At 68.5% G+C, this 111770-nt stretch carries 112 protein-coding genes and 2 tRNA genes (1 of these 114 running past the window's edge); 81 read left to right on the top strand and 33 right to left on the bottom strand.

Going from position 1 to position 111770, the window contains the following annotated elements; translation table 11 throughout:
• Nucleotides 1-3071 carry the 3' portion of a UvrD-helicase domain-containing protein gene (locus tag AAG565_RS08550; RefSeq protein ID WP_348819157.1) on the top strand. The gene continues 379 nt to the left of window position 1, outside the view, so 3071 of the gene's 3450 nt are visible here — the last part of the coding sequence; its start codon lies beyond the left edge, outside the window; the stop codon is at nt 3069-3071.
• A 57-nt stretch (nt 3072-3128) separates the two neighbouring features.
• Here the strand turns inward: AAG565_RS08550 and fdxA are convergent, their stop codons facing one another.
• Both fdxA and AAG565_RS08540 read right to left on the bottom strand, forming a co-directional pair.
• On the bottom strand, nt 3129-3452 hold the full coding sequence (fdxA, locus tag AAG565_RS08545; RefSeq protein WP_348819156.1) for a ferredoxin FdxA: 324 nt from the start codon (nt 3450-3452) through the stop codon (nt 3129-3131).
• Between the two features lie 45 nt (nt 3453-3497).
• Nucleotides 3498-4097, bottom strand: a complete 600-nt coding sequence (locus tag AAG565_RS08540) for an NUDIX hydrolase (RefSeq protein ID WP_348819155.1) — start codon at nt 4095-4097, stop codon at nt 3498-3500.
• Between the two features lie 133 nt (nt 4098-4230).
• On the opposite strand from AAG565_RS08540, the gene AAG565_RS08535 reads away from it, so the two are divergent.
• The 4 genes from AAG565_RS08535 (at nt 4231) to AAG565_RS08520 (ending at nt 6803) form a co-directional block, all read left to right on the top strand.
• Nucleotides 4231-5037 carry an outer membrane beta-barrel protein gene (locus tag AAG565_RS08535; RefSeq protein ID WP_348819154.1) on the top strand — a complete coding sequence of 269 codons (807 nt, stop codon included), beginning with the start codon at nt 4231-4233 and terminating at the stop codon, nt 5035-5037.
• 87 nt (nt 5038-5124) lie between these two features.
• A tRNA-Leu gene (locus tag AAG565_RS08530) sits at nt 5125-5212 on the top strand.
• Between the two features lie 25 nt (nt 5213-5237).
• Nucleotides 5238-6269 carry a tRNA preQ1(34) S-adenosylmethionine ribosyltransferase-isomerase QueA gene (gene queA, locus AAG565_RS08525; protein ID WP_348819153.1) on the top strand — a complete coding sequence of 344 codons (1032 nt, stop codon included), beginning with the start codon at nt 5238-5240 and terminating at the stop codon, nt 6267-6269.
• 81 nt (nt 6270-6350) lie between these two features.
• Nucleotides 6351-6803, top strand: coding sequence for a cyclic nucleotide-binding domain-containing protein (locus tag AAG565_RS08520; RefSeq protein ID WP_348819152.1), 453 nt, complete (start codon nt 6351-6353; stop codon nt 6801-6803).
• Here the strand turns inward: AAG565_RS08520 and AAG565_RS08515 are convergent, their stop codons facing one another.
• The gene (locus AAG565_RS08515; protein WP_348819151.1) at nt 6804-7319 is read right to left on the bottom strand and encodes a DUF2937 family protein; all 516 of its coding nucleotides are present in this window, start codon (nt 7317-7319) and stop codon (nt 6804-6806) included. It abuts the gene before it with no gap.
• 136 nt (nt 7320-7455) lie between these two features.
• On the opposite strand from AAG565_RS08515, the gene tgt reads away from it, so the two are divergent.
• The 5 genes from tgt to AAG565_RS08490 all read left to right on the top strand — a co-directional run bounded on the left by tgt (nt 7456) and on the right by AAG565_RS08490 (nt 13389).
• On the top strand, nt 7456-8613 hold the full coding sequence (tgt, locus tag AAG565_RS08510) for a tRNA guanosine(34) transglycosylase Tgt (protein ID WP_348819150.1): 1158 nt from the start codon (nt 7456-7458) through the stop codon (nt 8611-8613).
• A gap of 130 nt (nt 8614-8743) precedes the next feature.
• Entirely contained in the window at nt 8744-11020 is a 2277-nt protein-coding gene (locus AAG565_RS08505; protein ID WP_348819149.1) for a DUF1302 family protein, read from the top strand.
• Entirely contained in the window at nt 10995-11753 is a 759-nt protein-coding gene (locus tag AAG565_RS08500; protein ID WP_348819148.1) for a hypothetical protein, read from the top strand. The genes AAG565_RS08505 and AAG565_RS08500 overlap by 26 nt, the downstream gene beginning before the upstream one ends.
• The gene (locus AAG565_RS08495; RefSeq protein ID WP_348819147.1) at nt 11750-12505 is read left to right on the top strand and encodes a hypothetical protein; all 756 of its coding nucleotides are present in this window, start codon (nt 11750-11752) and stop codon (nt 12503-12505) included. The genes AAG565_RS08500 and AAG565_RS08495 overlap by 4 nt, the downstream gene beginning before the upstream one ends.
• On the top strand, nt 12502-13389 hold the full coding sequence (locus tag AAG565_RS08490) for a hypothetical protein (RefSeq protein WP_348819146.1): 888 nt from the start codon (nt 12502-12504) through the stop codon (nt 13387-13389). Before AAG565_RS08495 ends, AAG565_RS08490 begins: the two co-directional genes overlap by 4 nt.
• Here the strand turns inward: AAG565_RS08490 and AAG565_RS08485 are convergent.
• A complete protein-coding gene (locus AAG565_RS08485) occupies nt 13328-13834 on the bottom strand; it encodes a DUF4282 domain-containing protein (protein ID WP_348819145.1) in 507 nt (168 codons plus the stop codon). The genes AAG565_RS08490 and AAG565_RS08485 overlap by 62 nt on opposite strands.
• A 145-nt stretch (nt 13835-13979) precedes the next feature.
• On the opposite strand from AAG565_RS08485, the gene AAG565_RS08480 reads away from it, so the two are divergent.
• The 4 genes from AAG565_RS08480 to AAG565_RS08465 are packed head-to-tail and all read left to right on the top strand — an operon-like array spanning nt 13980 to nt 17137.
• Nucleotides 13980-14750 (top strand): Abi-alpha family protein, encoded by a 771-nt coding sequence (locus AAG565_RS08480; RefSeq protein WP_348819144.1) that lies wholly within the window; start codon nt 13980-13982, stop codon nt 14748-14750.
• A gap of 45 nt (nt 14751-14795) precedes the next feature.
• Nucleotides 14796-16118, top strand: coding sequence for a DUF445 family protein (locus AAG565_RS08475; RefSeq protein ID WP_348819143.1), 1323 nt, complete (start codon nt 14796-14798; stop codon nt 16116-16118).
• Nucleotides 16115-16312: a hypothetical protein gene (locus AAG565_RS08470; protein ID WP_348819142.1), complete on the top strand. Its 198-nt coding sequence runs from the start codon at nt 16115-16117 to the stop codon at nt 16310-16312. The genes AAG565_RS08475 and AAG565_RS08470 overlap by 4 nt, the downstream gene beginning before the upstream one ends.
• Nucleotides 16313-16345: 33 nt before the next feature.
• Nucleotides 16346-17137, top strand: a complete 792-nt coding sequence (locus tag AAG565_RS08465) for an outer membrane lipoprotein-sorting protein (RefSeq protein WP_348819141.1) — start codon at nt 16346-16348, stop codon at nt 17135-17137.
• Between the two features lie 9 nt (nt 17138-17146).
• Here AAG565_RS08465 and AAG565_RS08460 read toward each other — a convergent pair.
• Nucleotides 17147-17222 (bottom strand) — tRNA-Arg (locus tag AAG565_RS08460).
• Between the two features lie 363 nt (nt 17223-17585).
• On the opposite strand from AAG565_RS08460, the gene AAG565_RS08455 reads away from it, so the two are divergent.
• Nucleotides 17586-19424, top strand: a complete 1839-nt coding sequence (locus AAG565_RS08455) for a hypothetical protein (protein WP_348819140.1) — start codon at nt 17586-17588, stop codon at nt 19422-19424.
• Nucleotides 19425-19468: 44 nt separating this feature from the next.
• On the opposite strand, the gene AAG565_RS08450 is transcribed toward AAG565_RS08455, so the two are convergent.
• Nucleotides 19469-19819 (bottom strand): hypothetical protein, encoded by a 351-nt coding sequence (locus AAG565_RS08450; protein ID WP_348819139.1) that lies wholly within the window; start codon nt 19817-19819, stop codon nt 19469-19471.
• 140 nt (nt 19820-19959) lie between these two features.
• On the opposite strand from AAG565_RS08450, the gene ald reads away from it, so the two are divergent.
• Nucleotides 19960-21072, top strand: coding sequence for an alanine dehydrogenase (gene ald, locus AAG565_RS08445; RefSeq protein WP_348819138.1), 1113 nt, complete (start codon nt 19960-19962; stop codon nt 21070-21072).
• A gap of 52 nt (nt 21073-21124) precedes the next feature.
• On the opposite strand, the gene nth is transcribed toward ald, so the two are convergent.
• Genes nth through metG form a run of 8 tightly spaced genes read right to left on the bottom strand, consistent with a single transcriptional unit; the run spans nt 21125 to nt 28861 of the window.
• A complete protein-coding gene (gene nth / locus AAG565_RS08440) occupies nt 21125-21781 on the bottom strand; it encodes an endonuclease III (RefSeq protein WP_348819137.1) in 657 nt (218 codons plus the stop codon).
• An 8-nt stretch (nt 21782-21789) separates the two neighbouring features.
• Nucleotides 21790-22476 (bottom strand): electron transport complex subunit E, encoded by a 687-nt coding sequence (locus tag AAG565_RS08435; RefSeq protein ID WP_348819136.1) that lies wholly within the window; start codon nt 22474-22476, stop codon nt 21790-21792.
• Nucleotides 22473-23111, bottom strand: a complete 639-nt coding sequence (gene rsxG / locus AAG565_RS08430) for an electron transport complex subunit RsxG (protein WP_348819135.1) — start codon at nt 23109-23111, stop codon at nt 22473-22475. The genes AAG565_RS08435 and rsxG overlap by 4 nt, the downstream gene beginning before the upstream one ends.
• On the bottom strand, nt 23108-24088 hold the full coding sequence (locus AAG565_RS08425) for an RnfABCDGE type electron transport complex subunit D (RefSeq protein WP_348819134.1): 981 nt from the start codon (nt 24086-24088) through the stop codon (nt 23108-23110). Before AAG565_RS08425 ends, rsxG begins: the two co-directional genes overlap by 4 nt.
• A complete protein-coding gene (rsxC, locus tag AAG565_RS08420) occupies nt 24085-25587 on the bottom strand; it encodes an electron transport complex subunit RsxC (protein WP_348819133.1) in 1503 nt (500 codons plus the stop codon). The genes AAG565_RS08425 and rsxC overlap by 4 nt, the downstream gene beginning before the upstream one ends.
• On the bottom strand, nt 25584-26141 hold the full coding sequence (rsxB, locus tag AAG565_RS08415; RefSeq protein ID WP_348819132.1) for an electron transport complex subunit RsxB: 558 nt from the start codon (nt 26139-26141) through the stop codon (nt 25584-25586). The genes rsxC and rsxB overlap by 4 nt, the downstream gene beginning before the upstream one ends.
• Nucleotides 26141-26716, bottom strand: coding sequence for an electron transport complex subunit RsxA (rsxA, locus tag AAG565_RS08410; protein WP_348819131.1), 576 nt, complete (start codon nt 26714-26716; stop codon nt 26141-26143). Before rsxA ends, rsxB begins: the two co-directional genes overlap by 1 nt.
• A gap of 42 nt (nt 26717-26758) precedes the next feature.
• Nucleotides 26759-28861, bottom strand: coding sequence for a methionine--tRNA ligase (gene metG / locus AAG565_RS08405; RefSeq protein ID WP_348819130.1), 2103 nt, complete (start codon nt 28859-28861; stop codon nt 26759-26761).
• Between the two features lie 142 nt (nt 28862-29003).
• Between metG and AAG565_RS08400 the strand changes: the two genes are divergently transcribed.
• The 6 genes from AAG565_RS08400 (at nt 29004) to AAG565_RS08375 (ending at nt 36271) form a co-directional block, all read left to right on the top strand.
• Nucleotides 29004-29990, top strand: a complete 987-nt coding sequence (locus AAG565_RS08400) for a trypsin-like peptidase domain-containing protein (protein ID WP_348819129.1) — start codon at nt 29004-29006, stop codon at nt 29988-29990.
• A gap of 195 nt (nt 29991-30185) precedes the next feature.
• Nucleotides 30186-31412, top strand: a complete 1227-nt coding sequence (locus tag AAG565_RS08395) for a S8 family peptidase (RefSeq protein WP_348819128.1) — start codon at nt 30186-30188, stop codon at nt 31410-31412.
• A gap of 112 nt (nt 31413-31524) precedes the next feature.
• A complete protein-coding gene (apbC, locus tag AAG565_RS08390) occupies nt 31525-32604 on the top strand; it encodes an iron-sulfur cluster carrier protein ApbC (protein ID WP_348819127.1) in 1080 nt (359 codons plus the stop codon).
• 13 nt (nt 32605-32617) lie between these two features.
• Entirely contained in the window at nt 32618-33184 is a 567-nt protein-coding gene (gene dcd / locus AAG565_RS08385; protein ID WP_348819126.1) for a dCTP deaminase, read from the top strand.
• A gap of 10 nt (nt 33185-33194) precedes the next feature.
• Nucleotides 33195-34910, top strand: coding sequence for an alkyl sulfatase dimerization domain-containing protein (locus AAG565_RS08380; RefSeq protein WP_348819125.1), 1716 nt, complete (start codon nt 33195-33197; stop codon nt 34908-34910).
• On the top strand, nt 34907-36271 hold the full coding sequence (locus AAG565_RS08375; protein ID WP_348819124.1) for a hypothetical protein: 1365 nt from the start codon (nt 34907-34909) through the stop codon (nt 36269-36271). The genes AAG565_RS08380 and AAG565_RS08375 overlap by 4 nt, the downstream gene beginning before the upstream one ends.
• Nucleotides 36272-36277: 6 nt before the next feature.
• Here the strand turns inward: AAG565_RS08375 and AAG565_RS08370 are convergent, their stop codons facing one another.
• From AAG565_RS08370 to flgA, 8 genes are all read right to left on the bottom strand, one after another.
• On the bottom strand, nt 36278-37711 hold the full coding sequence (locus AAG565_RS08370; protein ID WP_348819123.1) for an alkaline phosphatase family protein: 1434 nt from the start codon (nt 37709-37711) through the stop codon (nt 36278-36280).
• Nucleotides 37712-37782: 71 nt separating this feature from the next.
• The gene (locus AAG565_RS08365) at nt 37783-38508 is read right to left on the bottom strand and encodes a hypothetical protein (RefSeq protein ID WP_348819122.1); all 726 of its coding nucleotides are present in this window, start codon (nt 38506-38508) and stop codon (nt 37783-37785) included.
• Nucleotides 38509-38728: 220 nt separating this feature from the next.
• Nucleotides 38729-40912, bottom strand: a complete 2184-nt coding sequence (gene rlmKL, locus AAG565_RS08360; RefSeq protein WP_348819121.1) for a bifunctional 23S rRNA (guanine(2069)-N(7))-methyltransferase RlmK/23S rRNA (guanine(2445)-N(2))-methyltransferase RlmL — start codon at nt 40910-40912, stop codon at nt 38729-38731.
• A 35-nt stretch (nt 40913-40947) separates the two neighbouring features.
• Nucleotides 40948-41472, bottom strand: coding sequence for an O-acetyl-ADP-ribose deacetylase (locus AAG565_RS08355; protein ID WP_348819120.1), 525 nt, complete (start codon nt 41470-41472; stop codon nt 40948-40950).
• On the bottom strand, nt 41469-42191 hold the full coding sequence (locus AAG565_RS08350; protein WP_348819119.1) for a PilZ domain-containing protein: 723 nt from the start codon (nt 42189-42191) through the stop codon (nt 41469-41471). Before AAG565_RS08350 ends, AAG565_RS08355 begins: the two co-directional genes overlap by 4 nt.
• A complete protein-coding gene (locus AAG565_RS08345; protein WP_348819118.1) occupies nt 42188-42649 on the bottom strand; it encodes a flagellar protein FlgN in 462 nt (153 codons plus the stop codon). The genes AAG565_RS08350 and AAG565_RS08345 overlap by 4 nt, the downstream gene beginning before the upstream one ends.
• 7 nt (nt 42650-42656) lie before the next feature.
• The gene (flgM, locus tag AAG565_RS08340) at nt 42657-42974 is read right to left on the bottom strand and encodes a flagellar biosynthesis anti-sigma factor FlgM (RefSeq protein ID WP_348819117.1); all 318 of its coding nucleotides are present in this window, start codon (nt 42972-42974) and stop codon (nt 42657-42659) included.
• Nucleotides 42975-43099: 125 nt separating this feature from the next.
• Complete coding sequence (gene flgA / locus AAG565_RS08335) at nt 43100-43789, bottom strand: flagellar basal body P-ring formation chaperone FlgA (RefSeq protein WP_348819116.1); 690 nt, start codon at nt 43787-43789, stop codon at nt 43100-43102.
• A gap of 171 nt (nt 43790-43960) precedes the next feature.
• Here flgA and AAG565_RS08330 point away from each other — a divergent pair, with 171 nt between their 5' ends.
• From AAG565_RS08330 to flgL, 12 genes are all read left to right on the top strand, one after another.
• Nucleotides 43961-44899 carry a chemotaxis protein CheV gene (locus tag AAG565_RS08330; RefSeq protein ID WP_348819115.1) on the top strand — a complete coding sequence of 313 codons (939 nt, stop codon included), beginning with the start codon at nt 43961-43963 and terminating at the stop codon, nt 44897-44899.
• Between the two features lie 120 nt (nt 44900-45019).
• The gene (flgB, locus tag AAG565_RS08325; RefSeq protein WP_348819114.1) at nt 45020-45415 is read left to right on the top strand and encodes a flagellar basal body rod protein FlgB; all 396 of its coding nucleotides are present in this window, start codon (nt 45020-45022) and stop codon (nt 45413-45415) included.
• Nucleotides 45416-45442: 27 nt separating this feature from the next.
• On the top strand, nt 45443-45850 hold the full coding sequence (gene flgC, locus AAG565_RS08320) for a flagellar basal body rod protein FlgC (protein WP_348819113.1): 408 nt from the start codon (nt 45443-45445) through the stop codon (nt 45848-45850).
• Nucleotides 45851-45861: 11 nt separating this feature from the next.
• The gene (locus AAG565_RS08315; protein WP_348819112.1) at nt 45862-46524 is read left to right on the top strand and encodes a flagellar hook assembly protein FlgD; all 663 of its coding nucleotides are present in this window, start codon (nt 45862-45864) and stop codon (nt 46522-46524) included.
• Nucleotides 46525-46537: 13 nt separating this feature from the next.
• Nucleotides 46538-47764: a flagellar hook protein FlgE gene (gene flgE, locus AAG565_RS08310; RefSeq protein ID WP_348819111.1), complete on the top strand. Its 1227-nt coding sequence runs from the start codon at nt 46538-46540 to the stop codon at nt 47762-47764.
• A gap of 12 nt (nt 47765-47776) precedes the next feature.
• Entirely contained in the window at nt 47777-48520 is a 744-nt protein-coding gene (locus tag AAG565_RS08305; RefSeq protein WP_348819110.1) for a flagellar basal body rod protein FlgF, read from the top strand.
• A 282-nt stretch (nt 48521-48802) separates the two neighbouring features.
• Nucleotides 48803-49588 carry a flagellar basal-body rod protein FlgG gene (gene flgG, locus AAG565_RS08300; protein ID WP_348819109.1) on the top strand — a complete coding sequence of 262 codons (786 nt, stop codon included), beginning with the start codon at nt 48803-48805 and terminating at the stop codon, nt 49586-49588.
• An 8-nt stretch (nt 49589-49596) separates the two neighbouring features.
• Nucleotides 49597-50256: a flagellar basal body L-ring protein FlgH gene (flgH, locus tag AAG565_RS08295; RefSeq protein WP_348819108.1), complete on the top strand. Its 660-nt coding sequence runs from the start codon at nt 49597-49599 to the stop codon at nt 50254-50256.
• An 8-nt stretch (nt 50257-50264) separates the two neighbouring features.
• On the top strand, nt 50265-51362 hold the full coding sequence (locus AAG565_RS08290; protein ID WP_348819107.1) for a flagellar basal body P-ring protein FlgI: 1098 nt from the start codon (nt 50265-50267) through the stop codon (nt 51360-51362).
• Nucleotides 51363-51367: 5 nt separating this feature from the next.
• Nucleotides 51368-52279: a flagellar assembly peptidoglycan hydrolase FlgJ gene (gene flgJ, locus AAG565_RS08285; RefSeq protein WP_348819106.1), complete on the top strand. Its 912-nt coding sequence runs from the start codon at nt 51368-51370 to the stop codon at nt 52277-52279.
• 3 nt (nt 52280-52282) lie between these two features.
• Nucleotides 52283-54169 carry a flagellar hook-associated protein FlgK gene (gene flgK, locus AAG565_RS08280; RefSeq protein ID WP_348819105.1) on the top strand — a complete coding sequence of 629 codons (1887 nt, stop codon included), beginning with the start codon at nt 52283-52285 and terminating at the stop codon, nt 54167-54169.
• A 1-nt stretch (nt 54170) separates the two neighbouring features.
• On the top strand, nt 54171-55361 hold the full coding sequence (gene flgL / locus AAG565_RS08275; protein ID WP_348819104.1) for a flagellar hook-associated protein FlgL: 1191 nt from the start codon (nt 54171-54173) through the stop codon (nt 55359-55361).
• A gap of 4 nt (nt 55362-55365) precedes the next feature.
• Here the strand turns inward: flgL and AAG565_RS08270 are convergent, their stop codons facing one another.
• Genes AAG565_RS08270 through AAG565_RS08255 form a run of 4 tightly spaced genes read right to left on the bottom strand, consistent with a single transcriptional unit; the run spans nt 55366 to nt 59361 of the window.
• Entirely contained in the window at nt 55366-55839 is a 474-nt protein-coding gene (locus AAG565_RS08270) for a spore coat U domain-containing protein (RefSeq protein WP_348819103.1), read from the bottom strand.
• A complete protein-coding gene (locus tag AAG565_RS08265) occupies nt 55836-58187 on the bottom strand; it encodes a fimbria/pilus outer membrane usher protein (protein WP_348819102.1) in 2352 nt (783 codons plus the stop codon). The genes AAG565_RS08270 and AAG565_RS08265 overlap by 4 nt, the downstream gene beginning before the upstream one ends.
• Nucleotides 58144-58869, bottom strand: coding sequence for a fimbria/pilus periplasmic chaperone (locus AAG565_RS08260; protein ID WP_348819101.1), 726 nt, complete (start codon nt 58867-58869; stop codon nt 58144-58146). The genes AAG565_RS08265 and AAG565_RS08260 overlap by 44 nt, the downstream gene beginning before the upstream one ends.
• Nucleotides 58870-59361: a spore coat U domain-containing protein gene (locus tag AAG565_RS08255; protein WP_348819100.1), complete on the bottom strand. Its 492-nt coding sequence runs from the start codon at nt 59359-59361 to the stop codon at nt 58870-58872.
• A 326-nt stretch (nt 59362-59687) separates the two neighbouring features.
• Here AAG565_RS08255 and AAG565_RS08250 point away from each other — a divergent pair, with 326 nt between their 5' ends.
• The 44 genes from AAG565_RS08250 (at nt 59688) to AAG565_RS08035 (ending at nt 101146) form a co-directional block, all read left to right on the top strand.
• On the top strand, nt 59688-60842 hold the full coding sequence (locus AAG565_RS08250) for a flagellin (protein ID WP_348819099.1): 1155 nt from the start codon (nt 59688-59690) through the stop codon (nt 60840-60842).
• An 87-nt stretch (nt 60843-60929) separates the two neighbouring features.
• On the top strand, nt 60930-61334 hold the full coding sequence (locus AAG565_RS08245) for a flagellar protein FlaG (protein WP_348819098.1): 405 nt from the start codon (nt 60930-60932) through the stop codon (nt 61332-61334).
• Nucleotides 61335-61352: 18 nt separating this feature from the next.
• A complete protein-coding gene (gene fliD, locus AAG565_RS08240) occupies nt 61353-62675 on the top strand; it encodes a flagellar filament capping protein FliD (protein WP_348819097.1) in 1323 nt (440 codons plus the stop codon).
• An 80-nt stretch (nt 62676-62755) separates the two neighbouring features.
• Complete coding sequence (fliS, locus tag AAG565_RS08235; protein ID WP_348819096.1) at nt 62756-63139, top strand: flagellar export chaperone FliS; 384 nt, start codon at nt 62756-62758, stop codon at nt 63137-63139.
• A gap of 17 nt (nt 63140-63156) precedes the next feature.
• Nucleotides 63157-63711, top strand: a complete 555-nt coding sequence (locus AAG565_RS08230) for a PilZ domain-containing protein (protein WP_348819095.1) — start codon at nt 63157-63159, stop codon at nt 63709-63711.
• Between the two features lie 50 nt (nt 63712-63761).
• Nucleotides 63762-64397: a response regulator transcription factor gene (locus AAG565_RS08225; protein ID WP_348819094.1), complete on the top strand. Its 636-nt coding sequence runs from the start codon at nt 63762-63764 to the stop codon at nt 64395-64397.
• Between the two features lie 205 nt (nt 64398-64602).
• Nucleotides 64603-66054, top strand: a complete 1452-nt coding sequence (gene rpoN, locus AAG565_RS08220; RefSeq protein WP_348819093.1) for an RNA polymerase factor sigma-54 — start codon at nt 64603-64605, stop codon at nt 66052-66054.
• 56 nt (nt 66055-66110) lie between these two features.
• Nucleotides 66111-66464 (top strand): response regulator transcription factor, encoded by a 354-nt coding sequence (locus AAG565_RS08215; RefSeq protein WP_348819166.1) that lies wholly within the window; start codon nt 66111-66113, stop codon nt 66462-66464.
• Nucleotides 66464-67927, top strand: coding sequence for a sigma-54 dependent transcriptional regulator (locus AAG565_RS08210; RefSeq protein ID WP_348819092.1), 1464 nt, complete (start codon nt 66464-66466; stop codon nt 67925-67927). Before AAG565_RS08215 ends, AAG565_RS08210 begins: the two co-directional genes overlap by 1 nt.
• A 108-nt stretch (nt 67928-68035) precedes the next feature.
• Entirely contained in the window at nt 68036-68362 is a 327-nt protein-coding gene (gene fliE, locus AAG565_RS08205; RefSeq protein ID WP_348819091.1) for a flagellar hook-basal body complex protein FliE, read from the top strand.
• Between the two features lie 15 nt (nt 68363-68377).
• Complete coding sequence (gene fliF, locus AAG565_RS08200; RefSeq protein WP_348819090.1) at nt 68378-70000, top strand: flagellar basal-body MS-ring/collar protein FliF; 1623 nt, start codon at nt 68378-68380, stop codon at nt 69998-70000.
• A gap of 112 nt (nt 70001-70112) precedes the next feature.
• The gene (gene fliG, locus AAG565_RS08195; protein ID WP_348819089.1) at nt 70113-71147 is read left to right on the top strand and encodes a flagellar motor switch protein FliG; all 1035 of its coding nucleotides are present in this window, start codon (nt 70113-70115) and stop codon (nt 71145-71147) included.
• Nucleotides 71147-71755 carry a FliH/SctL family protein gene (locus AAG565_RS08190; RefSeq protein WP_348819088.1) on the top strand — a complete coding sequence of 203 codons (609 nt, stop codon included), beginning with the start codon at nt 71147-71149 and terminating at the stop codon, nt 71753-71755. The genes fliG and AAG565_RS08190 overlap by 1 nt, the downstream gene beginning before the upstream one ends.
• On the top strand, nt 71752-73134 hold the full coding sequence (gene fliI, locus AAG565_RS08185; RefSeq protein ID WP_348819087.1) for a flagellar protein export ATPase FliI: 1383 nt from the start codon (nt 71752-71754) through the stop codon (nt 73132-73134). The genes AAG565_RS08190 and fliI overlap by 4 nt, the downstream gene beginning before the upstream one ends.
• Complete coding sequence (gene fliJ / locus AAG565_RS08180; RefSeq protein ID WP_348819086.1) at nt 73131-73598, top strand: flagellar export protein FliJ; 468 nt, start codon at nt 73131-73133, stop codon at nt 73596-73598. The genes fliI and fliJ overlap by 4 nt, the downstream gene beginning before the upstream one ends.
• Complete coding sequence (locus AAG565_RS08175; RefSeq protein WP_348819085.1) at nt 73585-74676, top strand: flagellar hook-length control protein FliK; 1092 nt, start codon at nt 73585-73587, stop codon at nt 74674-74676. Before fliJ ends, AAG565_RS08175 begins: the two co-directional genes overlap by 14 nt.
• Nucleotides 74677-74852: 176 nt before the next feature.
• Entirely contained in the window at nt 74853-75389 is a 537-nt protein-coding gene (locus AAG565_RS08170; protein WP_348819084.1) for a flagellar basal body-associated FliL family protein, read from the top strand.
• Nucleotides 75389-76390, top strand: a complete 1002-nt coding sequence (gene fliM, locus AAG565_RS08165; RefSeq protein WP_348819083.1) for a flagellar motor switch protein FliM — start codon at nt 75389-75391, stop codon at nt 76388-76390. The genes AAG565_RS08170 and fliM overlap by 1 nt, the downstream gene beginning before the upstream one ends.
• A 100-nt stretch (nt 76391-76490) precedes the next feature.
• The gene (fliN, locus tag AAG565_RS08160; RefSeq protein ID WP_348819082.1) at nt 76491-76841 is read left to right on the top strand and encodes a flagellar motor switch protein FliN; all 351 of its coding nucleotides are present in this window, start codon (nt 76491-76493) and stop codon (nt 76839-76841) included.
• Nucleotides 76842-76933: 92 nt separating this feature from the next.
• Nucleotides 76934-77317 (top strand): flagellar biosynthetic protein FliO, encoded by a 384-nt coding sequence (fliO, locus tag AAG565_RS08155; protein ID WP_348819081.1) that lies wholly within the window; start codon nt 76934-76936, stop codon nt 77315-77317.
• Nucleotides 77314-78078 (top strand): flagellar type III secretion system pore protein FliP, encoded by a 765-nt coding sequence (gene fliP / locus AAG565_RS08150; protein WP_348819080.1) that lies wholly within the window; start codon nt 77314-77316, stop codon nt 78076-78078. Before fliO ends, fliP begins: the two co-directional genes overlap by 4 nt.
• A gap of 10 nt (nt 78079-78088) precedes the next feature.
• The gene (fliQ, locus tag AAG565_RS08145) at nt 78089-78358 is read left to right on the top strand and encodes a flagellar biosynthesis protein FliQ (RefSeq protein WP_348819079.1); all 270 of its coding nucleotides are present in this window, start codon (nt 78089-78091) and stop codon (nt 78356-78358) included.
• A 23-nt stretch (nt 78359-78381) separates the two neighbouring features.
• Nucleotides 78382-79158 carry a flagellar biosynthetic protein FliR gene (gene fliR, locus AAG565_RS08140; protein WP_348819078.1) on the top strand — a complete coding sequence of 259 codons (777 nt, stop codon included), beginning with the start codon at nt 78382-78384 and terminating at the stop codon, nt 79156-79158.
• Between the two features lie 3 nt (nt 79159-79161).
• Nucleotides 79162-80307, top strand: a complete 1146-nt coding sequence (gene flhB, locus AAG565_RS08135) for a flagellar biosynthesis protein FlhB (RefSeq protein ID WP_348819077.1) — start codon at nt 79162-79164, stop codon at nt 80305-80307.
• 144 nt (nt 80308-80451) lie between these two features.
• The gene (gene flhA / locus AAG565_RS08130) at nt 80452-82512 is read left to right on the top strand and encodes a flagellar biosynthesis protein FlhA (RefSeq protein ID WP_348819076.1); all 2061 of its coding nucleotides are present in this window, start codon (nt 80452-80454) and stop codon (nt 82510-82512) included.
• Nucleotides 82513-82537: 25 nt separating this feature from the next.
• Entirely contained in the window at nt 82538-83722 is a 1185-nt protein-coding gene (flhF, locus tag AAG565_RS08125) for a flagellar biosynthesis protein FlhF (protein ID WP_348819075.1), read from the top strand.
• A 64-nt stretch (nt 83723-83786) separates the two neighbouring features.
• The gene (locus AAG565_RS08120; RefSeq protein WP_348819074.1) at nt 83787-84623 is read left to right on the top strand and encodes a MinD/ParA family protein; all 837 of its coding nucleotides are present in this window, start codon (nt 83787-83789) and stop codon (nt 84621-84623) included.
• Nucleotides 84620-85354, top strand: coding sequence for an RNA polymerase sigma factor FliA (locus AAG565_RS08115; protein WP_348819073.1), 735 nt, complete (start codon nt 84620-84622; stop codon nt 85352-85354). Before AAG565_RS08120 ends, AAG565_RS08115 begins: the two co-directional genes overlap by 4 nt.
• Before the next feature lie 24 nt (nt 85355-85378).
• A complete protein-coding gene (locus AAG565_RS08110) occupies nt 85379-85771 on the top strand; it encodes a chemotaxis response regulator CheY (protein WP_348819072.1) in 393 nt (130 codons plus the stop codon).
• Nucleotides 85771-86505, top strand: coding sequence for a protein phosphatase CheZ (locus AAG565_RS08105; protein WP_348819071.1), 735 nt, complete (start codon nt 85771-85773; stop codon nt 86503-86505). Before AAG565_RS08110 ends, AAG565_RS08105 begins: the two co-directional genes overlap by 1 nt.
• Nucleotides 86506-86514: 9 nt before the next feature.
• The gene (locus AAG565_RS08100) at nt 86515-88545 is read left to right on the top strand and encodes a chemotaxis protein CheA (RefSeq protein WP_348819070.1); all 2031 of its coding nucleotides are present in this window, start codon (nt 86515-86517) and stop codon (nt 88543-88545) included.
• Entirely contained in the window at nt 88538-89278 is a 741-nt protein-coding gene (locus AAG565_RS08095) for a flagellar motor protein (RefSeq protein ID WP_348819069.1), read from the top strand. Before AAG565_RS08100 ends, AAG565_RS08095 begins: the two co-directional genes overlap by 8 nt.
• Nucleotides 89278-90186: a flagellar motor protein MotD gene (gene motD, locus AAG565_RS08090; protein WP_348819068.1), complete on the top strand. Its 909-nt coding sequence runs from the start codon at nt 89278-89280 to the stop codon at nt 90184-90186. The genes AAG565_RS08095 and motD overlap by 1 nt, the downstream gene beginning before the upstream one ends.
• Nucleotides 90183-90650, top strand: a complete 468-nt coding sequence (locus AAG565_RS08085) for a chemotaxis protein CheW (RefSeq protein WP_348819067.1) — start codon at nt 90183-90185, stop codon at nt 90648-90650. Before motD ends, AAG565_RS08085 begins: the two co-directional genes overlap by 4 nt.
• 152 nt (nt 90651-90802) lie before the next feature.
• Entirely contained in the window at nt 90803-91114 is a 312-nt protein-coding gene (locus AAG565_RS08080) for an STAS domain-containing protein (RefSeq protein WP_348819066.1), read from the top strand.
• Between the two features lie 9 nt (nt 91115-91123).
• Nucleotides 91124-91486, top strand: a complete 363-nt coding sequence (locus AAG565_RS08075; RefSeq protein WP_348819065.1) for a response regulator — start codon at nt 91124-91126, stop codon at nt 91484-91486.
• Nucleotides 91487-91500: 14 nt separating this feature from the next.
• The gene (locus tag AAG565_RS08070; protein WP_348819064.1) at nt 91501-93570 is read left to right on the top strand and encodes a chemotaxis protein CheA; all 2070 of its coding nucleotides are present in this window, start codon (nt 91501-91503) and stop codon (nt 93568-93570) included.
• Nucleotides 93571-93594: 24 nt separating this feature from the next.
• Nucleotides 93595-94110 (top strand): chemotaxis protein CheW, encoded by a 516-nt coding sequence (locus AAG565_RS08065; protein WP_348819063.1) that lies wholly within the window; start codon nt 93595-93597, stop codon nt 94108-94110.
• 14 nt (nt 94111-94124) lie between these two features.
• Nucleotides 94125-97139, top strand: coding sequence for a methyl-accepting chemotaxis protein (locus AAG565_RS08060; protein WP_348819062.1), 3015 nt, complete (start codon nt 94125-94127; stop codon nt 97137-97139).
• A 38-nt stretch (nt 97140-97177) separates the two neighbouring features.
• Complete coding sequence (locus AAG565_RS08055; protein ID WP_348819061.1) at nt 97178-97363, top strand: hypothetical protein; 186 nt, start codon at nt 97178-97180, stop codon at nt 97361-97363.
• Nucleotides 97360-98241, top strand: a complete 882-nt coding sequence (locus AAG565_RS08050; protein ID WP_348819060.1) for a CheR family methyltransferase — start codon at nt 97360-97362, stop codon at nt 98239-98241. The genes AAG565_RS08055 and AAG565_RS08050 overlap by 4 nt, the downstream gene beginning before the upstream one ends.
• Before the next feature lie 3 nt (nt 98242-98244).
• Nucleotides 98245-98871 carry a chemoreceptor glutamine deamidase CheD gene (cheD, locus tag AAG565_RS08045; protein WP_348819059.1) on the top strand — a complete coding sequence of 209 codons (627 nt, stop codon included), beginning with the start codon at nt 98245-98247 and terminating at the stop codon, nt 98869-98871.
• Nucleotides 98872-99915 (top strand): chemotaxis response regulator protein-glutamate methylesterase, encoded by a 1044-nt coding sequence (locus AAG565_RS08040; protein ID WP_348819058.1) that lies wholly within the window; start codon nt 98872-98874, stop codon nt 99913-99915.
• An 88-nt stretch (nt 99916-100003) separates the two neighbouring features.
• Entirely contained in the window at nt 100004-101146 is a 1143-nt protein-coding gene (locus AAG565_RS08035; RefSeq protein ID WP_348819057.1) for a methyl-accepting chemotaxis protein, read from the top strand.
• 21 nt (nt 101147-101167) lie between these two features.
• On the opposite strand, the gene AAG565_RS08030 is transcribed toward AAG565_RS08035, so the two are convergent.
• From AAG565_RS08030 to ilvB, 7 genes are all read right to left on the bottom strand, one after another.
• Nucleotides 101168-101818, bottom strand: a complete 651-nt coding sequence (locus tag AAG565_RS08030) for a TetR/AcrR family transcriptional regulator (protein WP_348819056.1) — start codon at nt 101816-101818, stop codon at nt 101168-101170.
• A gap of 48 nt (nt 101819-101866) precedes the next feature.
• Nucleotides 101867-102640, bottom strand: coding sequence for an enoyl-CoA hydratase (locus AAG565_RS08025; RefSeq protein WP_348819055.1), 774 nt, complete (start codon nt 102638-102640; stop codon nt 101867-101869).
• 84 nt (nt 102641-102724) lie between these two features.
• Entirely contained in the window at nt 102725-103192 is a 468-nt protein-coding gene (locus AAG565_RS08020) for a hotdog fold domain-containing protein (RefSeq protein ID WP_348819054.1), read from the bottom strand.
• The gene (locus tag AAG565_RS08015) at nt 103192-104067 is read right to left on the bottom strand and encodes an alpha/beta fold hydrolase (protein ID WP_348819053.1); all 876 of its coding nucleotides are present in this window, start codon (nt 104065-104067) and stop codon (nt 103192-103194) included. Before AAG565_RS08015 ends, AAG565_RS08020 begins: the two co-directional genes overlap by 1 nt.
• A 91-nt stretch (nt 104068-104158) precedes the next feature.
• Nucleotides 104159-105082, bottom strand: coding sequence for a LysR substrate-binding domain-containing protein (locus AAG565_RS08010; protein WP_348819052.1), 924 nt, complete (start codon nt 105080-105082; stop codon nt 104159-104161).
• 90 nt (nt 105083-105172) lie between these two features.
• Entirely contained in the window at nt 105173-107188 is a 2016-nt protein-coding gene (gene fusA, locus AAG565_RS08005) for an elongation factor G (RefSeq protein ID WP_348819051.1), read from the bottom strand.
• Nucleotides 107189-107239: 51 nt separating this feature from the next.
• On the bottom strand, nt 107240-109072 hold the full coding sequence (ilvB, locus tag AAG565_RS08000) for a biosynthetic-type acetolactate synthase large subunit (protein WP_348819050.1): 1833 nt from the start codon (nt 109070-109072) through the stop codon (nt 107240-107242).
• Between the two features lie 115 nt (nt 109073-109187).
• On the opposite strand from ilvB, the gene ilvN reads away from it, so the two are divergent.
• The 3 genes from ilvN (at nt 109188) to pssA (ending at nt 111666) form a co-directional block, all read left to right on the top strand.
• Entirely contained in the window at nt 109188-109688 is a 501-nt protein-coding gene (gene ilvN / locus AAG565_RS07995; RefSeq protein ID WP_348819049.1) for an acetolactate synthase small subunit, read from the top strand.
• 66 nt (nt 109689-109754) lie between these two features.
• Nucleotides 109755-110771 (top strand): ketol-acid reductoisomerase, encoded by a 1017-nt coding sequence (gene ilvC / locus AAG565_RS07990; RefSeq protein ID WP_348819165.1) that lies wholly within the window; start codon nt 109755-109757, stop codon nt 110769-110771.
• Between the two features lie 94 nt (nt 110772-110865).
• The gene (pssA, locus tag AAG565_RS07985; RefSeq protein WP_348819048.1) at nt 110866-111666 is read left to right on the top strand and encodes a CDP-diacylglycerol--serine O-phosphatidyltransferase; all 801 of its coding nucleotides are present in this window, start codon (nt 110866-110868) and stop codon (nt 111664-111666) included.
• Nucleotides 111667-111770 lie beyond the last annotated feature (104 nt).

Here is a 111770-nt window from a genome sequence, read left to right as displayed (position 1 = left end):
GCGCGCAGATCGTGCAGCAGGCCCCCTTGACCGCCGGGGTCGGCGGGCGCGTCCAGATCACCGAGCAGGCCGAACCGCTGTATCGCGAGGCCGCACGCGCGACGCTGGCGATGCTGGAGCACGAGGGGTCGGCGGCGCGGGCGGTCGCGCGCGTGCTGCGTCACTTCGACAACCGCACCGCGGTGCTGGAGCAGCAGCTCGTCGATCTGCTGGGCAAGCGCGAGCAGTGGCTGGTGCTGGCCACGCGCGAGGGCCGCAGCGCCCGGCCACGCGAGGTGCTGGAGCGCACGCTGCAGTGGATCGTCGAGGACGCGCTGCAGCGGGCCACTGCCGTCGTTCCAGAGGCGCTGCGTGCGGCCTGGCTGGAGTCGGCGCGCCATGCCTCCGCGCAGCGCCAGGCCGAGGAACCCGACCTGCCCCTGCACCTGCTGCGCGATGGCCGCTGGCCATCGGCAGTGCCCGACGATCTGCCGCGCTGGCGCGCGCTGCTCGAACTGGTGTTCACCCAGGGCGATCCCCCCGACTGGCGGCGCACGGTCAATGCCAAGCAGGGATTTCCCGCGGGCCAGACCAAGGCGGAGAAAGCCCAACTCGGCCCTGCGCGCGACGCGCATCTGCAGCTGATCGACGCGCTGGCCGGGCTGCCGGGCGCCCGCTCGGCGCTGCTCGCCCTCCACACCTTGCCGGCACCCCGGTACGAGGACGCGCAATGGGACGTTCTGCAGGCGCTGCTCGATACGCTGCGCCTCGCGGCGGCGCAGCTACGCGTCGTGTTCGCCGCCCGCGGCGAGGTGGATTTCGCTGAAGTCGCCGCGCAGGCGATCACCGCACTGGGCGATCCCGAACGGCCCAGCGATCTGGCGCTCAAGCTCGACTACCGCGTCCGTCACCTGTTGATCGACGAGTTTCAGGACACGTCCAGCGTGCAATGGGAGCTGCTGCTGCGGCTGACCGCGGGCTGGATGCCGGGCGATGGGCGCAGCCTGTTCCTGGTCGGCGATCCGATGCAGAGCATCTACCGCTTCCGCGAAGCCGAGGTGGGGCTGTTCCTGCGCGCCTGGCGCGATGGCATCGGCGGTCTGTCGCTGGAGCCCCTGCGCCTGCGCTGCAATTTCCGCTCGCAGCCCGGCATCGTCGAGTGGGTCAACGCTGCGTTCGCGCAGGTGCTGCCGCCGGTCGCGGATCCCAATCGCGGCGCGGTGCCCTACAGCCCGGCACAGGCGGTTCGTGCCGCGGGCACGGCGCCCGCCGTCGGCGTGCACGCCCTGGTCGGGGCGGATGCCCGCGCCGAGGCGCTGCGCGTGCGCGAGCTGGTGCTCGCGGCGCGCGCGCGTGATCCGCAAGGCACGATCGCCATCCTGGTGCGCAGCCGCGGACATCTGCTCGATATCGTGCCGGTGCTGCGCGACGCCGGCATCGCCTGCCGCGCGGTGGACATTGAGAGCCTGGCCGAGCGGCCGGTGATCGGCGATCTGCGTGCGCTGACCTGGGCACTGCTGCATCCGCAGGATCGCAGTGCGTGGCTCGCGGTGCTGCGCGCACCCTGGTGCGGATTGACGCTGGCCGACCTGTACGTGCTGTGCGCGGACCTGCCGCGTCAGCTGAGCCTGCTGTCGGCGCTGCGTGATCCGGCGCGGCGCCAACGCCTGAGTGCGGAGGGCCGGCAGCGGCTGGCGCCGGTCCTGGACGCGATCGAGGCGGCGCTGGCGGTGCAGGGGCGGCGCCCGCTGCGGCGCTGGGTCGAGTCGGCATGGCTGGCGCTGGGTGGGCCGGCTTGCGCACGCGAACCCTCGGCATTGGCCGATGCGGCGGCGTACTTCGACTGCCTGCAGCAGGTCGCGCCGGGCGCGATGCTCGACGACTTCGCGCGCCTCGATCTGGCGCTCGCGCAGCTGCGGGCGGCGCCCGATCCGGGTGCCGACGGCCGCGTCAGCGTGATGACCATCCACAAGTCCAAGGGGCTGGAGTTCGACACCGTGATCGTGCCCGGCCTGGCGCGCGGAACGCGCAGCGATGGCGCGCCGTTGATCGCCTGGGCGCAGCTCAGCGACGTCGATGGGCAGGAACGGCTCGTGCTGGCGCCGGTGCACGCCACCGGCGACGAGCGCGACGCCAGCTACGACTACGTGCGCGCGCTCGACGCGGACAAGCAGTGCCACGAGGATGGACGGCTGCTGTATGTCGCCGCCACGCGCGCGCGCCAGCAACTGCATCTGCTGGCTGCGGTCGGACGTGACGCCAAGGGTAAGGTGGCGACGCCCCCGGGGCGCAGTCTGCTGGCGCGGCTGTGGCCCGCCGTCGCGGCGCAGTTCGAGGCCGCCGCCACGACGGCCGAGGTGTCGCCGGGCACCGCGCAGGCTGCCGCGGCGGAGATGCCGGCCGCGGACGTTCTGGCACCGCCGCTGCGGCGCCGGGTGGGCTGGACCGCGCCGGTGCTGCAGGCCGCGGTGCCGCTCGCGCAGGCGGCCGTCGGCGATCGTGCGGCCGCGCCGCAGTTCGACTGGGCCGGCGAGACCGCACGTTGTGTCGGCATCGTCTTTCACCGCTGGGTGCAGTTCATTGCCGGGGACGGCGTTGAGCACTGGCCGCCGGCGCGCTGTGACGAACTCGCTGCGGGCATCGAGCAGGATCTGCGCCGCGAAGGCGTGCGTGCGGCGCAGCTCGCGGCCGCATGCGACCGGGTGCTGGCCGCTCTGCGCAGCACGCTCGGCGATGCGCGCGGACGCTGGCTGCTGCGCCGCGAGCACGCCGAGTCTTACAGCGAACTGGCGCTGAGCGTGTCCGAACGCGAGCGCGTGCGTCGCCTGGTCATCGATCGCTGTTTCGTCGATGAGCATGGCGTGCGCTGGATCGTCGATTTCAAGACCAGCACACACGAAGGCGGTGACGCGGCCAGCTTCGTGCGCCAGGAGATCGAGCGGTACCGCCCGCAGCTTGAGGCTTACGTGCAGGCGCTGGCGGCGCTGTATCGTGGTTCTGCGTCGGAACGGCCGCTGCGCGCCGCGCTGTATCTGCCGCTGATCGAGGATCCGGCACTGCGCTGGGCTGAGTTGACGACCGTGGCGACTTGAGCCGGCGCGCAAACGCAAACGGCGCCTTGCGGCGCCGTCCGGCATGCGTGAGGGGCTTCAGCGTTCGAGCAGGTCCAGCTTGCCCGGCTTGCCGTCCCAGTCCTTGGCGTCCGCGGGCGGTTCCTTGCGTTCGGTGATCACCGGCCATTGCTTGGCCAGCTGGGCGTTGAGTTCCTTGAAATGTGCCTGATCCGCAGGCAGGTCATCCTCGGCGAAGATCGCCTCGGCCGGACACTCCGGCTCGCACAGCGTGCAGTCGATGCACTCCTCGGGATCGATCACCAGGAAATTCGATCCCTCGTGGAAGCAGTCCACCGGGCAGACTTCCACGCAGTCGGTGTACTTGCACTTGATGCAGTTTTCGGTGACGACGAAGGTCATGAGACGCTCTGGAAACGGGAACAGACGGTGCCGTAGTTTAAACGATCAACTCGCCGCAGGATCGTCGCCGGGCACCTCGGCACGCTCCGGCGCACGCGGCCTGAAGCTCAGGTCGAGCACGTGGGTCGTGTACGCGCCGCGGCGCCGGTCGTCGAAGAAGTGCCGAAGGCTGTGCCAGATGGTCGGAAAGGCGATGTCGTCCCAGGGGATCTCGTCTTCGGCCATCAGCATCACCTCGGAGCTCTCCGCGGTCGGTCCGAACGCCGGCGCGAGCAGGCGTCCGCAATGGATCATGTAGATCTGGCTGACATAGGGGACGTTGATGACCATCAGCAGCGTGCCCACCTCGACGTCGGCGCGCGACTCCTCGCGCGCCTCGCGCGCGGCACCGGCGGCGCTGGTCTCGCCCATCTCCATGAACCCGGCCGGGAAGGTCCACAGGCCGAGCCGCGGCTCGATCGCGCGGCGGCACATCAGGATGCGTCCATCCTCCCATTCCGGGATCACGCCGACGATCACCTTGGGGTTGCGGTACTGGATGTGTCCGCAGTTGCTGCAGACGTGGCGCGGCAGGTGATCACCGTCCGGTACGCGGTACTCGACGCTGTGCCCACAGGCGTTGCAGTAGCGAGGTTCCGGAAACATGCGCGATGGTCTGTTGCATCCGCGACGGCGCGGACCGAGCGCGCACTATAGCCGCTGAAGTGGATTTACGCGGAAAAATCGGAGAACATCCGCCTGCAAAACAAGCACCTTTCTGGATATCTGGGGGATGGTCATGAAGAAGCTCGGTGTGCTCGCCTTCGGCCTGATGGCGTCCACGGCAGTGTTTGCCCAAGAGGAGGCGGTGCCGGAGGCGGAGACCGACAGCGGTTACACGGAGATGGCGACCGATCCGGCCGACGTGCCGGAATCCCAGGACGAGGGCGCCGCAGCCGATGCCGATGGCGGCGCCGGCGACGAGGCGGCAGCCGAGACCGAGGCTTCGTCGGACACGTCCGGTACCGAGGAGAGCTACGCCTCGGGCGACGACACCGGCGATCAGGCCAGTGACGAGGCCGGGGACGAGGCGGGGTCCGGCGAGGAGCCGGGTGAAGGGCACAAGTTCTATGTCGGCGGCGATTACGTGTGGACCCACGTGTCGTTCTCGAAGCCCGCGCTGGGCGCGGCCTTCGGCGGCGAGGAACTCGACTCGAAGATGTACCGTGTCCGTGCGGGCATGCGTGTGTTCGAGGCCGTCGGGCTCGAGGTACAGGCCGGATTCGATGGCGGCAGTTCCGACAAACCGAACGACGGCGAATACAGCACCCAGCAGTTCTACGGGGTGTATCTGGTACCGACCGGCGTGCTGTTCGATCTCGTCGAGGTCGGTGGCGCGATCGGATACGCCAGCACCAAGCTCGAGCGCGGCAGTGCATCGGAGACGCTCAGCGGTGCGAGTTTCGGCGTCAACCTCGACATCCCGTTGTTCACCAGCGACGCGCTCGAATTGCGCGTGGGCGGTGGCGGCACGGTGTTCCGGGCGCAGAACTCGGCGCGCATCAGCGGCTATCACGCCGGCGTGCGCATCGACTTCCGCCTCTAACCTCCGCATCGTCGGACCCACGGGCGGCTGCGGCCGCCCGTTTCATGCGCCCGGCATGAGTCCGCTGGCTATAATGCGCGCCCCCACGCCGAAGTGGCGGAATCGGTAGACGCAGCGGACTCAAAATCCGCCGAGGCAACCCCTCGTGAGAGTTCGAGTCTCTCCTTCGGCACCACCGATCGCCACGGAGACCCTGCTTCGTGCGCCGATCGGATTTTCACTACGACCTTCCCCCTGAACTGATCGCCCAGCATCCGGCGCCGCGCCGCTCGGCCAGCCGTTTGCTGCATGTCGGTCGCGGCGATGCCCTGCACGATCGGCGCATCGCCGATCTGCCGGGTCTGCTGTCGGCCGGCGACCTGCTGGTGTTCAACGACACGCGGGTGATTCCGGCGCGTCTGTTCGGACGCAAGCCGACGGGCGGCCGCGTGGAGATTCTCGTCGAGCGCGTGCTCGACGCACATGAGTTCATCGCACAACTGGGCGTCAGCAAGAAGCCGAAAGCCGGCGGGACGATCCTGGTCGGCGATGCGGACCGCCTGACGGTGCTGGGCCGCAACGAGGATCTGTTCCGGCTGCGCTACGAGGGTGGGGATGGCGTGCTGGCCTTCCTGGAGCGGGCCGGACGGCTGCCGCTGCCGCCGTACATCACGCATGACCCGGACGCCGAGGACCGCGAGCGCTACCAGACCGTGTTCGCGCGCGAACCCGGTGCGGTCGCCGCGCCGACGGCCGGCCTGCATTTCGACGAGGAGCTGCTGGCGGCGGTGCGCGCGCGCGGCGTCGAGACGGCGACGCTGACCCTGCACGTCGGCGCAGGCACGTTCCAGCCGGTGCGCGTCGAGGATCTGGCACAGCACCGCATGCACGCGGAGCGCTACAGCATCGGACCGGAGCTGTGCGCCGCCCTCGTGCGCGTGCGCGAGCGCGGCGGCCGGGTCGTCGCGGTCGGCACGACGGTCACCCGTGCGCTGGAATCCGCCGCGCTGGCCCAGGATCGCGAGGCGACGCTGCTGCCGGCGTCCGGCGAGACGCGCCTGTTCATCACGCCGGGATTCCGCTTCCGCGTCGTGGACCGGTTGCTGACCAATTTTCATCTGCCCGAGTCCACGCTGATGATGCTGGTCTGCGCCTTCGGTGGCTACGAGCGGGTGATGCGCGCCTACCGTCACGCGGTCGCGCAGCGCTACCGCTTCTTCAGCTACGGTGATGCGATGCTGCTGGATCGCTGAGGAGCGGTTCACGGAAGCGGCGTGACGCTGGTGTATGCTGGTGCCATTCCCGCAATCGAGCCTCACGACCGGAGCCGCCGCATGGATCGCCGACTGCTGCAGGATGTGTATCTGTTCAGGGAGTTCTCGGAAGACGAGCTCGCCGGCGTCGAGGCGATCGCGCAGCGCAAGGCGCAGAATCCCGGCGACGTGCTGTTCAACGAGGGTGATGCCGCCGACGCCCTGCTGATCATCAAGCATGGCTCGGTACAGATCGCCCAGGCCGGCGAGAACAACACGATCATGTTGGCGACGCTGGGCACGGGCGCGCACTTTGGCGAGATGTCCTTCCTTGACGGCGAGCCGCGCTCGGCCACCGCGCGCGCCATGGAGCGCTCGGAGATCGTCCTGATCCGCTATGACGCGCTGCGCAAGCTGCTGGACGCCCATCCGTCGCTGGCGGTGAAGTTCTACCGCGCGCTGGCGCAGTACCTCGGCAGCCGTCTGCGTGCGACCAGCAGCGATCTCAATTTCGCACGCAGCCGCAAGCGCTGATCACACCCGCAGTAGCGGACGGCGGTCCACGACGAGCCGCAGCGGCCACAGCAGCAGGTTGAACAGCGCGCTGGCCAGCACACCGCCGACCAGGCCGCACAGCAGCGCGTCGATCGTCAGCGGCAGGCCCGGACGGAAGTTCTCCAGGACGCCGTAGGCGATCGAAGGCTCAATGTGGCGAGCCAGGTACCAGAGCTTCTGGCCGAGGTGACCGTAGCGCAGGATCGCCAGCCCGTGCTCCATCTCGGCGAGTCGCCGCCGTTCGTCCGCGATCTTGTCGCCGATGTCGCGCAGCGCCGGCTTGTCGTCGTTGCGAAAATCCCGTGTCATCGCATCGAGGTCACCGCGGTAGTGGCGGTCGGCGTTCTGCTGGTATTGCGCGACGCTGTCGGCCAGCGCCTGCCGGTAGCCGCCATAGCGCTGCGTGTAGTGATCGATGAACTGCGGAATCTGCAGGAACAGCGCCAGGCCCGCGGCAAACAGCAGGCGATCGAGCAGGCCGGTGATCAATCGCATTGCAGCACTCCTCGCAAGGGCGCAGCGACCGTACGCGCTGGCCCCGCGCCCTGTCAAAGCGGCGCGCTGCAGCCCGGACGCGTGCGTGGGACAATTCGCGCCTCATTCGCAAGCCCTGTGCACGGGATCCGCTGACGTGAAGTTCGAATTACTCGCCACCTGCGGCGCCGCACGGCGCGGACGCCTGATCTTCGAGCGTGGCGAGGTCGAGACGCCGGCTTTCATGCCGGTGGGGACCTACGGCACGGTCAAGGCGATGACGCCGGAAGAACTGCGCGACATCGGCGCGCAGATCATCCTCGGCAACACCTTCCACCTGATGCTGCGTCCGGGCGAGCAGACGGTGCGTGTGCTCGGCGGACTGCACCGCTTCATGCACTGGGACGGCCCGATCCTGACCGATTCCGGTGGCTTCCAGGTGTGGAGCCTGTCCGGTCTGCGCAAGATCACCGAGGAGGGCGTGAAGTTCGCGTCGCCGGTCAACGGCGACCGCATCTTCCTGACGCCGGAGCGGGCGATCGAGGTCCAGCACGCGCTGGGTTCGGACATCGTCATGCAGTTCGACGAGTGCACGCCGTACCCGGCCACTGAGAAGCAGGCGCGCAAGTCGATGGAGCTGTCGGCGCGCTGGGCACTGCGCTGCAGGAGCGCATTCGCAGCCAGCAACACGGCCGAGCCGCGTAACGAGGCGCTGTTCGGCATCGTCCAGGGCGGCATGTACCCGCATCTGCGACTGGAATCGCTGCAGCGTCTGGGTGAGATCGGCTTCGACGGCTATGCGGTCGGCGGCCTGTCGGTCGGCGAACCGGAGACCGAGCGCCTCAAGGTGCTGGATGCGCTCGGGCCGGCGCTGCCGCGCGAGCATCCGCGTTATCTGATGGGCGTGGGCACGCCGCGCGATCTGGTGCAGGCGGTGGCACGCGGCATCGACATGTTCGACTGCGTGATGCCGACGCGCAACGCGCGCAACGGTCATCTGTTCACCAGCGAGGGCGTGGTCAAGATCCGCAACGCGGTGCATCGCGACGACGCGCGGCCGTTGGATCCCGCGTGCGACTGCTACACCTGCCGCCACTACTCGCGGGCCTATCTGCACCATCTCGATCGCTGCAACGAGATCCTCGGTGCGCGCCTGAACACGATCCACAACCTGCGCTACTACCAGAACCACATGCGCGCGATCCGCGACGCGATCGGGCAGGGACGGTTCGACCGCTTCGCGGCGGACTTCCTCGACAGCCCGGCCGGTGCGATCAGCCACAGCAAGTCGCGTGCGGCCGAGACGGCCACGTAGCGGTTCGGACGAACGATGCCGGAGATCGGGTTCATATTTACATCGATCTATGTAAACTACTCCGGCAAACAGAACGCAAGGCGGCCGGCGAGCCGCGGGCAACCCGCTGCGTCCACGAGGGGAGAATCGGGTGCGGAGCAGTCTCGGAAGTGGGCTCGCGCTGAGCGCCTGGCTGGTCGCCAGCGGCGCTGCAGCGGCCGGCTGGAACGTGGACTGGGGGCCGGGCTTCGACATTGCCTGGACCCACAAGCTCGCGGCAGGTGCGCAGTGGCGTCTCGCATCGCGCAACGACGGTTTCATCGGCAAGTCCAACCTCGATCCTGCGCTGTGTGCGGAGGACGCCTGCCTGTCCCTGACACGCGACAACCTCGAGCCCCACCAGCGCTGGATGGCCGCGCCGGGTTCCGCGTGGCAGCTCGGCGACGAGGCCGATCTCACCCATGGCCGCGGTGAGGTCACCAGCGCGGTGGCACGCTGGCGTTCCGACCTGAAGATCGGCGGCGGCGACGGCAGCTGGGGCCTGCATCTGGGCTGGCAGGCGTTCTATGACGGCGTGCTCGACCGCCAGCGCATCTCCAATCCGAACCTCATCGTCGAAGAAGGGCCGGCGCCGGGCGTCGCCACCACGCTCCGCGCCCCGCGCGGCGCGCGCGCCGACAACGGCCGCCAGTTCGACCTGCGCGAGGCCAACGTCTTCTTCCGCCTGCCGTCGTTCGCCGACCGCGAGATCGACGTGCGCATCGGCCGCCAGTACGTGAACTGGGGTGAAGCGCTGTTCGCGATCTCCGGCACGCTCAACTTCGTCACGCCGGTCAATTTCAACAATTTCTTCCGCCCGACCATGGATCTCGACGAGGCCGTCGATCCGGTGGCGATGATCCATCTGCAGACGCTGCTGACGGACGCACTGGCGCTGGAAGCCTATTACCAGTTGGAGTGGCGGCCCTACACGCTGCCGGCCCGCGGTTCGCTGGGCTCGTTCATCGTCGACATCGGCACCGAGGCGCAGAACCGCGGCGAGCTGTCGGACGATTCGCTGCCGCTGCCGTTCGGCAAGACGCCGGAGGACCCGCTGCAGCTGCAGCGGGAACTGACGCCCGTCGTCGGCCTGATCAGCGACACCGCTGGTTCGGTGCCGCGTCTGGACAACGTCGAACCGCGTGCCGATGGCCAGTACGGCATCAGGCTCGGCTGGTTCTCCGAGGAACTGCTCGGTGGCACCGAGTTCTCGGTGTACTTCGCCCGCTATCACGCACGCCTGCCGGCCGCCAGCTTCATCGCCGCGCAGGCCAGCTGCACCACGCGCGAGGGCAGCGCGACGGGCGAGGACGTGCAGCCGGCGCCATTCCCGCAGGGCCTGTTCAACTTCCTGCGTGCCTGCGGTCGTGACGTCAACAGCCCGTCCGGACTCATCGGCCTGCTGCAGAGTCTCAACAACGGCGACAAGCTGGTCGGCGACGGCTACGACGCCCTGCCCCTGTCCAGCGCAGCGCTGTTTCTCGAGTATCCGGAGGATATCCAGGTGTTCGGCGTCGGCTTCAACACGGCGGCGCTGGGGCTGACCTGGACCGGCGAACTGGCCTACCGTCCCGATCATCCGTTCCAGGTCGATCTGGAAGACCTGGTGTTCGCCGCGCTGCAGCCCGCGTTTCCGCGCAACGAGCTGCCGCTGTTTCCGTCGCAGGCCGGCCAGCTCGATCCGCTGACGCCGCTGCTGCAGGTTCTGGCGCCGCGGCTGTCGTTCGGCCAGCTCGCCGGGGCCACGTTCACCGACCGGCGCAATGCGGTGCCGGACCATGTCACCGCCTATCGCGGTGGCACGCCGGGCGAAGTCGAACCGGGTTCCTATATCCGTGGCTACGAGAAGTTCGACTTCTGGCAGGGCTGCCTGGGCATCGCCAAGATCCTGGGCACCGAATGGCCCTGGCTGGGCGCGGACCAGGCGGCGCTGCTGTTCGAACTGGGTGCGACCTACGTGCCGGGCCTGCCGCCGCTTTCCGTGCTGCAGCTCGATGGCCTGGCGACGACCAACACGCACTTCTCGCCGGGCATCGAGGAAACCGGCGATGCGCTCAAGATCAATCCCTACCAGACGGATGCCAGCGGCTTTCCGACCCGCCTCGCCTGGGGCTACAAGGCCGCGGCGATCTGGTCTTACGACGATTGGCTGTTCGACGGGCTGCGTCTGCGTCCGCAGCTGATCCTGTTCCACGACGTCAACGGCATCACGCCGGGTCTGGGCGGCAACTTCCAGGACGGCCGCAAGATCGGCCTGGCCGGTCTGGCCTTCAACTACCGCAACACGCTGGGCCTGGCCTTCGACCAGTTCATCTTCTTCGGCGGCGGCGACGGCAACCGCCTGCGCGACCGGGATTTCCTCAATGTGTCCGTTTCGTACCAGTTCTGAACGTCGTCAGCGGGGGGGACTGCTGCTGTGGGCGCTCGTGATCCTCGTCGGCGCGGCGGCTGGCGCCATGCTGGTGTTCCAACTGGTGCTCAAGGACCTGCAGGCGAACCTGCTGGTGACCGACGAGAATCTGCTCGCCTATGTCGATCAGCCGCTGGAGGTGCAGGCCAGTGTCCTCAACGCGCTCGACATCGCGCTCGATGAAGTGGTCAGCACCCAGGTGCCGGTGGACACCCGTGTCAGCGTCCCGCTGACCGAGGCGCTGTCGCTGGTCGTCGCCTTCGACACGGTCGTGCCGCTGAAGACCGACGTCACCGTGAAGGACAGCATCGTCCTCGAGCAGAACATCGACATCGACACGGTGGTGCAGGCGGATCTGCTCGGCGAGACCTTCGAACTGCCGCTGCGCGGCAGCTTTCCGGTGCGGGCGCGGGTGCCGGTCAATCTGATCGTGCCGGTCGATCAGGACCTGAGGCTCAAGTTCACCGCGCCGATCAAGGCGCGGCTGCACCAGAAGCTCGACGTGCCGCTCCAGACCGTGATCGTCGCCGACGTGCCGCTGAAGACGCGCATGAGCGTGCCGGTGCTCAATGATCTGCAGGCCACGGCCGACGTGCGCCGGGAGCCGCCGCTGCCGGTCAGGCTCAATTACGCCGATCTGGCGATCCCGGTCGGCCGGCTCGGTTTCGGCTTCGCCGACGACGGCGCGCAGGCCGCCGTGGCGCAGCCATGACGCTGCGCGCATCGGGGCGGACGCGCCAGTCCGGCGTCGGTCTGCTGCCGGTGCTGGCCGTGCTGCTGCTCGCGGCTGCGGGCGGTGCGCTGATCGCGTGGTGGATCGTCAGCCGTGTCGATCTGACCCTCCGGCTGCGCAACCAGCCGGTGATGGCGGTCATTCCGCAGGATCTGACCGGTCGGGCGCGCGTCAGCGGCAAGCTCGATCTGCGGCTCGACGAAACCATCCGCACGCGCATACCCATCGACCAGCCGGTGCAGATTCCGGTCAGCGACACCGTCACCGTCATCGCGCATTTCGACGGCGAGATCCCGCTGAAGATGAACGTGCGTCTGAAGGACCGCATTCCGCTGAAGCAGGTGGTCAAGCTGGATACGACGGTCGAAGCCTATCTGCCGGAACTGGGCAGCACGCTGAAGATCCCGCTGCGCGGCAAGATTCCCATCGATACCGTCGTGCCGGTGGACATGATCATTCCGGTCGATCAGCCGGTGCGGCTGACCTTCACGCGGCCGGTGACGGCGTCGATCCGGCAGACCCTGACCGTGCCGCTCAAGACCGTGATCGAGGCCGAGGTGCCGATCGCCGCCGGCCTGCAGGTGCCGGTCCTCAACGATCTCGAAGCGCGGGTCAAGATGCCGTCCGCACCGGCGCGCGCCGTGATCACCGAAGCGGACCTGACGCTGCCTCTGCGCACGCTCAAGCTGCGGGTCAACGAATCCGCAGCCCGGCCGGAGCGGCAGCCATGAGCCGGCGCGGTGGGCACCTTCCTGCGCGCGTCGGCGCGGCGCCGACGGCGGAAGTTCCGGCTGCGGAAACGCCGGTCAAGTCCGTGGTGCACGGAAGAGGACCGGCCGGCTGGATCATCGGCGCTGCCGGCGCGCTCGGCGCATTGCTGGCCGGCGTCTGGCTGGCCGGGTGGCTGTGGCTGCACCTCGTCATTCACATTCCGATCAGCGACCAGCCGGTGGGCATTGCGTTGCCCGCAGAGTTCGGCGCGACCGCGAAGGTGACCAACGTCCTCGACGTGGCGATGAAGGGGGAGATCGCGACGGCGGTGCCGTTCAGGCAGGCGCTGACGGTGCCGCTGCGCGGCCGCTACGACCTCGACGTGGAGCTCAACGCCCAGGTGCCGGTGCAGTTCGAGGTGATCTACGACGGCACCCTTCCCGTGGATACCTCGGCGAAAGTGACCATCCGTACCGGCATCAACTACAAGAACCTCAAGTCGCTGCGCAACCTGACGATCCGCACCGCGCTGCCGCTGAAGTTCCAGCTGCCGGTGCACCTCAGGATTCCGATCCGGGAAGTGCTCGACGTGAGCTACAGCGGACCTCTGTCGGCGGACCTCGATCACGATTTGAAGACGACGGTCGACACGGTGCTGCGCACGCGCCTGCCGATCGACCAGACCGTGCGCACGCCGGTGACCGCAGCGATCCCGCTGCGCATCCGGCCGGACCAGGCGCAGACGCGCCTGATCCTGACCCGGCTGGATGTCGTGTTGCGGCCGAGCACGATGCTCGACTTCGGCGTGGCGGCCGAGGACCGCCGCGGCGGGCCGCTGCGTGTCAGCAATCCCTACGGTCCGCTGGATCGGGACGGCCCGGAGGTACGGCCGGACCTGCGCTGACCACTCGGGCACCGCTGCTGTCCGTCCTGCGCAGGCGGCTGAACGCGCGCCAGAACTGGATGCGCGGCAGATCCTCGGCGATCTCCTCGGTCTGGCCGTGAATGCGATGCGCGATCTCGTCGAGGCGCTCGACGTGGACGACGACGCGGAAGATCGCCAGCATGAATTCCAGTCCGATGCGCAATGCGCCGACCACGGCGAGAAAGGTCGCCGGGCCGACAATGACGAGCCAGGCCACGCCCTGTCCCCAGGACTCGCGGAAACCCATCGCGATCCGGTACAGGGTCAGCAGCGCGGCGAACACGATGCCCAGGCCGTAGATCGTCGGCAGCAGCCTGGGCGTCAGCATCTCGGAGAACTGCACGTCCGCCAGGCCGAGGACCAGCCTGCGGATCTCGCCGAACGGGGATACGCCCACCGGACGCTGTTCGCTTTGGGATTCCATCAGGCTATTCTCCGCGTCCTGCGCGCACTCGGGACAGTGCCATCGAATGATGGTACTATCTCCCCGTGCCGCGTGACGATGCAAGCGGAACGGGCGTACGGCAGCGACCGGCGCGCCGCCCCGATCCGGCCTGGGGAGATCATCTGTGGCGCGTAAGGCGATGGCGCAAAAAGCTCTGGAAGACAACAGCCGTCTGGGTGCCGGCATGTTCCGCCGCGTCACGCAGGTGCTGCAGAACCTGCCCGGCGCAGAACTGGTGCAGCGTCAGCTGGAACGCATCGAGCAGCTGCTGCTGACCGAGCTCAAGGCGCGCATGGATCGCATCGAGGCGGACATCAAGCCCGGACAACAGGGCTTCGTCGTCGTCGGTGCGATGGTGGACGCGGGGCGTGCGCGGGGCCTCGCCGAGCGCATGGCGGCGCTGCTCGAGCAGGCCGATGCGCAGGACCGCGAGCAGGCCTACGAGGCGCTGTTCCATCAGTTCATCGGCGAACTGGTGCCGGACGAGGCGCGTATTCTCGGGGCCCTCTCCGACGGCTCGACCTATGCGCTGATCCACATCAGCGAGCGCTTCATGGGACGCACTGGCCGGCGCATCGCCGAAAACTTCAGCAACGTCGGCAAGCCGGCGGGCGTGAAACTGCTGGAACTCGTGCCAGCCTATGTCGGACATCTGCTGTCGCTGGGACTGGTCGAGTTCGGCGCCGAGGACAAGGCGCAGGAGATGAAGTACCAGATCCTGGAGAGCGACGTCGCCGTCCGGCAGGCGATCACCACGGCGACCGGTTCGGCGGAGACGCCGGTGCGCTTCCGGCGGCAGACGCTGCGCATCAGCGAGCTTGGCAAGCGCTTCTGGACCGCCTGCCAGCCCGATGCCGTCGGCGGTGAGGTCATCGAGGGTCGGGTCGAAACCTGATCCTGCGTCGCGGCGCGGCGATCCATACAACACTGGGGGAGAGCGATGGAGGAAGCGGCAGGTCTGGGTCTGCTGGCGAAAGCCTGGGCGAATTTCCGGGGGGACATCTGGCTATATCTGTCGATGCCGATCACCAGCGGCATCGTCGGTTACGTGACCAACGTCATCGCCATCAAGATGATGTTCTATCCGCTGGAATTCCTCGGCATCAAGCCGCCGTTCCTGGGCTGGCAGGGCATCATTCCGCGCAAGGCCGGCAAGATGGCGTCCATCGCCTGCGACACGCTGGTTCCGCGGCTGATCACCGAGCGCGAGATCTTCGACCGCCTCGATCCGGACCGGGTCGCCGAGGAGATCGAAAGACCCATCCTGGCGCTGGTCGAGAACCTGATGGAAGAGATCATGACCGAGTACCAGCCGACGATCTGGGAGACGCTGCCGGTCGCGGTGCGCAACCTGATCATCAAGCGCGTGCAGGACGACGCGCCGGAAGTCGTCGCGCAGGTGATGAACGAGATTCGCAACAACATCGAGACCGTGTTCGACCTCAAGGACATGGTCGTCACCACGCTGGTGCGCGACAAGCAGCTGATCAACACGGTGTTTCAGGAGACCGGCAAGCAGGAATTCAAGTTCATCGGCAATTCCGGCTTCTACTTCGGCTTTGCCTTCGGTGTCCTGCAGATGATCGGCTGGACGTTCTACCAGGCGAACTGGCAGTTGCCGCTGTTCGGTCTGCTGGTCGGTTACGCGACGAACTGGATCGCGCTGGAGATGATCTTCCGGCCGCTGACGCCGCTGCGCATCGGCCCGATGATGATCCACGGGCTGTTCTTCAAGCGCCAGAAGGAGATTTCACGCGATTACGCGCGCCTGATCGCCGACGAGATCGTCACGCCATCCAACATCATCGAGGCCGTGCTCAAGGGGCCTTACGCGGACCGCGTGTTCAACATGATCGCCAAGCACATCAAGCGCACCATCGACGAGCAGTCCGGCGTCGCTCGCCCGTTCGTCGCCTGGACGGTCGGCACCAAGCGCTACGTGACGATGAAGGAGGCGGCCGTGTCGCGCATCGTCGCCAAGCTGCCGGAAACGGTGCGTTCGATCGACGGCTATGCCAAGGAAGCGATGGATCTGGGCAACACGCTGGCCAGCCGTCTGGAAGTGCTGCCGGCGCCGGAGTTCGAGGGCATGCTGCGTCCGGCGTTCAAGGAGGACGAATGGATCCTGATCGCGGTCGGCGCGGCGCTGGGCGCGCTGGTCGGTGTCGGTCAGGTCATCGCGTTCAAGCTGCTGGGATCGGGCGCTGCCAGTGCCGCGGGTCAGGCGGTGTCGGCGCTGGCGCGCACGGCCGGTCTGGCATGAGCGCCGAGCTGATCGTCATCACCCTCGTCTGCTTTGCCGGCGGCGTCGTGCTGTCGATGTGGCACACGCGGCGCCGGTTCCGCGCCCATCTCGCCGATCGCATCGCCCGCGAGGTCGAGCGCGAGCTGGCCCGGCGCGCCCTGAACCGATTTGCCGCACAGCAGCAGGATTCGCAGCAGCCGCCATCGGCATGACGTGTGCCTGAGGCGCGGTTTGCGGGTTCACGGATGAAATCGGGCACCTGGCTAGGGGCGGGTCTGACCGCGATGGCGGCGGCCTGCGGTCCGGTCCACGCGCAGGGCGAACTGCCGGATCTGCTGGCGTGCATGCGCGCCAACGTGCCGGAACAGGGGCGCATCCAGGACCTCGAACTGACCACCCACGAAGGCGAGTCGGTGCGCCAGCTCAAGGCAAGGCTGTACGGACGCGAGCAGCCCGGCGAACTCAGCCTGACCCTGCAGGTGCGCGCACCTGCCGATCTCCGGGGCGCCGCCTGGCTGTTCCGGCGCAGGCGCGCCCGGGACGGCAGGGTCGGCGACGAGACCTTCGTCTACCTGCCCAGCGTCGGCAGGGTGCGGCGCGTCAGTGGCGGTGGCGAGGATCAGCGCCTGTTCGGTACCGCGCTCAGTTTCGAGGACGTGTATCAGCTGCTGTCGTCGTTCTCCGGCGGGGCGATGTCACTGGGGCCGGCCTCCGAGATCGCCGGGCGACCGGTGCGGCGCATCTCCATCCTCGCTGCGCCGGATACGCCGGCGAGCTACGACAGGATCGTGGCCGAGGTCGATCGCGCGTCCTGCGTCGTGGTCGCTGCGGAACTGTCCCGGCATGGTCAGGTGCAGAAGCGCCTGTACGCGGCGCCGGACGCGCAGCGGCGGCTGGGGTCGCACTGGTATCCCTCGCTGGTCACGGTGGAGGACCGGCGCAAGGGGATCCGCACCGAGTTGCGCGTGCTGCAGGCGGAGCTGTCGCCCAGGCCGCCGTCGCGCTACTTCGAGCCGGCGTCGTTCTTCCGTGAGTGATGCGCTGCTTGGCGCCCCGGGTAGGAATCGAACCTACGACCCCGCGCTTAGGAGGCGCGTGCTCTATCCACTGAGCTACCGGGGCGGTGATGGGCAGGTCGAGACGGCGGATCGCCGCTCCGCATGGCGCTGCGGGCATCTCGCATCGACGCTGCCGAGCGCCACCGTGTTGCTACTGTGCTTGCCCGCCGCCTGCGCGCGGCGCAGAGTGTACAGGCTGTGGATGTCGGGCGTCTCGTGCCGGCCTGAAAGCGGCAAGGCCGCACAGCGGTCGCGGTCCGTGCCCGGCGCAGCGTCATCCGGCGAGAAGTAGGCCGTGTCAGCTCGGCTCTTATCAAGCTGGATTCACAATAGCGCCGATTTTCTTGTTTTTGCAGGATTTCAGGTTTAGCATCCGGAATCATCCGTTCTGAGCGCCGCACGGGGATCCGCGGCAGGTGAGAGGCTCATGGCTATGACGCGTTCCTGGTCCGTTGTCGCGCTGGCACTCGCGGTGTCTGTCTTGTCCGGCTGCGGCGGCGATGCGCAGTTGGGTGATACCGGGAACACGCTCGGTGGCAGTACGGGGGGGACGACTGGGGGCACGACCGGCGGCACCACGGGTGGTACGACCGGGGGCACGACCGGCGGTACGACCGTCACGTACCGGGCCGGGTACCTCGACGGCACAAGTTTCGTCAGCGGTCAGATCTTCGTCGCGGACGGCGAACTCGACGCTGGTGGTCAGACAGCGCTACGAGTGGACATCGTCGATGACACGGGTGCGCGCGCCCAGAACGTCAGCGCCACTGTGACGTTCAGCTCGGATTGTTCGGCCGCCAACAGCAGCCGTCTGCAGCCGGCGATCGTGACGACCACCACCGGACGGGCAGATACGACATATGTCGCGCAAGGTTGTGCGGGACAGGACACGCTGCGCGCGCTGGTCGAGATCAACGGTGTCACGCTGACCGCGGTCGGCGTTGTCAATGTGCAGCCGTCCGAAGTGGGCGCGGTGCAGTTCATTTCCGCGACGCCGGCGGTGATCGGGATGAGTGGCAGCACCATCCCCGGCCAGTCGACGGTGGTATTCAAAGTCGTGGACAAGAGCGGTGGCGCGGTGCCGGGCCAGGACGTGCAGTTCTCGCTCAGCACCACGTCCGGAGGTATTTCCATCACGCCCACGCAGGCCACGACCGACAGCCAGGGACTCGTCCAGACGCTGGTCCAGGCCGGCAGCGCGCAGGCATCCGTCCGCGTGCGCGCCGACACTACGGATCCGGTTTCAGGATTGCCGGTGCCTCCGGGAGTTTCGGATCCGATTGCCGTGACGACTGGACTGGCCGATGCGGACAGCGTGTCGGTGGCCAGCGAGAAGCTCGCGCTGGACGGTACCTGCGACGGCGAAAGCGCGAAGGTCTCGGTGCGCCTCGCCGATCGCTACAACAACCCCGTTCCCGGCGGGACGCAACCGGTATTGACCACCGAGGGCGGCAAAATCTCGGGCAGCTGCATCACCGCGGATGCGTCGGCGGATGCGGAAGCCGGTGTGTGCTCGGTGCTGTTGGTCGTGCAGAATCCACGCCCGGCCAATGGGCGCGTGTCCTTGGTCGGTTATGTGTCCGGCGAGGAAAGCTTCACCGACAACAATGGCAACGGCTACTTCGACGCAGGCGATACCTTCGCCGACCTGCCGGAAGTCTTCAATGATGACAACGAGAATGGTGTGTACGACCCGGGCGAGTTCTTCGTCGATGCCAACGCCAACCAGGCTTACGATGGCGGCAATGGTGTCTTCGACGGCTACGTTTGTGACTCGCCAGGTGTGAACTGCCGTTCGACGCCGATCAATGTCAGCGGGCAGTTGGTCGTGACCTTTTCCGGTCGCGTGCCGTCGAGCGCGACCAGCGGGGTTGCCGTCTCTGTCGGTGCGCCGAACTCGTACAACGGCAGCGAGCTGCTCTTTGTCGAGAAGAAGGCCCTAGCCGATATCGCCGTCCTGGTGCGGGATGTCAACGGCAATCCGATGCCCAGCGGCACGACGTTCACTCTGAGTTCGACGCTGGGCACCGTGTTGCCTCCGGCGACGGTCGGACCGTTCAATTCTTCGGACCCGAGCGCGGCTGCGAATACCTACTTTTTCACGCTCCAGAGCCCGAACGGCGATGAGCCTGACACCGGCATCGTAACGATCGACGTGGTCGTTCCGGCGAGCGCGTGCACCGGCGCGACGACCACATCCGTGCGCCTGTTCACGGTCAAGTTCCAGCCGCCCCAGCCGACTCCGACACCGGCACCGACGCCGTAACTGGGTAGGGGCCGTGAATGGCCCCGGGCGCTGGTATGCGTGCGCTACACGCGCGCCAGTAGCCGCTGCGCAGCCAGCTGCCCCAGCCCCAGCACCAGCGCGATCAGCCCGACGCCGAAGCGCAGCTGCACTTGGTCGCGTTCGCGGCGGATCTCGCCTTCGACCTCGGCCTGGACCATTTCGCGCATGCGTGCGAGGCCGGCGGCGTCGGGCTGCAGGTGCGGGCCGCGGCGCTGCAGGTCGAGCCGGAGGTTGAGTTCGACCGACGCGGCGATGTCTTCCTCGCTGTAGGTCGGCAGTTCGTACCACTTCTGCCCGTAGTAGCCGCACAGGCCGACGCCCAGCGACAGCAGCAGTGCGGGCAGGGTGCGGAAGGGCGGGCGTGTCGGGGTCATCGGCGTGTGGAGCGGGAACGGGTCGCCGATTGTACGCACTCCATCGGTCGGAACCGGCGCGCCGCCTGGGGGAATTTCACGACGCGGCGGCGCGTCCCCGCGTGGAATAATCCGCCCACTTCAGGTCGCGGGAGTTCACCATGCGTATCGGCACACCGCGGGAAATCAAGAACCACGAATACCGCGTCGGCCTGACACCGGCCGGCGTGCGCGAGTTGGTCCACCATGGCCATACGGTGTTGATCGAGACCGCGGCGGGACTGGGCATCGGCATCAGCGACGAGCAGTACGCCGCCGCCGGCGCGCGCATCGTCGGCACCGCGGCGGAGGTGTTCGCGCAGGCCGATCTGATCGTCAAGGTCAAGGAGCCGCAGCCGGCCGAGTGCGCGATGCTGCGCGAGAACCAGGTGCTGTTCACCTACCTACATCTGGCGCCCGATCCGGAGCAGGCCAGGGGGCTGATCGAGTCGAAGTGCATCGCCATCGCCTACGAGACGGTGACCGACGGCCGCGGCGGACTGCCGCTGCTGGCGCCGATGAGCGAGGTCGCCGGCCGCATGTCGATCCAGGCGGGCGCGCACGCGATGGAGAAGGCCGCCGGCGGCAACGGCGTGCTGCTCGGCGGTGTGCCCGGCGTGCCGGCGGCGGAGGTCGTGATCATCGGCGGTGGCGTGGTCGGCTACAACGCCGCGCGCATCGCCATCGGCATGGGCGCGCGCGTGACCATCCTCGACCGCTCGCTGGCGCGGCTGAACTATCTCGACAGCGTGTTCGAGAACCGGGCGACGACGCTGTACTCGACGCGCGATGCCGTCGAGACCTGCGTGCATCGCGCGGACCTGGTGATCGGTTCGGTGCTGGTGCCGGGCGCGGCCGCACCCAAGCTGGTGACGCGCGACATGCTCAAGTCGATCCCCAATGGCACGGTGATGGTGGATGTCGCCATCGACCAGGGCGGCTGCTTCGAGAGCTCGCGCCCGACAACGCACCAGGAGCCGACCTATGTCGTCGACGGCGTCGTGCACTACTGCGTCGCCAACATGCCGGGCGGCGTCGCCCGCACTTCGACCTTCGCCCTGACCAACGCGACACTGCCGCACGTGCTGGCGCTGGCCAACAAGGGCCATCGACAGGCCCTGCTCGACGACCCCAACCTGCGCGCCGGGCTCAATGTCTGCCGCGGTGAGGTCACCTACCAGGCGGTGGCCGACGCGCTGGGCTATCGCTACGTCCCGGCGCTGGACATGCTGTAGCGCGCATCCTGCGCAAGCCCGGGCCATCCATGGCGCGGACGTTCAAGACAAGCTAAAGGACCGGCGGTGGCTCGGGGTTCGGCGTCTTGCCGCGAAATTCGCACAAGTCGGCGATCGCGCAGCGCCAGCATTCCGGCTTGCGCGCCTTGCAGACGTAGCGTCCGTGCAGGATCAGCCAGTGGTGCGCGTCGCGGGCGAATTCCTGTGGTGTGAACCTCACCAGCTTGTCCTCGACCTGGCGCACGGTCTTGCCCGGCGCGAGGCCGGTGCGGTTGGCGACGCGGAAGATGTGCGTGTCCACGGCGATCGTCGGTTCGCCGAAGGCCGTGTTGAGCACGACGTTGGCGGTCTTGCGGCCGACGCCGGGGAGTGCCTCGAGCGCTGCGCGCGCGCGTGGGACCTCGCCGCCGTGCTGCTCGATCAGCGCGCGGCACAGTCCGATGAGGTTCTTCGCCTTGGTCTGGTACAGGCCGATGGTCCTGATGTACTCGCGCAGGCCCGCTTCGCCGAGCGCGAGCATCGCCTGCGGCGTGTTGGCGACAGGGAACAGCCGCGCAGTGGCCTTGTTGACGCCGACATCGGTGGCCTGCGCCGACAGCACGACGGCGACCAGCAGCTCGAACGGTGTCGAGTAGCGCAGCTCGGTGGTCGGCGCCGGATTGGCGTCGCGCAGGCGCGCGTAGATCTGCTGGCGCTTGAGCGCGTTCATTGGCGGCGTCAGGCCGCGGCCGGCGCCGGTGCCACGACCGCCGCGCGCGGCCGGTAGCGCGCGTCGATCCAGTTCTTGCCGGCGATCAGCAGTCCCAGGCCGATGAACGCGCCGGGTGGCAGCGCCGCCAGCAGCAGTCCGTGGTATTCGGGAATCAGCGTCAGGTGCACGCCCTTGAACGATTCGCCGAGCAGGAGATCCAGGCCTTCGCCCAGGGTGCCCTGCGCGAGCAGTTCGCGGATCGCGCCGAGCGCGACGAGCACCAGGGTGAAGCCCAGGCCCATCATCAGGCCGTCGAACGCGGCGAGGCGCAGCGGATTTCGCGCCGCGTAGGCCTCGGCGCGGCCGATGATGATGCAGTTGGTCGTGATGATCGGCAGGAAGATGCCGAGGATGTTGTAGAGCGCGTTGAAATACGCATTCATCAGCAGCTCGACGACCGTCACCAGCGCCGCGATCACCATGACATAGATCGGGATGCGGATCTCGGGCCGCACCAGCGGCCGCAGCAGCGAGACGATGCTGTTCGACAGCAGCAGGACGAGCAGCGTCGCCATGCCCAGTGTGAAGCCGTTGACGACGTTGTTGCTGGTCGCCAGCAGCGGGCACAGCCCGAGCAGCTGCACGAGGCCCGGATTGTTGGCCCACAGGCCGTCGCGCGCCAGCTTTGCGAAGGGATTGTTTGCGGAGTTCACGGGCTGCTCCCGCCGGGCGCGACCGCGAACAGCGCGTCCCGGTTCTGTTCGAAGTATTCCAGGCTGCGGTGCACGGCCTTGACCACCGCGCGCGGCGTGATCGTCGCACCGGCGAACTGGTCGAACACGCCGCCGTCCTTCTTCACCCCCCAGCCCTTGCCGGACGGGTCGTGCAGCGACCGGCCGTCGAAGCCGAGGATCCAGTCGCTGCGCCGACTGTCGATGCGATCGCCCAGGCCGGGTGTTTCGCGGTGTGCGGCGACGCGCACCCCGGTGATGCGGCCGTCGCTGCCGATGCCGACCAGCAGCCGGATCGGGCCGCTGTACCCGTCGGCGGCGGTCACCGTGAGCACCGCGGCCACGGGCTGCCGGTCCCGGCGCGCCCGGTACACGACGACCGGCCGTTCGCCGTCAAGCGCCGCCGCCGTCACTTCGATGCGATCGGCGGCGATGTCGTTGTCGAAGCTTCCCTGCGGCAGCACGTCGCGCAGCTGCAGCAGCAGGCGCTCGTTCTCGGCGGCGCGGATGCGGTCCACCGTCAGCATGTAGATCCCCCCCAGCAGCGCAGCCACGACGACCGCGATCAGCCCCAGCACCTGGCTCGAGCGCAGCACCGGTCGCAGATCGGCGCTCATGCGTCCGGCGTGCTCCGGTTCTGGCCGTAGACGCGCGGCTGGGTGTAACGGTCGATCGTCGGTGCGCAGAGGTTGAGCAGCAGCACGGCAAAGGCGACGCCGTCGGGATATCCGCCCCAGGTGCGGATGACGTACACCAGGAGGCCGATGCCGGTGCCATAGAGCAGCCGCCCGCGCGGTGTCGTCGCCGCCGAAACCGGATCGGTGGCGATGAAGAACGCGCCGAGCATCGTCGCGCCGGACAGCGCGTGGAACAGCGGCGAGGCGTAGCGGTCCGGATCGACGGCCCAGAGCGGCAGTGCGAGCAGCGTCATCCCGGCGAGCACGCCTGCCGGGATCTGCCAGCGGATCGTCCGGCGCCAGAGTAGGTAGATGCCGCCGGCGAGCCAGGCCAACGCGATCCATTCCCAGCCGCGCCCGGCGACGAGGCCCATCGGCGCATCAGCGCCGATCTCCGACAGCGTGCGTTGCAGGCCGAGCTGCGTGCGCACGTGATCGAGTGCGGTCGCGCCGGTCGCGGCATCGACGTCGGGCGCCCATATCGGCTGTAGCGCCGGCCAGGCCGTCATCTGTACCGGAAACGAGATCAGCAGCACGACAAAGCCGACCATCGCCGGATTGAAAGGGTTGTAGCCGAGGCCGCCGTACACATGCTTGCCGAGCAGCATCGCGGCGAGGCTGCCGATCACGGCGATCCACCATGGTGCGATCGGCGGCAGCGACAGGCCCAGCAACAGCGCCGTGACCAGGGCGCTGTGGTCGAGCAGAAAGGGCTTGAGCGGCTTGCCGCGCAGGCGCAGCACGGCCGCTTCGACCAGCACGCAGGTCAGTGCGGCGATCAGGATGTTGAGGAGCACGCCGCTGCCGAACAGCAGCGTGTACAAGACCACGCCGGGTGCGAGCGCCAGCAGCACGTCGCGCATCACGCCGCCGACGCTGGGCGCGACCGGCAGGAACGGTGAGCTGGCGCGGCTCACTGCGCCGCCCCGCCGCGATCCGGCGGCGCCGGCGTGGCGGCCGCGCGCGCAGCCAGCTCGGCCTTGCGACGTGCACGCGCTGCTTCCTTCTCGCGCTGCTCGCGTTCGAGACGCCGCTGGCGCGCCTCGAAGCGCTCGCGCGCCGCATCCGCCTTGCGCCGCTCGCGCTCCTCGGCCCAGATCTCGGTCTTGGCGTGACGGTAGTACTGCACCAGCGGGATGTGGCTCGGGCAGACCTGCGCGCAGCAGCCGCACTCGATGCAGTCGAACAGGTTCAGCGCGCGCGCCTTGGCGTACTCGCGGCCGCGCGCGTGCCAGTAGAGTTGCTGCGGCAGCAGGTTGATCGGGCAAACCGCCTGGCATTCGCCGCAGCGGATGCAGGGCATCGCCGGCTCGTCGGGCCTGAGTTCGCCCGGTGCGGCCGCGAGGATGCAGTTGGTCGCCTTGATCACCGGCAGCGCGTCGGACGGCAATGCGAAGCCCATCATCGGTCCGCCCATCAGCAGCCGGCCCGGCGCGTGCACATAGCCGCCCGCCTGTTCGATCAGGAAGCGCATCGGTGTACCGAGGCGGGCCTCGAAGTTCTGCGGCTGCGCAACGGCGCCGCCGGTGACGGTCACGATGCGCGAGATCAGCGGCTCGGCGTGCGCGACCGCACGCCAGACCGCGCGCGCGGTGCCGGGGTTGTGCACGACCAGACCGACGTCCAGCGGCAGACCCTCGCTCGGCACCTCGCGGCCGGTGAGGGTCTGGATCAGCTGCTTCTCGCCGCCCTGCGGGTAGCGTGTCGGCACGACCCGGACCTCGATGTCGGGATCGTCTGCCGTGGCTTGCCGCAGTGCGGCGATGGCCTGCAGCTTGTTGTCCTCGACGCCGATGATGCAGTTGCGTGCGTCGAGCGCGTGCAGCATCACGCGGATGCCGCGCACGATCTCGTCGGCGTGCTCGGCCATCAGCTGCTGGTCGCAGCTGATGTAGGGTTCGCATTCGGCGCCGTTGATGATCAGCGTCTCGACCGGCCGACCGGGCGAGAGCTTGATGAAGCTCGGAAAGCCGGCCCCACCGAGGCCGGCGATGCCGGCGCGGCGCACGATCTCGCGCAGCGATCGGGTATCGACCGACGCAGGGTCCGCGATGGGTGCCCACTCGGGCTGCGCCAGTGCTTCGTCGCGCCCGTCGGTCTGGATCACGATGCAGGGCGCCGACAGCCCGGACACGTGCGGGATCGGGCGCGGTTCGATCGCGACGACCACGCCGGAGCTGCTCGCGTGCACCGGCACGGACACGAAGCCATCGGCCACGGCGATGGTCTGGCCGCGCAGCACGCGCTCGCCGATCTGCACGACCGGCTTGGCCGGGTTGCCGGCATGCTGGGACAGCGGCAGCACCAGCTGCGGCGGCACCGGCGCGATGCGGATCGGCCGGCACGCGGACATCGCCTTGCGGTCGTCCAGGTGCAGGCCGCCGCGAAAGCCGGTCGGTCGCGTGAGCAAGCTCATGGTGCCTGCCCTTCGGCTGCCGCGACCGGCATCGGCCACTTCCAGCTGCGTGGCGTGTCCGTCACCGGCGCCATGGTGATGCAGTCCACCGGACAAGGCGCGATGCACAGCTCGCAGCCGGTGCATTCGGACGCAATCACCGTGTGCATCTGCTGCGCGGCACCGAGAATCGCGTCCACCGGGCAGGCCTGGATGCACTTGGTGCAGCCGATGCAGACCGCCTCGTCGATCACCGCGACGGTCGGTACCGTCTTGGCGACGCCGTTGTCGGGATTCAGCGGCTTGGGTTCGCGACCGAGCAGCTCGGCGAGCTTGAGAATGCCGTCCTCGCCCCCCGGCGGGCACTGGTTGATGTCCGCCTGGCCGGCCGCGATCGCGGTGGCGTAGGGCCGGCAGCCGGGAAAGCCGCACTGGCCGCACTGCGTCTGCGGCAGGATCTTGTCGATCTTCTCCACCAGCGGATCGCCTTCGACCTTGAAGCGGATCGCGGCATAGCCGAGACCCAGACCGAACACGGCCGCCATTCCGGCCAGCGCGAGGATCGCGATCAACATCAGTCCAGACCGCTGAATCCCATGAACGCGAGGCTCATGATGCCCGCGGTGACCAGTGCGATCGGCGCCCCCTTGAAGGCCGCGGGCAGGTCGGCCACCGCGAGCCGCTCGCGGATGCCGGCGAACAGCAGCAGCACCAGCGAGAAGCCCAGGCCCGCGCCCAGTCCGGTCAGCAGCGACGCCATGAAGTTCTGCGCCTGGCGCACGTTGAGCAGCGCGACGCCGAGCACGATGCAGTTGGTCGTGATCAGCGGCAGGTAGATGCCGAGCACCTGGTACAGCAGCGGACTGGTCTTGTGCATGACCAGTTCGACGCTCTGCACGACCGTGGCGATGACCAGGATGAACGCGATCGTGCGCAGATACTGCAGGCCCAGCGGTGCAAGGATGTAGGCGTCGGTCAGGTAAGTGGCGACCGCGGTCAGCGTCAGCACGAAGGTCGTCGCCAGCGCCAGGCCCGCGGACGTCTCGATCTTCTTCGACGTGCCCATGAACGGACACAGGCCGAGGAACTGGACCAGCACGAAGTTGTGGACCAGGACGGCGCCGATCAGGATGAGGAGGTATTCGGTCACGTCGTGACGGAACAGGCCGGGCAGGAGGCGGGGCGGGCGTCGCTATTTGACCTTCATTCCCGGCTGCGCACCATCGTCCGGACTCAGTAGGAACGGGCCGCCGGCGTCGTTGCTCGCGGCCAGCACCATGCCTTCGGACAGGCCGAACTTCATCTTGCGCGGCGCGAGATTGGCGACCATCACGGTCAGGCGGCCGACCAGCTTCTCCGGCGCGTACGCCGACTTGATGCCAGCGAAGACCTGGCGCGTGCCCAGCTCGCCGACATCGAGCTGCAGGCGCAGCAGCTTGTCGGCGCCCTCGACCGCCTCGGCGGCGGCGATGCGTGCGACGCGCAGGTCCAGTCTGGCGAAGTCGTCGATCGAGATCGTCGGGGAGGCGGAAGGCGGGAGGCGGGGATCCTGTGCATCTTCAGCGCCCGTGGCCGCCGGCTTGGCCTGCGGATCGGGTGTTGCGGGGGCACCGACGCCGGGTGTGGCCTCTTCCTTCAGCATCGCTTCGACCGCCGTCTTCTCGACGCGCGTCGCCAGCGGCTGGTACGGCCGGATGTCGTGGTCGAGCAGCGGTGCCGCCAGGTCACTCCAGTTCAGCGGCGCGACGCCGAGGAAGTGCTCCGCCTGCACGGCGATGCGCGGCAGCACCGGCTTGAGATAGACGGTGAGCTGGCGGAACAGGTTGATGAAGGTCGTGCAGACGCGGTGCAGGCGCTCGGTCTGCTGCGGGTCCTTGGCCATCGTCCACGGTGCGAGCTTCTGGATCTCGGCGTTGGCGTCGTCGGCCATCAGCATGATCTCGCGCATCGCCGCAGCGTATTCGCCTTCGTCGTAGAGGCGCGCGATGTTGCCGGCTTCCGCGGCGAAGTCGTCGAACAGTTCGCGGTCGTGCAGTTCCGCGGCCAGACGGCCGCCGAAGCGCTTTTCGATGAAGCCGGCGCAGCGGCTGGCGATGTTGACGTACTTGCCGACCAGGTCGCTGTTGATGCGGCTGCCGAAGTCGTCGAGGTTCAGATCGAGGTCATCGACACCGGCCCCCAGCTTGGCGGCGAGGTAGTAGCGCAGGTATTCGGGATCGAGGTGATTGAGATAGGTGCGCGCGCGGATGAAGGTGCCGCGCGACTTCGACATCTTCGCGCCGTTGATCGTCAGATAGCCGTTGACGTGGAGCTTCGTCGGCGTGCGGTGCTGCGAGCCGTGCAGCATCGCCGGCCAGAACAGGCCGTGGAAGTTGACGATGTCCTTGCCGATGAAGTGGTGCAGTTCCGTTTCGTGAGGTGCTGGACGTGCGACCTGAGACGCGGACCAGTAGGCGTCGAAGTCGGCGCCGGCGAGTCCGGCCTTGCGACCGGACTCGCACAGTGCCTTGAAGCTCGCCATGTAGCCGATCGGCGCGTCGAGCCAGACGTAGAAGAACTTGCCCGGCGCGTCCGGGATCGCAAAGCCGAAGTAGGGTGCGTCGCGCGAGATGTCCCAGTCGCGCAGGCCGGCGTCGAACCATTCGCGCAGCTTGGCCTTGACGGCCGGATGGGCGACGTCGCCGGCCAGCCAGTCCTGGAGCAGGTCCTGGAACTTGGCGACCTCGAAGAAGTAATGCTCGGAGTCCTGCATCACCGGCGTCGCGCCGGACACCACCGAACGCGGGTTCTTCAGGTCGGTCGGCGCGTAGGCGGCGCCGCAGTTCTCGCAGTTGTCGCCGTACTGGTCCGCTGCGCCGCATTTCGGGCATTCGCCCTTGATGTAGCGGTCCGGCAGGAACATCTGCTTGACCGGATCGTAGAGCTGCTGGATCGTGCGCCGCGCGATCGCGCCGCCGGCGTCCAGGCGCTTGTAGATCAGTTCGGCGAGCACGCGGTTCTCGTCCGAGTGCGTCGAGTGATAGTGGTCGAAGGCGACGCCGAAATCGGCGAAGTCGCGCTCGTGCTCGGCGCGGATGCCGGCGATGAAACGCTCCGGGCTCATGCCGGCCTTCTCCGCCGCCAGCATGATCGGCGTGCCGTGCGCGTCGTCGGCGCAGACGTAATGCACGCTGTGCCCGCGCATGCGCTGGAAGCGGACCCAGACGTCGGCCTGCACGTAGCCCACCATGTGACCCAGGTGCAGCGGGCCGTTGGCGTAGGGCAGCGCGTTGGTCACCAGGATCTTGCGGGGCATGGTTGGGGCGGGGCGCGGAGGAAGCGAAGCGCGAATTATCGCATGCCGGCGATGCGCGCCCGTTTGCGCATCCTCTGGCGCGGCCGCGGCCGCTGGCCTAGCATCGGAGGACCGGTGCGATGCCGGACAGGGGAGCGAGGGTATGATCACAGCGGTGCGTGGCCGGTGGTGGGGCGGCCTGTGCGCGGTGCTTGCGTGCGCACCATGGCCGGCAGGGGCACAGACCGCAGCGTGCCAGACGGTCAACTACAGCTGCGAGGCCGCGGCATCGGACACGGTGACGCGCGCCGGGCGGTCCACCGTGCTGCTGCGCATCCCCGGCGCGTTCCAGTGCACCGGCACGCTGGTCAACAACGGGCGCAACGACGGCCGACCGTTCATCCTGACCGCGCGCCACTGCGCGGGCGCCGGCGACATGGCGACCCAGGCGGCCGCGATGGAGATCGCATACGACTACGAGCAGCCGTGCGCCGGTGGCGCGGCGCGCACGCCGGTTTCGACCTTCGGTGCCATCCACCGCGCGACGTATCAGGATCTGTGGCTGGTCGAGGCGCTGGACGCGCCGCCGGTCGAAGCCGACGCCTATTACGCCGGACTCAATGCCGGCACGTCCACGGGGACCTCGCAGTTCGGCGTGCATCACGGCAGCGGGCGCCCCAAGCAGTTCGTCGAGCAGCGGATTTCGTCCGGCAACATCGCCTATGTCGTCGGCCAGGTGCTGAATCTGGTGATCTCGACCTGGCACACCGACTTGATCCGCGGCACGACCCCCTACGGCAGCTCCGGCAGTGCGCTGTTCGACGCGGAGGCGCGCGTGCTCGGCGTGCTGTCGGTGGGCGTCATCTGCGCCGGCAACGTGACCGGCAACGACTATCAGCAGCTGGCGACGGCCTGGACCGGCGATGGCAGTCCGCAGACCAGCGTCAAGCCGTGGCTGGATCCGGACGGTGCCGGCTTCCAGCTGCTGCCGGGGCGCTGGCCCCAGGAGGCGGGGGCTCCGCCCGGCGGCACGCCGGGCGGCGGCGGTTCCGGAGGGGGTGGCGGCGGTGGCGGTGCTTTCACGCTGCTCGGCTGGCTGTGGATCGCGGCCGCACTGCGCATCCTCCGCGCCGGCGCTACGCGGTTTTAGGAAAACGGCCCATCACACTGTAGGACGAACGCCATTGACCGCCGCGCAGCTGCGTCGGCGGCCCGCGCGGCCTTGTCCTGAGTTCCGGGCGCGGACTAAGGTTCGGCCGGGATTCGCGCCGGAGCGGACAGGGATGTCCCGCCAGCGCCCGGCGCTCCCATGCCACTCATCTGACATGCCAAGGAGAACGGGGAGATGCGCGCATTCAAGCAATGGCTGGCCGGTCTGGTCGTCGGACTGGCGGGTCTGGGATGGTCCGCTGCGGGCCAGGCGGCGGCCACGCAGCCGATCCAGAACCAGTACATCGTGACGCTGGCACCGCCGGCAGTGGCGATGCCCGGTGCCCTGGCCGACGTCGCGCAGCAGGCGCAGGGTCTGCTCGCGCAGGTCGGCGGCGGTACCGTTCTGGCCACCTACACTCATGCGCTGCGCGGCTTCAGCGTGCGCATGTCGGCGGTGCAGGCGGACGTGCTCTCGCGACTGCCGGGCGTGCTGGCGGTCGAGCAGGATCAGTGGATTCGGGCCACGGCGGTGCAGACCGGCGCCACCTGGGGACTGGACCGCATAGACCAGCGCAACCTGCCGCTCAACGGCAGCTATGTCTATCCGGACGGCGCCGGTCTGGGCGTGCACGTGTACGTGATCGACACCGGCCTCAATGCCAGCCATGCCGACTTCAGCGGTCGCGTCGGTGCGGGGCGCAATTTCGCGCCCAATACCAGCGGCAGCCTGCTGTGCCAGCTGCTCGGCCTGGGCTGCCCGGCGCCGGATCCCGCCAACACGTCCGACTGCAATGGCCACGGCACACACGTCGCCGGCACCGCCGCCGGCACGACCTGGGGCGTGGCCAAGCGTGCGACGGTGCACGCGGTGCGCGTGCTCGGCTGCAACGGCAGCGGCACGAACTCCGGCGTGATCGCCGGCATCGACTGGGTGGCGGCCAATGCGCAGCTGCCGGCGGTCGCCAACATGTCGCTGGGCGGCGGCGACTCGGCGGCGCTGGACCAGGCTGTGCAGAACGCCATCGCCTCGGGCATCACCTTCGCGGTGGCGGCCGGCAATGACAACGCCAACGCCTGCAGTGGTTCGCCGAACAAGGTCCCCGAGGCGATCACCGTCGGGGCGACCACCAACACCGATGCGCGCGCGTCGTTCTCGAACTACGGCGCCTGCGTCGATATCTTCGCGCCGGGCAACAACATCACTTCGGCCTGGTACACGAGCAATACCGCCACCAACACGATCAGCGGCACGTCGATGGCCTCGCCGCACGTGGCCGGTGCCGCGGCGCTGGTGCTGGGTGCGAACCCGGCGGCCTCGCCGGCGGAAGTGACCGATGCGATCGTCGGCAGCGCGACGCTGGGCGTGCTGAGCAGTGTCGGCAGCGGCTCGCCGAACGCGCTGCTCTACACCGGCAACTGACGAGTCCCGGGATCAGGAAACGGCGGCCAAGGGCCGCCGTTTTCTCGTCTGCGGTCCGCGAACCGGCAGGCTGCTAGACTGCGCAGCCCGAAATCCGCAGTTGCCTCCGTCGATGCCCGTGACCCGCGAAAACCTGCTCGCCGCACTCGATGCCTGCATCGATCCGCTGCTCGGCACGGGTCTGGTCGCCTGCGGCGCGGTCAAGCGCGCGGAGCTGCACGGACAGCGGGCCGCGATCGAGCTGGAGCTGGGCTTTCCGGCGGCCGGCTACCGCGACGCGCTGGTGCAGCGCGTGCGCGACACGCTCGCACAGGCGCTGGGGATCGACGCCAGCGTGCAGGTGTCGTGGCGCATCCAGGCGCACGCGGTGCAGAAGAACCTCAAGCCGCTGGCGCAGATCCGCAACATCATCGCGGTCGCCAGCGGCAAGGGCGGCGTCGGCAAATCGACCGTCGCGGTGAATCTGGCGCTGGCGCTGCAGGCCGAAGGCGCCAGGGTCGGCATTCTCGATGCCGACATCTACGGCCCGAGCCAGCCGCGCATGCTCGGCAGCAGCGACCGTCCGACCTCGCCGGACGGCAAGCTGATGAATCCGATCATCGCGCACGACCTGCAGGCGATGAGCATCGGCTTCCTCGTCGATGAGGAGCAGCCGATGATCTGGCGCGGCCCGATGGTCACGCAGGCGCTCAACCAGATGCTGGTCGAGACGCGCTGGAACGATCTCGACTACCTGGTCGTCGATCTGCCCCCGGGCACCGGCGACATCCAGCTGTCGCTGGCGCAGCGCATCCCGGTCAGCGGCGCGGTGATCGTGACCACGCCGCAGGACATCGCACTGCTCGACGCGCGCCGCGGTCTGCAGATGTTCGCCAAGGTCGAGGTGCCGGTGCTCGGCATCGTCGAGAACATGGCCTGGCACGTCTGCTCGAACTGCGGCCACCGCGAGGCCATCTTCGGCGAGGGCGGCGGGGCGCGCATGGCACAGCAGTACAACGTCGAACTGCTCGGCCAGCTGCCGCTGGACCTGCGCATCCGCGAGCAGGCCGACAACGGCCGGCCGACCGTCGTCGCCGAGCCGGACTCCGACATCGCGCAGCGCTACCGCGACATCGCACGCAGGGCGGCGGCGCGGCTGGCCTATGGCGTGCAGGCGCCGGCGTTCCCGAACATCGAAATCAGCGACGACTGACAGTGCAGACCCGATGAGCATCAAGTCCGACCAGTGGATCCGCCGCATGGCGGCAAGGGGCATGATCGAGCCGTTCGAACCGGGCCAGGTGCGGCACGCCGCCGACGGTCACCGGATCGTCTCGTACGGTACGTCGAGCTACGGCTACGACGTGCGCTGCGCCAACGAGTTCAAGATCTTCACCAACATCAACTCGACGATCGTCGATCCGAAGAATTTCGACGAGAAGTCGTTCGTCGATGTCGTCTCCGACGTCTGCATCATCCCGCCCAATTCCTTCGCGCTGGCGCGCACCGTCGAGTACTTCCGCATCCCGCGCTCGACCCTGGTCGTGTGTCTGGGCAAGAGCACTTACGCGCGCTGCGGCATCATCGTCAACGTCACGCCGCTGGAGCCGGAGTGGGAAGGCCACGTCACGCTGGAGTTCTCGAACACCACGCCGCTGCCGGCGAAGATCTACGCCAACGAAGGCGTCGCGCAGATGCTGTTCTACGAATCCGATGAGATCTGCGAGACCTCGTACAAGGATCGGGGCGGCAAGTATCAGGGCCAGCGTGGTGTCACGTTGCCCAGGACCTGAGACGCAGGGCTTGCGGCTCGCCATCACCATCGCAGTCATCGGCCTGCTGGCTGCGTGCGGCCGTCAGGCGCCTGCGCCGCCGCGGCAACCGGCGACACCCGCGGCGCTGGCCGCGCACAGCGCCGAGTTCAGGCGCGAGGTGATCGAGGTCGTCGAGGGGGTTCACGTCGCCATCGGTTTCGGCATCGCCAACTCGATCCTGCTCGAAGGTGACGACGGCGTGATCGTCGTCGATACGATGGAAAGCGCGGAATCCGCGCGCGCGGTGCTCACGGAGTTCCGCAAGCTGACCGACAAGCCGGTCAAGGCGATCATCTACACGCATTCGCATCCCGATCACATCGGCGGCGCGGGCGTGTTCGCGCAGGGCGCGGGCGAAGTCGCCGTCTATGCGCAGCGCCGGCTGCGGGCGAACATGGAGAAGACCTCCATCGAGCTGCAGGCGGCGATCACCCGGCGCGCGCTGCGCATGTACGGCACGCAGCTGTCGCCGGAGGGCGTGGTCAATCTCGGTGTCGGTCCGTTCATCGACATCCGTGACGGCAGCACCACCGACACGCTGCAGCCGACGCGCGAGTTCGACGACACGCTCGAAGACACGGTCGCCGGCATCCGCTTCCAGCTGGTGCACGCGCCGGGGGAGACCGACGACCAGCTCTTCGTGTGGCTGCCGGAGCGCCGCATCCTGCTACCCGGCGACAACATCTACAAGGCGTTTCCGAACCTCTACACGATCCGCGGCACCTCGTACCGCGATCCGCGCACCTGGGCCGACTCGATCGACCGGATGCGCGCATTCAAGCCCGCGGTGCTGGTGCCCAGCCACACGCGGCCGCTGGTCGGCGAGCCGGCGATCGCGGCGACGCTGACCGATTACCGCGATGCCATCCGCTATGTCCACGACCAGACGCTGCGCATGATCAACCTGGGCCGCACGCCCGACGAGATCGCAGCGACGCTCAAGCTGCCGGCGCACCTGGCGGCTTCGCCCTGGCTGCAGGCGTTCTACGGCACGCCGGCCTGGTCGGCGCGCAGCATCTATGCCGGCAACCTCGGCTGGTACGACGGCAATCCGTCGATGCTCAAGCCGCTGCCGCCGGACGAGACCGCGCGGCGCATGGTCGAGCTCGCCGGTGGCGTCGAGGCACTGGCCGAGCGCATCGACGCGGCGGAGCGCGCCGGCGAGCATCAGTGGGCGCTGCAGCTGTCCGATTACCTGCTGCGCGTGCAGCCGGACCATGCCGGCGGAAAGCAGGCACGGATCGCGGCCTTGCGCGCGCTCGGCGAGGCCGAGGCCAACCCGAACGCGCGTCACTGGTATCTGATGAGCGCCGGCGAGCTCGCGGGCGAGTTCACGCTGCCCGGCCGGATCGTCACGCCGACGCCGGCGATGCTCGCGCGCATGCCGGTCGCGCGCTTCTTCGACGGCATGGCGGTCCATCTCGACGCCGAGGCCAGCGCCGATACCGTGACCGCAGTCGGCTTCGAGTTCACCGACAGCGGCGAGCGCTACACCTACATCGTGCGCCGTGGCGTCAGCGAGGTCGTTCCCGAGCTGCGGCCCGACGCCGACATCGTCGTGCGCGTGTCGGCCCAGGTGTTCAAGGAAATGCTCGCGCGGCTGCGCAATCCGGCGCTGACCATCGCCGGCGACTTCGAGGTGGTCAAGGGCGGCAAGCTCGGCTTCGTGCGCTTCATGCGCCTGTTCGTGCCGGTCGAAGGATGAGCAGGCGCGCGCTGGCCGCGGTGTTGCTGGCGGGTGCGCTGAGTGCCTGCGGCGGTGGCGCGACGCCCGCGGGCGAGGCGGCCGATGGCGCGGTCTTCGATCCGCCGACCGCGACGGCGGCGGGCGAGGCCGGCTGCAGCTGGCTCGTCGTCAGCAATCCGGACCTGATCAATGTCGCGTTTCCCGACGAGGCGGCGACGTACTGGGCGGCGACCTTTCCCGCGGTGCCCGGTGCGCGGCTGCGCATCGACGGGAGATATCCGCAGGCGCGCTACTTCTCGTTCAACGTCTATGACCCCGCGCTGCGCCCGGTGGATGCGATCACCGACTACCAGCTGCTGCCGCGCGTCGCGGACACCAACCCGTATCTGACGGCTGGCGCCGCGCCCGGCGGCGACTACGTCGCCTATATCGTCGATGACGGCAGGCCCGATCCGCGTGCGACCAACACGCTGTACACGAATCGCATCCGGCTGCCCGGCGGCGTCGCGCTGCCGAACCCGCAGATGACGCTGTTGTACCGGATCTACCTGCCGGATACCGACGGCCAGGGTGGTGTGGCGCTGCCGCAGCTGACGCTGGAAACCGCGGACGGCGCGACGGCGCCGGTCCGCTTCGCCTTGTGCGATCCGCTGCCGCCGGACGGGTTGCCGTCGCTGCTGAACGGGGCGATCCGCGATGCCAGCTACCCGCCGCTGATCGACGCGGTGCCGGTGCCGATCGCGCCCACCGAGCCGCGCGTGATCCGGTTCTACGGTCTGCCGGAGACGCTGCGTGTGCTCGCCAGCAATGCCGTCGGTTTCGATCTGCCGCTGCAGTCGATCACGGCCGCCGATACCGGCGGCGGATTCCTGAGCAACGTCGATAACGCCTACGTCACGACCATGGCGAGTCGCGACAAGGGCGCGCTGTATATCGTGAGCGCGAAGGCGCCGACGTGGGCGCGCGATCCGGTCGATGCACCGCTGGGCGGCGCGCAGCTGCGCTACTGGTCGATCTGCAGCAACGAGTTCGTCAGCCAGCGCTTCGTTGCCTGTCGCGCCGACCACGAGGTCGCACTCGACGCGGCCGGCTACTTCACGATCGTCGTGTCCGACCCGGACCAGCAGCCGGTGAACGCCATCGCGGAGAACGGCATGAACTGGCTGCCGTGGGGTGGCGCCTACCCGGATTCGGTGCTGATCTACCGCCACATGCTGCCGTCGCCGCATTTCGCCGAGGCGATCCAGAACGTGCCCTACGGCACGCCGCTTGCCGACGTGATGGGTGCGTACACGCCGCGCGCCGTCTACTGTGACCGTGCGACGATCGAGGCGGCGGGTTCGGCGGCGCAGGCGTTCAGTGACTGCGCGGCGCGGTAGGGGACGTCAGCGGATGTACCCGTAGCGCCGGCACATCTGCGCCAGCGCATCCCAGTCCGCCTGGTGCCCGTCCAGCGACGGGTGGCGCTCGACGCCGGTTCCCTTGCCGATCGGCAGATGGCATTCCATGCCGAACGGCAGTCCGGGGATGCCGTTGCGCCCCTCCGGGGAGTCGAATGCGGGTGCACTGGTGTCAGGCGGGTTGTCGAAGTCCAGCGCGTAGGCCATGTTCAGCGAGGTTTCGTTGCGCGGGCTTTCGCCGACCCGGTCCAGACCCCAGCGCCAGCGGATCAGGTTGATCACCGAGTTCGGGTCGAACTGCAGGTGGCTGACGTGGCCGCGGCGCGCGCGCGGGCCGATGATCACGCACGGTGTGCGGAAACCCAGGCGGCCGTCGTTGAACTCCGCCTCGACGCCGGCGACGCCGGCGAACGGCGGCACCACGTGGTCGTAGAACCCGCCCCACTCGTCGTAGGTGACGATCATCAGCGTGCGTTCCCAGTTCGGGCTGTTGCGCAGCGCGTTGTAGATGCGCGTCAGGTAGGCCTGGCCGTCGCGCACGTCGGCCTGCGGATGGTCGTCCTGGGAGATGCCCGCAGGTGACTCGCCGAGGCTGGCGCCGAAGAACGGATCGAAGTAGGACACCGCCGGCAGCCGGCCGGTCGCCGCATCGATCAGGAACTGGTTGAAGGGCTTGGTGATGTTCAGGTACTTCGGACCCCACAGGCCGGTCAGCGGCAGGTCGGAGAAGTAGTTGGCGCAGGAGATGCCGCGGGCGATGAGCTGATCCCAGATCGTCGGCAGCGTCGATGGCGCCTGCTGCGCGTACGGCAGGGTGTTGTTGTTGCGGTCGGTCGCGCCGGCGTGGATGTAGATGCGGTTCGGGAACGTCGAGGACAGGATGCCGTGGAAGTAGCGGTCGCAGATCGTGTAGTGATCGGCGACGCCGGCGTAGAACGGCAGGTCCTCGCGGCGGTAGTAGCCGACCGGGAAGCGGTCATCCGGATCGTTTGCAGTGCCCTCGGTGAGCAGGAAGCCGTCCATCGCGCCGTTGTTGAGGTGGACGCGGCCGTCGTCGTAGCCGTGCGCGGGATCGGCCCAGCCGCAGCCCTGGAATCCGTAAGCCGGATCGGCGGCGAGCGGGAAGGTCGGCACCAGTTCCCCGGCCGCGTTGCGGAACACCCGCTGCTGCATCGTCTGCGCGCCGGGCACCCAGCCGAGCATGTGATCGAAGGAGCGGTTCTCCATCATCACCTGCACGATGTGGTCGATGCCACTGTCCTCCGGCGCCGGCAGCGTCGGCAGCGCGTCGGGCGACGTGCCGTTGCCGTGGTCATTGCCGCAGCCCGGCAGCGCGGATGCGGCACCGATGGCGGCCAGCCCGGCCAGCAGGCGGCGTCGGCTGGGATCGGCGACATCGTTGCGTGATTTGCGTGTCATGGTTGTTCCGCGAAGAGAATCGTGAAAAGCGCCAGTCTAGGACGCGTCTGTTGCGCGCATTTGAACCGTGCTCAGCGCTCGGCGCGCAGCAACACCAGTTCCCACTTGTGCGAATCCGACGACTTGAGCACTTCGGTGGCATTGGCGGCGAGGAAGATGCCGCTCCAGTAGGCGTACTTGAAGCCGTTCTTGTCGTAGTTGTCCGGGCTCTTGTCGAGTTCCTGCGCGCATTCCTCCAGCGTCAGGCGCGCGATCAGCTTCCAGTTGGTGCCGACGTGGATGCTGCAGTTGCGCCGGTCGGCCGCGGGCAGCGTCTGCGCGGGGGACTGGCCGGCGGCGGCGGGTGCGGCCGCCGCGGGCGTGACCTGCGTCGCCGTGTCGGCCGGAGCCGGCGATGGCGTGCGGGAAGACTCCGCGTCCACGCCAACGGCACCTGCGCCGGCAGACTCGGTGCCCGCGGGGGGCGGCGGGACATTATCGGTGCTCTGTGTCAGCTCGCTCTTGAGGCCGACGGCCTGCCAGTTCTTGCCACCATCGGCGGAGCTGTAAAAGTAGTAGCGGTCCGCCGACAGCAGGGTGCGTCCCCACAGGCCGAACTTGAAGCCCTGCGCGTTGTACTCGGTCACCGTCTCATCGACACGGCGCAGGCAGGACATCATGGTGTCGGCCTGCAGCGGCTGCCACTGGCCCTTGACATGTCCGCTGCAGGTCGGCGGACCATCCTGCTCGGCTCGGGCAGGATGGCAGGCGAGCAACAGCACCAGTGCGGCGCAGGCGGCGTAGCGGACGTGCAGCATGAGTTCCCCCGGATCCTTTGCGCCGCATGATAGCCAATCGGCGCGCCGGCGCGCGTGCCGGCGGCGGTCTCGGCCGGCTCAACCGCACCGCGCTCGAACTCCGGGCTGAACGTCCTTCGCTTCGGCATGAACACGCTTCTGGGCCAGTGTCGGCCTTGGCGAACGTGTCCGTGCCATCGGGGTGGGGTCCGTCCCGTTGCGGACGGATGACGCGCGAGCTTCAGATCCTGTGGTTCAGCTTCCAGCACCGGTGCGCCGGCGGCGGCCGCTTGAAGTCTTCGTCGAGCGTCTGCGCGGTGATGTCGTCGATCTGCGCGGCTTCGGCAAGGGCGGGGTCGAGCTTGAAGCCGCGACGGTTGGTCGAGAAGTACAGCACGCCGCCCGGCGCGAGCAGCGACAGACATTGGTGGATGAGTTCGGCGTGGTCGCGCTGGATGTCGAGCGTGCCCTCCATCTTCTTCGAGTTCGAGAACGTCGGCGGGTCGAGAAAGATCAGGTCGAAAGCGGGTTTGTGCGTCAGACGCGCCTCGTCGGCGAGCCACTGCCGGCAGTCGCTGCGGATAAAGGCGTGCGGCGCGAGCCGTTCGCCGGCGGCCGGCGGGCGCTCGTAGAGACGCGAGTGGATGTCGTTGAGCAGCAGGTTGCGCTGCGCCCATTCGAGATAGGTGTTCGACAGGTCGATCGACAGGGTCTGTTTCGCGCCGCCGACCGCCGCGTGCACGGTGGCCGCGCCGGTGTAGCAGAACAGGTTGAGGAAGCGTTTGCCGGCCGCCTCGCGCTGGATGCGCAGGCGCATCGGCCGGTGATCGAGGAACAGGCCGGTGTCGAGGTAGTCGTCGAAATTCACCTGCAGCCTGCAGCCGTGCTCGACGACGGTGTGGAAGCGACCGGTCTCGGCCTGGCGCGTGTACTGCGCGTCACCCTTCTGGCTGCGCCGCAGCTTGTAGTGGATGCGCGCGGCGGGAAGCTCCAGGACGTTCTGTATCTGCGCGAGGCCGGCGCGCAGGCGCTGTTCGGCCCTGGCCGGGTCGATGGTCCTGGGTGGCGCATATTCCTGCACGTGCGCGTGCAGTTCGGGTGTCGCGTAGAGATCGATTGCCAGCGCGTAGTCGGGCAGGTCGGCGTCGTAAACGCGGTAGTTGGTGACCTCGCTGCGGCGCGCCCATTTCGCCAGATGCTTCGCGTTCTTCTGCAGGCGGTTGGCGAAGTCCTCACCGCCCGCGGGCGCCGCAGCGGCAGGCGTCGCGGCTGCGCGGATACCGAAACACAACAGCTTGCAGGCGATGGCGCCGTTGTAGAGCGTGTGCATCGCATCGGCGGACAGACCCATGCGCTGGCCCAGATCGGGGCGCGAGGTGAACACCGCCGCGCGCCATCCGCCGAAGTGCTGCTTGAGATGCACACCCAGCAGCGAGTAGAGCTTGATCAGCTCGGCCTCGTCGCCGAGGCGCTCGCCGTAGGGCGGGTTGGTGACGACCAGACCCGGCTTGTCACCGACGGGATGCGATTCCAGCGCATCGCCGGTTTCGAGAGCGATGCGGCCTTCGAGGCCGGCCTGGCGGACGTTCTGGCGCGCGGCGGACAGCGCGCGCGCATCGAGGTCGCGGCCCGCGATCGCCGGCGCCGGCGCCGCCAGTCCGGCGTCACGCCGCGCCTGGGCTTCCTCGCGCAGGCGCTTCCACACGGCCGGCCGGTGATCGAGCCAGCGCTCGAAGCCCCAGCGCGTGCGCAGCAGTCCGGGCGCCATGTCGGCGGCGATCCACGCGCCTTCGATCAGCAGCGTGCCGGAGCCGCACATCGGATCGAACAGCGGTGCGCCCTGCGCGGCCAGCGCCGGCCAGCCGGCGCGCACGAGGATCGCCGCGGCCAGGTTCTCCTTCAGCGGCGCCTCGACGCCTTCGCGCCGGTAGCCGCGCCGGTGCAGGCTGTCGCCGGCCAGGTCGAGGCTCAGCGTCGCGTTCTCGCGGTCCAGGTGCAGGTGGATGCGGATGTCCGGCCGTTCGGTATCGACATTCGGGCGCGGCCGGCCGGTGTCGCGGAAATGATCGGCGATCGCGTCCTTGACCTTGAGACCGGCGTAGTGCGTGTGCGTGAGCGTCGGCGAACGGCCGGCCACCTCGATCGCGAAACTGCTGCCGGCGTCGAACAGTTCGCTCCACGGCTGCGTGCGTGCGCCGGCGTAGAGCGCGTCCGCATCGGGGATCGGGAAGCTGCGCAGCGGCATCAGCACGCGGCTGGCGACGCGCGACCACAGGCAGGCGCGGTAGGCGGTTTCGAGCGTCGCGCGGCCGGCCACGCCACCGGTGCGCTCGCGCAGCTCGGTGACGCCGAGTCCGGCCAGTTCGACGCCGAGCAGGGACTCGACGCCGCGCGGGCAGGTGACGAACAGGGGAATGGACGACATGCGGCATTATCGCAGGCCGCGGCGGCGCGGGACGCTCAGTGCGTCGGCGCTGTGCCGAGGATGCGCTGATAGGCCTGCAGCGCTCGCGCGCCGAAGCATGCGAAGACGACCTGACGCACGGACTGCGCCGCGTGGGACCGGACTTCGCGCACCGCGATCGCGGTCGCGTCGTCCAGCGGATATCCATAGACGCCGCAGGAAATCGCCGGAAACGCGATGCTCGCCAGCCGGTGATGCTCGGCCAGCGCGAGACAGTTCCGGTAGCAGTTCGCCAGGAGTTCGGGTTCGCCGTGCGCGCCGCCGCGCCAGACCGGGCCGACGGTGTGAATCACATGGCGTGCCGGCAGCCGGTAGCCCCGGGTGATCCGCGCCTCGCCGGTCGGGCAGCCGCCGAGCCCGCTGCATTCGGCGAGCAATCCGGGACCTGCGGCGCGGTGGATCGCGCCATCGACGCCGCCGCCGCCGAGCAGCGATTCATTCGCGGCATTGACGATCGCATCGACCGCCAGCGTGGTGATGTCTGCGAGACGGGCGTCGATCGCCGGCGCAGCCGCTTTCATCGGCGTCCGCGCGTGGCGCGGATCAGCTGACGCTCGAGACCGTGGATCGCCTGTGCCAGGTGGTCCTCCTCCTGCCCGCTCAGCCCGTCCAGGTGCAGGCCGAGGCGGACGCCATTCTCGCCCGGCTGGATCGAGCGCACACGCGCGTCGGCCTCGATGACGGTGCCCTGCAGTTCGATGCGCACCCGCACCGTGTCGTCGAGCGCCGGCTCGATGGTGCCGGACAGGACGACACCGGCGCCGCCCTGCGAGATGTCCACCAGGCGGGCCGGATGCTCTGCGCGCTCGTGTCCGATCCGCGACGGCGGCAGGTTGAGGAAGCCCGGAACGTGCAGCCGGAACGCGCCGCGACGCTCGAATACGAAGATTTCGTCGGGCAGCGCCGCGAGCAGCGCGGGCGCGCCGTCCACCACCGCCGGACCCACCGCGGCGCAACGGAAGCGGACGTCGCCGCTATCGACGCGGCCGCGCACGGTCAGCAGGGTGCCGGGCTTGAGCGGCTGCTTCGGCGGCGGATGCAGATCGTCGAGCGCGAGGCGCCCGGCCGGAGCATCGACGGCGACGACCATGCTGGTGTGCCACTGCGCAGAACCTTCGACCCGGACCGACAGCAGGCTGCGATGCACGCGCAGCCGCAACAGCAGGGACTCGATGCCCGCGGCCGAACGGAGCAGCGTGCCGCTCAGATCCTCGTGCTCGCCGGCATCCGCCGTGCTCACGCCGAGCCCAGCGAGCGCGGTCCGAAGCCGGAATGGGTGTCGCCGCTGCGGCCGTAAGTATCGGTGGCGGCCTCGCCGCGGACCATGCGCAGGGCATTGCGGATCTGCTGGCTGCGGCCTTCCAGCAGGATGGCGTTGTCGCGGTTGGCGTCGGCGCAGCGGCGCGCAGTGTCGATCAACTGCTGCCACAGCGCGGCGGCGCCACCGGCATCGGCCTGGACCAGCAAGGCGGCGATGCTCGGTGCCCCGGCCTCGCCGCGCAGGCGCTGCAGGGTATTGCCGAGCGCGTCCAGGCGTTCGCTCGCCGCCGACTTGGTCTGGGTGATGCGTTCGAGCGCGCCGACGTCGTTGGCCAGCAGTGCTTCGTGCTCCTCGTGCAGCGTCTTTTCCAGCAGCCTGGCGCAGTCGAGATGCGAATGGAGGTGTTCGTCGAGGCGTTGGCTCAGGCTGGCGGTCATCGTGGGTTCACCCTGTGGACAGATCCCACTCCATGCGTGCCAGTTTGGCCGCGACCGTCTTGGGATCCACCTGGTAGCTGCCGTCGGCGACCGCCTGCTTGATCCGGGCCACCCGCCGCTCATCGACGTCGGGCGCCTTCGCGGCGGCCTGCCCGGCCTGCTGCAGGAGCTTGGCGTCGTCGGTCAGACGCACGGAGTCGCGGGACACGGCGGCTTCGCGCGCATCGGCGCCGGAAGCCTTGCGGGCATCGGTCTCGGCGGGCTTGACGCGCGCAGGCGCGTTCGCCGCCACCTTCGGCCCATAGTTGTCGATCTTGTTGCTCATTTCAGCGTGTCTCCGGCTGTACGCCTTCCGAGCAGTTTATCGGCCGCGGCGCCCAAATCTTTAAGCCCGCGGGCGGGAGCGGGGGATCGTCAAAACTCGCCAGTGAAATCATAGCGGTAGATCCCTCAAAAGGCGATCTCGACGGTGCCGGCGGCGGTCACCACGCCTTCGACCACCCGTTTTGACGTGTCGTTGCGGACCTTGACGCGGCTGCCCTGGGCGCCATCGGCCAGCGCGGTGCCGGAGGCGCGCACTTCCAGGCCGCCGCTGCGGCCGATCACCGTCACCGACTCGCCGCGGCGCACCAGGCGCGGCGGCTCGGCGTCGTTGGCGGTCAGCACCGTGCCGGCGGCGAGCGGGCGGCGCAGCACGTGGCCGCGCAGGGCTGCCGCCGATTCGAAATAGCCGAACGGCAGGCGGCTGACGTCGCGGACCTGCAGGTCGATCAGGGCCTCGTCGATGGTTGCGCCGCGCGCAGCGGCGCGCGCAAGCACGACGACCGGACGCAAGTCGCTGATCTGCAGGGGGACGTACAGCGTCCAGGCCGGCGCGCTGCAGCGCACCGCGACGGTGGCGTTGCCGCCGCGCAGCTGGGGCGGATCCGCCGACGGGGTGTCCGCGCACTCCGGCAGGCGGACGCGCGGATCGAGTCCGCCGCCGCTGACGCGGGCCGACGGGGGCAGTTGCGCGGCGACGGCCGCGATCGCCACCGCCTCGATGCGTTGCAAGGATTCGACCGGCTCGGCCAGCGCGAGGCAGGGCCATAGCAGGCCCAGGCCGATCCACTCGCGTCGCGTGCGCTTGCTCCGTGTCATGTCCAGCCGCAGGCAAGGCATGTGCCAGGGGCGCGCCGCCGGGCGGGGGCGACCGTCCGGCGCCCGATCGGCCCCGGCAATCGCCGCCCGTGCCGAATCCGCGAGCCGCGGAGGACAATCAGGCTTCCCGCGAGCGTGGCCGCCACGTTCGCCGCAGCGCGACGGATCCGCATGGCCTACGGACTACTCGAAAGCATCGATCGCAGCACCCAGCTGGCGGGTCACAACCGTCTGGCGTTGCTGCTGTTCCACCTAGGGCCGCGTCAAATCTTTGGCATCAACGTGTTCAAGGTGCAGGAAGTGATCCGGCGCCCGGCGCTGTCGAGTTTTCCGGGCGCGCACCCGCATGTCGCCGGCGTGGCCCACATCCGCGGACGCATCGTCCCGGTGATCGACCTGCAGAAGGCGATCGGCGCCGAGGATCTGGGCGGTGCGCCGGGCCAGCACGTCATCGTCGCCGAGTTCAACCGCTCGACGCAGGGGTTTCTCGTCAGTTCGGTCGATCGCATCGTGCATGTCGATGTCGCGGCGCTGCAGCCGCCGCCGACCGGCGCCGGCGAGGGCTATCTGACCGCGATCACCCGCTACAACGACCGGCTGGTCGAGATCATCGACGTCGAGAAAGTGCTGTCGGAAGTCGTCGGCGCCGCGCCGGAGCTGTCCGACGAACTGCGCGACACCGCGAGCCGGATCGACCTCGGTGGCCGCAAGATCCTGGTCGTGGACGATTCGCGCGTCGCGCGCAACCAGATCGAGCGCACGCTCGGTCAGATCGGGGTCGAGACCATCACCGTCGCCGACGGCCGCGAGGCGCTGCGCCAGCTGCAGCGCATGGCCGAGCAGGGACCGATCGGCGACCAGCTGCTGATGGTCATCTCCGACGTGGAGATGCCCAACATGGACGGCTACACCCTGACGACGGAAATCCGGCGTGATCCACGCCTGCGCGATCTCTATGTGATGCTGCACACCTCGCTGTCCGGCGTCTTCAACAACGCGATGGTGCAGCGTGTCGGCGCCGACAAGTTCGTGCCCAAGTTCAGCGCCAACGACCTCGCCGAAGGCGTGCTCGTCCACTTGCGCGAGCTGCAGCAGGCCCAGGCGGCCTGAACGATCCGTCGGGTGGCCGGCCGAATGGCCGTCGCCACCGTTCGACGGCGCCGGCCGGCCGTCGCCGGTCCCTGGCACAGGACTTGCCCCGAGCCTGCCACACCTTCGTGGCAGGTTCCGATGGCACTCGAAGATCCACTGTTCGGCATCCACCCGGCGGCGCTGCAGCTGCAGCGCCAGCGCATGGAATTGATCGCCGCCAACATCGCCAACGCCGATACGCCCGGCTTCCAGGCGCGTGACATCGACTTCCGCCAGGTGCTCGCGGCGACGCAAGCGGCCGCTGCGCCGCAGCGCTCGAATCCGGCGCATCTGGGCGGCGCGCCGCAGCTGTCAGTGGGCGAGCGCGCCGAGCCGTCCTTCCGGGTGCCGATGCAGCCGGCGCAGGACGGCAACACCGTGGACGTGCAGGTCGAGCAGGCGCAGTTCGCGGATGCGGCGCTGCGCTACCGCGCCAGCATGGGTTTCCTCGATGCCCGCATCAAGGGCCTGATCACCGCGCTCACCGGCCAGTAATCGGCCTGCACAGGAGAACGACCCGTCATGTCCTCGTTCAGAATCTTCGACATCGCCGGATCGGCGCTGTCGGCGCAGTCGGTGCGCCTGAACACCGTCGCCAGCAATCTCGCCAACGCCGACGCGGTGTCCGGCGACGAGAACACCGTGTACCGGGCGCGTCTGCCGGTGTTCCAGGCCGCCGCCGAACCCGGGCAGGACGATGCCGCGGGCGTGCGCGTGCTCGGCGTCGTCGAGTCGCAGGCCGCACCGGAGAAACGCTACGAACCCGGCCATCCGCTGGCGGACGCCCAGGGTTACGTCTATGCACCCAACGTCAACGTCGTCGAGGAGATGGCCAACATGATCTCCGCCGCGCGTTCCTATCAATCCAGCGTTGACGTGATGAACACCGCCAAGGACTTGGCGCTGGCCACGCTCAACCTCGGCCGCTGAGGAGACCCGCGATGGCCGCCACGGGCGCAGTCGATTCAACCTACGCCGACCTCGGTCTGACACTGCAATCGCCGAGCGCGAAGAAGCAGCTCGGCCAGGAGGACTTCCTCAAGCTGATGACGGCGCAGCTGAAGAACCAGGATCCGTTCAAGCCGATGGAGAACGGCGAGTTCCTGAGCCAGATCGCGCAGTTCACCACGGTGTCGGGCATCCAGGACATGCAGCGCTCGTTCGCCAACCTGGCGAGCTCGTTGTCGGCCAACCAGACGCTGCAGGCCGCCGGGCTGGTCGGTCGCAGCGTGCTGGTGCCCAGCGACACCGGATATCTGGCGGCCGACGGCTATCTGCTCGGCGGCGCGCAACTGCCGGCCAGCGGTCAGCTGCTCGTCGATATCGTCGATGCCGGCGGCCAGGTGGTGCGCACGATGGATTTCGGCACGCAGCCGGCCGGCACCGCGCGCTTCGCCTGGGACGGCCGCGACGCCGGCGGCCAGGTGCTGGCCGAAGGCAGTTACGGCCTGCGCGCGCGCCTGGTGCAGGGCAGCAGCCAGCAGGCGGTCGCGACCCTCGCGGTTGGCCAGGTCGCCTCCGTCGTCCTCCAGAACGGCGGCATCACCCTCGATCTACTCGGTCTGTCGCCGGTCGGGCTGTCCGACGTGCAGCAAATTCTCTAGCAGGAGCTCCGCCATGTCTTTCCGCATCTCCCTGTCCGGTCTGAACGCCGCCAACTCGGATCTGAGCGTCACCGCGAACAACATCGCCAACGTCAACACCACGGGGTTCAAGCAGTCGCGCGCCGAGTTCGGCGACCTGTATCCGATCTCGTACTTCGGCGTGGCGTCCAACGCGATCGGCGCCGGCGTGCGCCTGCAGCGCGTCGCGCAGCAGTTCGTGCAGGGCAGCATCAATTTCACCAACAACTCGCTGGACCTCGCGATCACCGGCAATGGCTTCTTCACGCTCTCGGACAACGGCACCATCGTCTATACCCGCGCCGGCGCGTTCGGCACCGACCGCCAGGGTTACGTCGTCAATGCCACCGGCCAGCGTCTGCAGGTGTTCCCGCCGGTCAACAACGGTGCCAGCTTCGACACCGCGCGCCTGACCGATCTGCAGATCTCGACCGCCGACAATCCGCCGCAGGCGACGAGCACCATCCAGACGGTGCTGAACCTGCCGGCGAACGCGACCCCGCCGACGACCGCGCCGTTCAACTCGGCCGATCCGACCAGCTACAACCACACGACCTCGCTGACCGTGTTCGACTCGCTGGGTGCGGCGCACACCGCGAGCCTGTACTACGTCAAGACCGCGAACCCCAACGAGTGGACCCTGCACGCGGAGATCGACGGCACCGCGGTGACGCCGGTGGCGGGTGAGACGATCACCTTCACCAACACCGGCACCCTCGCGACGCCGCCCAGCGGCCAGATCGCGCTGTCCGCGTTCACGCCGACCAACGGCGCCGCCAACATCACGATCAATCTCGACCTGCTGCAGACGACGCAGTACGGCGCCAGCTTCGGCGTCGCCTCGCTGATCCAGGACGGCTACACCACCGGCCGCCTGACCGGCCTGGAGATCACCGCCGAGGGCGTGGTGCAGGCGCGCTACACCAATGGCCAGGCCACACCGCTGGGTCAGATCGCGCTGTCCACCTTTCCCAATCCGCAGGGGCTGCAGCAGCTCGGCGACACCGCCTGGGGCGACAGCTTCGCCGCGGGCCAGGTGATCCGCGGCGCGGCCGGGTCCACCAACTTCGGCCAGATCCAGTCCGGTGCCCTGGAGGGGTCCAACGTCGATCTGACCGAGCAGCTGGTCAACATGATCACCGCGCAGCGCAACTTCCAGGCCAACGCGCAGATGATCTCGACCGCCGACCAGGTCACCCAGACCATCATCAACATCCGTTGAGGCTGAGCTCTCATGGACCGTGCCCTCTACGTTGCGATGACCGGCGCCGCGCAGACGCTGAAGGCGCAGACGGTCAACAGCCACAACCTCGCCAACGCCTCGACGACCGGCTTCCGTGCCGAGCTGACCGCCAACCTGCCGCAGGCGGTCGAGGGCGCGGGTCTGCCGTCGCGCGTCAACGCGCTCGGCGCCGGACTGGGCTGGGACGCGCGCAGCGGGGTGATCCAGCAGACCGGCCGCGATCTCGACGTGGCGATGCGCGAGGACGTCTGGCTCGCCGTCGTCGCGCCGGACGGTTCCGAGGCCTACACCAAGGCCGGCGATCTGCGGATCGACGTCGGCGGCCAGATCCGCGTCGGCGCCGGTCATACCGTGCTCGGCGACGGCGGCCCGATCAGCGTGCCGCCGAGCGGGCAGCTGCTGATCGGCGGGGACGGCACCGTCTCGCTGGTGCCGCAGGGCAGCGGGCCGGAGACGCTGGTCGCGGTCGGCCGCCTGCGCACCGTGCAGGCGCAGCCCGACCAGCTCGAACGCGGCAGCGACGGCCTGATGCGCGCCAGGCCCGGCGTGGCGCTCAATCCGGCGTCCGGCAACGTGATCACCGCTGGCGCACTGGAAACCAGCAACGTCAACCTGCCGGAGGCGATGGTCAACATGATCAGCCTCGCGCGCCAGTTCGACCTACAGGTGAAGGTCATGCGCGCCGCGGAAGACAACGCGCAGGCGGCGAGCTCGCTGGTGCGGATGGGCGGGTGAGTCGGTGTGCTTCGACGATGCCTTGAAGGGCATCGTCGGCGGCGGCGAGCGCACGGCCATGCAGCGCATGCCGGGACGGGTCGTGACTCGATGTCACGACGGGGAGAGCGGGTGCGGTCCCCGGGTCGATGAGGACGATCGGTCGCGCCATCGATGGCGGCGCCACACTCGCCGCGCGACCACGAAACACCGCTCGTCCGCGCCGATAACCCGACATCTCCTCCTGGCCCGGAACTTGTACAGCCCCTGCTATCGGCGGATGTCCGCCGCAGGAGGTGGCCGATGAATCAAGCTCTGTGGGTCGCGAAGACCGGTCTGGACGCGCAGCAGACGCGCATGACCGTGATCTCCAACAACCTCGCCAACGTCAACACGACCGGCTACAAGCGCGGTCGCGCGAGCTTCGAGGATCTGATGTACCAGACGCTGCGCCAGCCGGGCGGGCAGACCTCGCAGCAGACCCAGTCGCCCACCGGGCTGATGCTCGGCACCGGCGTGCGCGTGGTGGCCACCGACAAGACCTTCACGCAGGGCAATTTCCTGCAGACCAACAACCCCTTCGATCTGTCGATCAACGGCCGCGGCTTCTTCCAGATCCAGATGCCGGACGGCACGATCCAGTACACGCGCGACGGCTCGTTCGAGATCGACAGCCAGGGCCAGCTGGTCACCTCCAGCGGTTACCCGGTGTCGCCGGGCATCACCATCCCGCAGAACGCGCAGACGGTGACGATCGGCGCCGACGGGACGGTCAGCGTGCAGATCGCCGGCGACGCCGCGCCGCAGCAGGTCGGCAGCCTCACCATCGCCGATTTCATCAACCCCGCCGGACTGCAGGCCAATGGCGAGAACCTGTTCTCCGAGACCGCAGCCAGCGGCGCGCCGCAGACCGGCGCGCCCGGGCAGAGCGGGCTCGGCCGCCTGCTGCAGGGCTCGCTCGAATCCTCGAACGTCAACGTCGTCGAGGAGCTGGTCAACATGATCGAGACACAGCGCGCCTACGAGATGAATTCCAAGGCGATCTCGACCACCGACCAGATGCTGGCCTACGTGTCCAACAATCTGTGAGGCTTGCGATGCGCGCCGTTCTCGTCCTCTGCGTGCTTGCGCTCGCCGGCTGTGCCGGCGCGCCCAAGCGCGATCCCTACGAGCTGCCGCCGGAAGCGGTCGCCGAGCCGCAGGCGCCGACCGACGGCTCGATCTTCCAGGCCGCACACAACATCGCCTTGTTCGAGGACCGCAAGGCGCGTCAGGTCGGCGACGTGCTGACCGTGCTGCTGGTCGAGAAGACCGATGCCAAGAAGGCGGCGGCGACCAACACCAGCAAGGAGACTTCGGTCGGCATCAACGGCCCGACGCTGTTCGGCCGTCCGGTGACGATCGGCGGCACCGAAGTGCTCAATTTCGACGTCGGCGCCGACCAGAGCTTCAAGGGCGCCGGCGGCAGCACGCAGTCGAACGCGCTGACCGGCTCGGTCACGGTGTTGATCACGCGCGTGCTGCCCAACGGCAACCTGGTGGTGCGCGGCGAGAAGCAGCTCGCGCTGAATCAGGGTGTGGAGACGGTGTCGATCGAGGGCATCGTGCGCCCCGCCGACGTCGGCGCCGACAACACCGTGCGTTCGGACCGCGTCGCCAACGCGCGCATCCAGTACGGCGGCAAGGGGGCGGTCGCCGATGCCAGCGCGCAGGGCTGGCTCGGGCGCTTCTTCAATACCCCGTGGTTCCCGTTCTGAGGTCGCATATGCGCAAGTCACTGGCTCTGTTGCTCGCGTTGCTGGCGCTGCCGACGCACGCCGAGCGCATCAAGGATCTGGCCAGCATCCAGGGCGTGCGCGGCAACCCGCTGGTCGGTTACGGCCTGGTCGTCGGTCTCGACGGCACGGGCGACCAGACCACGCAGGCGCCGTTCACGACGCAGAGTCTCAAGGCGATGCTCAACCAGCTCGGCGTGGTCGTGCCCGCGAATGTCAATCCGCAGCTCAAGAACGTCGCCGCGGTGGCGATCCACGCCGAACTGCCGGCCTTCGCCAAGCCGGGACAATCCATCGACGTGACCGTGTCCTCGATCGGCAACGCCGGCTCGCTGCGCGGCGGTTCGCTGCTGATGACCCCGCTCAAGGGCGTCGATGGCCAGATCTACGCGGTGGCGCAGGGCAACGTCGTCGTCGGCGGCCTGGGGGTGTCCGGCAAAGACGGTTCACGTGTGTCGGTCAACGTGCCCAGCGCCGGGCGCATCCCCAACGGCGCGACGGTCGAGCGGGCCGTGCCGAGCAGCTTTGCCGCGACGCCGGATCTGAAACTCAACCTGCACACGCCGGACTTCACGACCGCCGCGCGCCTGGCGCAGGTCATCAACACGACACTGCAGGGCGAGTTCGCGCAGGCGCAGGACGCCGTCACCGTGTCCGTGCAGGCGCCGGCCGACACCAATCAGCGCGTGGCCTTCCTCGCCGCGCTGGAGAACATCGAGTTCACGCCGGGCGAGGCCGCGGCCAAGGTCGTCATCAACTCGCGCACCGGCACCGTGGTCATCGGCAGTCACGTGCGCGTGATGCCGGCGGCCGTCGCGCACGGCTCGCTGGCGGTGACGATCTCCGAGAAACCGCGCGTGAGCCAGCCGGCACCGCTCTCCGAAGGCCAGACCGTGGTCGTGCCGAGCAGCTCGATCGAGGTCACGCAGCAGGGCGAGGGCCGCATGTTCCTGTTCGAATCCGGTGTGTCGCTCGACGACATCGTGCGCGCGGTCAACCAGGTCGGCGCCGCGCCGGGCGATCTCGTCGCCATCCTCGAAGCGCTCAAGGAAGCGGGTGCCTTGCGCGCCGAACTGGTCGTCATCTGAGCGCCATGAATCCGGTCGCCGCCACCGACTTCACGCAGTTCGCCCAGCTGCGCGCCGACGCGCGCAGGGACGACCCCGACGCGCTGCGCAACACGGCGAAGCAGTTCGAGTCGCTGATGCTGCAGCAGATGCTCAAGTCGATGCGCGCGGCGAGCCTGGGTGACGACGTGCTGGGCGGCGAGCAGACCCAGTTCTACCAGGACATGTTCGATGCGCAGATCTCGCAGCACCTGGCGGCCGGACGCGGCATCGGTGTCGCCGACCTGCTGGTGCGGCAGCTGCAGCAGGGCCGGGAACCGGCGATTGGCAATCGGGAATCGTCGCCCGTCCGTCCGCAAGCGGCGCTTCCGGCCGCGGCTGCGGCCCGGCCGGCGTCGGACGCCAGCGCCGCGCCGCCGGCGCCACGGACCGCGCCCAGTCCCCAGGAATTCGTCCGCTCGGTGCTGCCGCACGCCGAAAGGGCCGCGCGCGAGCTCGGCATCCCGGCGCGCGTGCTGATCGCCCAGGCCGCGCTGGAGACCGGCTGGGGCCGCCACGCCATTCGTCGGGAAAATGGCGCGCAGGCCCTCAACTTTTTCGGCATCAAGGCCGATAAACGCTGGAGCGGCGAGGAAGTGCAGACCATGACCAACGAGTACCGGGACGGGCGGATGCAGGCGGAACGGGCCAGCTTTCGCGCCTATGACTCCGTTGGCGCGGCCTTCGACGATTACGTGGCCTTCCTGCGCGCCAACCCGCGTTACGCGCAGGCGCTGCGCCATGGCGGCGACGCGCGCCATTTCGTCGGCGGCCTGCAGAAGGCCGGCTACGCGACCGATCCCGACTATGCGCAGAAGATCATGCGCATCGCGGACAGCCGGGCCATGAGGCTCGCACTCGCGCAGGCGGCGCAGCCGCCGCGCACGGTGACGGTCTGAGCCATGGCCGACCTGCTTTCCATCGGGGTCTCCGGACTGCTCGCGTTCCGGCGCGCGCTGGACACGACCAGCAACAACATCGCCAACGCCAATACGCCGGGGTACAGCCGCCAGCGCGCCGAACTGGTTTCGACGCCGGGCATCGGCGCCGGGTACGGCTTCATCGGCACCGGCGTCGAAGTGGCGACGATCCGCCGTCTCGGCGACGGACTCATCAACAGCCGCCTGCAGGCCGACGCATCGTCCTATTCGCGGCTGCAGGTGTTCTCCGGCTTTGCGTCGCGGGTGGACAGCCTGCTGTCCGATCCGGCCGCCGGGCTGAGCCGCCCGTTGCAGGGCTTCTACGACGCCGCCAACACGGTCGCGCAGAACCCGACGTCGATGGCCGCGCGCCAGGCGTTCATCGGCTCGGCCGACACGCTGGCCACGCGCATGCGCGAGACGCAGGCGCAGCTCGACCAGATGGATGGCGAGATCGATACGCGCCTGCGCATGACCGTCGAGGAGATCAACAACCTCACGCAGTCGATCGCCAGGCTCAACGAGGAGATCTCGTTCAACTACGGCCAGTTCTCCGGACAGCCGCCCAACGATCTGCTCGACCGCCGCGACCGGCTGCTGCAGGATCTGTCCGCGCGCGTCGGCATCTCGACCGTCGCGCAGGCCGACGGCAGCATCAACGTCTTCACCGGCAGTGGCCAGTCGCTGGTCATCGGCCAGCAGAGCACGTCGCTGGGCGTCGCGCCGGATGCCTACAACAGCGGACGGCTCGACATCGTCTATGGCAACAACAGCGCGCCGATCACCGCGCGGCTCAGCGGCGGTACGCTCGGCGGGCTGCTCGACGTGCGCCGCGAGGTGCTCGACCCGGCGCGCATCGAACTCGGACGGCTCGCGGTCGGCATCGCCACCAGCGTCAACGCCCAGCATGCGCAGGGCATGGACCTGTATGGCCAGCTCGGCGGGGATTTCTTCGTGGCGCCGCAGGGCACGGCCTTCGCCGCGACCGCGAACACCGGCACGGCGGCGGTGAGCGTCGGCTTCTCCGATGTCTCCCAGCTCGGTGACGGCGATTACGAGCTGAGCTTCGATGGCGCGAGCTGGACCCTCAAGGACCTGCGCACCGGATCGAACGTCAGCCTCACCGGCACCGGCGCACCGGGCGATCCGCTGGTCGGCGCCGGACTGGCCCTGACGATCGGCGGCACGGCTGCCGCCGGCGACCGCTTCCTGGTCCGCCCGACCGCGCTGGCCGCGGCCGGCATCCAGGTGGCGATCAGTGACCCGGCGCGCGTGGCCGCGGCCAGCCCGCTGCGTGCCGCGGCCAATGTCGGCAACACCGGTTCGGCGACGGTCTCGACGCCGACGATCGACGACGTCGCCCACCCGAACCTGCTCGATGCGGTCGATATCAGCTTCCTCGACCCGACCACGTACCAGATCAACGGCAGCGGCAGCTTCACCTACACACCGGGCACGCCGATCAGCGTCAACGGCTGGTCGCTGAATCTGTCCGGTACGCCGGCCGCCGGCGATACCTTCACGGTGTCCGCCGCCGGCGCCAACAACGGCGACAATGCCAATGCCAAGGCGCTCGCCGGGCTGGCCAGCCAGAGCATCTTCGGCGGCGGTCGCGGTTCCGCGCTGCAGGCGCATGCGAGCCTGGTCGCCGCAGCCGGCCTGCGTGCGCAGCAGGCGGGCCAGCGCCTCGATGCGCAGGCGGCGATCCGCGACGCGACCATCGCCGAACGCGAGTCGCAGGCCGGCGTGAATCTCGACGAAGAAGCTGCCGACCTGATCCGCTTCCAGCAGGCCTACCAGGCGGCGGCGCGGGTCGTGCAGGTCGCCGACACCATCTTCCAGACCCTCATCCGCGCGGCAGGTGGCTGACATGCGCGTCTCGACCGCACAACTGCATCAGGTGGCCGTCAGCCGCATGCAGAGCCAGCAGCAGGCCTTGCTGCGCGTGCAGACGCAGCTGTCGTCACAGCAGAAGTACCTGGCCGCGGGCGATGCCCCGGCGGACTGGGCTGCGGGCCTGGGCATCGAGCAGCTGATCGCGCAGAACGAGCGCTTCAAGGCCAACGCATCGACCGCGCGGCACCGGCTGGCGCTGGAGGAGAACGCGCTGGGCGAGGGCATCGACATCCTGCGGCGCGTCAAGGAACTGACGATTCAGGCCAACAGCGGCTCGCAGTCCGATGCCTCGCGCGCGACCATCGCGCAGGAACTGCGCGGTCTGCGCGATGCGATGCTCGGCGTCGCCAACCGCGACGACGGCCAGGGCCGCTACATCTTCGCCGGCACCAACGACGGCAACCTGCCGTTCTCGTGGAACGGCTCCAGTCTCAACTATGGCGGCGACCAGCAGGTGCGCCAGCTGCAGATCGGCAATGCGCGCAGCCTCGCCGACGGCGATCCGGGCAGCGAGGTGTTCCAGCGCCTGCGCAACGGCAACGGCACGATCCAGGTCAGCGCCTCGACGACCAATACCGGCGGCATCAGCCTCAAGACCGCGACGATCTACGACGCCGCCCAGTACGACGGCGACACCTACACGGTCAGCTTCATCGGCGGCAACTACGAGGTGTACGACTCGTCGAGCACGCTGGTCGATTCCGGCCCCTATACCGCCGGCACGGCGATCCGCGTGCGCGGCTTTGACTTGAACTTCGCCAACGATCCGGTGGACGGCGACAGCTTCACCGTCGCGCCGAGCCAGCAGCAGGACGTCGTCGCGCTGATCGACCGGCTGGCGAACATCATTGCCGCGCCGCAGACCAGCCCCGCCGAGCGCGGCATCGTGCAGACCGGCATCCAGCAGGGGCTGATGGAGCTGGATCGCGCCGAGGTGCACCTGCTGTCGTTCCAGACCAGCGCCGGCATCCGCCTGGGCAACGTCGAGGATGCCGAGAACACGCTCGACGCCGCGACGATCGACGCCCAATCGACCCTGTCCGGCCTGCGCGATCTCGATATCGCGGAAGCAGCGACGCGGCTGCAGCAGCAGCTGCTGTCCCTGCAGGCCGCGCAGGCGGCCTACGTCAAGGTTCAGGGTCTGAGCCTGTTCAACTACCTCTGAGAAGTCAGTACGTCACCGTGACGACGATCGTGTCGGCATAGGCGCCGGCGGCGACATTCTGTGACGCCGGGATGCGGCCGTAGACGGTGTAGTTGCGGGTAACGAGCAGCAGGCCCAGCGTGTAGCCGTCGGATACGGTTGATGTGCCGCCGCTGCCGTCGCCCCAGACGGTGCTGCGGCTGGCGCTGGTGTAGAGGTTGTACGGCAGGGTGTTCGCGCCGCTGGTCATGCGGCGCGGCGCGAACGAGCCGCCCAGCCCGGTGCCGAGCGCGATGCTGTAGTTCACCGAAATGCTGACCACCGCGGTGCAGGTCACCGTGACCGTACCGGTGCTGTCCACCGCCGCGCCGGAGATCGGGTTGTAGCTGCCGAACACGACCGGGCTCGTGCTCACCGTGCAGACTTCCAGCAGTGCGTGCGACGACTGCGGCGCGACCAGCGCCAGCAGTGCGCAGGGGATCAGCCAGTGCCGCCTCATCTCGATCCGGACTCCGCGTGTGACGGTGCCGAGCATACGACGGTCTGCATCGGTTGCAGCAGGCTGTCGCCGGCTGCGAGGCTGACGCCCGCCTCGCAGCCGCCATCGGTCCAGCGCACCCGCAGGCGGTACCGGCCGGGAGCCTGCGTGAGCAGGGTTTCGCCGCGGGCGCCGACGAAGGTCACCGCGTCGGTGCCGGCGACGGTGACGTCGCTGCCGGAAGGGACGGGCGTGCCGTCGGCGAGCACCAGGCGCAGCCGCCGTTCGACGCGCGTGTCCGCAGCGAAGCGCACGCGCACGCCGCCGTAGCCGGGCGCGACGACGGTCTGCTCGTAGCGGTCGAGGCGCTGCTCGATGCCGAAGTCCGCCTGCGCGACGGCGACCCGGTTCGACTGGTAGGGCAGGAGTTCGGGCAGCAACAGCGGCGCGCCGGCCTGCGTGGTGCCGGCGTGGCGGTTCTCGAAGGACACATCGACCGGCGCGGGCGAGCTGGTCTCCACCAATGCGAACGGTCCGCTCAGCGGCCGCGTCCACACGGCCTCGCGGCCGAGCACCACGACACCGGTATCGACACCGAGCCGCACCGCGGTCTGGTCCGCGTCCTCGACGTCGGCGTGCAGGGTCGCGCGCGTCGTGCGCCAGTCGCCGCCGGCGCTGACGCGGTCATACAGGCCGGTATCCACGGCCGCGCGCGCCGACCAGTCCAGCGCATCGAGCGGATTCTTCTGCATGCCGATGCGGCCGTAATCACCAGCCTCGGCGTGCTGTCCGTAGGCATAGGCGCTCAGCGCCGGACCCATCGCCCAGGACAGGGTCAGGAACGCGACGTGATCGTCGCGGCCGGTCAGGTCGAGCGAGGCGCCCAGGCTCGCGGCGATGCCCGACAGCAGTTGCTGGCTGTAACCCAGCGAGAGCAGTTGCACGCGCCCGTCGGCGCTGCGGTCGGCCAGCCAGCCCAGGCTCAGGCTGGCGCCGTAGGGCAGATGCCAGCTGCTGCGCACGAGGCTGCGGCGCAGGCTCGGCGGGCGCTGCTCGCCGAGGCGGACGAAGCCCGCACTGGTGACGCGATATTGGGCGCCGTAACTCCAGCCGGGTGCCTGGCGGTCGAACGACACCTGCATCTGGCCGCCGCGGCTGTCGCCGCCGCCGCGCGCGATGCCGCCGCCGAGCACGCCGACGCGCGGCAGCAGCAGCGCGTAGCCGATACCGCCGACCCACAGTCCCGCGCCGGCCTCGGCGTGGCCCTCGACCGTCAGGTTGTCGTTGAGCCCGTAGCGCCCGGTGGCGGCGCCAAAACCGGAACCGTAGTCGAAGCTGTCGATGCCGTAGCCGCGGCGCTGGAAGCCGGCCTCGACGGTGTAGTCGCTCAATCCCGGCCGCAGCAGGTCCGGCGCGGCGTAGAACTCGTAGCTGACCACGCGGCTGCGGCCGAGCAGATCGGTGATCACCAGCTGGATCTCGCCGGCGCCGGACATCACCGGCACCTCGGTCAGGGCGAACGGTCCGGCCGGCACGCTGTCGCGGGCGCGCAGGCTGTCGTTGACGTAGACATCGACGGCGCTCGGCAGCGCGCTGGCATCGCCGATCTGCGGCAGCGGAAAGGTCACCAGGTCCGGGCGCAGGCTGAACTCGCGTCCCCATTGCACGCCACCGAAGCGCAGCGAGCGGCCGAAGCTGCCGCCGCGGGTGATGCCGTCGCCCAGGCTGAGCCGCGTCAGACCCTGCGGATCGTCGTGCTGCCAGGTGCTGTCGAGGCGCACGGTGCGGCGGTCGTCCTGCAGCAGGCTGTTGCGCGCCAGGCCGCCGTTGCCGAACAGGCCGCCGTCGATCAGCGCCGAGAAGCTGCCGTCCGCCGTGCTGCGCAGGTACAGGGCCTGGGTCTGCAGCCAGGCGCCGGGTTCGGGCGGCGGTGCATTCGCGTGGGTCCGCGGCGTGAGCCGGCGCGTCGTCGTCGCGCCGACGCCGGCGCGGTCCAGCGACAACGTCTGCCGGCAGGGATCGATCGCGTAGCGCAGCCCGGGAATGCGTTCGAGGCCGTGGTAGTCGTCGCCGGCGTAGTGCAGCGGCGGTCCGGGCGGCGGCAGGTCCAGTGCGGCGAAGACCGCGCGGGGCGCGTACAGGCTGCCGTCGGGCAGGCGCAGCAGCAGCGCGTCCGTGCCGGCATCGTCGGGACGGGTCAGCACGCGCAGCAGCAGCGGCAGCGGCTGGGCCGGGTGCAGCTCGACGGTGCCGGGGCAGTCGGACGCGAACCAGTCACTCGCCGGCGGCGCGGCCGCAGCGGGGGACAGGGAAAGAATCAGGGCATCAAGGCCGATCCACGCGGACCACCACGGTGTCGTGGCTCTCATGCGTGTTGGCCTCGATCTTCAGCTGTGCCGGCACCGCTGTGCCGGCCGGAAGGGTCCACTGCCAGCTGCTGCCGGGCAGGATGTCGCGGAAGCCGCTGTCCTCGTGCAGCGCGCTGCCGCGCGCGGCGTCGGTCACGCGCAGCTGGGCACGCCGCTCGTGCACGTTGCCGCGGTTGTCGGCGCGCAACAGGACGCGGTTGCCGTCCATGCGCGCGCTCCATTCGAGCCGATGCTGCGCCGCAGCAAGCGGTGCGACGAACATCGGCACACCCAGCCGCAGCAGCACGTTGAGGCCGGTTCCCGCGGTGGGTTGCGGCTGCTCGATCTCGTTGAAATAGATCCGGTAGCTCGCCTCGACGCTGGCGGGCACCGCGCCGAGCAGGCCGACGCGCACGACCTGCTGCGCCTGCGGCGCCAGCTCGAACAACGGTGGGTTGGCGATCACGCCGTCCGCGGGGGCGTAGAGGTCCTCGCCCTGCGGCGTCTGCGTCCAGCGCAGCACGTCCACCTGGAAGCGGTAACGGCGCTCGCTGCCGTTGTGCAGTGTCAGCGCGCCGCTGCGCCGGTTCGCGTCGAGATCGACGCGGATCGGGCTCACGGAAATACCGCCCGGCTCGGCGAGCGCGGGCGGTGCGATGAACAGGGCGAGCAGCAGCGCGACGACGGAGCCGCGAGGGTGCATTCAGTAATCGACGGTGATGGCGACCGTGTCAGTGTATACGCCCGGGGTCACGTACTGCGACGGCGCGATGCGGCCGTACACCGTGTGCGTGACGTTGAGGCCGGTGCCGGTGCCGGCCACCGTGTCGGTGCCGATGGTCTCGCCCCAGTTGTTCGAGTAGCCGGCGTTGCTGTACAGCGCGTAACTGAGCATGTCGCCGCTGACCGTGTCCTTCATCTTGCGATTTGTCACACTGCTGCCGTAGGTGCCCTGGCCGAGCAGAATCCGGTATGCGGTGCCGGTCGTGCACAGGACGGTGATCGTCGCGGTCGAGTCCGTGGCGCTGCCGGACGGCGAGAAGCTGCCGAAGGCCAGCGGCAGCGCCGCGACGGTGCAGACGTTGAGCACGGTCGCCGATACCGCCAGCGTGCCCGGTGCCGTCGCGGCCGTGGCGCTCAGCGGCACGGCGGCTGCGAGTCCAAGCACGGCGAGCAACGGGGTCTTGCGCAACATGGGATGCTCCTGGTGAAGGTGTGGCCAGCTTAAGGGGGGGCGTTGGCGCGCAGCGCATCGAGGAGACAGCCGGGGCTTGCAGGGCGAGCAGCGGTCGGAAAATGCCTGACACCCGCCCCGACCTTGTCCGACAGCCTGTCGGAATGCGCCGTTCCTCCCGGCGCCGACTGCCGTCCGTCGGTGTCGTCCGGGAAGCCTAAAGTTTCCGCCGGGGGGTCCGCTAAGGGGTCAACAGCGGAATCAAAGGCCCGGCAACGGGACCGCTGCGGCAAGGACCGGAGCCGGTGGGCGCCGGGTCCGGTTCTACTTCAACACAGGAGCTTTCCATGCAAGTCATCAATACCAATGTGATGTCGCTCAATGCTCAGCGCAACCTGTCGATGTCGAACAGTTCGCTGGCGACGTCGATCCAGCGCTTGTCGTCGGGCCTGCGCATCAACAGCGCGAAGGACGACGCTGCGGGTCTGGCGATTTCTTCGCGCTTCACGACCCAGATCCGTGGCCTCGAGCAGGCGGCGCGCAATGCCAATGACGGCATTTCACTCGCGCAGACCGCTGAAGGTGCGCTCAATGAAGTCAGCAACAACCTTCAACGCATCCGCGAGCTGGCGGTGCAGAGCCGCAACGCAACCAACAGCGCTACGGATCGCGCTGCGCTCGATGCGGAAGCCCAGCAGCTGAAGGACGAAATCGACCGCGTAGCGGCACAGACGTCCTTCAACGGCGTCAACCTGCTGGATGGCTCGTTCACCAACCAGGTCTTCCAGGTGGGGGCCAATGCCGGCCAGACGATCACGATCTCGGGCATCGTCAATGCGACGTCGGCCAACCTGGGGACTTACACGAGCGCGAGTGTCACCGGCGTCGCGGCTACGACGTTCACGGCGATCACGGCCGGCGATCTGACGATCGATGGCGGCAACGGCAACGGTGCGATCAGCGTCGGTGCGATCGCGGCGGATACGAGCGCCACCGAGCGCGCCGCCAGCATCGTCAACGCGGTCAACTCGGTCGCCGATCAAACCGGAGTCTACGCCGTCAACGACACGGCGACGACCGTTACCCTGTTTTCGACCTCCGGGACCGGAATCACGATCGGACTGGCGGGCTCTGCAACGACCGCGACTACCGGCCTGACAGCGGGTACGACTGCCGCGACCAGCTCGACCGGCTTTGCGACGCTGGATCTGACGAACGTGGCGGGCGCCGACACCGCGATGCGGCAGATGGACGCGGCACTGGCCGCGGTCAACACCGCTCGGGCGAACCTCGGCGCCATCCAAAACCGCTTCACCTCGGTGGTGGCAAGCTTGCAGACGACCAGCGAAAACCTCTCCGCTTCGCGCAGCCGCATCATGGACGCGGACTTCGCAAAGGAGACGGCCGAGCTGACCCGCACGCAGATCCTGCAGCAGGCCGGTACGGCGATGCTGGCCCAGGCCAACGCAGTGCCGCAGAACGTTCTGAGCCTGCTCCGCTGAGCCAGGACGTGACCCCGGGGCAGGGGACGCCCCGGGGTCGCCTTCCTGACCATGATCCAGCGGAGATCGGAACCGGAGGCTCCGGACATGACTGAAGCAATTCAAGTGGCGAGCGCAACGGCTGCGCCGGCGGGCGGCGGCCGTTCGAGCGTTGCGTCATCACCGCCTGCCGTCCGCCAGCCGTCGTCGCCGGTCGATGCAGCGGCAACTTCCTTGCGCCCCAAGGAAGCCAGCGCGGACCGGACTGAGCCTGCGACCGTGCGTGATGTCAGCGCCGCGGCACAGGAGTTGCAGCGCTATGCGCGGCGCTCCAAGTCCGACCTGGCTTTCCGTGTCGAGGCGGACCTGAACCGGGTGGTGGTGTCTGTAGTGGATCGCGAGGATGGAACGGTACTGCGCCAGATCCCCGGTGAAGAGGCGTTGCGTATCGCGCGCGCCATCGCCAAGATGCAGGAGGAAGGGACGGGCGGCCTGGTGCAGGAAGTCGCCTGAACTGAGCGAGGCAGTCACATGGCTATTACTGCGGCAGGCGTGGGATCGGGACTGGATATTGCGTCCATCGTCAACCAGCTTGTCTCCGCCGAACGCGCGCCGGTGCAGAGCCGCATTTCGGCTGCACGGGCCAAGGTCAATACGCAGATATCGGCGTTGGGCGCACTCAAGGGTGCGCTATCCAATCTGAAGTCCAAGCTGTCGGCGCTGGGGCCGGGCAAGCAGCTCGAAGCGGTCGCTGCCACCTCGTCGTCGAGTGAGACTTTTACCGCCGTTGCCGGCAAGGGCGCCGCTGCCGGCAGTTACGACGTCGAGGTGGTGGCGCTTGCCAAGGCACACAAACTGGTCAGCCAGGCTTACAGTGGCGGCGCGAACACGGTGCTGGGCAACGGCACGGTGGAGATCAGCGTCGGCGGCCAAGCGTTTACGGTGACGCTCAGCGACGGACACAACACTCTGGGCAGTTTGCGCGACGCGATCAACGCGTCTCAGGACAATACCGGCGTCACAGCGACATTGATCAACGACCAGGATGGTGCGCGTCTGCTGCTGACCGCGAAAAAGACCGGCACCGATAACCAAATCGTGCTCAACACGGCGCTGTTCACAATGTCTGAGCAACAGGCAGCCGCGAATGCACAGGTCAGAATCGAAGGCTATGACGTTTACTCTCAATCCAACACGGTGACGGGTGCTGTCGATGGCGTCACACTCACACTGTACAGGCCATCCGACGGACAAACCGGAACGCTGACCATTGCCCGTGATAGCGGCGCGGGCAAGTCGGCGATCGAGGACTTCGTCAAAGCGTACAACGCCGTCGTTAGTGTCGTCGTGTCGCAGACCCGGTATGACGCCGAGGCGAAGAAAGCCTCCACCTTCACCGGCGATGCAGCAGTGCGTGGGGTGATGCAAACCTTGCGCGGCATCGCTGGCGGGGCGGCGGAAAGTGGTGAGCTGACGACGCTGGCCGAACTGGGCATCAAGACCAAGACCGACGGCACGCTCGAAATCGACAGCAGCAGGCTGACCGACGTCCTGTCGGCCAAGGCCAACGCGGTCACGGCGCTGTTCTCCGGCGACGGCGGCATCGCCACGCGGCTGTCCGCCGCGATCGACCAATTGGTAAAGCCCGGCGGCACTCTGGATGCCAAGTCGAACTCGCTGAACGCCAACCTCAAAGACCTCAGCGTGCAGCAGGAAGCGCTGGATCGCCGTATCGACGGACTGCAGGAGCGCTACCAGAAGCAGTTTGCCGGGCTGGACAGCCTGCTCGGCCAGATGAACGCGACCAGTTCCTACCTGTCGCAGCAGCTCAGCTCACTGTCCAAGCTGCGCTGATCCGGCCGACGAAAGGTTCAAGTCGCGGACCGGAACGCCGTTATAGAGTTGACCGACGAACATCGAACCAGGATTGCCCCGTGTCCCACTCCGCGCTCAGCGAGTACCGCAACACGTCCGTCTTCGGCGCAGCCGAGGCGGCATCGCCGCACAAACTGATCGAGATGCTGTACGCCGGCCTGCTCGAACGGCTGGCGACGGCGCGTGGTGCGATCGGACGCGGTGACACGGCGGGCAAGGCGAAAGCCCTGTCGTCTGCGCTCGACATCGTCCAGCACCTCAAGCTGAATCTCGACCAGGACAAGGGCGGCGCCATCGCCCGCAACCTGGGCGCGCTGTACGACTACCTGAGCACGCGCCTGCTGCACGCCAACCTCAAGAGCGACGTTGCCGCCCTCGACGAGATGATCGACCTGGTGCGTCGTCTGAAGAGCGCCTGGGACGCGATGCCGGCGCCGCACTGAGGATCGCGATCGGCGCCATGCAGGGTCCGCTCGACCAGTGGCTGGGCTACCGCGACTGCCTGCCGCTGCGGATCGAGCCGTTGTCGTCCGAGCCGTCCGCTGCGCAGATCGAGCGCTGGCACGACCAGAACCTGCGCACCCTGCACGCGGTCTGCGTGCTCGACGAACGCCATCAGCGTGCCGACGTCACCGGCAAATCGCTGGAGGACGAGGTCGAGCGGCTGCATCAGAAGCTCGACGTGGTGCTGGAACTGCTCGGCACCGTGCTGCGCGCGAGCCGTCCGCCCGCGCCGGAAGTCCCGCTGCGTCTGAGCCGCGAGGGGCTGTGCTGGACGGGGCCGGACCTGCCGCCGGCCGGGGCCGCCGTGCTCGTCACCCTCGACCTGCACCCCTGCGCGCCGATGCCGCTGTGCTGGCCGGCGCAGGTACTGGGCATGCATGAGGGCGAGGTCTGCGCGCGCTTCCGCGAGATGAGCGACGCACTCGCCGCCGCGCTGGAACGTCTGGTGTTCATCCGTCACCGCCGGTCGGTCGCCGGCTCGCGCTCGCCGGGATCTTCGCACACGCCGTAGGATCATTCCCGACACTGGGGTCCTCCATCCGATGACAGGAGGACCTCGGGATGCGTGTCGTGCTGGCGGATGCCTGCAATCTGGTGCGGGCAGGGTTCAAGCGCCTGCTCGAGGATGGTGGCGAGCACGCGGTCGTCGGGGAGGCCGCCGATGGGCAGGGACTGTTGGAACAGGTGCGCCGGCACCGTCCGGATGTGGTCCTGACCGAAACGAGCCTGCCGGGCATGAGCGGCATCGAGGCGCTGGCCCAGTTGCGCCAGCTGCACCCCGATGTCCCGGTGCTGATCGTGTCCTCGCGCGGCGACGGCCAGCTGATCCGCTCGGCCCTGCGCCTGGGTGCGGCCGGCTACCTGGACAAGGATGGTGACCCGGTGGAGCTGGGGCTGGCACTGCGCGCGGTGCAGAAACACCAGATCTACCTGAGCCCGTCGATTTCTCATGCGGCCATCGATCGCCGCGGCAGCGAGCGTGTCGAGGATGACGTATCCCTGACGCCGCGCCAGCGCCAGGTGTTGCAGATGATCGGGCAGGGCAAGTCCACCCGCGAGATCGCGTCGCAGATGGGGGTGAGCGTCAAGACCGTCGAGACGCACCGCGCGCGCATGATGGAGTCGCTCGGTCTGCAGGGCATCAACGCGCTGATGCGCTACGCGATCCGCGGCGAGCGCGAGATGCTGCTGTTCTGAGCGCGCGCATGACCGACAGGAAATGGGGTGACGGGATTCCGCGGTCTGGGCATGACTCGAGTCCTGCATTTTCTCCGCATGGTGACGGAATTCCGCCGTTCGTCGTCGAAGCCATCCTCGGGGGAAGCGAAGTATGTGATCGTCAAACCCAGTCAGCGCTGAATGCGGTGTTCACCGACCTCGGATCAAGTTGCGGAGCCTGTCCATGAAGCCCGGCGTACAACTCAAGACGACGCAACGGCAGCAGATGACCCAGAACCTGCTGCAGTCGATCCGGCTGCTGCAGTTATCGACGCAGGAGCTGGAAGACGAGCTGCGTGAGGCGCTGGAGCGCAACGTCATGCTCGAGACCGTGGAGCCTGGCGACGAGGAAGATGACCCGAGCCGGCCGGAGGCCGAGGACCGGCCGGCAGAGGCGCCGGTCGCAGTGACCGGCCGGGATCCGGCGGCGGTCACGCAGGTCGAGGCGGATTTCGACTGGTCCAGCCGCGAAGCCTGGTCGGGTGGCGAACCGCGCGACGAGGACGACGAGCCCTGGGAGGCGCGCATCGCCGCGCCGCCGGCGCTGGATGCGCGGGTCGCGGCGCTCGAACAGCTGCAGCTGCTGGTGGAGGCGCCGCGCGAGGCGCGGCTGATCGCCGTCATCCTCGACGCGATCGACGACAACGGCTACCTGACCCAGCCGCTCGACGGCATCGCTCTCGAATCCGGGCTCGACCCGTTGCCGGATGCCGCAGAAGTCGAAGCGGCGCTGGCCAAGGTGCAGAGTGTCGAGCCGAGCGGCTTTGGTGCGCGCGATCTGCGCGAGTGCCTGAGCCTGCAGCTGCGCAGCCTGCCGGCGTCGCCGCTGACGGCCGTCGCACAGACGATCGTCGATCATGAACTCGACGCGCTGGCGCAACGCGACTTCGCCGGCATCCGCAGCCGTCTGAACCTGGACAACGTGATGCTGCGGCGCGCCATCAACCAGGTGCTGAGCCTGAATCCCAGGCCGGGCGCGGCGCCGGCGGCGGCGGCCGAGGCCGCGCTGCCGGACGTGCTCGTGACCGGCACGCCAGGCGCCTGGAAGATCTCGCTCAACGCCGAGCGCTTGCCGCGCGTGCGCGTGCATCGTCAGTACGAGCGCTGCATCGAAGGGCGCGCCCATCGCATGCTGCGCGAGCAGTTGCAGGAAGCGCGCTGGCTGGTGCGCGGCATCGAGATGCGCAACGACACCTTGCTGCGCACCGCGCGCGCGATCTTCGAGCGCCAGCAGGCGTTCCTCGACCGAGGCGAGGAAGGCATGGCGCCGCTGACCCTGCGCGAGATCGCCGATGCGATCGGCATGCACGAATCGACCGTGTGCCGCGTCACGACCAACAAGTGGGTGCAGACGCCTTGGGGCGTGTATGAGCTCAAGGCGTTTTTCCCGTCGCAGATCGCCGGGGTCGAAGGCGAAACCTCCGGCACCGCGGTCAAGGCGATGATCCGCCGCATCGTCGATGGCGAGAACGTCGCGACGCCGTTGTGCGATGGGGACATTGCTGCCATTCTGGCGCGCAAGGGCGTGCGGGTGGCGCGGCGCACGGTTGCCAAGTACCGCGAGGCGATGCGGATTCCGTCCGCGAAGGAGCGCGGTCCCGAATCGGCGCGGCGCGATCTGCGCGTGGTGGCGTGAGGACACGCCGATGACGCGCATGGAGAGCGGGATTGAAGACTCTGCGGACTCTGCTGGTGGACGACAATCGCCCGTTCCTGATCCTGGCAAGGCACCTGCTGGAGGACTGCGCGGAGATCGACGTGATCGGTGAAGCGCACGACGGCAGCGAGGCGGTGCGCCTGTCGGAATCCCTGCGCCCGGACCTGATCATCATGGACCTGGCGATGCCGGGCATGGGCGGGCTGCAGGCGACGCGGCTGATCAAGGCGCAGGACGATCCGCCGGTGATCGTCATCGCCTCGCACTATGACGATCCGGCGCACCGCGAGTTCGTCGCGCAGGTCGGCGCGGAAGGTTTCGTCAACAAGCAGTACTACGAGACCGAGGTGATCGCATTCGTGCGCAATCTGGTGCGGGAGATGCATTGATGGCGGACGCGCGGGTCCTGGTGATCGATGCCGATGCCGAGCGCGCCGAGCGGCTGCGCACGGTGCTGGAATTCGTGGACCACCGGCCGGTGATCGTCGAGAACTGTGCGGCGATCGACCTGGCCCAGCACAAGCCGCGCGACTGGGGCGCGATCGTCGTCGGCAAGGCCGACACGGCGAGCCTGGTGCGGTTCATCGACTGGCTGCGCAAGGACCGCCTGCATCCGCCGCTGCTGGTGTTGCAGCCCTACCACGACCTGGTGCTGGACGCGTCCGGCCTGGACCGCAGCGCCTGCCTGCCGCTCGATACGCCGGTGCGTTACGCGCAGCTGTCCGAACTGCTGCGTCGCGCGAGCCTGGTCGGCCTGCAGCAGGAAGCCGAGGTCACGCAGCTGTCCGGCCCGACCGGCAACTCCCCGGCGATCCGCCGCGTGCGGCGCATGATCGAGCAGGTCGCGGCTTTCGACACCACGGTCCTGATCACCGGCGAGTCCGGCACCGGCAAGGAAGTGGTCGCGCGCGCGATCCACGAACGCTCGGCGCGTGCCGGACATCCGTTCGTCGCCGTGAATTGCGGCGCGATTCCGCACGAGCTGCTGGAAAGCGAGCTGTTCGGTCACGAGAAAGGCGCGTTCACCGGCGCGATCACCGCGCGCAAGGGCCGCTTCGAAATGGCCGATGGCGGCACGCTGTTCCTCGACGAGATCGGCGACATGCCACTGTCGATGCAGGTCAAGATCCTGCGCGTGCTGCAGGAGCGCACCTACGAGCGCGTCGGTGCCGCGCGCAGCTCGCACTGCGACGTGCGCATCATCGCCGCGACGCATCGCGATCTGGAGGAGGCGATCACCAAGGGTACGTTCCGCGAGGACCTGTTCTACCGCCTCAACGTGTTTCCGATCGAGACACCGCCGCTGCGTGAGCGCCTCGAGGACTTGCCGCTGCTGATCGAGGATCTGGTGCGGAGTCTGGAGCGCAGTGGCCATGGGCGGGTGCGGCTGAGCGCCGACGCGGTGCACGCGCTGCGCGCCTACCACTGGCCCGGCAACGTGCGCGAGTTGTCGAACCTGATCGAGCGGCTGGCGGTGCTGCATCCGGGCGAAACCGTGGGCGTCGAGGATCTGCCGCTGCGTTATCGCGCCGGTCTGTCCGCCGAGAAGGTCGCCGCCTGCGCGGTCGCCGAACTGCGCCGCGAGGGATCCACCGGCGCGGTGGCCGAGGCGCGCCGGACCGACGAAGACGAGGCTGTGCGCATACCCGCCAGCATCGCCGGCAGCGAGCTGCCGCCCGAGGGCGTCAACCTGAAGGATCACATCGAGCACATCGAGCTGAACCTGATCAAGCAGGCGCTGCAGCAGGCCGGGGGTATCGTCGCCCACGCCGCGAAGCTGCTCAACACGCGCCGCACGACGCTGGTCGAGAAGCTGCGCAAGTACGGCCTGTCCGCGCGCGAGGAGATCTAGACCGCGGGTGCGGCGCGTCCCCGCGCCGGAAGATTGACGTCGCTGCCGCTGCGCGGTCGGGAACGGAAGTTGCTCTGTCCCCCCCACACAGGTTCAGCGGGACCGCATATGAGCGATATGGATGTCTCCCGGGTGTTGGCGCAGATCCGCGCACTGCAGTCGCAGGCGACGCTCAGGCCGCCGGCTCCGTCGGTGGATACGGGCGCGCAGAAGCCGGGATTCGACGGACTTCTGAAAAGCGCCATCGATCAGGTCAACCAGTCGCAGCAGGCCACCGCGCGCCTGCAGGACGCGTTCTCGCGTGGCGACCGCAGCGTCGAGCTGGCCGACGTGATGCTGGCGTCCGCGAAGTCGCAGGTGAATTTCCGCGCGATGACCGAAGTGCGCAACCGCCTGGTATCCGCGTACCAGGACATCATGAACATGCCGATCTGAGGACCGGGCTGAGCCATGGCACAGACAGCGATCACCAACGTCGGTCAGCTCAAGGACATCCCGGCACTGCGGCAGCTGGCCATGCTGGTCGGCGTGGCCTTCGCGGTGGCACTGGGGCTGTGGCTGTTCCGCTGGGCGCAGGAGCCGGCCTACACGCCGCTGTACAGCGGTCTGGGCGACCGCGACGCGGCGGCGATGGTCGAGGCCCTGCGCGCCGCCAACATTCCCTACCGTTTCGATCCGGGCAGTGGCGTCGTCGCCGTGCCGCAGGCCCAGCTCGACCAGGCGCGCCTGCAGCTGGCTTCGCAGGGGCTGCCGAACAGCAGCAACGTCGGCTTCGAGATGATGCAGCAGGACCAAGGGTTCGGCACCAGCCAGTTCATCGAGACCGCGCGCTACCAGCACGCGCTCGAGACCGAGCTGGTGCGCACGATCTCGGCGCTGCAGCCGGTCCGCGCGGCGCGCGTGCACCTGGCGATCCCCAAGCCATCCGCCTTCACGCGCGATGGCAGCACGCCCAGCGCATCGGTGCTCATCGACCTGCATCCGGGTCGCGTGCTGGAGCAGAACCAGGTCGCGTCGATCGTGCATCTGGTGGCGTCCAGCGTCGCGGGCATGCCGGCCAGCAGTGTGACGGTCATCGACCAGTACGGCCGTCTGCTCAGCCAGCAGGGCAGCGATTCGGCCATGGCACGCAGCGCCGAGCAGCTGGAACACACACGCCGGCTGGAGGCCGATTACGTGCGGCGCATCAACGAGCTGCTGATGCCGATGGTCGGCGCCGGCCGGGTCAGCGCGCAGGTGACCGCGGACATCGACTATGCGGTGACCGAGGAGGCGCGCGAGATCTACGCGCCGGATCCGGCGAAGCTGCGCAGTGAGCAGGTCAACGAGCAGATGCGCGGCGCAGGTCTGGGCGGCGGCGGCATTCCGGGCGCGACCAGCAACCAGCCGCCGGCGGCCAGTAGCAACCCGCCGCTCAATGCGACGGCTTCCGGCGCGGAGCGCGTCGACATGTCGCGCCAGGCGACCCGCAACTACGAGATGGATCGCACGGTCAGCCACACGCGCCAGCCGGTCGGCCAGCTGCGCCGGCTGTCGGTCGCCGTACTGGTGGATCACGTGCCACGACCGAAGCCGGAGGGCAAGGCCGGCGAGATGGAGCTCGCGCCGTTGACCGCCGAGGAGCTCGGCAAGGTCGAGGCGCTGGTCCGCGAGGCGGTCGGCTTCAACGCCCAGCGCGGCGATTCGGTGAGCGTGCAGAACGCCGCCTTCCTCAAGCCGGAGCTGCCGGAGCCGCAGGAGCTGCCGTTGTGGGAGCGGCCGCAGCTGATCGACATCGCGCGCCAGGTCGGCGGTGTCGCCGTGGTCCTGGTGCTGATCTTCTTCGTGCTGCGACCCCTGCTGCGTTCGCTGATGGCGGCGCCGCTGCGTGCGCAGCCAGCGGCCGCGCTGCCCGCCGGCGCGGCTGCCGAGGCGGTCGCCGCGTCCGATCAGCTGACGCTGACGCCGGGCGCTCCGGCGCTGCCGGTCGGCGCCTATGAACAGAAGCTGCAGACCGCACGCGCAGCGGTTGCCCAGGACCCCAAGCGGGTGGCACAGGTGGTCAAGACCTGGATCGGTCAGGAGGGCGGCTGATGCGTGTCGGCCAGGATCGACCGTTCGCCGCCGGATTGTGCTGAAGGCCGAAACCTGGTCCTAATATTGCAGAGCTGACCGCGATCCGTACTGCACCCACCGAACCACCGCGATGGCCGACGCTCCGAGCAAGTCTTCAGCCAGTTCGTCCAAGACGGGCGCGTCCGGGATCGAACGCGCCGCGATTCTGCTGATGTCGCTCGGCGAGACCGAGGCGGCGGAAGTGCTCAAGCACATGGGCGCGAAAGACGTGCAGAAGGTCGGTGCGGCGATGGCCACGCTGAGCAACGTGTCGCGCGATCGTGCCACCGAGGTCATGGACAGTTTCATCGAGGAGCTCGACGCGCAGACCTCGCTTGGCGTCGGCGCCGACGACTACGTGCGCCGCGTGCTGGTCAACGCGCTCGGCCAGGACAAGGCCTCCGGCGTGATCGACCGCATCCTGCTCGGCCGCAACAGCAAGGGTCTGGAGGCACTCAAGTGGATGGAGACGCGCGCCGTCGCCGACATCGTCCGCAACGAGCATCCGCAGATCGTCGCCATCGTGCTGTCGTACCTCGACCCCGACCAGGCCGCCGACGTCCTGACCCAGCTGCCGGACCGCATGAAGAGTGATGTGCTGATGCGCATCGCGCGCCTCGACGGCATCCAGCCGTCGGCCCTGCGCGAGCTCGACGAGATCATGGAGAAGCAGTTCAGCGGCGGCGGCAACCTCAAGTCTTCGAGCGTCGGCGGCATCAAGGTGGCCGCCGGCATCCTCAACCTGATGGATTCTTCGGAGGAACAGGCCATCGTCGCCCGCATCGGCGAGATGGACCAGGAGCTTTCGCAGAAGATCCAGGACCTGATGTTCGTGTTCGACGATCTCGCCGATGTGGACGACCGCAGCATCCAGACGCTGCTGCGCGAGATCGCCACCGACACCCTGGCGATGGCGCTCAAGGGCGCCGATCCGCGCATCAAGGACAAGATCCTGCGCAACATGTCCAAGCGCGCCGCCGAGATGCTGGTCGAGGACATGGAGGCGAGGGGACCGGCCAAGCTGTCCGACGTCGAGGCCGCGCAGAAGGAGATCCTCGCCGCGGCACGCCGCCTCGCCGATGCCGGCACGATCGTCATCGGCGGCAAGGGTGAGGAGTTCGTCTGATGAACGAGTCGCCGGCCGCCGAAGTGCTGCAGGCCGAGTCACTGGGCCCAGGCCTGGCGCGCTGGCAGCTGCCGCGCTTCGATCAGGGCGGGCCGCCGACCGCGCAGCGCCTGGAGGACATCGAGGCAGCGGCCTACCAGGAGGGCTTGCAGCGCGGCCAGGCCGAAGGTTTCGCGGTCGGACAGAAGGCTGCGCTGGCACAGGCGCAGCGCCTGCAGACGCTGATCGAACACATGGCGCGGCCGCTGGCGCATCTGGACGAGGAAACCGAGCAGGCGCTGGTCGAGCTGGCATCGGCGATCGCGCGCCGCATTCTCGGCGAGGAACTGAGCCTGCGCCCCGAACGGGTGGTCGGCATGGTGCGCGAGGCGCTGGCCGGCGTGCCGCCGATGCCGCGCAGCGTGCGCATCAACGTGCATCCCGACGACGTCGCGCTGGTGCGCGAGCACGTGCGTCCCGCGCACGAGATCAAGGACTACGAGGTCGTTGGCGACGCGACGCTCAAGCGCGGCGATTGCCGCGTGGTCACGGAGTCGTCGCAGATCGACGCCCGGCTCGACGAACGCGTGCGCATCGCCGCACTGCCGCAAGACGAGGGTCCGGCATGAACGATGCCGTGGCCAATCCGTGGTCGCAGGCGGCGAACCGCCGCTACGCCACGCAGCTGCGCGAGCGTGCGCAGCGCGTGGCCGTCGCGCCGAGTTTTCGTGTCGAGGGCCAGTTGCGGCGCGTCGTCGGCCTGACCCTCGAGGCGGTCGGCTGTCAGCTGCCGGTCGGCGCGCGTGCGCGCGTGGCCAGCGCGGACGGCAGCAGCGTCGAGGCCGAGGTGGTCGGTTTCTCGGGCGATCGGATCTACCTGATGCCCAGCGGCGACATGCACGGCCTCGTGCCGCATGCGCGGGTCGTGCCTTCCGGCCGCGCGGCGGCCGTGGAAGTCGGCGAGTCGCTGCTCGGTCGCGTGCTCGATGGCGAGGGCCGCCCGATCGATGGCCTCGGCCGGCTGTCCTGCGACGCGCACGCGCGCCTGTACGGCGCGCCGATCAATCCGCTGGAGCGCGAGCCGGTCACCCAGCCGCTCGACGTCGGCGTGCGCGTGATCAATGCGCTGCTGACGGTCGGCCGCGGCCAGCGGCTCGGCCTGTTCGCCGGCACCGGTGTCGGCAAGTCCACGCTGCTGGGGATGATGACCCGCTATACCTCGGCGGATGTCATCGTCGTCGGCCTGATCGGCGAGCGTGGCCGTGAGGTGCGGGAGTTTCTCGATCACAATCTCGGCGTCGCCGGGCGACGGCGCGCGGTGGTCGTCGCCACGCCGGCGGACCGTTCCCCGCTGCTGCGGCTGCGCGCCGCCTACACGGCGACCGCGATCGCCGAGTATTTCCGCGACAGCGGCCGCAACGTGCTGCTGCTGATGGATTCGCTGACGCGTTTCGCCCAGGCGCAGCGCGAGATCGGCCTGGCGGTCGGAGAACCGCCGACGACACGCGGCTATCCACCGTCGGTGTTCGCGCGGCTGCCGGGGCTGGTCGAGCGCGCCGGCAACGGCCGCCGTGGCGGCGGCTCGATCACCGCGTTCTATACGGTGCTGACCGAAGGCGACGATCCCAACGATCCGATCGCCGATGCCGCCCGCGGCATCCTCGACGGACATATCGTGCTGTCGCGCGCGATCGCCGATTCCGGCCTGTACCCGGCGGTCGATATCGAAGCCTCGCTGTCGCGCGTGATGCCGGCGATCGTGGCGTCCGAGCAGCTGCAGCGGGCGCGCCAGCTGCGCGCGCTGTTCTCGGCCTACCAGCGCAATCGTGACCTGATCAACATCGGCGCCTACCAGAAGGGCGCCGATCCCCGCGTCGATGCGGCCATCGCCAAATGGCCGCAGATCGAAGAATTCCTTCGCCAGAGCATCGACCGCGCCGCCAACCTGCAGGACAGCCAGCGTGCGCTCGCCGAGTTGCTGGCACCCGCGCCCGGAGAACGGACATGACCACACCACTCGCCTCACAACGCCTGCAGCCGCTGCAGCAGCTTGCGCAGACGCGCGAGGAGGAAGCCGCGCGGCGCCTGCTCGAACAGCAGCGCCAGCTCAGCGAGCGCGAACTGCGCCTGCATGAGCTGACCCGTTATCTGGCCGAATACGAGGCGATGAACAGCGCCGGCAGCGCACGCATGCTGATCAATCAGCGCGCGTTCATCGAGCGCCTGCGCGAGGCGGTGGCGATGCAGCGGCGACTGGTCGAACAGGCGCGCGCCGGCTGCGACGCCGAGCGCGGCCGCTGGCTGCTCGAGCGGCGCGAGGTCTCGACGCTGGATCAGCTCGCCGAGTGCTACCGGCGCCGCGAGCGCCAGATCGAGGAACGGCGCGATCAGAAGCGGCTCGATGAGTTCGCCCTGCGCAGTTTCGTCGCTGCCCAGGCGGCCGCGTCGGGGCAAGGTCATGGCCGGCACTAGCGCGGTCCCGGCATCCGCCGGTGCCGCTGCGCGCATCGGATCGACCCCGCGTGCCGAGGCTGTGCCCGGCGCCGCGCCCGGTGATTTCGCCGGCCTGTTCGGCGCGTTGACCCTCGCGTCCGCAGTGCCCGGTGAACCGGTCGTGGCGGAGCCGGTGGCCGAGGGTGAGATGCCACAGACCGATGCCGACGGAGCGGCCGAGGACGCGGGCGCGGCATCGGCGCTGCTGGGCTGGCTGTTCGGCTTGATGCCTGCGGCGGCGGAGCCCGACGCAGCCGCGACGCCGGTGGACGCCGTGCCGGGAGCGGTGGGTGAGGTCGTTCCGTTTTCCGCTGCCGCCGGCGCGCTCGCGGTTGCCGACGACGCAGACCTGGTCCCCGCGTTGCGCGCCGCCGTGCCGGCGCGCGACCGCGCCGCGATCCCGGGCATGAGCCTGTCCGCTGCCGAGCCATCCGGACGCACGGACGCCCGGCCCGGTACGGGACCGGCGCTGTTCGCGCCGGAGCTGCAGACTGCCGCCGCGGACCTCGTGCCGCCGGCATCGGTGCGCGATGCGGCCGATCCGCTGCACGCGCTTGCGGCCCTGCGCGCGGCGCACGATCCGGCCGTGCCCGTCACGCTGCCCGCGTTCGGTCACGCAGCGGCGGCTCACTCGCCGATCGCCGCCGGTCCGGCAGGTCCGCCGCCGGCCGCGCCGCTCCATGCGCTCGCGCCGGAGTTCGTTGCCGATCTGGGCGAACGCATCGAATGGCAGCTCGCCGACGGTGTCGGCGAGGCGCGGATCGAGCTGCACCCGGCCGAATTGGGCTCGCTGACCGTGCGCATCGAGACCCAGGGCGATCAGGCGCGCATCCACATCGCCGCCGCCGAGGCGGCGACGCGCAGCCTGCTCAGCCACGCGTTGCCGCAGCTGCGCGAGCTGTTCGCCAGCGCAGGCATCAACCTCACCCGGGGGCAGGTGGACACGCTGGAACGGCGCGACCGTCTCGTCGGCGAGCGTGCCGGCTCGGCTGCGGCCGTCGTCGCCGGCCAGCGGCGGCGCATCACGCAGGTGCTGCTGGTGGACGCTTACGCTTGAGTCCGGTCCGGCGGCCGCCGGAATCCCGACGCGGCGACTGCAGGCGACGGTGCCGGTTTTCCGTCCATCCTCTTCCGGCGCAGCGCTGATCGCGCAGCCGCAGGCTCGCCGAGTCTGGAACAGGACTTGCTCGCTCAGGGACAATCCCTTTCCGATCACCGCGGAGCCGGTTCGAGATGGCCAAAGACGACGAGGACACTCCTGCGCAGGCGGCGAAGCCTGAAGCGCCAGCGAAAAAGGGCATCGGCGCGGTCGGGCTGATCATCGCCATCGTGCTGTCGGTCGCCGCCAGCGCCGGTGTCAGCTGGTTTCTGATCCACGGCGCCGTCTCGGAGCTCAAGTCCGGACCCGCCGACGAGGTGAAGGCGGAGGAGCCGCCCAAGCTGCCGACCGAACCGGCGAACTACGTGTCCCTGGACCCGGCCTTCGTCGTCAACATCGAAGGCGTCGGTGGTTCGCGCTTCCTGCAGATCCAGATCGAGGTGATGACGCGCAACCCGAAGTCGGTGGAACTGGTGCAGCGTCATGCGCCGCGCATCCGCAGCGCGCTGCTGCTGCTGCTCGGGCAGCAGAAGGCCGAAGTCCTGCAGACCCGCGAGGGCAAGGAGGCTCTGCAGGCGCAGGTGCTGACCGAGATCAACGGCATCCTCAAAGCCGAGACCGGCAAGGCCGACATCGAGGCCGTGTACTTCACCAGCTTCGTGATCCAGTAATGAGCAACACGGACCTGCTGTCACAGGACGAGATCGACGCACTGCTGCACGGCGTCGATAGCGGCGCGGTGGATACGACGCCGCCCCCGGCGGCGCCGGGCGAGGCGCGGCCCTTCGACTTCACGTCGCAGGACCGCATCGTCCGTGGGCGCATGCCGACGCTGGAGATGATCAACGAACGCTTCGCGCGCCTGTTCCGCATCTCGCTGTTCAACATGCTGCGGCGCTCGCCCGAGCTGACCGTGGTCGGCATCGAGACGGCGAAGTTCTCCGAGTACACGCATTCGCTGTTCGTGCCGACCAACCTCAACCTGGTGCGCGTCAAGCCCCTGCGCGGTACCGCGCTGGTGGTGTTCGAACCGCGCCTGGTGTTCAGCGTCGTGGAGAACTTCTTCGGCGGTGACGGCCGCTTCAAGACCAAGATCGAAGGGCGCGAGTTCACGCCCACCGAGATGCGGGTCATCCACCTCATGCTCAAGCAGGCGTTCGAGGACATGCAGGAGGCTTGGAGTCCGGTGATGAAGGTGGAGTTCGAGTACATCAACTCCGAGGTCAATCCGCATTTCGCCAACATCGTCTCGCCGAGCGAGATCGTCGTCGTCAGCAAGTTCAAGATCGAGCTCGAAGGCGGCGGCGGCCACGTGCACGTCACCTTCCCGTACTCGATGATCGAGCCAATCCGCGAGCTGCTGGACGCCGGTATCCAGTCGGACCGGGTGGACAAGGACGAGCGCTGGGCACAGGCGCTGCGCGACCAGATCAAGGATGCCGAGGTCGAACTGGAATGCGAGCTGGCGCGCGCGACCATTTCGCTGCGCCAGCTGACCCAGCTCAAGCCGGGTGACGTGATTCCGATCAACCTGCCGAGGACGCTGGACCTGTGTGTCGAGAACGTGCCGGTGTTGCGCGGCACGTTCGGCGTGTCCAAGGGCCAGAACGCGATCCGCGTCACCGAGGCCGTCCGCAGCAAGCCCGCGCCCCACAACCGGGAGGCCGCGTGAGCGCGCCGGCGCGGTGGCCGCGCGCAGCGCGAGGCGTGCGCCTGGCGCACGATGGATCGCGGCACCACATCCACGAAATGCAGTTCACGGAGGTCGATCAGTGAGCGCTCAAGATGCCGGCAAGGGGACCGAGCCGTCCCGTGCCACGTTCCAGAATCTCGAAGACCGCGCGGGTGCCGTGGCAACCGGCGATGTCAGCCTCGATGTCATCCTCGACGTGCCGGTCACGCTGTCGCTCGAAGTGGGGCGCACGCGCATTCCGATCCGCAGCCTGCTGCAGCTCAATCAGGGCTCGGTCGTCGAACTCGACCGTCAGGCCGGTGAGCCGCTCGACGTCTTCGCCAACGGCACGCTGGTCGCGCATGGCGAGGTCGTGGTGGTCAACGAGAAGTTCGGCATCCGCCTGACCGACGTCGTCAGTCCCGCCGAGCGCATCCGGAAACTCAAGTGACCGCAATGCGCAGCATTGCGGTCATCCCCGCGCAGGCGGGGATCCAGGACCGGCATGGGCGCAGCATTGCGGTCATCCCCGCTGTCGCGGGAATGACGTCATTGCCCGCAGCAGCGGCGGCAGAACCGGCCGCCGGGGCCGCCGGTAGCGCTGCCGGCATCGTCGGGATGCTCGGCAGTCTGATGCTGGTGCTGGCGCTGATCTTCGCCCTGGCCTGGCTGCTGCGCTGGCTGCAGTCGGCGCGCCTGGGACGCGGTCCGGCGCTGCAGCTGCAGGCCGGTGTCCAGGTCGGCGCGAAGGAGAAGGTCGTGCTGATCCAGGTCGGCGATCAGCAGTTCCTGCTCGGCGTCGCCGCCGGCGGCGTGAACCTGCTGCATCGCTTCGACGCGCCGGTCAACGTGGAAATCGCGCCGGCCGCGGAATCGGCATTCGCGCAACGACTGCGCCAGGCGTTGACCGGCAAGGCCAGCCCATGACACGTCGGCAGGGACTGCGAATCGCGCTGGGCATCGCCACGGTGCTGCTGATCGCGGATCCCGTTGCGGCCGCACCGGCGCTGCCCGCGGTGACATCGAGTCCGGTCAGCGGCGGCGGCACCGAGTACAGCCTCAGCATCCAGGTGCTGTTGCTGATGACGGCGCTGACGCTGTTGCCGGCGCTGCTGCTGTCGATGACCGCATTCACGCGCATCGTGATCGTGCTAGGCCTGCTGCGGCAGGCGCTCGGCACCGGGCAGACGCCGACCAACCAGGTGCTGATCGGCCTGTCGCTGTTCCTGACCCTGTTCGTGATGTCGCCGGTGCTGGACCGCATCTACACCGAGGCCGCGCAGCCTTACCTGGACGGCCAGCTCGCGTTCGAGCCGGCGCTCAAGGCGGCGGCGCGGCCGCTGCGCGGCTTCATGCTTGCGCAGACCCGTGAGGTCGATCTGCTGAGTTTCGCGCGCATGGCCGGCAGCGGCGGCTACGAGTCACCGGACGACATCCCGTTCCCGGTGCTGGCCGCGGCCTTCCTGACCTCCGAGCTGACCACGGCGTTCCAGATCGGCTTCCTGCTGTTCATTCCCTTCGTGATCATCGACCTGGTGGTGTCCAGCGTGCTGATGAGCATGGGCATGATGATGCTGTCGCCGATGCTGGTGTCGCTGCCGTTCAAGCTGATGCTGTTCGTGCTGGTCGATGGCTGGTCGCTGGTGACCGGCATGGTCGCGGCCTCGTTCCGCGCGGTCGGTGCCTGAGGAGCGCGCGATGAGTCCGGAGAGCGTCCTGACGATCGGCCGCGACGCGCTCGCGCTGGGCATCCTGCTCGGCGCGCCGCTGCTGCTCACCGCGCTGACGGTCGGCGTGCTGGTCGGCCTGTTCCAGGCAGCGACGCAGATCAACGAGATGACGCTGAGCTTCATCCCCAAGCTGCTGGCGATGGCCGCCGTCGGCGTGATCGCCGGCCCGTGGATGCTGCGCCTGCTGACGGATTACACGCGCCGGCTGATCGAGAGCATTCCGGGGTTGCTGCACTGAGACGGCTGCGGCGGAGAGCGACGATGACCTTCTCCGAACCGCAGTTGCTCGCCTGGCTGCAGCAGTACTTCTGGCCGTTCGTGCGCATCGCCGCGCTGTTGAGCATCGCGCCGGTCATCGGCCAGCGCATCGTCTCGCCGCGCATCCGCCTGCTGCTGGCCGTGATGCTGACCCTGGTGGTCGCGCCGCTGCTGCCCGAACCGGCGCCGCTGGCGGCGTTCTCCGCGGCCTGGTTCCACGTGCTGCTGCAGCAGTTGCTGGTCGGACTGGTGGCCGGATTCGTGCTGGTGTTGGTGTTCGAGGCGGTGGCGATGGGCGCGGAGATCATCGCCTACGGCATGGGTCTGGGCTTCGCCCAGCTGGCCGATCCGCTGCGCGGTGTCAGCGCTCCGGCGCTCGGACAGATCCTGACGATCACGGCGACGCTGCTGTTCCTCGCGCTGGGCGGGCATCTGATCCTCATCGAGATGCTCGTGCGCTCGTTCACGACGTTGCCGGTGGGTGGCGCGGGACTGGGCGTGGACGAGCTGATGCTGCTGCTGCGCTTCGCGGCCGTGGTGTTCTCCGGCGGGCTGCAACTGGCGCTGCCGGTGGTCATCTCGCTGCTCGCGATCAACCTCGCGATGGGCGTGATCAGCCGCAGCGCCCCGGCGCTGAATCTGTTCGCCGTGGGCTTTCCGGTCACCCTGGTCGCCGGCCTGCTGCTGGTCTATGCCGGGCTTCCGGCCTTCGGTGAGTCGATGCAGGACCTGTTCGAGCAGGCCTGGGGGCTGCTGCGGCTGTTGCTGCGCGTGGACTGAGCGATGGCCGAGAACAGCGCCGCCGACCGCACCGAACGCGCGACACCCAAGCGTATCCGCGATGCGCGCAAGCGCGGCGAGGTGGCGCGTTCGCGCGAGCTCGCATCCTTCGTCGTCGTCGGCAGCGGCGTCGGCATGCTGATGGCGCTGGGGGCGGGACTGGTGGGCTCGGCGGCGGCGTGGATGCGGCGGGCGCTGAGTCCGGATCCGGCGCTGCTCGACCATCCGGCGGATCTCGCCGGTTACCTCGGGGCGGAGATCATCGGCGGCTTCGCGCCGGTGCTGCCGCTGCTGCTGACCGGCCTCGTCGCCGGCCTGCTCGGACCGATCCTGCTCGGCGGCTGGAACCTGTCGGCGGAGGCGATCAAACTCGACCTCGACCGGGTCAATCCGCTCAAGGGCCTGGGCCGGGTGTTCTCGGCCAACAGCCTCGTCGAGCTGGGCAAGGGCCTGCTCAAGGTGGCGGTGCTCGGCGGCGTGTTCGTGATCTACCTGTACGCCAACCTCGACCGGCTGCTGGCGCTGGGCCGCGAGCCGCCGAACCTGGCGATGGCGCATGGACTGAAGCTGGCCCTGGCCTGCCTGGCGTGGATGGCCGGCGGCCTGTTCCTGATCGCCGCGGTCGATGCCCCGTACCAGCTGTGGGCCTATGCCAAGCGCCTGCGCATGACCAAGCAGGAGGTCAAGCAGGAATACAAGGAGGCCGAGGGCAGCCCGGAGGTGAAGGGCCGCCTGCGCCGGCTGCAGCAGGAGGTCGCGCAGCGGCGCATGATGCAGGCCGTGCCGACGGCCGACGTCGTCGTCGTCAATCCGACGCATTACGCCGTGGCCCTCAAGTACGAGGCGGGCAAGATGCGCGCGCCGCGGGTCATCGCCAAGGGCGTCGATCTGGTCGCGCTGAGCATCCGTGAGCTGGCGCAGAAGAGTCGGATTCCCGTCGTCTCGGCGCCGCCGCTGGCGCGCGCGCTGTATCGCAATACACGGCTCGACGACGAAATTCCGGCGAACCTGTACGCGGCCGTCGCGCAGGTGCTGAGTTACATCTACCAGCTGCGCAGCTGGCGCGCGCGGCCGGGACCGGCCGTCGCGCCGCCGTCGCCGCCGGTCGTCGGCGACGTGCCGGGTGGAGAGCCGGACGAGTCGGCCTGACGGACCGCAGGCCCCGGCCGCCGTTCCCCGGACACCGCGCGGAGCCACTGGCGAATCCGCCGGTGCGGTCGCCTCGTTCGTGTGCGTCCGTGTCATCGCACCGGAGTCTGCGGTCCGCGGCACAGGCCTTGCACGCGCACGGGCATGACGCTCAATGAGCTGCTGCTGCGCCTGAGAGATCTGAGCCGCAACGGGCTGGCCGCGCCGCTGCTGTTGTTGATGATCGTCGGCATGATGGTCGTGCCGATGGCACCGGCCGCGCTCGACCTGATGTTCACGACCAACATCACGCTGGCGATCGCGATCCTGCTGTCCGTGATCTACGTGATGCGGCCGCTGGACTTCAACTCGTTCCCCACCGTGCTGCTGTTCGCCACGCTGCTGCGGCTGGCGCTCAACGTCGCCTCGACGCGCGTGGTGCTGCTGCACGGGCACCAGGGCACCCACGCCGCCGGCCGCGTGATCGAGGCCTTCGGCGAGTTCGTCGTCGGCGGCAACTACGCGGTCGGCCTGATCGTGTTCGTCATCCTCACCATCGTCAACTTCATGGTCGTCACCAAGGGCGCCGAACGCGTCTCCGAGGTGTCGGCGCGCTTCGTGCTCGACGCACTGCCGGGCCGGCAGATGGCGATCGACGCCGACCTCAATGCCGGCATCCTCACGCGCGACGAGGCCAAGGCGCGACGCGAGGAGGTCCGCTCGGAAGCGGACTTCTATGGCTCGATGGACGGCGCCAGCAAGTTCGTGCGCGGCGACGCCATCGCCGGCATCCTGATCCTGTTCATCAACGTCATCGGTGGGTTGCTCATCGGTACCTTGCAGCACGGCCTGGGCTTCGGCGAGGCTGCCAAGCTCTACACGCTGCTGGCGATCGGCGACGGCCTGGTCGCGCAGGTGCCGGCGCTGCTGCTGTCCACCTCGGTCGCCGTGCTGGTGACGCGCATGTCGCGCCAGGCGGACATGTCCACGCAGGTGATGTCTCAGTTGTTCAACCAGCCGCGTGTGCTGGCGGTGACCGCGGGCGTGCTCGGTCTGGTCGGCCTGATCCCGGGCATGCCCAACCTCGCCTTCCTGCTGCTCGCGGTCGTGTGCGGCGGGGCGGCGTGGATGCTGGTGCGGCGCGCGCGCGCGGCGGCCGCGGCGCCGGTGGAGGCGCCGCCGGCGCCGCAGCCGCCGGCCGAGCTGTCCTGGGAGGACGTGCCGGGCGAGGACGTGCTGGGCCTGGAAGTCGGCTACCGGCTGATTCCGATGGTCGATACCCGCCAGGGCGGCGAGCTGATGGCACGCATCAAGGGCGTGCGCAAGAAGCTCACGCAGGAGCTGGGATTCCTGATTCCCCCGGTCCACATCCGCGACAACCTGCAGCTGCAGCCGGCGGCCTACCGGCTGCTGGTGCACGGCGTGCCGGTCGCCGAGGGCGTGGTTCATCCCGACCGCGAGCTGGCGCTCAATCCCGGCCGGGTGTTCGGCGCGGTCGAGGGCATCGCCACCAAGGATCCGGCCTTCGGCCTGGACGCGGTGTGGATCGAGAAGGGCGCGCGCGAGCATGCGCAGTCGATGGGCTACACCGTCGTCGATTGCCCGACCGTGGTCGCCACCCACCTGTCGCACGTGGTCAAGACCCATGCGCACGAACTGCTCGGCCACGACGAGGCGCAGGCGCTGCTGACCCAGCTCGGCAAGCAGGCGCCGAAACTCGTCGAGGACCTGGTGCCCAAGCTGCTGCCACTGTCCGTGTTCGTCAAGGTGCTGCAGAACCTGCTCGCCGAGCGCGTGCCGATCCGCAACCTGCGCGTGATCGCCGAGGCACTCGCCGAGGCCGGCGCCCGCAGTCAGGATCCCGTGGTCCTGTCGGGCCTGGTGCGCGTCGCGCTCGGGCGGCAGATCGTGCAGGAAATCAACGGACTGGAACCCGAGCTGCCGGTGCTCACGCTGAGTCCGCAGCTGGAACAGGTGTTGCAGGACAGTCTCAAGAGCGGCGGCGCGGTGATCGAGCCGGGCCTCGCCGAGCGCATGCATCGCTCGCTGTCGGAGCAGACGCGCAGGCAGGAGACGCTCGGTCAGGCGGCGGTGCTGCTGGTGCCGCCGGCACTGCGGCCGCTGCTGGCGCGTTTCACGCGGCAGACGATTCCGGGACTGCACGTGCTGGCGTACGACGAGGTGCCGGACAGCAAGCGCTTGCGGATGGTGGGAGCGATCTCGTGAAGTTTGAGAGGAGCAGGCAGTCGATATGAAGATCAAGCGATTTGTCGCAGGCAGCATGCGCGAGGCGATCCGCCTGGTGCGCGAGGAGCAGGGACCGGAGGCCGTGATCCTGTCGAACCGCCGCGTCCCCGGCGGCATCGAGGTCGTCAGCGCGACGGACTACGACGCTGCGCTGATGCAGGCGGTCGGGCGCCGCGAGGCGCCGGCCGCGCCCGTTGCCGCGCATCCGTCCGCCGCCGCCGCGCCGCGTCCGCAGGCAGCGCCGGCCGCGATGCCGGCGCCCGAGATCCAGCAGCTGCGCCGCGAGATCGGCGGCATGCGCAAGCTGTTCGAACGGCAGATGGCGCATCTGGCCTGGCGCGATCTCAACGAGCGCCAGCCGCAGCGCCTGGCGGCGCTCAAGACGATGACCGAGATCGGTCTCGATGCGCGCCTGGCCTACGCGATCGCCGACGAACTGCCGCGCGACGTGGATGGCGAGCGCGCACGCTTCCTGCCGCTCGGCCTGCTGTCGAGGCGCCTGCCGATCGCCGGCAACGATCCGATCGTCGAGGGCGGGGTGATCGCGCTGGTCGGGCCGACCGGCGTCGGCAAGACCACGACCATCGCCAAGCTGGCGGCACGTTTCGCCGAACGCCACGGCACGCGCGACATCGCGCTGGTGACGACCGACCACTACCGGGTCGGTGCGCAGGAGCAGCTCTACACCTACGGCCGCCTGCTCGGCGTGCCGGTGCAGACGGCATCGAACGCCGAGGAACTGCGCGGCGCGCTGGCGCGGCTGTCGGACCGCAAGCTGGTGCTGATCGATACCGCGGGCATGGGGCCGCGCGACCAGAAGCTTGCCGCCCAGTTCGCCGAGCTGCAGGCGGCACGGCGCGAGATCCGGACCTGGCTGGTGCTGCCGGCGACGTCGCAGGCCGGCGATCAGGAGGACATCCTCAAGCGCTTCGCGCCGGCACACCCGGAGGCCTGCGTGCTGAGCAAGCTCGACGAGGCCACGCGCATCGGCGGTTCCCTGTCCACGGTCATCCGCCACGGGCTGACGATCAACTACTTGTGCGATGGCCAGCGCGTGCCCGAAGATCTGCAGGCGGCGCGTGCCGATCAGATCGTGCTGCGGGCGGTGCAGCTCGCGCGGCAGATGCCGGCAGGGATCCACGACGGCACGCTCGCCCTCCAGTTCGGGAGCCTTTATGCCGGGACCTGAAGAGACGATGGGCGGTCGTCCGGCCGCCGGGGCGGGCGGGCACCAGGCGGCAGGGTTGCGCACCATGCGCAAGACCCGGCCGGTGCAGGTCATCGCCGTGACCAGCGGCAAGGGCGGCGTCGGCAAGACCTCCACGTCGGTCAATCTCGCCGTGTCGATGGCGCTCGACGGCCGTCAGGTGATGCTGCTCGACGGCGATCTCGGCCTGGCCAATGTCGATGTGATGCTCGGCCTGCAGCCGACCTACAACCTCTCCCACGTCATCGACGGCAGCTGCACGCTCGAGGACACCCTCATCGAAGGCCCGGCCGGCATCCTCGTCGTGCCGGCGTCCAGCGGCAAGCGCAACATGGCCGAGCTGTCGGCGGCCGAACACGTCGGTCTGGTGCGCGCCTTCTCCGAACTGCAGCGCCCGATCGACACGCTGATCGTCGATACCGCGGCCGGCATCGACAACAGCGTGCTCACCTTCAGCCAGGCGTCGCAGGAGGTCATCGTCGTCGTCACCAACGATCCGCAGTCGCTGACCGACGCCTATGCGCTGATCAAGGTGCTGAACCGTGATTACGACATCAAGCGCTTCCAGGTGCTGACCAACATGACGCACACGCCGGCCGAGGCCAAGGAGATCTTCGAGAACCTGCGCCGCGTCGCCGAGCGCTTCCTCGAAGTCACGCTGGTGCATGTCGGCACGATCCCCCAGGACGAATGGCTGCGCAAGGCGGTGCGGCGGCAGCGCGCGGTCGTGGATGCCTACCCGAGTTCGCCCAGCGCGCAGGCGTTCCGCGAGCTGGCCAAGAAGGCTGCCGGCTGGGCGCTGCCGCAGGGTGCGCGCGGCAACCTCGAGTTCTTCGTCGAACGCCTGGTGGCGGGCAGGGCCGGCGAAGGAGCGGTCGCATGACGACGTCCGACGAGCCGCCGGCGGCGCCGGTGTCGGAGGCCGAACTGGTCCGGCGCCACGCCGACCTGGTGCGTCGCATCGCCCATCATCTGGCGGCGCGCCTGCCGGCGAGCGTCGAGATCGACGACCTGATCCAGGCCGGCGTGATCGGCCTGATCGAGGCTGTGCGCCATTACAGCGGCGATCGCGGCGCCTCGTTCGAGACCTATGCCGGCATCCGCATCCGCGGTGCGATGCTCGATGAGCTGCGCGCCACCGACTGGGCGCCGCGCTCGGTGCATCGACGCCTGCGCGAGGTCGCGGAAGCCATTCGCGCGATCGAGCAGGCCACCGGACGCGATGCGCGCGAATCGGAAGTCGCCGAGCGCATGGGCATCAGTCTCAAGGAGTATCAGGAGATCGTGCAGGACGGCGCGCGCTGCCAGGTGTTGAGCCTGGATGTGGGCGGCGACGAGGGCAACCAGACGCTCGACGCCCCCGATCCGGCCGCTGGTCCGCTCGACGAGTTGCAGCGCCGCGAATTCCAGGATGCTCTGGTCACTGCGGTCGCCGGCCTGCCCGAGCGCGAACGTCTGGTCATGTCGCTGTACTACGACGACGAACTGAACCTCAAGGAGATCGGCCAGGTGCTGGACGTCAGCGAAAGCCGGGTGTGCCAGATCCACGGTCAGGCGCTGATGCGCCTGCGCGCGCGGCTGCTGGACTGGAAAGAGATGCAGGCGGCCGCCTGAGCGTTACTGGGCCTAGGAGTGATGATGGACAAGAACATGAAGATTCTGATCGTGGACGATTTCTCGACGATGCGCCGCATCGTCAAGAATCTGCTCACCGATCTGGGGTACACCAATCTGACCGAGGCCGACGATGGCAAGACCGCCTGGCCGATGCTGCAGGCGGGCAGCTTCGATTTCGTCGTCACCGACTGGAACATGCCGGGCATGACCGGCATCGAGCTGCTGCGCCACATCCGTGCCGACGCGCGTATCGGCAAGACGCCGGTGCTGATGGTCACCGCCGAGGCACAGCGCGACCAGATCATCGAGGCCGCGCAGGCCGGCGTGAACGGCTACATCATCAAGCCGTTCACCGCGCAGACCCTCAAGGAGAAGATCGACAAGATCTTCGCGCGGGTCGGCGAGACGGCGTGATGACCGAGCCGGTGTCGACCACCGATGTCCGCGCCCGCACCGCGCAACGGCTGCGCGAGGTGCTGGCCGCGCTCGAAGCCGGTGACGACGCGGCCTTCGAGGCCGGCATGGACGCGCTGGCACGCGAGCGCGAGGAGGGGCTCTTCGCGCACGTGGCGCGGCTGACCCGCGAACTGCACCAGGCGGTCGTCGAGATGCGCATCGACGAGCGGCTCGCCCGCATCGCCGGTGACGAGATCCCCGATGCACGCAACCGTCTCGACTACGTGATGCAGGTGACGGAGAAGGCTGCGCATCGCACGCTCGACCTGGTCGAGCAGGCGCGCGGCATCGTCGGCGGCATCCAGACCGCGACCGGACACCTGCTCGAGGCCGAGGCGGTGATCGCCGACACCCACCCGGACATCGCCAACGTCGGCGTCCTGCTGCACGGCGCACGCGAGGCGATCGGCGCCGACATCGGCCGTCTGCGGGCGACGCTGTCGGAGCTGGCACAGGCGCAGGAGTACCAGGACATCTCCGGCCAGATCATCAAGCGCGTGATCACCCTGGTGCGCAACATGGAGGCGGCGCTGCTGGAACTGCTGCGTGCCGCCGGCGGCGGCCTTCAGTCCGTGCCGCCGCGGCCGAAACAGCCCATAGCGGCGGAACTCGCCGGCCCGGCGGTGCCCGGTGTGAGCACCGCCGCGAGCCAGCAGGACGCCGACGAACTGCTGGCCAGCCTGGGATTCTGAAACGACGCCATGAGCACCGGAGCCGACGACGACATCCGTGCCGACTTCCTCACCGAAGCCGGTGAACTGGTCCAGCGCCTCGGCGGCCAGCTGATCGAGCTGGAGAGCCGTCCCGAGGACAAGGGTCTGCTCAACGACATCTTCCGCGCCTTCCACACGGTCAAGGGCGGCGCCGGCTTCCTCGAACTCAGGGAGCTGGTCGAGCTGTGCCATGCCGCCGAGGACGTGTTCAACGCGCTGCGCGCCGGCAAGCGTGGCATCAGCCCCGAACTGATGGACGCAGTGCTGCAGGCGCTCGATCACGTGCAGGCGATGATGGACGCGGTCGCCGCCCGCGCCGAGCTGACGCCGGCGCCGCCCGAACTGCTGCACACGCTGCATCAACTCGCCCAGGCCGCTCCGGCCGCGCCGCCGCCGGCACCGGCGCAGGCGCCGTTGCCGATCGAGCCGTCGCCGGCCGCGGCGCCCGCGACCACCGAGGCAGCGGCTGTGCCGCGGACGCGCAAGCGCAGCAAGAAGGCGGCAGCGCCGTCCGCCGACACGATCACCGAGGACGAGTTCGACGCGCTGCTCGACGAACTGCACGGCAAGAACAAGGCGCCCGCCGGGGCCGCCGCGGCGGAGACGGCCAAGGCCGGCACGATCACCGAGGACGAGTTCGAGGCGCTGCTCGACCAGCTGCACGGCAAGGGCGGCGCACCCGGTGGGGTCCCGCCGCCAGCGGCGCCGGTGGCCGAGCCCGCTGCTGCGGCGCCTCCAGTGCCCGCGCCGGTATCCCCGGCGCCGGTGACCGCGCCAGCGGCCGAGCGCCGCGCCGCGCCCGCAGCGCCCGCCGCCGCGCCGCCTGCGGAGACCACGGTGCGCGTCGATACCGCGCGGCTCGACAAGATGATGAATCTGGTCGGCGAGCTGGTGCTGGTGCGCAACCGTCTCAAGGCCCTGTGCGGCCGCTCCGCCGCGCCGGACATGGCGCGCGCCGTCGGCGAACTCGACTTCATCGCCCGTGGCCTGCAGAACGCGGTCATGCAGATCCGCATGCAGCCGGTGCGCAAGGTGTTCTCGCGCTTCCCCAAGATCGCGCGCGATGTCGCGCGCGGCCTCGGCAAGCAGGTGGAGGTGGAGCTGATCGGCGAGGACACCGACCTCGACAAGAATCTGGTCGAGGCGCTGGCCGACCCGCTCGTGCACATGGTGCGCAACAGCGTGGACCACGGCATCGAAATGCCCGACGAGCGCGTGCGCCGCGGCAAGCCGCCGGCCGGCAAGCTGGTGCTGTCGGCCGCGCAGCAGGGCGACAGCATCCTCATCACCGTGCGCGATGACGGCGGCGGCATGGACCCCGAGCGCATCCGCAGCAAGGCCGTGGAGAAGGGCCTGCTGGCGCCCGACGAGGCGGCCGCGCTCAGTGCGGACGAATGCCTGCAGCTGGTGTTCCTGCCGGGATTCTCGACCAAGGAGCAGGTATCCGACCTGTCCGGCCGCGGGGTCGGCATGGACGTGGTGATGTCGCGCATCAAGGCGCTCGGCGGCAGCGTGCGCGTCGAATCACAGCTCGGACACGGCAGTGCCGTGCACATCCGCGTGCCGCTGACCATGGCCATCCTGTCGGCGCTGATGGTGTCGGCGGACGGGCGCCAGTTCGCGCTGCCCCTGGCGCCGGTGCTCGACATCTTCGAGCTGCATCCGGGCCGTACCGACAAGCTGGATCGCTGGGACGTCGTGCTCACGCGCCGCGATACGCTGCGCCTGGTCTATCTCGATCCGTGGCTGGCACATCCTTCCGAGGACCGCGTGCGCCACGTCGTCGTCGCCCAGGTCGGCGACGAACGCTACGGCTTCGTCGTGCGCGAGGTGCGCGGTCGCGAGGAGGTGGTGATCAAGCCGCTCGGTCCGTCGCTGCGCGGGCTGCCGGGCGTGTCCGGCGCAACCGTGATGCCCGACGGCCGTGTCGCGCTGATCCTCGATTTCGCCGGCCTGGTCGAAGCCTACCGGCGCACGCTGACACGGCACCGCGCCGAGCTGGGAATCGCTCATGGATAAGCTGTCCGTGATCGGCGTGGTGCTCGCGCTGTTCGCCATCGTCGGCGGCAGCATTCTCAAGGGTGCCGGAGTCGGTGGCCTGGTGAATCCGGCCGCGTTCGTCATCGTGCTCGTCGGCACGCTGGCGGCGATCATGATCCACACGCCGATGACCACCTTCAAGCACGCGATGAAGATCCTGCGCTGGGCGTTCAAGCCGCCGGCGCTCGACCCGGAGGGTCTGATCGCGCGCATCGTCGAGTGGAGCGGCGTCGCCCGCAAGCAGGGCCTGCTCGCTCTGGAGGGCAACGCCGAGTCGGAGCCCGACCCATTTCTGAAGAAAGGCCTGCAGATGCTGGTCGATGGCGCCGAGCCGGATGCGATCCGCGCGATCCTCGAAGTGGACATGCAGACCCGCGAGCACTTCGACCAGCAGAGCGCCAAGGTCTTCGAGGGCATGGGCATCTACGCGCCGACTCTGGGCATCATCGGCGCCGTGCTCGGCCTGATGGCGGTGATGAAGAACCTCGCCGATCCGAGCAAGCTCGGCCACGGCATCGCCGCGGCGTTCACCGCGACGATCTACGGCATTGCGTCCGCCAACCTGTTCTTCCTGCCGATCGCCGCCAAGCTCAAGGCCGCGATCGCCGATCAGACCCGCCTGCGCGAGATGACGATCGAGGGCCTGATCGCGATCTCGCAGGGCGAGAACCCGAAGAACATCGAGTCGAAGCTCAAGGGCTTCCTGCACTGATGGCCAAGAAGCACAAGCACGAGGAGCACACCAATCACGAAGCCTGGGCGATCCCCTATGGCGACCTGATCACGCTGCTGCTCGCGTTCTTCGTCGTGATGTACGCGGTGTCCTCGGTCAACGAGGGCAAGTACCGCGTGCTCGCCGACTCGCTGTCCACGGCACTCGGCGGGCCGCCGAAGTCGCTCAAGCCGATCCAGATCGGCGACAAGCCGGAGAAGGGCCAGCAGTCGGCCGCCGAGTTCAACACGGTGCGGATGAAGGGGTTCCCGCAGGAAGGCGAGAGCATCCGCCCGCATGTACCGGGCGAGTCGCTGGGCGAGGCCGGCCAGCGTGGCATGGAGAGCCTGCAGCGCATGGCCAATGCGGTCCAGGAGGCGATGCAGGGCCTGATCGACCAGAAGCTGGTCCTGGTGCGCCGCACCGACCAGTGGCTCGAAATCGAGATCAACACCGACATCCTGTTCGCCAGCGGCATCGCGCAGGTCTCCAAGTCCGCCGAGCCGGTGCTCTACGACCTCGCCGGCATCCTCAAGCAGTTCCCGAACCTGCTGCGCATCGAGGGACACACCGACAACGTGCCGATCTCGACGCTGGCCTTCCCGTCGAATTGGGAGCTGTCCGCTGCGCGCGCGGCCAGCGTCGTCCACCTGTTCATGCAGGCCGGCATCGATCCGGCGCGGATGACGGTCATCGGCCTGGGCGAGTATCACCCGGTGGCCGACAACCGCAGTGCGGAGGGCCGCAATCGCAACCGGCGCGTGGTGGTCGTCGTGATGGGCGAGGGCAGCGAGCAGCGCCAGGTCGTGCGGGAACTCAGCCTGGAAGCGCCCGCGAGCGCGCAGGACACCGTCGTGGTGCCGCCCGGTACGCTGAGCGCGGCCGAGGTGCAGGAGGCTTCCCCGTGAGTGACCCGACAGGACAGCGCAAGGACGACAGCGTGTCGCGCTGGGTCTGTTTCGAAGTGGGCGATCAGGTTTACGGTCTGCCCATCCTCGCGGTCCAGGAGGTGCTGCGCGACGTCGAGATCGAGCCGGTGCCGGGCGCGACGCAGCACGTGCTGGGGGTGCTGAATCTGCGCGGCAATGTCGTCACCGTGCTCGATCTGCGCGTGCGTCTGGGGCTGCCATCGGCGCCGGCGGATGCGGATACCCGCATCGTCATCGTCGAGCACGACGGCGAGAGTTTCGGCTTGCGCGTCGATCGGGTCGCCGACGTGCGCAAGATCATCGACGGCGCCATCAAGCATGCGCCGGACATCGGTGCCGCGCGCGGTGCCGTGCGCGTGCACGGCGTCTATACCCGGGATGGCGGGATGCTGACGCTGCTCGACAAGGACTCGCTGATCGGCGACGTCCGCTTCGTGGCCTGAGCGGCGCGGATGCCATTCGGCGGTTCAAACGGATCACTCGTCCAAATTCCCCCCATGTCCCTGAACCATCAGGCGTTAATAGCCGGAGAGTAGCTGGGACGGCGCATCGCGCCGGCGGGTGCGCAGAACGCGCGAACCTGAAGGAGTAGGCGGTGGGCACATCGAGCAAGGCTGGAAGCCGCAAGTCGCGGCACAACCCCACGATCCGTCTGGCGGCCGAACTGGGCATGGATGGCATGCGCGATCTGCACGCGCAGTTGCTCGGCTGCTGGGAGAGTGCCGGCACCGTCACACTCGAGGCCGCAGAGGTGCAGCGCGTGCACGGCGCCGCGCTGCAGCTGTTCTGCAGCTTCTTCCGCGATCGCGGCCGCGCCGGGCGCGAAACCCGCTGGCACCAGCCGACCGACGCGCTGCGCAGCGCCGCCGCCCTGCTCGGCCTCACCGAACTGATTCAATTGGCTTAAGGAGCTGGCATGAGCCGGATTCTCGCAGTGGATGATTCGACGTCGATGCGCCAGATGGTGGCGTTCACGCTCAAGTCCGCCGGTTTCGACGTCGCCGAGGCGCCGGACGGTGTCGAGGCGCTGGAGATGGCGAAGAAGGAGAAGTTCAAGCTCGTCCTCTGCGACGTGAACATGCCCAAGATGGACGGCATCACGCTCGTCAAGGCGCTGCGTCAGCTTCCCGATTACAAGTTCACGCCCCTGCTGATGCTGACCACCGAATCGGGGCCGGAGAAGAAGCTCGAAGGCAAGCAGGCCGGTGCGACCGGCTGGCTGGTCAAGCCCTTCAATCCCGAGCAGTTGATCGCGACGATCCAGAAGGTCATCGGCTAGGGCCGGGCTCCGTCATGGCGATCGACATCACCCGCTTTCACCAGACCTTCTTCGAGGAGAGCTACGAGGGTCTGGACGCCATGGAGGCGGCGCTGCTCCGTCTGACGCCTGCTTCGGCGGATGCCGAGGCGATCAACGGCATCTTCCGTGCTGCGCACTCGATCAAGGGCGGCGCGGCGACCTTCGGCTTCAAGGCCGTCGCGGATTTCACCCACCTGCTGGAGACGCTGCTCGACGAGATGCGCTCCGGCGAGCGCGAGACCACGCCGGTCGAGATCGATGTCCTGCTGCGTTCGGTGGACGTGCTGCGCAACCTGCTCAACGCCGCGCGCGACGGCCAGAACGCCGATGCCGCGGTGGTCGGACGGCTCGCCGACGAGCTCGCCTCGGTCCTGCACGGCGGCAGCACATCGCCGGCTGCGGCCAGCGCGCCGCCGGCGTCGGCGCCGGCCAGCGAGGGCTGGCGTATTCGGTTCGAACCCAAGGCGCAGCTGTTCGCCAGCGGCAACGATCCGGTGCGCATCCTGCGCGAGCTGGCGTCCCTCGGCCCGACGACGGTGCGCTGCGACACCGCAGCGCTGCCGGACCTGACCGATCTCAATCCCGAGGCCTGCTATCTCGCCTGGGACATCGAGTTGCGCGGCAGCTGTCCGCGTGACGCGGTGATGGAGGTGTTCGCCTGGGTCGAGGACGAATGCCATCTGATGGTCGCGCCACTCGCCCCCGTGGCGCCGGCGCAGCCGGCCGCGGCCACGGCCACAGCGCCGGTCCCCACGCCGCCGCCCGCACCGGCGCCCGCTGCCGAGCCGCCGAAGGTGGTGCCGCTGGCGGCGCCGGCGCGCGAGGCCGCCGCGGGCGATACCCGCGAGCGGCGCAGCGAGCCGCCGCGCGGCGAGGGTGGTTCGATCCGTATCGCCACCGAGAAGATCGACAGCCTGGTCAACCTGGTCGGCGAACTGGTGATCACGCAGGCGATGCTGCAGCAGCTGGCGAGCGGGCTCGATCCGGTGCAGCACGAAAAGCTCTTCGCCGGTCTGTCGCAGCTCGACCGCAACACGCGCAGCCTGCAGGAAGCGGTGATGTCCACGCGCATGCTGCCGGTGGACTTCGTGTTCTCGCGTTTCCCGCGCATGGTGCGCGATCTAGCGGCCAAGCTCGGCAAGCAGGTGCGTCTGGTGACCAGCGGCGAGCAGACGGAGATCGACAAGAGCGTCATCGAACGCATCGCCGATCCGCTGACGCATCTGGTGCGCAACGCCATCGACCATGGCATCGAGAAGCCAGAACAGCGCGTCGCCGCCGGCAAGGATGCGACCGGCACGATGCGCCTGTCCGCATCGCATCAGGGCGGTCATATCGTCGTCGAGGTGGCCGACGACGGTCGCGGACTGGATCGCGGCCGCATCCTGGCCAAGGCCGCGGAACGCGGACTGCCGGTCGCCGAGTCGATGAGCGACGCCGAAGTCTGGCAGCTGATCTTCGCGCCGGGATTTTCCACCGCCGCGGAGGTCACCGACGTCTCCGGCCGTGGCGTCGGCATGGACGTGGTGAAGAAGAACATCGAGGCGCTCAACGGCGCCGTCGATATCGCCTCGGAAGCCGGCAAGGGCATGCGCGTGACGATCCGCCTGCCGCTGACGCTGGCGATCCTCGACGGCATGTCGGTCGCCGTCGCCGACGAGATCTTCATCCTGCCGCTCAGCTCGGTGGTCGAGTCGCTGCAGCCGCGCCCGGAACAGGTCAAGCGTATCGCCCAGGAAGGCACGGTCGTCCGTGTCCGCAACGAATATCTGCCGCTCATCGACTTGCGCGAGTGGTTCGTGCTGCCCGGCCCCAAGATGGCGGCACATCAATCCATCGTCGTGATCGTCGAGGCCGAGGGCAAGAAGGTCGCCCTGCAGATCGACGATCTGGTCGGGCAGCAGCAGGTCGTGATCAAGAGTCTGGAAACCAACTACCGCCGCGTGCGCGGCATTTCCGGGGCGACGATCCTCGGCGACGGTCGCGTCGCGCTGATCGTCGATATCGGCGCGGTCGTGCGCCTGCTCGCGCATCCGGCGAACGGCGTCGGCATCGCGGCATGAGTCCATTCCGAAGGAATTCCTGACATGAGCACCGCAAGTTCCGAAATCAGCGACAGCGGCACACACGCCGCGGCGAGTTCGCCCAACGAGTTTCTGACCTTCACGCTCGGCGACGAGGAGTACGGCGTCGATATCCTCAAGGTCCAGGAGATCCGTGGCTACGATACGGTCACCCGAATTCCCGACGCCCCGGACTTCATCAAGGGCGTGATCAACCTGCGCGGCACGATCGTTCCGGTCGTGGACATGCGTTTGAAGTTCAAGCTCGGCCGCGCCGAGTACAACGAGTTCACCGTGATGATCATCCTCAACGTCGCGCACCGCGTCGTCGGCATGGTCGTCGATGGGGTGTCCGACGTCCTGCAACTCACGCCCGAGCAGATCCGCCCGGCGCCGGAGTTCGGCAGTGGCGTCAACAGCAAGTTCATCACCGGGATCGGCGCGCTGGACAACCGCATGCTGATCCTCGTGGACATCGAGAAGCTCATGACCAGTGCGGACATGGCTCTGATGGATTCCAGCTCACAGTCATTGCAATGAGAGGCGCGAACGCCATGAAGACCGATACGACACCGACGCCGGAAACGGCCGCGCCGACCGTGAGGTCGCGCAATACTCCCCGGGCCGCCGCGAAGAAGGCGCCGGCCGGACGCGCCAAGGCGGGCAACGGTGCGGCGCGCCCCCGCGCGACGTCGGACGACCAGGTTGCCGCGATCTACCAGGCGCTGGCCGTCGTCGAGATGACGCCGGACGGCGTCATCGCCGATGCCAACGACAAGGCCCTGGCGCTGTTCGGCTACGCGATCGAGCAGGTGCGCGGGCAGCATCACTCCATGCTCGTCGATCCCGCCGAGCGCGTCGGCGATGAATACCGCTCGTTCTGGGAACGTCTCGGACGCGGCGAGTCCGTGTCGGCCCAGCAACGTCGCGTCGGCAAGGACGGGCGCGAGATCGTCGTGCAGGTGGTGTGCACCCCGGTGCGGGATGGCGCCGGGCGAGTGCAGCGCTATATCGAGCTGTCGTCCGACGTCACTGCCGACGCGCGACGGGCGGACGAGATCCGTGCCGAACTCGAGGTGCGTACGCGCATCATGAACGAGACGAGCATCGTCTCGATGGCCGACAAGAAGGGCGACATCCTGTCGATCAACGACAAATACGTCGAGATCTCCAAGTACACGCCCGAGGAGCTGATCGGCTCGCCGCACAGCATCACGCGGCATCCGGACATGCCGAAGGAGACGTTCAAGAAGCTGTGGGCCACGATCGGCCGCGGCAACGTCTTCCGCGGCGTGATCAAGAACCGCGCGAAGGACGGTTCGCCGTACTATGTCGATGCGGTGATCGCTCCGTTCATCGGCAAGAACGGCAAGCCGGAGAAGTATCTGGGTGTGCGCTACGACATCACCCAGGCGGAGATCGAAAGACAGAACATGCAGGGCATCGTCAACGCCCTGAACAAGTCGCAGGCCGTGGTCGAGTTCGATCTCAAGGGCAACGTGACTACCGCCAACGACCTGTTCCTTGCCGCGATGGGCTACACGCTCGCCGAGATCAAGGGGCAGCATCACAGCATGTTCGTCGATCCCGCGTACCGCAGCAGTCCCGAGTACCGGCAGTTCTGGGAAAAGCTCGGCCGCGGCGAGTATGACGCCGGGCAGTACCGGCGCTTCCGCAAGGATGGATCCGAGATCTGGATCCAGGCCAGCTACAACCCGATCTGCGACGAGATGGGGCGCCCGTTCAAGGTCATCAAGTACGCGACCGACATCACCGAGAAGGTGCGCGCCGAGCAGGCGCTGCGCCTGGCCGTCGAGCAGTCCCGTGCGGTCCTTGCCGCTGCGGCCAAGGGCGACCTGAGTCAGCGCGTGCCGATGGACGGCAAGTCCGGCGAGATCGAGGCGCTGTGCGCGGGCATCAACGCGATGCTGTCCGACGTCGAGGCGGCCTCGGTGCGCGAGAAGAAGGTGGCAGCCGAGAATCTGCGCATCCGCAACGCGCTGGACAACGTGTCCACCAACGTGATGATCGCGGACAACGAGCGCAACATCGTGTACATGAACGCGGCCGTGGTCGAGATGCTGACCAAGGCCGAGTCGGACATCCGCAAGGCGCTGCCGCACTTCGACGTGCGCCGGCTGCAGGGCGCGAAGATCGACATGTTCCACAAGAATCCGGAGCACCAGGCACGCCTGCTCGCGACGCTGCGCGAGACCTATCGAACGCAGATCTCGGTGGGTGGACGCACCTTCGCGCTGACCGCAGCACCGATCATCAACGAGGCCGGCGAGCGCCTGGGCTCGGTCGTCGAATGGAAGGATCGGACCGCCGAAGTCGCCGTGGAGGCGGAGGTCGGCAGCATCGTGCAGTCGGCCGCCAACGGCGACTTCACGCGCCGCGTCTCGCTCGAAGGCAAGGAAGGCTTCTTCAAGCTGCTCGCCGACAGCATCAATCAGTTGCTCGATACCAGCAACGTCGGTCTCAACGAGGTGGCGCGCGTGCTCGGCGCGCTGGCGACGGGTGACCTGACGCAGCAGGTCGAAGGTGATTTCAAGGGCACCTTCGGCAAGCTGCGCGACGACGCCAACCAGACCGTCGCGCAGCTGACGCAGATCATCACGCAGATCAAGGAAGCGACCGACACGATCAACACGGCGGCCAAGGAGATCGCCAACGGCAACGCCGATCTGTCGTCGCGTACCGAGCAGCAGGCGGCTTCTCTCGAAGAGACCGCGTCGTCGATGGAGGAACTGACCAGCACGGTCAAGCAGAACGCCGAGAACGCCAAGCAGGCCAATCAGCTCGCGGTCGGCGCCTCGGATGTCGCGCGCAAGGGCGGCAGCGTGGTCAGCGAGGTGGTCTCGACGATGAACGCGATCAACGAGTCGAGCAAGAAGATCGTGGACATCATCAGCGTCATCGACGGCATCGCGTTCCAGACCAACATCCTGGCGCTCAATGCCGCGGTCGAGGCGGCCCGCGCCGGCGAGCAGGGACGCGGTTTTGCGGTCGTCGCCGCCGAGGTGCGCAGCCTGGCGCAGCGCAGCGCCGGTGCGGCCAAGGAGATCAAGGCGCTGATCGGCGATTCCGTCGAGAAGGTCGCCAATGGATCCAAGCTGGTCGAACAGGCTGGCAAGACGATGGAAGAGATCGTCACCAGCGTGAAGCGGGTCACCGACATCATGGCGGAGATCAGCGCGGCCTCGCAGGAACAGAGCCAGGGCATCGAGCAGGTCAACCAGACCATCACGCAGATGGACGAGGTGACGCAGCAGAACGCAGCGCTGGTCGAGGAGGCGTCGGCGGCGGCGCGCTCGCTGGAGGAGCAGGCCGATGGCCTCGCGCATTCGGTGAGCCAGTTCAAGCTGTCCGAATCGGTGGAGCGCCCTCCGCTGATGGCACGTCCGCAGTCCAAGCCCGCGTCCGCGACAGGCAAGCCCGCGCCGCGTCCGGCTGCGGCGAAGCCGCAGGCCAAGCCGGCCGTTGCGGCCAAGCGCCCGGCACCGGCCAACGGTGGCGCGCGTCCACCGGCAGCGGCGAAGTCGGACGACCAGTGGAGCGAGTTCTAGTCGCAGCGTGATGCCATCGATGCCGGAGAACGAGCCCCATGGACCCCAGGCCCCCGCAGGAACGCCGCACGGCCGTACCGCGCGACGACGAGACCCCGGAGGATCTCCCGGTCTGGCTGCGCTGGTTCGCCAATCTCGGCCTGAGTCTGTCGGCGGCTGATTGCGCGCTGATGCCGGCCGCACGGCGGCGCACGGTGCAGCCGGCCCGCCGTCTGCGTGTATGAGCGCGGCGCTGGCGGCCGAGGAACGGAGCGCGGGTCGTGAATTCCTGTTCACCGAACGCGACTTCAACCGCATCCGCAAGCTGATCCATGCGCGTGCCGGCATCTCGCTGGCCGACACCAAGGAGCAGATGGTCTATAGCCGGATCGCGCGTCGTCTGCGCACGCTGCGCATCCGCTCGTTCCGCGACTACCTCGACTGGCTCGAAGAGCAGGATGACGAGGCCGAGGAGTGGCAGGCGTTCACCAACGCCCTGACCACCAATCTGACGTCGTTCTTCCGCGAGGCGCATCACTTCGATGCGCTCAACAAGTTCCTCAAGGCGCAGCCGCGCGGCCGGCCGGTGCGGATCTGGTGTACCGCGGCCAGCACCGGCGAGGAGCCGTATTCGCTGGCGATCACCGCCTGCGAAGCGTACGGCACGCTGACGCCGCCGGTGTCGATCCTGGCGAGCGACATCGACACGCAGGTATTGTCGATCGCGGAGCGCGGCGTCTATCCGATGGAGCGGATCGAACGGCTGTCGGCGGAGCGCCGCAAGAAGTTCTTTCTCAAGGGTCATGGCGCCAACGCCGGCAGCTGCCGCGTGGTCGAGCCCTTGCGGCGCTTGCTGACGTTCCGCCAGATCAACCTGCTGGAACCACGCTATCCGGTGCACGGTCCGTTCGACGTGATCTTCTGCCGGAACGTGATGATCTACTTCGACAAGAAGACGCAGCTCGAAGTCCTGAGGCGCCTGATCCACCTGCTGGCACAGGACGGCCTGTTCTTTGCCGGACATTCGGAAAGTTTCTTCCACGCCTCGGATCTGATCCGGTCCGTGGGGCGCACGATCTATCGCCGAGCGGACAGCGGCGCCGGGCGGCCCGGAGGCCACTGAGCCATGTACGCGATGCGCAAGGCACGCAACACCAGCCGCTGGCAGGCGCCGGCCGAGCCGACGGCGTATTACGACAAGCGCTTCGACAGCCACGCGCTCAAGATCCTGCCAGGGGAATACATCGTCGCCGATCGCGACGTCATGCTGGTCACGGTGCTCGGCTCGTGTGTGTCGGCGTGCATCCGCGATCCGCTGGCCAGGGTCGGCGGCATGAATCACTTCATGCTGCCGGAGACCGAGAGCGAGGGCGCGGCCAGCGAAACCGCGCGCTATGGCGCCTATGCAATGGAAGTGCTGATCAACGAGCTGATCAAGGCGGGCGCGGCGCGTTCGCGGCTGGAGGTGAAGGTGTTCGGCGGTGCGGCGGTGCTGTCGGGCATGCGCGTCAGCAACGTCGGCGAGCGCAACGCACGCTGGGTGCTGCGTTACCTGGAGGCCGAGGGATTCGCGGTGCAGGCACAGGATCTGTTCGGAACCCATCCGCGCCGCGTCCATTACTTTCCGATGACGGGCCGGGCCCTGGTCAAGGAGCTGCCGCTGACCGGGGAACCCGAGGTTCTGGCGAGCGAGCTCCTGTATCGCTCGCGTCTGCGCGATACGCCGACGCAGGGCAGCGTGGAGCTGTTCTGAATGGAGAGAAAGATCCGCGTCCTGGTGGTGGACGACTCGGCGCTGATGCGCAGCCTGCTGAGCGAGTTGCTGTCCGCCGATCCGCAGATCGAGGTCGTCGGCAGCGCGCCGGACCCGTACGTCGCGCGCGAGAAGATCAAGCAGCTGGTGCCGGACGTGCTGACGCTCGACGTCGAGATGCCGCGCATGGACGGGCTCACGTTCCTCGAAAACCTGATGCGGCTGCGGCCGATGCCGGTGGTGATGGTCTCGTCGCTCACCGAGCACGGCGCCGAGATCACGCTGCAGGCGCTGGAGCTGGGCGCGGTCGATTTCGTGACCAAGCCCAAGGTCGATCTCGAAGCGGGCCTGCGCGAGTACGCCGACGAACTGGTGTCCAAAATCAAGGCGGCGGCCCGTGCCCGCGTGCGCAACATCGATGCAAGCGCTGCGCGGCCCCAGGCGCCCGCGGCGCCACGCAAGCGCATGTTCCGTACCACCGAGAAGCTGATCGCCATCGGCGCATCGACCGGCGGCACGGAAGCCATCAAGGAAGTGCTGATGCGCATGCCGGCGGATGCCCCGGCCATCGTCATCGTCCAGCACATCCCGGCGGCCTTCTCCGGCCCATTCGCCGCGCGCATGGACCGGACCTGCGCGATGCGCGTGTCGGAGGCGCAGGACGGCCAGCAGATCGTCCCCGGCCATGCCTATATCGCCCCCGGCGACTGGCATCTGCGCGTCGTCCGCGATGGCGCACGCTACGTTTGTCGGCTGGATCAGACCGCACCGGTGAATCGTCACCGCCCGAGCGTGGACGTTCTGTTACGGTCCGTGGCAGACAATGCAGGGACCAATGCCGTGGGTGCGATTCTGACTGGAATGGGCGAGGACGGGGCGCGCGGACTGCTGGCGATGCGCGAGAGCGGCTGCCGGACCGTGGCCCAGGATGAAGCGACGAGCGTGGTCTGGGGCATGCCCGGTGCCGCGGTCAAGCTCGGTGCCGCCGAACAGGTCCTGCCTCTCGACCGTATCGCAGGGCAGTTGCTGGCATGGACGAGCTGAACCTTTTCGCGGCGCCGGCGCGGGATCGGCAGGAGACCCGCGCAGCGGCGTTCACACGGGCAGAAGCCCTGCGCATGCGGAGTGCAAAATGAATTTGGACCACTACAAACCGTTGATCGTGCCGGCCGTGCTGACCGCCTTGCACGTCGTCGTGCTGGCGGCGGGCATCGGCGGCGTTGCGGCCTGGGCATCGGGACTGGTCGCGCTGGCGTCGTGGTTCGCCGGCGCATGGCTGCAGGTACGGCAGCTCGAGCACGCGCAGGCCGAGACGGCGCGCATGAAGGCCGAGGAAGCGCGCCGCAAGTCGTCGCTTGCCGAGTTGCGCGGCGGCCTGGGCGGCGAGATCGAAGGGGTCGAACGCGAAATCACCCGCGTCCGCAACCTCATTGCCGAGTCGGTGCGCCAACTCGGCGCAGCCTTCGAGGAGATGACACGCCAGTCGCAGCACCAGCAGGCTGCGGTGTCGCGCATTCTCAGCCAGACCGGTGACGGCGGCGGCGGTATCGACGTGCGCCGCTTCGCGGAGACCGCTGCCGGGCTGATGAACAGCTTGGTCGAGTCGCTGGCACAGGTCAGCCGCCAGAGCTCGGAAAGCGTCCGTCAGATCGACGAGATGGTGAAGCAGCTCGATGCCATCTTCGAACTGCTGGGAGACGTCAAGTCGATCGCCGATCAGACCAATCTGCTGGCGCTCAATGCCGCCATCGAGGCGGCGCGGGCCGGCGAGGCCGGCCGGGGCTTCGCCGTGGTCGCCGAGGAAGTCCGCAACCTCTCCGAGCGTTCGACCAGTTTCAACGAGCAGATCCGCAAGCTGGTGTACAGCTCCAAGGAGGCGGTCGCCAAGGTGCGCGAGACGGTCGGCGAGATGGCTTCGCGCGACGTCAGCCTCAGCGCCGGAGCCCGCGACGAGGCGAGCCGGCTGCTGTCGCAGGTGCAGAGCATCAATGATGGCCTGGCGGCCGGCATCCGCGAGGTGTCCGCGGCGCGCGAGGAAATCTCCGATGCGGTCGGCCGTGCCGTGCGCTGCCTGCAGTTCGAGGACATCTCGACGCAGGCGCTGGGCGCCGCGCTGCGCCATGCACAGCGCATCGAATCGATCAACGACGAAGTCGCGCAGTCGGCCGGTCTTGAAGCGGCGCCGTCCGCCAGGCCGCACGAGGACTGGCGCAAGCCGCAGCACAAGCCGGTCGAGCAAGTCTCGATGCAGTCCGGGGCGGTCGAGCTGTTCTGATTGATTGCGGCCGCGCGGCCGCTAGCGCGCAGCGCCGCCGAGCAGGCGCGAACCCATGCGAATCAAGCGCGGAGTCTCCGGCGTGGTCGGCACGCCGCGCAGGAAGATCTGCGTGGCGAAGCGTGCGGTCTTTTCGAGGTCGCGCCGGGGTTGCTGCACCACGAGCCGCGCGAGTTCGTAGCCGGCGCCGAAGGACACCGCCGTCAGGGCATCGACATCGAGTTCCGGGATCAGCCCGCGCACGATGGCATCCTGCAGATCCGCGCGCAGCGACTGCATGATCAGGCCGAAGAAATTGTCCTTGTAGAACGAGTGCACGACCGCTTCGTTGCGGAACATCAGCTCGAAGAATTCCGGATCGGCACGCGCTTCCTGGAGCACGGCGAGATAGGCCTCGTAGAAGAAGGATTCGACGTCCGTGGCGCGCTGGCGCGCGAGGTGGATGCGGTCCTGCATGTTCTGCAGCCGCGTTTCGACCAGGGCCCGGAACAGCGATTCCTTGTCGGGGAAGTAGTTGTAGAACGTCCCGGCGGCCAGACCCGAGCGGCGGATCACGTCGCGGATCGTCATCGCCTCGTATCCGGTTTCGAGAAAACAGCGGCGCGCCGCTTCGAGGATCGAGGAGCGGTTCGCGGTCTTGTTGCGTTCGCGTTTGCCCATGACGGTGGTCATGGGCCGATTATGCGGTGTTTGCGGACCTGGCGCGACGAATCCCGCGCTTCAGCTGAAACGCGAGAAATCCGGCTTACGCTTCTCGACGAAGGCGTTGAGCGCCTCCTTGGCCTCCGCGCCGTGCAGCATCGCGCCAAAGTACCGGGCCTCGTGCAGGATCACTTCGCGCAGGAAGTCGGACCGCCAGTGCTTGAGCAGGGCCTTGGAGGTGCGCAGCGCTGCCGGCGGCTTCTGCGCCAGCTTCAGGGCCTGCGCGCGGGCATGGTCCAGCACCTGATCGTCGGGCAGCACGGCGTTGATCAGACGGGCATCGAGCGCGGCCGCCGCGGTGAACGGCTCGCCGAGCAGCAGCAGCTCGGCGGCCTGAACATGGCCGATCATGCGCGGCAGCAGGTAGGTCGAGGCGTACTCCGGGCAGATGCCGATGTTGACGAACGGCATCTGGAAGCGCGTTGACTGGCCGGCATAGGCCAGATCGACGTGCAGCAGCAGCGTCGTGCCGACACCGATCGCGGGCCCGTTGAGCGCGGCGACCACCGGCTTGGCCACGCGTGCGAGCGCGAGCATGAAGCGCAGCACCGGGGCGTTCTCGTCGGTCGCCGGCGCCTTGAGAAAATCCACCATGTCGTTGCCGCTGCAGAAGCAGTCCGGCGTGCCGGTCAGCAGCACGCTGCGCACCGCCGGGTTCTGGTCGATTCGGGCGCAGATCTCGGCGAGCTGCGTGTACATCGCCTGCGTCAGCGCATTCTTCTTCTCGGGGCGGTTCAGGCGCACGGTCATCACGCCGTCGGCGACATCGCACAGGATCAGATCGGTGGTCATGCGTCAGGGGCAGGGCAGCCAAGGGGTGGGCGCGATTCTAGCCGGATTCGCGCGCCGCGCCTGCGCTGTTCGGAGGAAGCGCCGTCACGCAGGCCTGCGCGGCGAGATGTACATCGTGATGTCGGCCTCCATCACGGTGTCGCCGGCGCGGTCGCTCACCCGCACCGGCACGACGCGGTCGCCACAGAAATCCGCACCGATCGGGGCGTCGAGCTGCGCGATCGCGCTGAGATCGGTCGTGGCCTTCTTCAGATAGCGCACGCTCATGCCGCGCGGAATCCAGCGCAGCGCCGGCGGCAGGCTGGATTCGAGCATGGTGCCGGCGGCCAGTTCGCACATCGCGCACATCGCGACGGCATTGACCGTCCCCAGGTGGTTGTGGATCTTGCGCCGGTTGCGCACGCTGACCTCGGCGTGGCCGCTGCGCAGCTCGCGGAACAGCGGCGAGATCGACGCGAAGTAGGGCGAGCGGCGGCAGACCGCATACGAGAACAGGTGTGCGCCGAACGGATAGCGGCGCGCACGGGCGAACAGCTCGGCGGGCGTGGCCATCAGGCGGCCCGGGCCAGCGCAGGCAGCGCCTCGGCGCGCAGCCAGTCGGCAGTCTGCTGCCAGACGGTGCGCGGCATGCGGCTGCGGAAAAAGCCGAAATGGCCGATTTCATCGATGCCGAGTTCGCACGGATCGAGCGTGCGCAGCTCGATGTCGGCATTGCGGAAGTACCCGGACAGCGCAGTCACGGCGCGGGGCGGCGCGTAGAAGCGGTCGTCGGCGATCGAGACCATCAGCAGCCGGCCGCGGTAGCGTTCGAAGCCCGCGCGCAGCGACCGGCCACGCTCATCGACGAAGAACTCCCGGTGCCGGCCCCAGCGTGCCCATTCGCGGGCCACGCCGCCGGGCAGCTCGACGTCCATCAGCGCGGCCGGCAGGTGGCCGGTCAGCGCAACCGCCGCGGGGATCGCGAGGTGCCAGAGTCCTACCATCAACGGTTGCAGCGTCGCAGGCCAGTGCCGCCAGTAGCCGGACTGTGCGGCGATCGACAGCGCGGCACGGATCAGGTGGTTGTTCGGCGCCAGTCCGAGCAGCTGGCCGCCGACGGAATGGCCGACGCTCAGCAACGGCAGGCGCGGATAGCGCGCGTGCAGCCACTGCAGTGCCGAGGCGTAGTCGATCGTGCCCCAGCGACGCATCGTCACCTGTTCCGGCGCGGCCGCGTGCCAGCGTGAATCGCCGATGCCGCGGTAGTCGTAGCTCAGCACGGCGAAGCCCTGTCCGGCGAGGAAGCGCGCGTACGGGGCGTAATAGCGGCGCGGTGCGCCGGTCGCCGAGTTGATCTGGACCGCCGCGATTGCGCCGGGCGGCTCATAAAGCGTCGCAGCGAGCGGGTGGCCGTCGTCTGCGGCGAGGGTCAGGTGGATTTCGTGCATCGCACGCTCCGGGGACGTCGAATGCCCGCAGACTAGGCGTGCGTGAAGACGCCGACAAACGAAAACGAAACGCCGATCAGATGAATCGCGCTCACCCGACCGGTTGTGGGCCGCGCTCTTCGCCGATGCCTTGCAACAGCCCGCGCAACCAGCTGCGGAAGACGACGACCTCGGGCCTCTCGCTGTCCTCGGGGCGGTGCAGCAGGTAGTAGCCCTGCGGAATGTCGAACCGGAGTCTCGGCCAGGGGATCGCCAGCTTGCGCCGCGCGATCCATGGATCGACCATCGGCAGCAGGCCGAGGGCCAGTCCCAGCCCCTGTTCGGCGGCGCGCAGGATCGCCAGGTAACTGTCGAGCCAGACGTCGCGATGCGGCGTGCCGAGCGTGACGCCGGTTGCCGCGGCCCACTGGGCCCAGCCGTCCGGCATCGGCGAGGAATGGATCAGCGTGATGCCTTCGAGTCGGCCCGGATCGCGGGTGCGCAGGATCCGGGCCAGGGCCGGGGTGCACACCGGCAGGGCCGACATGCTCAGCAGCCGTTCTGCATGCAGACGCGGCCAGCGGCCGTCGCCGAACCGCAGGGCGATGTCGGTGTCCTCGTGCAGCAGATCGACCGGACGCAGGTCAGTGTCGATGCGCACGTCGATGTCGGGGTGTGCTTCCTGGAACGACGGCAGCGCCGGCAGGATCAGCTCGCTGGCGATGAACGGTCCGGCGCTGATCTTGAGCTGCGCGCGCGCATAGCGCTGCGCGACCCTGGCGCTGCCGCTGCGCAAGTTCGCCAGGGTGTCGCGGACGACCTTCAGATAGGCTGCGCCGCCGTCGGTGAGTCCGAGCGAGCGGTTGCCGCGGCGGAACAGCGCAAAGCCGAGGAAGGCTTCGAGCGCCTTGATCTGGTGGCTGATGGCCGACGGTGTCAGGTGCAGTTCCTGCGCCGCGAGCTTGAACGACGCGCGTCGCGCCGCGGCCTCGAAGGCCTCCAGCGTATGCAGCGGCGGCAGGCGGCGGAATTTCATCGAGGGCAGCGTGCAGGTCGCAGATGGCAGGCTGCAGGAAAGCCGCGCCGTTGTGCAAGCTGCGGCGCGCAACCCGCAACCGCCGCTGGTTCAGTCGGTCTCGTCCTTGCGCCGCTGCGCGTGCCGGTGCATCAGCTCCTGCTGGAGCTTGGGCGGTGCCGTCTCGTAATGGCTGAAGCTCATCGTGTAGGCGCCTTCTCCGGCGGTCTGCGCCTTGATCCGGTGCAGCAGGTCGCCCAGCTCGCCGAGCGGTGCCTGCGCCTCGATCAGCATCTGATGTCCCGCAAGGGCCTGCTGCTGGAGGATGCGGCCGCGCAGGGTCGCCAGCTCGCCGGTGATGCCGCCGACGCTGGTCTCCGGGCCGTGGATCGCGAGATTCATCACCGGTTCGAGCACAACCGCGCCCGCCTTGTCGATCGCGTCGAGGAACGCCTTGCGGCCGGCGATCTGGAACGCCACTTCCTTGCCGTCCACCGGATGCGTCTTGCCGTCGTGGACCGTGACGCGCACGTCCTGCAGCGGAAAGCCGGCGATCGCGCCACTGTCGAGCACCTGGCGCACGCCCTTCTCGACCGCCGGGATGAACTGCGACGGGATGGCCCCACCTGTGACGGCATCGACGAACTCGAAGCCGGCACCGCGTGGCAGCGGTTCGACGCGCAGGAACACCTCGCCGAACTGGCCGGCGCCGCCGCTCTGCTTCTTGTGGCGGCAGTGTCCCTCGGCGGCGCGCGTGATGGTTTCGCGGTATGGCACGCTCGGCGGGCGCGTCCTGAAGCGGATGTTGAACTGCGAGGCGAGGCGTTCGAGCGCGACCCGCAGGTGAAACTCGCCGTGGCCGTAGAGCACCGTTTCGTTGAGCGCGGGGCGGATTTCCAGGCGCAGACTGGGGTCCTCGGCGGTCAGCTTGTGCAGGCCGTCGGACAGTTTCTGCTCGTCTCCATGCTTCTCCGGCTCGATCGCCAGTCCGAGCATCGGCGGCGGCAGCACGGGTTCGCGCAGGTGATGGTGATCCTCGTCGTGCGAGTCGTGGACCACGGCGTCGTAATGCAGCTCATCGACCTTGCTGATCGCGCAGATCTCGCCGGGCAGGGCGCTGCGCTTGTCGGTCAGCGTGGAGCCTTGGATGTCGTGCAGGTGGGCGAGCTTGAACGGCTTGCGTGCGTCACCGACATAGAGTTGCTGGCCGGCGCGCAAGCGGCCCTGGTGTACGCGCAGCAGCGCGACGCGGCCGGCGTAGGGGTCGATGGCGACGCCAAACACATGGGCCAGCGCGTGGCGCTCGGGGTCGGGAATCACGGTCACGGCTTCGACGGCGTCGCCGGAACCCTTGACGAACGGTGGCGCGTTGCCTTCGAAGGGATTGGGCAGCAGGCGCGCGCCGAGGTCGAGGAGCTCGGGGATGCCGGCGCCGGTCTGTGCGCTGGTGAAGCAGACGGGGATCAGATGTCCCTCGCGCAGCGCGCGTTCGAAGGCATCGTGCAGCTCGCGCGGCGTGACGCTGTCGTCACCGGCGAGATAGCGTTCCAGCAGCGCTTCATCGACCTCGATGACCTGCTCGATGATCGCGCGGTGCGCATCGGCGATGCTGCCGAAGTCGGTGGCCGGTCCATTGCGGCTGAAGAAGCAGTCGAGCACCCGCGTGCCGCCGTCGGCGGGCAGGTTGATCGGCAGGCATTCGGGGCCGAAGGCTTCGCGCAGGGCGGCGAGCAGCGAGGGCAGGTCGCCGCCGCGATCGATGCCGTTGATCACCAGCACACGGCAAAGGCCGCGCTCGCGCGCCGCGTCCATCAGGCGCCGCGTCGCCAGCTCGATGCCGGCCTGCGCATCGACGACGACCAGCGCCGATTCGACGGCCGGCAGCGCCGCGAGGCTGCGCCCGATCAGGTCGGGGTAACCGGGCGTGTCGAGCAGGTTGATCCGGCAGCCTGCGTGTTGCAGGTGCCAGGCGGAGACCGCGAGGGTATGCGCGGCCTGCTGCCCGTTGCCACCGCCGGGCGGCGCCGCGCCCGAGCGCGCCAGCAGCGCCGCGAGCAGGCGGGTCTTGCCGCTGCCGGTCTGTCCGACCAGCGCGATGTTGCGGAATTCCGCCGTTGACTCGCTCATGGACCGTCCCCGCCGACCCGGTCCGTGCACCTTAACCCAATCGGGGGACGATCAGAACATCTGCGTGGACTTGACGTCCATCTTTTCCGGCGCCGCGTGCGTGCGCGACGCGATCCAGTCGCCGGTGATCATCTGGTCGTAGGACATGCCGGGCCCGACCATCGGATAGACCGAGGCCATCGGGTCGATCACGACTTCGAGGAAGGCCGGCCCGGGGAAGGCGACGAACTCGGCGATGACGCCGGCGAGGTCCTCGCGGCGTTCGACGCGCTTGGCGAACTTGTAGCCGTCGGCCTCGGCGGCCTTGATGAAGTCCTTCTGGTGCAGGCTCTTGTCGGAACCGGCATAGCGGCTGTCGAAGAACAGGCGCTGCCACTGCTTGACCATGCCGTCGCCGAAATTGTTGAGCACGACGATCTTGACCGGCAGGTTGTAGGTCGTGACGGTTTCCAGCTCGCCCAGATTCATGCGGATCGAGGCGTCGCCGTCGATGTCGATGACGATCTTGTCCCTGCGCGCGAACTGCGCACCGATCGCCGCCGGCAGGCCGAAGCCCATCGTGCCCATCGAGCCGGAGGTTAGCCACAGGCGCGGCTCGCGGAAGTCGAAGTACTGCGCGGCCCACATCTGGTGCTGGCCGACGCCGGTGGCGACGACCGCCTCGCCGCGGGTGATGCGGTTGATCTCCTCGATCACCGCGTGCGGCTGGATGTGGCTGCCGCCGCGCTCGTAGTTCATCGCGTAGGTCTTCTTCAGCTCGGCGATGTGCGCATGCCATGCGCGGTAGTCGGGCTTGAAGCCTTGACCGATGGCGTATTCACGCAGCGTGTCGAGTGCCGGCACCAGTTCACCGACGTGGTGCCAGTGCACGCGCTTGACCTTGTTGATCTCGGACGGGTCGATGTCGAGATGGGCGATCCACTTGGCGCCGCGCGCGAACTTGGCCGGCACGCCGGCGACGCGATCGTCGAAGCGCGCGCCGACCGCGATCAGGAAGTCGCAGTCGTCGGTGGCGTAGTTGGCAAACGCCGTGCCGTGCATGCCCAGCATCTGCAGGCACAGCGGATCGGTGGTGTCCACGCAGCCGATGCCCATCAGCGTCGTCGTCACCGGGACGCCGAACGCCTTCGAGAATGCGCGCAACGCAGCGGACGCTTCGCCGTGGATCACGCCGCCGCCGGCGTAGATCAGCGGACGCCGCGCCTGGCGCAGCATGTCGAAGAAGCGCGCCGCGGCGTCGCCGGTCAGGCGGTTGTCGCGCACTGCCTTCAGGCGCGCGCGGTAGCCGGGGATCGGCAGTACGCCTTCGCCAGCGAAGGTGCCGGTCCAGTTCTGCACGTCCTTGGGGATGTCGATCACCACGGGACCCGGACGGCCGGTGCGGGCGATCTCGAAGGCGGTGCGCACCGTGGCTTCGAGCTTCTTCGGATCGGTGACGAGGAACACGTGCTTGGCGGCGGCGCCCATGATCGAGCTGATCGGCGCTTCCTGGAAGGCGTCCGAACCGACTGCGGCGGTCGGCACCTGGCCGCAGATCACGACCATCGGGATCGAGTCGGCCATGCAGTCGCGCACCGGCGTGACGGTGTTGGTCGCGCCCGGGCCGCTGGTGACCATGCACACGCCGACCTTGCCGGACGCGCGTGAATAGCCGGCGGCCATGAAGCCGGCGGCCTGTTCGTTGGCCGGCACGATCAGCGGCATCTTCTCGCCGTTGGCGGCGTTGAAGCGGAAGATCGCGTCGTAGGTCGGCAGGATCGCGCCCCCCGAGTAGCCGAAGACGACGTCCACGCCCTCGTCGGCCAGGATCTGCACGACGATCTCCGCGCCGCTCAGGGTCGCGCCGGCGCGGGGATGACGGGAGGCGGGGGCGGGGGCGTTCATCGGTACAGCGGCTCCGGCGGCTGATGGCAAAAAGCGCGTGATGTTAGCTTGATTTCGCAGTGCGGCAAAGCTATGTTGCGCGCCCCCGCAGGCCAATCCCCCCGCTGTCCGCGACATGCGCCACATCATCTCCATCCTGCTGCAGAACGAGGCCGGCGCGCTGGCCCGCGTGGCCGGCATGTTCTCGTCGCGCGGCTACAACATCGACTCGCTGTCGGTGGCGCCGACCCACGATCCGTCGGTGTCGCGGCTGACGCTCGTCACCAGCGGTTCGGACGCGGTGATCGAGCAGATCATCAAGCAGACGCGCAAGCTGATCGACGTCGTCGAGATCATGGACCTGTCGAGCGCCGACCATCTCGAGTGCGAGCTGCTGATGCTCAAGGTCGAGGTCGATGCGGCCTCGGCGCGCAACGTCATCGAGTTCGTGCGCCAGAACCGCGCGTCGATCCTCGACGAGTCCGAGAACACGCGCATGATCCAGCTCGCCGGCACCGGCCGCGAGATCGATACCTTCGTCGCCGAGATCGGGCGCATCGCCAAGGTGCTGGAACTGGTGCGTTCCGGCGTCGCGGCGATGGAGCGCGGCCACAGCGTGATCGAAGTGCCTGCCTGATGGGCAGTTGAGTGCGGGGCCGGCCGGCCCTGATTGAAAGTGAGTTCGCGGAGCGAAGAAATGTCTATCAACGTCTATTACGACAAGGACGCCGACCTGTCGATCATCCAGTCGAAGAAAGTCGTGATCGTCGGCTACGGCTCGCAGGGCCACGCCCATGCGCTGAACCTCAAGGACAGCGGCGTCGATGTCACCGTGGCGCTGCGTCCCGGCTCGACGGCGATCGCCAAGGCCGAGGGTGCCGGCCTCAAGGTCAAGAGCGTCAAGGATGCCGTTGCCGGCGCCGACGTCGTGATGGTGCTGACGCCGGACGAGTTCCAGGCCGAGCTGTACAGGAACGAACTCGAACCCAACCTCAAGAAGGGTGCGGCGCTGGCCTTCGCGCATGGCTTCGCGATCCACTACAACCAGATCGTGCCGCGCGCCGACCTCGACGTGATCATGATCGCGCCCAAGGCGCCGGGCCACACCGTGCGCAACGAGTACACCAAGGGCGGCGGCATTCCCGACCTGATCGCGGTGTTCCAGAACGCGAGCGGCAAGGCCAAGGAGCTGGCGCTGTCGTATGCGTCGGCGATCGGCGGCGGTCGTTCCGGCATCATCGAGACCACATTCAAGGATGAGACCGAGACCGACCTGTTCGGTGAGCAGGCGGTGCTGTGCGGCGGCGCCGTCGAGCTGGTCAAGGCCGGTTTCGAGACGCTGGTCGAGGCCGGCTACGCGCCGGAGATGGCCTACTTCGAGTGCCTGCACGAGCTCAAGCTGATCGTCGATCTGATGTACGAGGGCGGCATCGCGACGATGAACTACTCGATCTCGAACAACGCCGAGTACGGCGAGTACGTGACCGGGCCCAAGGTCATCAACGCCGAATCGCGCAAGGCGATGAAGCAGGCCCTGCTCGACATCCAGACGGGCAAGTACGCCAAGGCGTTCGTGCTCGAAGGCAAGTCCGGTTACCCGGAGATGACGGCGATGCGCCGCCTCAACGCCGCGCATCCGATCGAGCAGGTCGGCGCGCGGCTGCGTGCGATGATGCCGTGGATCGGCAAGAACAAGCTGGTGGACAAGTCGAAGAACTGACCGGCGGTCGATCGTGGACATGGGGCGCCTGCCGCCGCCCTTATGTTTTGCGCAGTCGCTTGAGTAAGATGCGCGAAAGTTCCGGAACCCGCCGATGGACGAGACGACCGTCGTCAAGCCGCGCCGCAAGGGCATCTACCTGCTGCCCAACCTGTTCACCACCGGTACGCTGTTCGGTGGCTTCTTCGCCATCGTCATGGCGATGGCCGGGCGTTTCGACGCGGCGGTCTACGGCATCCTCGTCGCGATGATCGCCGACGGCCTCGATGGTCGCATCGCCCGCCTCACCAACACGCAGAGCGACTTCGGCAAGGAATACGACTCGCTCTGCGACATGGTGGCCTTCGGCGTCGCGCCGGCGATCCTGGTCTATGCGTTCTCGCTGCACCACCTGGCCGACTACAAGTGGCTGGGCGGCAAGCTCGGCTGGGTGATCGCCTTCACCTATACCGCCTGTGCGGCGCTGCGCCTGGCGCGCTTCAACGTGCTGGCGGCGATCTCCAGCTCCAACAAGGACTTCTACGGCGTGCCCAGCCCCGCGGCGGCGGCGGTCGTGACCTTCTTCGTATGGAGCTGCGTCGATGACAGCCACTCGCTGTTCGCCTGGGTGTCCGGGCGCGTGCCGTTCGCCGGTGACGACGTGCTGTGGCTGGCGGCGCCGCTGACGCTGGCGACCGCGCTGTCGATGGTGTCGAGCTACCGCTACAACAGCTTCAAGAAGCTGAACCTGGTCGGCCGCATGCGCTTCGTGTCCTTCGCGACCGTCATCGGCGTGCTGACGCTGACGCTGATCGATCCGCCGCGCATCCTGTTCCTGGCGTTCTTTGCCTACGCATTGTCCGGCCCCGCCGCCGTTCTGTGGAGGCGCTACCGTTCGCCGGCGCGCAGCACCTGACCGCAAGTCCTTTCCAATCCAGAGATGAGCCTGAAGGGCGGATCTGAGTGAGGGGCTGTCAGGCGGCGGGACGCTGGGCTTTGCTGATGGAAAGGAACAACTGA

Origin of the sequence: Fontimonas sp. SYSU GA230001, from assembly GCF_040066175.1 — a bacterium.
Lineage (GTDB): Bacteria > Pseudomonadota > Gammaproteobacteria > Nevskiales > Nevskiaceae > Solimonas.
Note: the sequence above shows the minus strand (reverse complement) of the source record. Positions and strands in the feature narration are given on the sequence as shown.

What these genes read in the sequence shown, in the direction of transcription:
- fdxA (WP_348819156.1), bottom strand. Translation starts at nt 3,452, where the DNA reads ATGACCTTCGTCGTCACCGAAAACTGCATCAAGTGCAAGTACACCGAC.
- flgC (WP_348819113.1), top strand. Translation starts at nt 45,443, where the DNA reads ATGTCCTCGTTCAGAATCTTCGACATCGCCGGATCGGCGCTGTCGGCG.
- fliE (WP_348819091.1), top strand. Translation starts at nt 68,036, where the DNA reads ATGAGCGATATGGATGTCTCCCGGGTGTTGGCGCAGATCCGCGCACTG.
- flgB (WP_348819114.1), top strand. Translation starts at nt 45,020, where the DNA reads ATGGCACTCGAAGATCCACTGTTCGGCATCCACCCGGCGGCGCTGCAG.
- flgH (WP_348819108.1), top strand. Translation starts at nt 49,597, where the DNA reads ATGCGCGCCGTTCTCGTCCTCTGCGTGCTTGCGCTCGCCGGCTGTGCC.
- AAG565_RS08110 (WP_348819072.1), top strand. Translation starts at nt 85,379, where the DNA reads ATGGACAAGAACATGAAGATTCTGATCGTGGACGATTTCTCGACGATG.
- AAG565_RS08035 (WP_348819057.1), top strand. Translation starts at nt 100,004, where the DNA reads ATGAATTTGGACCACTACAAACCGTTGATCGTGCCGGCCGTGCTGACC.
- fusA (WP_348819051.1), bottom strand. Translation starts at nt 107,188, where the DNA reads ATGAGCGAGTCAACGGCGGAATTCCGCAACATCGCGCTGGTCGGACAG.
- AAG565_RS08070 (WP_348819064.1), top strand. Translation starts at nt 91,501, where the DNA reads ATGGCGATCGACATCACCCGCTTTCACCAGACCTTCTTCGAGGAGAGC.
- AAG565_RS08395 (WP_348819128.1), top strand. Translation starts at nt 30,186, where the DNA reads ATGCGCGCATTCAAGCAATGGCTGGCCGGTCTGGTCGTCGGACTGGCG.
- AAG565_RS08400 (WP_348819129.1), top strand. Translation starts at nt 29,004, where the DNA reads ATGATCACAGCGGTGCGTGGCCGGTGGTGGGGCGGCCTGTGCGCGGTG.
- pssA (WP_348819048.1), top strand. Translation starts at nt 110,866, where the DNA reads ATGGACGAGACGACCGTCGTCAAGCCGCGCCGCAAGGGCATCTACCTG.
- AAG565_RS08030 (WP_348819056.1), bottom strand. Translation starts at nt 101,818, where the DNA reads ATGACCACCGTCATGGGCAAACGCGAACGCAACAAGACCGCGAACCGC.
- AAG565_RS08535 (WP_348819154.1), top strand. Translation starts at nt 4,231, where the DNA reads ATGAAGAAGCTCGGTGTGCTCGCCTTCGGCCTGATGGCGTCCACGGCA.
- AAG565_RS08040 (WP_348819058.1), top strand. Translation starts at nt 98,872, where the DNA reads ATGGAGAGAAAGATCCGCGTCCTGGTGGTGGACGACTCGGCGCTGATG.
- AAG565_RS08105 (WP_348819071.1), top strand. Translation starts at nt 85,771, where the DNA reads ATGACCGAGCCGGTGTCGACCACCGATGTCCGCGCCCGCACCGCGCAA.
- AAG565_RS08050 (WP_348819060.1), top strand. Translation starts at nt 97,360, where the DNA reads ATGAGCGCGGCGCTGGCGGCCGAGGAACGGAGCGCGGGTCGTGAATTC.
- AAG565_RS08095 (WP_348819069.1), top strand. Translation starts at nt 88,538, where the DNA reads ATGGATAAGCTGTCCGTGATCGGCGTGGTGCTCGCGCTGTTCGCCATC.
- AAG565_RS08075 (WP_348819065.1), top strand. Translation starts at nt 91,124, where the DNA reads ATGAGCCGGATTCTCGCAGTGGATGATTCGACGTCGATGCGCCAGATG.
- AAG565_RS08365 (WP_348819122.1), bottom strand. Translation starts at nt 38,508, where the DNA reads ATGCTGCACGTCCGCTACGCCGCCTGCGCCGCACTGGTGCTGTTGCTC.
- flgK (WP_348819105.1), top strand. Translation starts at nt 52,283, where the DNA reads ATGGCCGACCTGCTTTCCATCGGGGTCTCCGGACTGCTCGCGTTCCGG.
- AAG565_RS08250 (WP_348819099.1), top strand. Translation starts at nt 59,688, where the DNA reads ATGCAAGTCATCAATACCAATGTGATGTCGCTCAATGCTCAGCGCAAC.
- AAG565_RS08015 (WP_348819053.1), bottom strand. Translation starts at nt 104,067, where the DNA reads ATGCACGAAATCCACCTGACCCTCGCCGCAGACGACGGCCACCCGCTC.
- ald (WP_348819138.1), top strand. Translation starts at nt 19,960, where the DNA reads ATGCGTATCGGCACACCGCGGGAAATCAAGAACCACGAATACCGCGTC.
- AAG565_RS08315 (WP_348819112.1), top strand. Translation starts at nt 45,862, where the DNA reads ATGGCCGCCACGGGCGCAGTCGATTCAACCTACGCCGACCTCGGTCTG.
- AAG565_RS08255 (WP_348819100.1), bottom strand. Translation starts at nt 59,361, where the DNA reads ATGTTGCGCAAGACCCCGTTGCTCGCCGTGCTTGGACTCGCAGCCGCC.
- fliJ (WP_348819086.1), top strand. Translation starts at nt 73,131, where the DNA reads ATGACCACACCACTCGCCTCACAACGCCTGCAGCCGCTGCAGCAGCTT.
- flgL (WP_348819104.1), top strand. Translation starts at nt 54,171, where the DNA reads ATGCGCGTCTCGACCGCACAACTGCATCAGGTGGCCGTCAGCCGCATG.
- AAG565_RS08450 (WP_348819139.1), bottom strand. Translation starts at nt 19,819, where the DNA reads ATGACCCCGACACGCCCGCCCTTCCGCACCCTGCCCGCACTGCTGCTG.
- apbC (WP_348819127.1), top strand. Translation starts at nt 31,525, where the DNA reads ATGCCCGTGACCCGCGAAAACCTGCTCGCCGCACTCGATGCCTGCATC.
- flgM (WP_348819117.1), bottom strand. Translation starts at nt 42,974, where the DNA reads ATGAGCAACAAGATCGACAACTATGGGCCGAAGGTGGCGGCGAACGCG.
- AAG565_RS08210 (WP_348819092.1), top strand. Translation starts at nt 66,464, where the DNA reads ATGGCGGACGCGCGGGTCCTGGTGATCGATGCCGATGCCGAGCGCGCC.
- AAG565_RS08540 (WP_348819155.1), bottom strand. Translation starts at nt 4,097, where the DNA reads ATGTTTCCGGAACCTCGCTACTGCAACGCCTGTGGGCACAGCGTCGAG.
- flgG (WP_348819109.1), top strand. Translation starts at nt 48,803, where the DNA reads ATGAATCAAGCTCTGTGGGTCGCGAAGACCGGTCTGGACGCGCAGCAG.
- AAG565_RS08290 (WP_348819107.1), top strand. Translation starts at nt 50,265, where the DNA reads ATGCGCAAGTCACTGGCTCTGTTGCTCGCGTTGCTGGCGCTGCCGACG.
- AAG565_RS08230 (WP_348819095.1), top strand. Translation starts at nt 63,157, where the DNA reads ATGCAGGGTCCGCTCGACCAGTGGCTGGGCTACCGCGACTGCCTGCCG.
- AAG565_RS08370 (WP_348819123.1), bottom strand. Translation starts at nt 37,711, where the DNA reads ATGACACGCAAATCACGCAACGATGTCGCCGATCCCAGCCGACGCCGC.
- flgE (WP_348819111.1), top strand. Translation starts at nt 46,538, where the DNA reads ATGTCTTTCCGCATCTCCCTGTCCGGTCTGAACGCCGCCAACTCGGAT.
- motD (WP_348819068.1), top strand. Translation starts at nt 89,278, where the DNA reads ATGGCCAAGAAGCACAAGCACGAGGAGCACACCAATCACGAAGCCTGG.
- AAG565_RS08170 (WP_348819084.1), top strand. Translation starts at nt 74,853, where the DNA reads ATGGCCAAAGACGACGAGGACACTCCTGCGCAGGCGGCGAAGCCTGAA.
- AAG565_RS08330 (WP_348819115.1), top strand. Translation starts at nt 43,961, where the DNA reads ATGGCCTACGGACTACTCGAAAGCATCGATCGCAGCACCCAGCTGGCG.
- AAG565_RS08175 (WP_348819085.1), top strand. Translation starts at nt 73,585, where the DNA reads ATGGCCGGCACTAGCGCGGTCCCGGCATCCGCCGGTGCCGCTGCGCGC.
- fliQ (WP_348819079.1), top strand. Translation starts at nt 78,089, where the DNA reads ATGAGTCCGGAGAGCGTCCTGACGATCGGCCGCGACGCGCTCGCGCTG.
- fliO (WP_348819081.1), top strand. Translation starts at nt 76,934, where the DNA reads ATGACGTCATTGCCCGCAGCAGCGGCGGCAGAACCGGCCGCCGGGGCC.
- AAG565_RS08225 (WP_348819094.1), top strand. Translation starts at nt 63,762, where the DNA reads ATGCGTGTCGTGCTGGCGGATGCCTGCAATCTGGTGCGGGCAGGGTTC.
- dcd (WP_348819126.1), top strand. Translation starts at nt 32,618, where the DNA reads ATGAGCATCAAGTCCGACCAGTGGATCCGCCGCATGGCGGCAAGGGGC.
- cheD (WP_348819059.1), top strand. Translation starts at nt 98,245, where the DNA reads ATGTACGCGATGCGCAAGGCACGCAACACCAGCCGCTGGCAGGCGCCG.
- AAG565_RS08475 (WP_348819143.1), top strand. Translation starts at nt 14,796, where the DNA reads ATGGAGGAAGCGGCAGGTCTGGGTCTGCTGGCGAAAGCCTGGGCGAAT.
- AAG565_RS08520 (WP_348819152.1), top strand. Translation starts at nt 6,351, where the DNA reads ATGGATCGCCGACTGCTGCAGGATGTGTATCTGTTCAGGGAGTTCTCG.
- AAG565_RS08260 (WP_348819101.1), bottom strand. Translation starts at nt 58,869, where the DNA reads ATGCACCCTCGCGGCTCCGTCGTCGCGCTGCTGCTCGCCCTGTTCATC.
- nth (WP_348819137.1), bottom strand. Translation starts at nt 21,781, where the DNA reads ATGAACGCGCTCAAGCGCCAGCAGATCTACGCGCGCCTGCGCGACGCC.
- AAG565_RS08500 (WP_348819148.1), top strand. Translation starts at nt 10,995, where the DNA reads ATGTGTCCGTTTCGTACCAGTTCTGAACGTCGTCAGCGGGGGGGACTG.
- AAG565_RS08455 (WP_348819140.1), top strand. Translation starts at nt 17,586, where the DNA reads ATGGCTATGACGCGTTCCTGGTCCGTTGTCGCGCTGGCACTCGCGGTG.
- flhA (WP_348819076.1), top strand. Translation starts at nt 80,452, where the DNA reads ATGACGCTCAATGAGCTGCTGCTGCGCCTGAGAGATCTGAGCCGCAAC.
- rpoN (WP_348819093.1), top strand. Translation starts at nt 64,603, where the DNA reads ATGAAGCCCGGCGTACAACTCAAGACGACGCAACGGCAGCAGATGACC.
- AAG565_RS08055 (WP_348819061.1), top strand. Translation starts at nt 97,178, where the DNA reads ATGGACCCCAGGCCCCCGCAGGAACGCCGCACGGCCGTACCGCGCGAC.
- fliM (WP_348819083.1), top strand. Translation starts at nt 75,389, where the DNA reads ATGAGCAACACGGACCTGCTGTCACAGGACGAGATCGACGCACTGCTG.
- AAG565_RS08190 (WP_348819088.1), top strand. Translation starts at nt 71,147, where the DNA reads ATGAACGAGTCGCCGGCCGCCGAAGTGCTGCAGGCCGAGTCACTGGGC.
- AAG565_RS08060 (WP_348819062.1), top strand. Translation starts at nt 94,125, where the DNA reads ATGAAGACCGATACGACACCGACGCCGGAAACGGCCGCGCCGACCGTG.
- rsxG (WP_348819135.1), bottom strand. Translation starts at nt 23,111, where the DNA reads ATGAGCGCCGATCTGCGACCGGTGCTGCGCTCGAGCCAGGTGCTGGGG.
- flhB (WP_348819077.1), top strand. Translation starts at nt 79,162, where the DNA reads ATGGCCGAGAACAGCGCCGCCGACCGCACCGAACGCGCGACACCCAAG.
- AAG565_RS08375 (WP_348819124.1), top strand. Translation starts at nt 34,907, where the DNA reads ATGAGCAGGCGCGCGCTGGCCGCGGTGTTGCTGGCGGGTGCGCTGAGT.
- AAG565_RS08020 (WP_348819054.1), bottom strand. Translation starts at nt 103,192, where the DNA reads ATGGCCACGCCCGCCGAGCTGTTCGCCCGTGCGCGCCGCTATCCGTTC.
- AAG565_RS08065 (WP_348819063.1), top strand. Translation starts at nt 93,595, where the DNA reads ATGAGCACCGCAAGTTCCGAAATCAGCGACAGCGGCACACACGCCGCG.
- AAG565_RS08515 (WP_348819151.1), bottom strand. Translation starts at nt 7,319, where the DNA reads ATGCGATTGATCACCGGCCTGCTCGATCGCCTGCTGTTTGCCGCGGGC.
- rsxC (WP_348819133.1), bottom strand. Translation starts at nt 25,587, where the DNA reads ATGAGCTTGCTCACGCGACCGACCGGCTTTCGCGGCGGCCTGCACCTG.
- AAG565_RS08485 (WP_348819145.1), bottom strand. Translation starts at nt 13,834, where the DNA reads ATGGAATCCCAAAGCGAACAGCGTCCGGTGGGCGTATCCCCGTTCGGC.
- fliI (WP_348819087.1), top strand. Translation starts at nt 71,752, where the DNA reads ATGAACGATGCCGTGGCCAATCCGTGGTCGCAGGCGGCGAACCGCCGC.
- AAG565_RS08245 (WP_348819098.1), top strand. Translation starts at nt 60,930, where the DNA reads ATGACTGAAGCAATTCAAGTGGCGAGCGCAACGGCTGCGCCGGCGGGC.
- ilvN (WP_348819049.1), top strand. Translation starts at nt 109,188, where the DNA reads ATGCGCCACATCATCTCCATCCTGCTGCAGAACGAGGCCGGCGCGCTG.
- AAG565_RS08465 (WP_348819141.1), top strand. Translation starts at nt 16,346, where the DNA reads ATGAAATCGGGCACCTGGCTAGGGGCGGGTCTGACCGCGATGGCGGCG.
- AAG565_RS08490 (WP_348819146.1), top strand. Translation starts at nt 12,502, where the DNA reads ATGAGCCGGCGCGGTGGGCACCTTCCTGCGCGCGTCGGCGCGGCGCCG.
- AAG565_RS08470 (WP_348819142.1), top strand. Translation starts at nt 16,115, where the DNA reads ATGAGCGCCGAGCTGATCGTCATCACCCTCGTCTGCTTTGCCGGCGGC.
- AAG565_RS08495 (WP_348819147.1), top strand. Translation starts at nt 11,750, where the DNA reads ATGACGCTGCGCGCATCGGGGCGGACGCGCCAGTCCGGCGTCGGTCTG.
- flgA (WP_348819116.1), bottom strand. Translation starts at nt 43,789, where the DNA reads ATGACACGGAGCAAGCGCACGCGACGCGAGTGGATCGGCCTGGGCCTG.
- AAG565_RS08025 (WP_348819055.1), bottom strand. Translation starts at nt 102,640, where the DNA reads ATGACCACCGATCTGATCCTGTGCGATGTCGCCGACGGCGTGATGACC.
- AAG565_RS08355 (WP_348819120.1), bottom strand. Translation starts at nt 41,472, where the DNA reads ATGAAAGCGGCTGCGCCGGCGATCGACGCCCGTCTCGCAGACATCACC.
- fliP (WP_348819080.1), top strand. Translation starts at nt 77,314, where the DNA reads ATGACACGTCGGCAGGGACTGCGAATCGCGCTGGGCATCGCCACGGTG.
- rlmKL (WP_348819121.1), bottom strand. Translation starts at nt 40,912, where the DNA reads ATGTCGTCCATTCCCCTGTTCGTCACCTGCCCGCGCGGCGTCGAGTCC.
- AAG565_RS08100 (WP_348819070.1), top strand. Translation starts at nt 86,515, where the DNA reads ATGAGCACCGGAGCCGACGACGACATCCGTGCCGACTTCCTCACCGAA.
- AAG565_RS08265 (WP_348819102.1), bottom strand. Translation starts at nt 58,187, where the DNA reads ATGAGAGCCACGACACCGTGGTGGTCCGCGTGGATCGGCCTTGATGCC.
- fliF (WP_348819090.1), top strand. Translation starts at nt 68,378, where the DNA reads ATGGCACAGACAGCGATCACCAACGTCGGTCAGCTCAAGGACATCCCG.
- AAG565_RS08010 (WP_348819052.1), bottom strand. Translation starts at nt 105,082, where the DNA reads ATGAAATTCCGCCGCCTGCCGCCGCTGCATACGCTGGAGGCCTTCGAG.
- fliG (WP_348819089.1), top strand. Translation starts at nt 70,113, where the DNA reads ATGGCCGACGCTCCGAGCAAGTCTTCAGCCAGTTCGTCCAAGACGGGC.
- ilvB (WP_348819050.1), bottom strand. Translation starts at nt 109,072, where the DNA reads ATGAACGCCCCCGCCCCCGCCTCCCGTCATCCCCGCGCCGGCGCGACC.
- AAG565_RS08115 (WP_348819073.1), top strand. Translation starts at nt 84,620, where the DNA reads ATGACGACGTCCGACGAGCCGCCGGCGGCGCCGGTGTCGGAGGCCGAA.
- metG (WP_348819130.1), bottom strand. Translation starts at nt 28,861, where the DNA reads ATGCCCCGCAAGATCCTGGTGACCAACGCGCTGCCCTACGCCAACGGC.
- AAG565_RS08345 (WP_348819118.1), bottom strand. Translation starts at nt 42,649, where the DNA reads ATGACCGCCAGCCTGAGCCAACGCCTCGACGAACACCTCCATTCGCAT.
- fliD (WP_348819097.1), top strand. Translation starts at nt 61,353, where the DNA reads ATGGCTATTACTGCGGCAGGCGTGGGATCGGGACTGGATATTGCGTCC.
- AAG565_RS08270 (WP_348819103.1), bottom strand. Translation starts at nt 55,839, where the DNA reads ATGAGGCGGCACTGGCTGATCCCCTGCGCACTGCTGGCGCTGGTCGCG.
- fliR (WP_348819078.1), top strand. Translation starts at nt 78,382, where the DNA reads ATGACCTTCTCCGAACCGCAGTTGCTCGCCTGGCTGCAGCAGTACTTC.
- flhF (WP_348819075.1), top strand. Translation starts at nt 82,538, where the DNA reads ATGAAGATCAAGCGATTTGTCGCAGGCAGCATGCGCGAGGCGATCCGC.
- rsxB (WP_348819132.1), bottom strand. Translation starts at nt 26,141, where the DNA reads ATGTTGATCGCGATCCTCGCGCTGGCCGGAATGGCGGCCGTGTTCGGT.
- AAG565_RS08305 (WP_348819110.1), top strand. Translation starts at nt 47,777, where the DNA reads ATGGACCGTGCCCTCTACGTTGCGATGACCGGCGCCGCGCAGACGCTG.
- flgJ (WP_348819106.1), top strand. Translation starts at nt 51,368, where the DNA reads ATGAATCCGGTCGCCGCCACCGACTTCACGCAGTTCGCCCAGCTGCGC.
- AAG565_RS08120 (WP_348819074.1), top strand. Translation starts at nt 83,787, where the DNA reads ATGCGCAAGACCCGGCCGGTGCAGGTCATCGCCGTGACCAGCGGCAAG.